We start from the raw sequence: 112,277 nt of genomic DNA, 5'->3' as shown, positions 1-112,277 counted from the left end.
CGGAAGGCCGGCCGGCCGGTGGAGAAGCACGAGTGGCTGATGACCCCGCAGACCGTCAACGCCTACTACCACCCGCTGCGCAACGAGATCGTCTTCCCGGCCGCGATCCTCCAGCCCCCGTTCTTCGACGAGAACGCCGACGACGCCGTGAACTACGGCGCGATCGGCTCCGTGATCGGCCACGAGATCGGCCACGGCTTCGACGACAAGGGCTCCACCTGCGACGGCGACGGCCGGCTGCGCAACTGGTGGACCGATGCCGACCGGCAGGCGTTCGAGGAGCGCACCGCGGAGCTGGTGCGCCAGTACGACCGGCTGGTCCCGGAGCAGCTGCAGGACGAGGGCACGAGCGTCAACGGGGAGCTGACCCTGGGCGAGAACATCGGGGACCTGGGCGGGCTGACGATCGCGCACAAGGCCTGGCGGATGTCCCGGGCGGAGCACAGCGCCTTCGGGGCCGGCGAGCTGATCGACGGCTACACCCCCGAGCAGCGGCTGTTCCTGTCCTGGGCCTACGTGTGGCAGCAGAAGTCCCGCGACGAGGCGCTGCGCCACCGCATCGCGACCGACCCGCACTCCCCCAACGAGTTCCGGGCCAACCAGACGGTGCGCAACGTGCCCGCCTTCTACGAGGCCTTCGGCGTCGAGGAGTCGGACGGGCTGTGGCTGCCGGAGGCCGAGCGCGTCAGCATCTGGTGAGCCGGGCCCGGCTCAGCCGCCTCCGCCGGAGCTGATCAGGAACGCCACCGCGATCAGCCACAGGACGAGGAACAGGCCGAACACGGCGAGCAGGACCGTTCCGATCCAGCCGAGCACGCGCCCGGGCGTGGCCGGGGTGCCGAGCTTCTCGGCCTCGTTGGCCTGCCAGATCGCGAAGGGACCCAGCAGCGGGAGGACCACCACGCTGAGGATGCCCAGGATCAGGGCGGTGTCTGCGTGGCTGCGGCCCGCGGCGAAGCGCTCCCACGACGGGGGCGGACCCCACGGGGGCGGCGGGCCGTAGCCGCCGGCGGGCGCGGACCCGCCGGGCACCGGCGCGCTGCCGGGCCCGTCCGGACGGTGCGCATCGCGGGGGGCGTCCGGCCCTCCGGGGCCGGTTGCGTCGCCGGGGCGGTCCGGGTGCGGCGGGGAGTCGGAGCGGTCGTCGTCCACGGGATCCTCCAGAGGTCGTCGGTGCGGTCGGGTCGTCGGTGCGGCCGGTCAGGGAAGGGCGTAGTGGCCGGTGATGTGCACCACGGTGGCGTAGCCGGCCACGGCCAGCACGGCCGAGAGCGGCACGAGCACGAGGACCGTGGTGTCCACCCGGCGCAGGGCTGCCGGGCTGGCGGGGAACCGGGCGTGCACCAGCGGCACCAGCGTCCCGAGCAGCAGCAGGGCCAGCGGGACGAAGTAGCGCCCCTGCACCCCGTTGACGATCCCGGACTCCACCGGGGCGAAGCTGAGGTAGAGGGTGCCGAAGATCGCCGCGACGTTGAGCAGCAGCACCCCCGCGAACCACGCCGCGACCCGGCGCGACGCCACCCCGCGCGGGCCGTGGAAGAACGCGGCGCCCACGGCGACGAGCCAGCACACCGCGCCGACGAAGGGACCGTCGACGGTGCCCCCGGGCCCGTAGCCCATCTGGCCGGCGAAGCCGGCCGCGTAGTCCCAGTCCGCGGTCAGGATCGTCCGCGCGGCGATCCCCAGCACGGCCACCGGCTCGCTCAGCACGAAGGCCAGCTGGTCGCCGGGCCGCACCGTGTGCCGCTCCGCGGGGCCGCGCAGCGCCCCCATCGCCTCGGTGGTCCCGGCGGCCAGCGACATCCATCCCGCGAAGCCCAGCAGCGTCAGCAGCAGGCATCCGGTGAGCACCAGGGAGGCCGTCACCGGCCGCCCGTCCCGGCGCAGGGGCAGCGGGTACTTCCGCAGCGGGACGGCCAGCAGCAGCAGGGACAGGATGACGTAGGTGGGCTTCATCAGCGGCAGGGCGATCGCGCCGGCGAGCACGATCCCCAGCTCCGTGCGGGTGAGGGGCGCCCCGGAGCGGTCCAGCACGGTCGCGCGCAGCACGAGCGCGGTGAAGGCCAGCACCACGGCGTTGGTCACCGAGTCCGCGGAGATCACCGCCGACTGGTAGAGGGCGGTGGGCAGCAGCGCCACGCAGAAGCCGACCCACAGGAAGCGGGTGCCGCGCAGGGCCCAGAGTCCCACGGCGGCCACGGCCGTGTAGGCGAGCACCTGCAGCATCCGCATCAGGGTCCAGGCCGTGCCGACGTCGAGCTCCGCCGCGGTGGCGATCCGCGCCCCCAGGGCCGCGGGCAGGTAGGGCAGCGGCGAGTACGCCGCGGTGTTGGAGAAGGACGTCATCACGTGCTCGCCCGCCAGGGGCGCCGCGAGCGCCCGCGCGCGCTCCTCGGTCGCGAGGTACAGCGGGTCGGAGTTGCGCTCCTTGGACCGCGGCGCCCCGGCGTGCTCGGCCATGAAGTCCTGGGCGGTGGCGGGCACGGCGCCGCCGTAGACGGGATAGGGGCCGTCGTCGGGAAGCCGCTGGGGGGCGAACCCGCCCTGGGAGACCTGGTAGGCGCGCTTGAAGTGGGTGTGCTCGTCCGGACCCCAGGCCGAGGGCACCATCAGGGCGAAGACCGTCCCGAAAAGCAGGGACAGCCCCGCGAACAGCGCCACCACGGTGCGGGGCCGCAGCGGGGGGCGGACGGTGGCCTCGGGGGCCCGTACGGAGGCCGGGGCGGCGGTGGCCACCGCCTCAGTCATCGTCGGCGGGCAGCAGCTGGGCCGGGCCGAACCGTCGGTTGGCGAGCACGGGCACGGTCTCGCGCACCTCGTCGATGCGCTCCGCGGTGACGTCGGCGAAGAGCACCGTCTCTTCCTCCCCGGCCTCGGCCACGACCACACCGAGCGGGTCCAGGACCGCGGAGCGGCCGACCGTGTGCTCGGCGCAGGTGTCCGCGGCCGCCACCCAGACGGTGTTCTCGATCGCGCGGGCCTTGAGCAGCGCCTGCCAGTGGTCCACCTTGTGCTCCCCGGCGAACCAGGCGGCGGGCACGGTCAGCAGCTGCGCCCCGGCGTCGACCACGGCGCGGCAGATCTCGGGGAAGCGCAGGTCGTAGCAGGTGATCATGCCGACCGAGAGCTCACCGATCCGCACCACCGTCACGCCCTTGTCCCCCGGCCGGATCCGGTCGGACTCCCGGTGGCTGAAGGCGTCGTAGAGGTGGAGCTTGCGGTACGTCCCGAGGATCGCGCCCTGCCCGTCCACGGCCACGAGCGTGTTGTAGGGGCGGCCGTCGGCGGAGGCCTCGTAGCCGCCGGCGATCACGGCCACGCCCGTCTGCGCGGCCAGGAAGGACAGCTGCTGGACGAAGCCGGACCACCCGCGCAGCACCAGCTCCTCGAACCGCTCCCCGATGAGCCGCTCGGAAAACATGGCCTCCTCGGGGAACACGACGAGCTCCGCGCCGGCGGCGGCGGCCTCACCGGCCATCCGGCGCATGGTCTGCAGGTTCTCGGCCGTGTCCGCGGTGGGCGCGAACTGTCCGACGGCGATCTTCACGGGTTCTCCTCGGTGCGGCGGCGGGTCCGGGGCGCCCCGGCGCGGTGCGCCGGCGGCGCCGCTGCGCCCACTGTATCCGCCGCCGCGGGCGGGCGGGACCGCCCGGTCCCGCCCGCGCATCGGCCCGTGGAGGGCCCGGCGCGGACCGTCCGACGCCGGGCGGTCCGCGCCGCAGGGGTCACTCCGTGCGGGTGGTCTGCTCCGGCAGCGTCTCCCAGAAGCTGGTGTCGGCGCTCGCGATCGACCCGTCCCCGATCGCCCGGGCCGTCTCCGTCAGGGTCAGCACCGTCTGGCGGATCAGGTAGCCGCTGCTGCGGCCGCCGAGGATGTAGTCCTCGCGGTAGTGGTCGGACATGCCGCGCATCTCGAACAGCAGCGTGGCCACCCCGTACTCCACCGCGATCCCGTTGCGGCTGATGGTCTCGGCCGTCCCGCCGACGTACTTGCCGAGCCGGCCCCAGCCGGTGGGCTCGATCGCGGAGTGCACCACGGCGCCGAGCTGCTGCGAGCGCCGGACGAGCTCGGGGTCGGCGTTCGGCGTCGTCGGGTACAGGATCGAACCGGAGACGAGCTCCCCGTCCACCTCGGACTGTGTGCCCTGGTGGTGCAGGTCGATCATGTAGTCGATGTCGTAGGCGCCCAGCACGTTCTGGTGCAGCGCCTGCGTCTCGGGCTGCGTGCGGGCGACGTGGTCGCGGTTGAGGTCGATCCCGTTGGCGTTGTACCGGGTGAGGTTGCGGTCCTTGGCCAGGTAGTCGTCGAGGGAGAAGTCGACGTCGCCCATCGCGCCGTCCGGGTTGAGCATGGGCACCACGAGGATGTTCACGTTCTCGAGCAGGTCGGCGGACTTGCCGGTGCCCAGGGCCTTGATGAAGCTGAGCGCCCCTTCGGTGGTGAGCTGCTCGTTGCCGTGCTGCTGGGTCAGGTACAGGATCGTGGGGTTCTGGGGGTCGGAGACGTACTCGGCGAGGTAGAGGTCCCGGCCCTTGACGGACTGGCCGATCACCTTCAGCTCGAGCGCGTCCTGGCGCGCGTCCTGGTCCTGCAGCTCCGCGGCCATCTCCTCGTAGGTGCTGAGGTGGGCGGTCGTGTACTGGCCGTTGCCGGGGTTCGGGCCCTCGCCCACGGCGGTGGCGGGCGCGGCCACGGCCCCGCCGGCGGCGAGCAGGGCCGCCAGGGCCAGGGCGGAGGTCAGGCGGGCGGTGCGGGCGTGTTCCATGGGGGGGCTCCTCAGGGGGGTTGGAGGGAATCCCAGGGTATGGGGCGGGCGTGATCCGGACAACAGTCCCGTCCCCTCCGCCGCCCCGGGCACCGGCGGCTCCCCGTGACAGGATGGGCCGTGGAACGACCGGGCGAGCGGAGGGCGGACGATGGGCGAGCAGCCGGGACGGCGCCGGCTGACCGAGCGGGTGCTCGGCGGCGGGGAGGACCCCGACCCCCGCTTCACCCTGGCCAACGAGCGCACGTTCCTCGCCTGGATCCGGACCGCGCTCGCGTTCCTGGCCGGCGGGATCGCGATCGAGGCGTTCACCGCGGACGTGTTCGACGAGGGCATCCGCACGTTCCTCGCGGTCGTCCTGCTGGTGCTGAGCATGCTGGTCAGCGCGGGCGCCACGTTCCGCTGGATCGGGGTCGAGCGGAGCATGCGGCGCCAGGCCCCGCTGCCCCTGCCTCTGATCGCGCCGGTGCTCGCGGTGGGCGGGGCGATCGCGGCGGGAGTGCTCGTCGTCGTCGTCCTGCAGGGCTGAGATGCCGCGCCCGCGGAGCCGCGGGCCCGCCCCGCCGCCGGAGCGCCCGCACGCGGACGAGGGCCTGCAGCCGGAGCGGACCACGATGGCGTGGGGGCGGACCCTGCTGTCCTTCGTGGTGGTCTCGGCGGTCTTCCTGCGCTGGCTGCCCCAGCACGGGCCGTTCGTGCTGGTGCTCTTCGGGCTGGCGGTGCTCACGGCCGGGTCGATCTACCTGACCCAGCGGCCGCGGTACGCACGCAGCGCCCGGGGGATCGTCCGGGAGGAGTCGGCCCCGGAGACCGGGGCGGTGCTGGCCACCGCGCTCGCCGTGCTGGTGCTCGGCGCGCTCGGCGTCTGGGTGGTGCTCGTCCTCGTCTGACCCCTCGCTCCCGCACGCGAGGTGGCACGTGTGGGCGACCGCGGCGCGCTCGGCCGCCGACACGTGCCACCTCGGCGCAAGGGGGGTCAGTCGATGAGGTCGCGGACCACGATGGTGTCGTCACGGTCCGGGCCCACGCCGATCGCGGACATCCGGGTGCCGCTCATCGACTCGAGCGCCTCCACGTAGGCGCGGGCGTTGGCCGGCAGGTCCTCCAGGGAGCGGCAGCCGGTGATGTTCTCCGTCCAGCCGTCGAAGTGCTCGAAGATCGGCTTGGCGTGGTGGAACTCCGTCTGGGTCATCGGCATCTCGTCGTGGCGCACGCCGTCGACGTCGTAGGCCACGCACACGGGGATCTGCTCGATGCCGGTGAGGACGTCGAGCTTGGTGAGGAAGTAGTCGGTGAAGCCGTTGATCCGCGAGGCGTGGCGGGCCATCACGGCGTCGTACCAGCCGGTGCGGCGCGGGCGGCCGGTGTTCACGCCGAACTCGCCGCCGGTGGTGCGCAGCCGCTCGCCCATCTCGTCGAACAGCTCCGTGGGGAACGGGCCGGCGCCCACCCGGGTGGTGTAGGCCTTGATGATCCCGATCGCCCGGGTGATGCGGGTGGGGCCGATGCCCGACCCCACGGACGCGCCGCCGGCCGTGGGGTTGGAGGAGGTCACGAACGGGTAGGTGCCGTGGTCCACGTCGAGGAAGGTGGCCTGGCCGCCCTCCATGAGCACCACCTTGCCCTCGTCGAGGGCCTGGTTGAGCAGGAAGGTGGAGTCCACGATCATCGGGGCGAGCCGCTCGGCGTAGCCCAGGAAGTACTGCACGACCTCCTCGACGTCGATGTCCCGGCGGTTGTAGAGCTTCACCAGTAGCTCGTTCTTCTGCCGCAGCGCGCCCTCGATCTTCTGCCGCAGGATCGACTCGTCCAGGACGTCCTGCACGCGGATGCCCAGCCGGCCGACCTTGTCCATGTAGGCCGGGCCGATGCCGCGGCCGGTGGTGCCGATCGCCCGCTTGCCGAGGAAGCGCTCGGTGACCTGGTCCATGGTCTGGTGGTAGGGGGCCACGAGGTGGGCGTTCGCGGAGAGCCGCAGCCGCGAGGTGTCCGCCCCGCGCGCCTCCAGGCCGTCGATCTCCTCGAAGAGGGCCTGGGGATTGACCACGACGCCGTTGCCGATCACGGGGACGGCGTTGGGGCTCAGGATCCCCGCCGGCAGGAGCTTCAGCTCGAACTTGTCCCCGCCCACCACCACGGTGTGCCCGGCGTTGTTGCCGCCGTTGGGCTTGACCACGTAGTCGACGCGGCCGCCGAGCAGGTCGGTGGCCTTGCCCTTGCCCTCGTCGCCCCACTGGGCGCCGACGATCACGATTGCTGGCATTGACGGACTCTCCTGCCTGGATGACGCGGGAGGTCTCCCGCGGGGCCCGGCGGAGGCTCGCCCCGGCCGGGCACGACAACGCCCCTGTGTCGACCCGGTCCTGTCCGCACGCTCGAGGCGGCGCCGCGCCGGCAGGATGGAGGCCCAGGGGCTCGTACCGTGCAAGTCTAGCGGTCCGTGACCGGGCGCACGCATCCGGGCCCGCCGCCCGGGAGCGCCGCGGTCGGATACCCTGGATGCCCATGAGTTCCCCTTCCTCCTGGACCCGGGCCGAGTCCGGCCCGCCGCGCCCGGCCGCACCGTCCGGGACCGCACCGGGCACCCACCTCAAGGCGCGCCACCTGGTGATGATGGCCCTGGGCAGCGCCATCGGCACCGGCCTGTTCATCGGCACCGGCGCCGCGATCCGCACGGCGGGGCCGGCGGTGCTGCTGTCCTTCCTGGTGGCCTGCGTGCTGCTCGTGCTGGTGATGCGGGCGCTGGGCGAGATGGCCGCCGCGGACCCGTCCCCGGGCGCGTTCTCCACCTACGCCGAGAAGGCCATGGGCCGCACCGTGGGCCGGACCCTGGGCTGGCTGTGGTGGGCGCAGATCGTGGTGGTGGTCGCGGCGGAGGCCACGGCCGCGGCCCAGCTGCTGACGGAGCTGTGGCCGGTGACCGAGCAGTGGGTGCTCGCGCTGCTGTTCATGGTGGTGTTCACCGCGGTCAACCTGGTGAAGGTCCGCACCCTCGGGGAGACCGAGTTCTGGTTCGCCCTGATGAAGGTGCTCGCCGTTCTGGCGTTCCTGGGGGTCGGCCTGGCCGTGCTGCTGGGCCTGACCGACGTGCCCTCCCCCGGGCTCGGCAACCTCACCGCGCACGGCGGCTTCCTGCCCAACGGGCTCACCGGGGTCGCCGCCGCGCTGCTCGTGGTGATCTTCGCGTTCGGCGGCACGGAGCTGGTGACCATCGCGGCCGCGGAGACCGAGGACCCGCAGCACAACGTGGCGCGCGCCGTGCGCACCATCCTGGTCCGCATCCTCGTCTTCTACGTGGGCGCGGTGACCGTGATGGTGCTCGTGCTGCCGTGGAACGACGAGCAGCTCTCCGTGAGCCCCTTCGTGGCCGTGCTGGAGACCGCCGGGGTGCCGGGTGCCGACGTGGTGATGGCCGTGATCATCATCCTGGCGCTGCTCTCGGCGCTCAACGCCAACATCTACGGCTCGTCCCGGATGCTGTACTCGCTGGCCCGCCGCGGCTCCGCCCCGCGGGCCTTCGCCGACGTCTCCGCCCGCGGGGTGCCCCGGACCGCGGTGCTCGTCTCCGTGGCCTTCGGCTTCGGGGCCGTGGTGCTGAACTACCTGTGGCCCGAGACCGTGCTGCTGTGGATGCTCAACACGGTCGGCGCCACCTGCCTCGTGGTCTGGGGGCTCGCCCTGGTCTCCCAGATCGTGCTGCGCCGCCGCGCCGACCGGGACGGGACCGAGCTGCCGCTGCGGATGTGGGCGTTCCCGTGGCTGTCCTGGCTGGCGCTGGCGATCCTCGCCGGCATCCTGCTGCTCGGCCTGCTTGACGACGCCGTGCGCGCTCAGCTGCTGCTCACCGCCGGTCTGGTGCTGCTCATCGCGCTGGCCTCGAGGCTGCTCGGCCGCCGGGCCGAGCACGCCCGCCCGGACTGACCCGGCGGACCGCCGGCCCCGGCGGAGCCGGCGGCGGCGCCACAGGACGTGCCCCCCGGACACGCCACGGGCAGGGCCGGACGCGGCACCGGAGGCACTGTCACAGGCGGTGTCACAGGCGGTGTCAGAGGCGGTGCTCGGGCGGGATCAGCGGCCGCTCGGCGCGGGCCCGCAGCTCCTGGACCGCCCACGAGTTGCCGTCGGGATCGCTGAAGCCGAAGACCGTGCCGCCGTCCCGCTCGTCGAGCACCGTGATCCCGCTGACCTCCACGCCCCGGGACAGCAGCTCCTCCCGGGCCGCCCGGGCGTCCGCGACCACCAGCTGGAGCCCGCGCAGGGAGCCGGGGGCCATCTCCCGGTGGGCGGGGAGGTTGCCCACCACGATCGAGCAGCCGGACCCGGGCGGGGTCAGCTGGGCGATGTCCATCTGCTCGGTGGTGGTGTGGTGGTCGAGGCGGAAGCCGACCTGGTCCCGGTAGAACTCCACGGCCCGGTCGACGTCGCGCACCGGCACCAGCACCACCTCGAGGGTCCAGTCCACGCTCAGCCTCCCTGTCCGCCGAGCAGCCCGGCCAGCAGCTCCTCGAGCCGCTCGTAGCCCTCGGCCATGCCCTTCTCCATGCCGGAGCCGACCATCCCGTCGCGGGCCTCCTGCGAGGCGTGGACGGTGTGCCCGCGCAGCCGGCACCGGCCCTCGCCGAGGTCCTCGAAGCGCAGGTACTCGAGGTCGACCGCGTCGGGCCAGCCCTCGTACTCGAAGGTCTGGACGACCAGCTCGTTCTCGCGCACGGTGTGGAAGACGCCGCGGAAGGCGTACTCCTCGGCGCTGTCCTCGCCGCGCTGGACGAAGCGGTAGGCGCCGCCGGCGCGGAACTCGAAGCCGTCGATCCGGGTCCGCAGCCCGCGCGGGCCGATCCACTGCCGGAACAGCTCGGGGTCGGCGTGGGCGCGGTAGACCTCCGCCACGGGGAAGTCGAAGTCCCGCTCGAAGTCGATGTACGGCACGTCGTCGGGGACGGTCAGGTGCAGGGCGTGTCCCATGGTGAAGTCCTCCCGGTGTGCGCCGCGGGGCGCGGCGCGGGTGTCGAGCACGGCGTCGAGGCGGCGGAACTGCTCCTCCCGGACCAGCCGGTACCGGTCGATCCAGGCGGTGAGCGCCTCCAGCCGTGCGGGGTCCAGGTGGACGGGCCGCCGCTGGGCGTCACGGGTGCGCGTGACGAGCTGCGCCTGCTCGAGGACCTGGATGTGCTTCGAGACCGCCTGCTTGGAGATCGCGAAGGGTTCCGCCAGTTCGGTGACCGTGGCCGGGCCCCGGCTGAGCCGGGCGACGATCCGCCGCCGGACCGGGTCGGCGAGGGCCAGGAAGGCCCGGTCGAGCAGGTCGTCGTCGTCGGGGTCCACGGTGTCTGTCAACGTATTCCTTGATCAACCTGTTGGTTGTTCAAGGCTACGCCCGGCGAGCCGGGGCGGCCACCTCCGAGACCCGATCGTGACGCTCGTCCGTGCCCGGCTCCGGGGCCGCCGGCTCGCGCCGCTCCGCGGCGGCGGAGGCGTCCGGGGCCGGGCGGGCCCGCACGGCGGCGGCCAGGCACGCGGCGGTCACGACGGCGAGCGCGGCGGGCACCCCGCGGTTGACGAAGAACGCGTGGATCTGGGAGTGGTTGCTGAGCACGGTGTACCAGAGGGGCACCGCGGCCGCGGGCAGGGCCAGGACCAGCGCGGCCGCCCAGCGGGACGGCCCGGCGCGCCGGTGGGCCAGGACCAGGCCCGCCGCCGCCGCCAGCAGGCAGCCGGCCAGCACGAGCTCCGCGGTGGGCACCCTGGTCCACCAGTAGTCGATGTTGGCGTGCACCCCCGCCCCGAAGGACTCCGCGACCCCCGCGTGGTCTCCTCCGGTCCGGTTCCCCACGTTGCGGCGGACCACCTCCACGGTGGCCGGGATGCCCAGGAAGGCGCCGGCGATCACCCACCGGGCCACCCAGGTGACGGCGAAGGCCGCCGGCCAGACGGCGCCGGCCAGGAGCACCGCCACGAACGTGGCCCTCAGCTCGCGGCGGTGGAACCACGTCACCGCCCCCACGGCGAAGGCGGACATCGCCCACGGCACGGCGGGAGTGGTCAGGAGGTCCACGAAGCAGAAGAGCGCGGCGCCCAGGGCGGCGCCCGCGCAGCCCAGCCGGGCCGAGCGGGCGGCCCCGAGCGTGGCGAGGAGCACGGACAGGAAGATGAAGGCGATGGAGATCGACTGGCTGAAGGAGGTCGAGGGGGTGGACAGCAGGTTCGTCCCCGCGACGTAGGGCAGCACGAGGGCGAGCCCCACCGCGGTGGAGGTCCGGGCGCGCAGCGCGAGGAACGCCCCGGCCAGGGCGAGCACCATGAGGGTGCCCGAGACGATCCGCAGCCCCTCCAGCCCCGCCACGGCCAGCACCGGGCGGGTGAGCACCGTGTAGCCGGCCCAGTACTTGAAGTAGTTGTTGTCCTCCAGCACGGCCCCCTCGGCGATGGCCCGGAGCTGCTCCGGTCCGCCGCCGCAGGTGGCGAGCCGGGGCATCCGGACGGCCCGGCTGAACGCCGACTCCTCCGGGGACGCGCCCAGGCCCGTGCCCGCGACCACGCACTCGGTGAAGGTGTCCGCCGGGGTGCCCATCCGGTCGATCGTGCCGTGCGGGCCGTAGGTGCCGTCCTCGACCGCGGCGAGGAGGTGCTCGACGATGGGCCGGTCCGGCACGGCCTGGCCCACCACCAGCAGCCCGAACAGGGCGAACTGCAGGACCACCAGCATGCCCAGGCCCTGGAGCCAGGGGCGCAGCGGGGCCAGGCGGCCGCCGGTGCCGGCCGCGGTCACCGGGCCCACCGGCGCTCCTGCGCGGCGGGCGGAACGGGACGGTCCGCCCCGGCCCCGCCGCTCCACGGCGGGGCCGGCTGGCGCAGGTAGAACAGCCGGGAGGTCTCCCGACGGATCCTCGCCTGCCCGTGCAGCAGGACCCCCATCAGCAGGAACACCCCGGCCAGGACCACGAGGGAGGCGGCCAGGAACGCCGTCGGGAAGCGGGGCACGAGCCCGGTGCCCGCGAACTCCACCACCACGGGCAGGCCCAGGACCAGACCGAGCAGGAACAGCGCGCACGAGACGGCGCCGGTGACCAGGAAGGGCCGTTCCTGGAAGAGCAGCTGGGCGAAGATGCCCAGGATCCGGAAGCCGTCGTGGTAGGTCCGCAGCTTGCTCTCGCTGCCCTCGGCCCGGTCGCGGAAGCCCACCTCCACCTCGGTCTGCGGCACCCGGGCGTTGACCGCGTGGACGGTCAGCTCGGTCTCGATCTCGAACTCGCGGGACAGCGCCGGGAAGGACTTCACGAAGCGCCGCGAGAAGACCCGGTACCCGCTGAGCATGTCGGTGACCTGGCGGCGGAAGGCGAAGGTGACGAGGGTGTTGAAGAACCGGTTGCCGGACTCGTGGCCGGCCCGGTAGGCGGTGCCGCTGACCTGGCGGCGCACCCCCAGCACCTGGTCGTAGGGACCCGCCAGCAGGGTCTCGATCATCCGCGGCGCGTCGGCCACGTCGTAGGTGTCGTCGCCGTCGATGAGCAGGTAGACGTCGGCGTCGAGATCCGCGAACGCCCGCCGCACCACGTTGCCCTTGCCCTTCTCCTCCTCGTGCCGCACGTGCGCGCCGGCCCGCCGGGCGGCCTCGGCGGTGCCGTCGGTCGAGCAGTTGTCGTAGACGTGGACCTCGATGCCGGGGACCGTGGCGTGCAGGTCGGTGACGACCTTCGCGATCGCGGCCTCCTCGTTGTGGCACGGCACGACCGCCACGATGCGGGGCGAACTGGGCATGACGTCTCGTTCCTGGGGTCCGGGCGGCGGGGGCACACTCATTATGGCCGTGGGCGGGCGCCGCGCGAACCGGTGCGCGGCGCTGACGCCGCGTGGGTCGCGCGACGCCCGGTGTCGATGTTGCGCCGCGTGACGCGCCCGCCGTCACAGTCGGCGCACCGGCGTCTTCTGCGCCGCCGGGCTTGGCACCCGCCCGGGGCACCCGCTGGAATGGGTCCTGCATCTATCCAGAGCGGCCGAGAGACCTGGCTCGTCGACGCCGCAGCAACCATCCGCAGCCCCACCGGGCCGCGGAACGGTGCTCCCGCCAGGACCGATGGAGCTGTCGCAGCCTCCCGGGTCCACCCCGGGACGGCCGGCGCCCTCCCTCGGGGTGACCCCAGGAGGTTCTGTGAGACGACCACCCGACCGGACGGCGCCACCGCCGTCGCTGTCCTACGAGCTCTATCCACCGCGCTGCGCGGCGAGCGCCGAGACGCTGCTGCGGACCATCGAGGAGCTCGAGCCCACCCGCCCCGACCACGTCGCTGTCACGTACAGCGGGGACGCCCCGCGGCGGGCCGGATCGCTGGCGCTGCTGGACCACCTCCTGGCCCGCACCGGCCTGCGGCCCCTGGCGCACCTCACGTGCGTGGGCAGCACGCGGGCCGAGCTGGAGGAGACCGTCACGTCCCTGCTCCACCGCGGCGTCCGGGGCGTCCTGGCCCTGCGCGGGGACCTGGAGCCGGACGCGGAGCCCGGCGAGCTGGCCCACGCCGGGGACCTGGTGGAGCTCGTGCGCGAGGTCGAGCAGCGCCACACCGCGTCCCTCGCCGGCGGCCGGCTCGCCGTGGGCGTGGCCGCCTACCCGACCCGGCACCCCGAGTCCCCGTCCTTCCGGCACGACATCGAGGTGCTGCTGGCCAAGCAGCGTGCCGGGGCGGACTTCGCGATCACGCAGGTCTACTTCCGCCCGCAGCGCTACGAGCGCCTCGTTGCCTCCGCCCGGGCCGCCGGGGTGACGATCCCGATCGTGCCGGGGATCATGCCCGTCACGGAGCCGCGGCGGCTGGCCACGCTGTGCCGGCTCGCCGGGCTCCGGCCCCACCCGGGCCTGGCCGCGGCCCTGGAGGAGGCCGCCGGCCCCGCCGAGCGGCACCGGGCGGGCGTGGCCTTCGCGACCCGCCTGGCCCGCGCGGCCCTCGACGCCGGGGCGCCCGGGCTGCACCTCTACACCTTCAACGAGCACCGGGCCGCCCTGGACCTGCTGGAGCGTGTGGACCTGCCGCGCGTGCCCCACCAGCCGGCGGCCCTGCCGGACCTGCTGCCCGCCTGAGCAGCGAGGGAGGCCGGCCCCGTCCGCGCCTCGTGGCCCGGGCCTCTTCCCGGGCCCTTCCCCTGACCTTCGCCCGTACCTTTTCCCAGATCTGCCGAGGAGCACACCCATGAGCACGACCACCCCTGCCGTCCCCTTCCCCGCCGCCACCATCACCGGGTACCCCCGGATCGGCCGGCGCCGCGAGCTGAAGCAGGCCCTCGAGGCCTACTGGGCCGGGCGCTCGACCCGCGAGGAGCTCGAGGCGGCCGCCGGCGAGCTGCAGCTGGCCACCTACCGCCGGCTGGTGGAGCTGGGCCTGGGCGCGCAGGACGCGTCCCTGCCCGCGGCCTTCCCCCTCTACGACCAGGTCCTCGACACCACCGTGGCCCTCGGGGCGGTCCCGTCCCGCTTCGCGGACCTGGCCGGGGCGGACGGGCGCCTGGACCTGGACGGCAGCTTCGTGCTGGCCCGCGGCGACGCCGGGCGGGCACCGCTGGAGCTGACCAAGTGGTTCGACACCAACTACCACTACCTGGTCCCCGAGATCGGCCCCGGGACCCCTTTCACCGCCTCCGCCGGCCGGCTCGTGGCCGACGTCCGCCGCGCCGCCGAGAACGGCTTCACCGTCCGTCCCGTCCTCGTGGGCCCCGTCTCCTTCCTCCTGCTGGCCAAGGCCGACGACGACGCCCCCGCCGGCTTCGACCCCCTGCAGCGGCTCGCCGACCTGCTCCCGGTGTACGCCCAGCTGCTCGGCGAGCTCGCCGCGGCCGGGGCGCCGTGGGTCCAGCTGGAGGAGCCGGCGCTCGTGGCCGACCAGGACGTGCCCGCCGCGCGGCTCGCCGCGGCCGTGCAGGAGGCCTATCCGGCGCTCACGGCCGTTCCCGGGCGGCCGCGGCTGCTCGTCACCACCTCCTACGGCTCCCCGGGCGCCCTGCTGCGCCCGCTGGCCCGCAGCGGGGTCGAGGCCGTGCACCTGGACCTGGTCAAGGGCGCGGCCCCCGCCCCCGCGGAGCTGGCGCTGTTCGCCGGCGAGGGCGCCCCCGTGCTCGTGGCCGGGGCGGTCGACGGGCGCAACGTGTGGCGGGCCGACCTGGCCGGCCGGCTCGGTGAGCTGGAGGACCTGGCCCGCGCCGGCGCCCGGGTCGCCGTGGCCAGCTCCACCTCCCTGTTCCACGTCCCGCACGACGTGGCCGAGGAGACCAGGCTGCACCCGCTGCTGCGCAGCTGGCTCGCCTTCGCCGACCAGAAGGTCGGCGAGATCGTCACCCTGGCCCGCGGTCTCGCCGCGGGGCGGGGGGCGGTCGCGGACCGGCTGGCGGAGGCCGCCGCGGCCCGCCGCTCCCGCGAGGACGCCCCGGGGGTCCGGGACGCGGCGGTGCGCGAGCGGGCCGCGTCCCTGACCTCGGCGGAGATCGGCCGCGCCCCCGCCGCGGTGCGCCGCGCCGCCCAGGAGGGCCGGTCCTTCACGGCCTCCGGTCCCCTGCCCCCGCTGCCCACCACCACCATCGGCTCCTTCCCGCAGACCGCCGAGGTCCGCGCCGCCCGCGCCCGGCACCGCGCCGGGGCGCTTCCGGACGCCGAGTACGAGGGGTTCCTGCGCGAGGAGATCGAGCGGGTGGTGCGCCTGCAGGAGGAGCTCGGGCTCGACGTGCTCGTGCACGGCGAGCCGGAGCGCAACGACATGGTCCAGTACTTCGCCGAGCACCTGGACGGCTTCGCGACCACCGTGCACGGCTGGGTGCAGTCCTACGGCTCCCGCTGCACCCGCCCGTCGATCCTGTGGGGTGACGTCAGCCGGGAGGGCCCGGGGCTGCGCGGCGAGGCGTTCACCGTTCCGTGGATCGGCCACGCCCAGTCCCTCACCGACCGTCCCGTCAAGGGCATGCTGACCGGCCCGGTCACGATCCTCGCGTGGTCCTTCGTGCGCGACGACCAGCCGCTGGAGCAGACGGCACGGCAGGTGGCGCTGGCGCTGCGCGACGAGGTCGCGGACCTGGAGGCCGCCGGGATCGGGATCATCCAGGTCGACGAGCCGGCCCTGCGGGAGCTGCTGCCGCTGCGCCGTGCCGACCAGCAGGCCTACCTCGGCTGGTCGGTGGACGCGTTCCGCCTGGCCACCTCGGGCGTGCGGGACGAGACCCAGATCCACACCCACCTGTGCTACTCCGAGTTCGGCGAGGTCGTCGGGGCGATCGACGGCCTGGACGCCGACGTCACCAGCATCGAGGCGGCCCGCTCCCGGATGGAGGTGCTCACGGACCTGGAGGCCGCCGGCTTCTCCCGCGGCATCGGCCCCGGCGTGTGGGACATCCACTCCCCGCGGGTGCCCGGACAGGAGGAGATCGAGCAGCTGCTCGAGCGGGCACTGGAGCACGTGCCGGCGCGGACCCTGTGGGTCAACCCGGACTGCGGGCTGAAGACCCGCGGCTACGAGGAGACGAAGGCCTCCCTGGAGCACCTCGTGGCGGCGGCCCGGACCGCCCGGGAGCGGGTGGCGCAGCCGGCGGGGCCGGCGCTGATCGTCCAGCACGGCTCGCGCCCCTGACCACGGCGGAACCGGGCGCCCGGCGCGGGCGACCACGGAGATCCCGTGGTCGCCCGCGCCGGGCGCGGTCGGCGGGCGCGGCCGCGGCCGCGGGAACGCTGCGGCGGGCGCTTCACGGAGGAGGACGCGCGCCGCTGCCGGCGCGGCCCGGCGAGCGCCGGCGGCGCTCCGGGGCGGCGCCGGGCACGGTCCTCCGCCGCCGCTGCCGGCTCAGTCCGCCCGGGCCCCCGGTGCGGGACGGCCGGGCCGGCGCGGGAGCGAGAGCTCCCCGGTGTCCACGACCTCGGTGGCGATGTCCGCCATCTTCCGGTTGCTGTCCTGGCTGGCCAGGCGCAGCAGCTCGTGCGCCTGCTGGCGGGTGAGCCTGTGCTGGGCCATCAGCACCCCGATGGCGGTGCCGATCTCCCGGTTGGACTGCAGCGCCAGCTCCAGGTTCTCGGCCCGCTCCTGGGTGAGCGCCGTCGAGACCGCCCACGCGGCGTGGGTGGCCAGCATCGTGCCGGCCCACTCGGTCTGCGCGTCGAAGGCGTCGGGGACGTCGGAGTACAGGTTCAGCGCGGCGACCAGGTCCGGGTCCGCGACCAGGGTCAGCCGGTAGGCCAGCGCGCTGCGCATTCCGAGCTCCCGGGCGACCTGCGCCCCGTACTCCGGCCAGCGGGCGTCGTGGGCCAGGTCCCCGGAGCGGTGCACGCTGTCCTCGAGCGCCGCGTCCACGCACGGGCCCGAGCCCACCCGGCACTGCAGGGCGTCGGCCTCCAGGGCCCGCTCGCCGGTGGCGGCCAGGGTCCGGAACGTGCCGTGGCGCAGGGTGGTGATGCTGGCCCACCGCGCCCCCGGCAGCGTCTGCACCGCCTGCCGGATCACCGCCTCGACCAGGGCGTCCGCGGTCACGGTCCGCAGCTGCTCGCCCAGCCCCACGACGGCGTCGGCGATCTCGGCCAACCCGGACGGGTCGGCCGGTGTGGCCGGGAGCGGCGTGCTCACGCGCACCTCCGGTCGGTCGTGGTGACGGTTCCGCGCCACGGGACGTCGGGGCCTGGCACAGGAAAAGCCTGACAGCACTCCGCCCTCGCCACAAGCCGTTCCCCACCACCCCGGCCGCCGGGACGCCGAGGACCCCGTCCAGGCGCAGACCGGATCCACCGGTCGGCCACCTCGGCCCCCGCGGGCCGGCCGCTCCCTCGCCGCGGCCCCGGCCCGCCTCTCAGGAGGACCGGACGCAGCCGGCCGCCTTGTCCACCGCGTGCCGCAGCGGCTCCCCGGCCGCCCACCGCCGGAGGCTGTCCCCGAACTGGGCCGCGAGCTCGTCCCGCCACCCCTCGACGTCACCGCACAGGTGCGCGGACGCGTGCACGTCGTCCATCGCCCAGAATCGGCCGGCTCGGCCGCGGGGACGACCGTGCCGACGTCGGGGGCCTCGGAACGGGCCGTGCACCCGGCGCCGCACCCCGCCAGGCCCTCGCGGGTCACCACCGTGACGTCGGCGAGGCGGCGCAGGGCGGCCTCGTTGGCCGGCAGAGGCGTGCCGTCCGCGGTCAGCACGACCACGCGCGGCGGAACGGGAGCGGCGCTCGTGCGGCCACCCTCCGGCCCGCGCCGCCCCGGGTACGCTTTGCAGATGACGTCCCCTCGCGCCACGGGTCCCCGCATGCTCCGCTCCCTCGCCGTCCGCTCGGCCGTGGGCATGGTCGCCGTCCAGGCAGCGGTGGTGGCCACCCTGGTGGCCACGGACGCGATCAAGCGCCGGAAGCGGGCCAAGCGTTCCGGCTTCCCGCGGCCCGGCACCTTCGAGCACACGGTCGCGGACACCGGGACCACGGTGTACACCTACGGTGAGGACCTGTACCGGGACATGCTCGCCGCGATCCGGGGCGCGCAGCGCCAGGTCCTCCTGGAGACCTTCATCTGGAAGGACGACGAGGTCGGCCGGGCCTTCCTGGAGGCCGTCAACGACGCCGCCGCCCGCGGGGTGCAGGTGCACGTGATGTACGACGGCTTCGGCAACCTGGTGGTCCCGCACTCCTTCTACCGCTTCCACCCCGACGTGCACGTCTACCGGTTCCCCGTGCTGCGCCCGCGCCTGCTGCTCAGCCCGCTGCAGGCCACCGGACTGACGCACCGGAAGCTGCTGGTCGTCGACCAGGAGGTCGGCTTCGTGGGCGGGTACAACATCGGGTCGCTCTACGCCACCCAGTGGCGGGACACCCACGTGCGGCTCACCGGGCCCGCCGCCTTCGAGCTCGGCCACTCCTTCGCCTCGGTGTGGAACCACCCCTCCGCGCGGCGGCCCAAGCTGCCGCACGTGAACCCGGGCTCCTGGGACTCCCGGGTGCGGGCGATCAACAACATCCCGGCCAGCCTGGTGTACCCGATCCGCGGCGTCTACCTCGACGCGATCCACCGGGCCACGGACCACATCTACCTGACCACCGCCTACTTCATCCCCGACCAGCAGATCCTCTCCGCCCTGATCGAGGCCTCCCGGCGCGGGGTGGACGTGCGCGTGATCCTGCCCGAGAACTCCAACCACGTCCTCGCCGACTGGCTCTCCCGGGGCTTCTACTCCACGCTGCTGGCCGAGGACATCACCGTGCTGCTCTACCGCCACGCCATGATCCACGCCAAGACCGCCACCATCGACGGGCAGTGGTCGATCGTGGGCACCGCCAACATCGACCGGCTGAGCCTGGGCTTCAACTACGAGACCAACCTGGAGATCCACGACCGCGACTTCGCCGCGGATATGGAGGCGGTCTTCGCCGCGGACAGCGAGAACTGCCGGGAGCTCACCGCCGGGCAGTGGGACGAACGGTCCCCCGCGGCGTGGTTCGCCGAGACCGTCCTGGTGCCGCTGCGACCCTTCCTCTGAGCGCTCCCTCCGGGCGGGAGCGGCCCGGGTGCTACCCTCGGGCGTCGGTGTGCCGTGGATGAGGTGGTCGTGGGAAATACGGATCCGAGCGTGGTGTTCGACGCCGTGGACCTGCTGGGCGTGCTCACCAACGGCGTGCTGGGCGGGGCGGTCGCGCGCCAGCTGCGGATGGACCCGGTCGGTTTCGTGTTCCTCGCCGTCGTCTCCGCGCTCGGCGGCGGCCTGCTGCGGGACACGCTGCTGCAGGTGGGCTTTCCCGTGGCGCTGACCAATCCCGCCTACCTCGGCACGGCGATCGCCGGGGCCGCCGTCGCGTTCTTCCTGCAGCTGCGCGGCAGGTGGACCCACCGCGTGCTGATCGTGGCCGACGCCCTGGCCGTGGGCTGCTGGGCGGCCACGGGCACCGCCAAGGCCCTCGACGTCGGACTGGGCTGGCTGCCGGCCGTGATGATCGGGGTGATCACCGCCGTGGGCGGCGGGATGATCCGCGACATCGCCGTGGGGCGGGTGCCGATGATCTTCGGCGGCAACACCCTCTACGCCACCGGGGCGGTGATCGCCGGCGCCGAGATGGCGGTCCTGCACGGCCTGGGCCGGCCCAACTGGGGCATGGCCGCGGCGATCCTCACCGCCGCGACGGTCACCGTCCTCGCCCGGCGCCGGGGGTGGCGCCTGCCCGGGGCCGGTGAGTGGAACGTGCGCCTGCCGAGGCGGGACTGGCCCCGCCCGTCCTGGCGTCCGCGCCGGCCCCGCCGCGGCAGGGGCGACGGCCCCGGCGACAGCCGCGGCCGCGGGCCGGGATCCGGCACGCCCTGACCGGCGCGGGTCCGGGCACGTCCCCGGGCCCGGGCCGCCGGGTCAGCGCTGCAGCTGCTCCGCGGCGGTGGGGTCGGAGTCGTTGAGAAACTTCTGGATGCGCTCGGCCTCGTCGAACTCGCCGATCGCGGCCGCGGCCCGGCCGAGGGCGGACAGCGCGCGGAGGAAGCCGCGGTTGGGCTCGTGGGAGAACGGGATGGGCCCGTGGCCCTTCCAGCCGTGGCCGCGCAGGGCGTCCAGGCCGCGGTGGTAGCCCACGCGGGCGAACGCGTAGCCCTCCAGCGTCCGGCCCTCGGCGAGGGCGTCCTCGGCGCACATCGCCCACGCGAGGGAGGCCTTCGGGAAGCGTGCGGCGAGGTCCTCCGCCTCGTCGCCCGCCTCGATGCGCTCGGCCAGTCCCGGGTCCGCCGAGAGGTAGGTGGGGTCGGGGCCGTCGAGCAGGTTCTTGCCGGTGAGGCTCATGGGGGAAGGGGTCCTTTCGGTGCGCGGAGCTGCGGGATGCGTACGGGGGCGGCACGGGACGGACGACGGCGGCGCCCCGCTCGGGCAGGGCGCCGCCGCCGGTCCCCCGCGGCCGCGGAGGGTGGTGCCGCTACTTGACGGAGGTCCCGGCGGAGCCGAGGTTCTGGCAGGCCTCGACCACGCGGGCGGCCATGTTCTCCTCGGCCAGGGCGCCCCACACGCGCGGGTCGTACTTCTTCTTGTTGCCGACCTCGCCGTCGACCTTCAGCACGCCGTCGTAGTTGGTGAACATGTGCCCCGCGACCGGGCGCGTGAAGGCGTACTGGGTGTCGGTGTCCACGTTCATCTTGACCACCCCGTACTCCACGGAGTTCGCGATCTCCTGGGCGGTGGAGCCGGAGCCGCCGTGGAAGACCAGGTCGAAGGGCCGGTCCTTGCCGAGCTTCTTGCCGACCTCCTGCTGGATCTGCTGCAGCAGCTCCGGGCGCAGCTTGACCCCGCCGGGCTTGTACACCCCGTGCACGTTGCCGAAGGTCAGGGCGGTGAGGTAGCGGCCGTTCTCCCCGGCGCCGAGGGCCTCCACGGTGGCCAGGCCGTCCTCGACGGTGGAGTAGAGCTTCTCGTTGATCGCGTTCTCCACGCCGTCCTCCTCGCCGCCGACCGCGCCGATCTCGACCTCGAGGATGATCTTGGCCCGATGCGTGCGGGCCAGCAGCTCCTGGGCGATCTTCAGGTTCTCGTCGAGCTCGATCGCCGAGCCGTCCCACATGTGGGACTGGAAGATCGGGTCCTCGCCGCGGGCCACGGCCTTCTCCGACTCCTCCAGCAGCGGCAGCACGAAGCCCTCGAGCTTGTCCTGCGGGCAGTGGTCGGTGTGCAGGGCGATGTTGACGTCGTAGTTCTTCGCGACCTCGCGGGCGAACGCCGCCATCGCGAGCGAACCGGTGACCATGTCCTTGACGGAGGCCCCGGACCAGTAGGCGGCCCCGCCGGTGGAGGCCTGGATGATGCCGTCCGAGCCCGCCTCGGCGAAGCCGCGGATGGCCGCGTTGAGGGTCTGGGAGGAGGTGACGTTGATCGCCGGGTAGGCGAAGCCCTTCTCCTTGGCGCGGTCGATCATCTCGGCGTAGACGTCAGGGGTTGCGATGGGCATGCTGGCTCCTTCGGGTCGGGTGTGGCCTGCCTCCCACTCTAGCCAAACCGTCGCCGGGGGACGACGGAGGGCCGTCACGGGTCGTGCGCTTCAGCCCGGCGGCTGGCCGAACACGTGGCGGCGGACCCACGCGTGCATGGCCACGGCGGCCGCGGCGGAGGCGTTGATCGAGCGGGTGGAGCCGAACTGGGCGATCGACAGGGTCGCCCCCGCCGCGGCGTGCATCTCGGGGCTGAGCCCCGGCCCCTCCTGCCCGAACACCAGCACGCAGCGCTCCGGCAGGTCGTAGGTCTCCAGCGGCCGGGAGTCCGGGAAGTTGTCGATCCCGATGACGGGCAGCCCCTCGGCGGCCGCCCAGGCCGTGAACTCCTCGACGCTCGCGTGGTGGCGCACGTGCTGGTAGCGGTCGGTGACCATGGCGCCGCGCCGGTTCCAGCGCCGCCGCCCCACGATGTGCACCTCCCGGGCGAGGAAGGCGTTGGCGGTGCGCACCACGGAGCCGATGTTGAGGTCGTGCTGCCAGTTCTCCACGGCCACGTGGAAGCCGTGCCGGCGGGTGTCGAGGTCGGCGACGATCGCCTCCATGGTCCAGTACCGGTAGCCGTCCACGACGTTGCGCCGGTCTCCGTGCGCCAGCAGCTCCGGGTCCCACTGCGCGCCCTCGGGCCAGGGGCCCTCCCACGGGCCGACGCCCACCGCGGGCCCGGCCGCGGCGGCCTCGACGGCGGGAGCCTCGACGGCGGGGTCAGTCAAGTCCGAGCTCGTCCTTCGTGAAGGCGTAGAGGCACGGCACGCCCGCGGTCTCCTGGATGCGCTCCTTCGCGCCGGTGCGCCGGTCCACGATGATGGCCACGGCCACCACGTTGGCGCCGGCCCGCTGCAGGGCCTCCACCGCGGTGAGCGCCGAGCCCCCGGTCGTGGAGGTGTCCTCGACGACGACGACGTCGCGCCCGGCCACCGGGGGGCCCTCGACCTGACGGCCCATCCCGTAGCTCTTCTGGGCCTTGCGGACCACGAACGCGTCCACGGCCCGCCCCCGGTCCCCGGCGGCGTACATGATCGCGTGCCCCACCGGGTCGGCGCCCATGGTCAGCCCGCCCACGGCGTCGAAGGGAATCCCGGCCTCGTCGAACATGGCGAGCATCACCTGGCCCACGTAGCGGGAGGCCTCGTGGTGCAGGGTCACGCGCCGCAGGTCCACGTAGTAGTCGGCCTCGATGCCGCTGGCCAGGGTGACCCTGCCGCGCACCACGGCGAGGTCGATGATCAGCCGGCGGAGGCGCTCACGGGCGGTCGCGAGGTCCACGGGAGAGAAGTCGGTGGTCATGCGCCCCAGTCTATGGGTCCGCGGATCCGCCCGACCGCCCGACGGGGAGCGGCCCGCACGCTGGCACCCGGCATCGGGGCACGGACGCGCCGGGCCTCCCGGCGGTCCCGGTCCTGCGGGGAACGGCGACGGCCCGGGGCGGCGGACTGCTCGGTCCCGGCGCGGACCCGGGACCGTGGACCTCGTTTGACGATCCGCCGGGAAGGGTATGAGCTGTGCCGTGACGAGTGCGAACGCTCGAGACGGAAGGAGTGCCGTGCCGGAATGGCTCCTGGCCGGTGGTGCCGGTCTGCTGGCGGGTGGTGCCCTGTTGGCGGGCAGCGCGATTGCGTGGTTCGTGCAGGTGCCGGCCCGGGTGGTCGCGGTCGTCATGGCCTTCGGAGCCGGTGTGCTGATCTCGGCGCTGGCCTTCGAGCTCGTCCAGGAGGCCGCGGACGAGGGCGGGCTGGCGCCCACCGCCTCGGGCTTCCTAGCGGGCTCGGTGGTCTACGTGGCCCTCAACGTCCTGCTGGCCCGTCACGGCGCCCGGCACCGCAAACGCTCCGGGACGCAGCAGCCCTCGCAGGCCGAGCACAGCAGCAGCGGCGGGGCGATCGCCATCGGGGCGCTGCTGGACGGGGTGCCGGAGTCCATGGTGCTGGGCTTGAGCTTCCTCACCGGGGGCGGGCTGAGCCTGCCGATGTTCGCCGCGGTGTTCATCTCCAACGTTCCCGAGGGCCTCTCCAGCACGGCGGGGTGGAAGCGGGCCGGGCGCGGCCCCGGCTACGTGTTCGGCATCTGGGGGGCGATCGCGGCGGCCTCGGGACTGGCGGCCCTGGCCGGCTACCTGCTGCTGGACGGGGCTCCGCCGACCACGCTGGCCTTCGTCAACGCCGTGGCGGCCGGGGCCATCCTGGCGATGATCACCGACACGATGATCCCGGAGGCCTTCGAGAAGGCCGCCCTGTACTCGGGGCTGATCGCCACGCTGGGCTTCCTGGCCGCCTTCAGCCTGCACTCCCTGGGCTGACCGGCGCCGGCCCCCTGGAGGGGATGGCGGCGTCGCTGCGGTGGGCGCGTCCGTGGTGGAGCTGCAGGGCACTGTTGACGAGGCTGAAGTGGCTGAAGGCCTGCGGTGTGTTGCCCAGGTGCCGGCGGGTGCGGGGGTCCCACTGCTCGCTCAGCAGCCCGACGTCGTTGCGCAGCCGGAGGAGCCGTTCGAACAGGGCCACGGCCCGGTCGCGGCGCCCGGTGCCGTGGAGGGCGTCGACCAGCCAGAAGGAGCACGCCAGGAACACCCCCTCGCCCCCGGGCAGTCCGTCGTCGGTGCGCCCGGTGTGGTAGCGCAGCACGAACCCGTCCTCGGTCAGTTCCCGCTCGATCGCCTCCACGGTGCCGACGACCCGGGGATCGTCCGGGGGGAGGAAGCCCGTGCGGGGGATCAGCAACAGGGCTGCGTCCAGGGCGGCGCTGCCGTAGGCCTGCACGAAGGTGTTGCGCTCGGCGTCGAAGGCGTGCCGCAGCACGTCGGCGTGGATGGTGTCCCGCAGCGCCTCCCACCGCTCGACGGGCCCGGGCAGCCCGGACCGGCGCACCCCCGCGGCCATCCGGTCGGCGGCGACCCAGGCCATGACCTTGGAGTGGGTGAAGTGCTGCCGGGGCCCGCGCACCTCCCACAGTCCGTTGTCCGGGGTCCGCCAGGCGCCCTCGAGGTGGTCCATCAGCGCGGTCTGGATGTCCCAGGCCTCCTCCTTCGGGCCCAGCGCGGTGGTGCGGGTCAGCGCGAGCCCGTCGAGGACCTCTCCCCACACGTCGAGCTGCAGCTGGCCGGCGGCGGCGTTGCCGATCCGCACCGGCGACGACCTCTCGTAGCCGCCCAGCCACGGCAGCGTCGTCTCGGGCAGCCGGCGGCGGCCGTCGATGCCGTACATGATCTGCAGCTCGGCCGGGTCGCCCGCCACCGCCCGCAGCAACCACTCACGCCACGCGGCGGCCTCCTCGGTGTAGCCGGCCGCGAGCATGGCCTGGAGGGTCAGGGTGGCGTCGCGCAGCCAGCAGTAGCGGTAGTCCCAGTTCCGGGGCCCGCCGAGCTGCTCGGGCAGCGAGGTGGTCGCCGCCGCCACGATCCCGCCCGTCGGGGCGTAGGTGAGGGCCTTGAGCGTGATCAGGGAGCGCTGGACCGCCTCCCGGTGGGGGCCGGTGGCCAGGCTCCGCGCAGACCACCGGTCCCAGAACTCCTGCGTGGCCTGGCACGCGGCGGCCGCCTCGACGCCGTCCGGGCGCGGCCGATGGCTGGGGGCGCGGGTCAGGACGAAGGGCACCGTCTCCCCGGCCGTCACGGTGAACTCCCCCAGGGTGCGGAAGTGCTCCCCGCGCAGGGGCACCGGGGTGGCCAGGTACACCGCGTCCGGGCCCGCGATCGCCCGGATGCCCCCGGGCGCGCGGCGGACCCAGGGCACGACATGCCCGTAGTCGAAGCGCAGCACCAGCTCCGTGCGCATGGCCACGGAGCCGCTCAGGCCCTCGACGATGCGCACCACGGTGGAGTGCTCCTCCCGCGGCGGCATGAGGTCGACCACCCGCGCCCGTCCGGTGGGGGTGTCCCACTCGGTGTCCAGGACCAGCGTCCCGGGCCGGTACCGGCGCCGGGTGCACCGCTGGGCACCGGCCGGGGCCAGCAGCCACCGTCCCGCCTCGGAGGTGTCGAGCAGCGCGGCGAAGCACGCCGGGGAGTCGAAGTCGGGCAGGCACAACCAGTCGATGGACCCGTCGCGGCCGACCAGGGCCGCGGTGTGCAGGTCACCGATCAGGGCGTAGTCCTCGATCCTGACGCCCACCGGGGTCACCGTCCTCCGTTCCGGGGCCCGGCCCGCTCGTGCGGGCGGTGGGCACACCGTAGACCCCCATCCCGCCGATGGCTACACCGGCGGCCCTCGTCCTCTTCGCAACACGAGGGTCTTTCACCCGCGGAGCGGCGTACCATGAGCCGCGTCGGCGCCTCTCGGCCGTAGGAAGTGGTCCTTGTGCGCACCTTTCCGCTCCTCCCTCACCGGCGCCTGCGGCCGGATCGTCGGGAGATCCTTCCCTCCCCCACCGCCGTGACGCCGCCCGGCGGAGCGTCGCCGGGCGGCGCACCGTCCGGCGTCCCGGCGGGTGCCGTGCCGCCGGCCGCGCAGCCGGCGGTCTCGCCGTGGGCCGACGGCCTGGGCCGGGCCGGTTCGCGGGCGATCCAGCTGCTGGCCGTGACCGCGGTCGTCACGCTCGTGCTCTACGGGCTGCTGGCGATCAAGGTGATCGTGCTGGCCGCGCTGATCGCGCTCATCCTGGCCTCGGCCGCCTTTCCCCTGGTGCGCCGGCTGACCGGGCACGGCTGGAGCAGCACCGGCGCCGCCTCGACCGTCTTCCTGGGCCTGCTCGTCGTGCTGGGCGGGGCCGTCACAGGGGTGGTGCTCGGGATTCGAGGGGGCCTCGACGAGCTGGTCGTCGCCGCCGCCTCCGGCTGGCGGCACGTCCAGGAGCTCCTCGCCGCCGGCCCGCTGCCCGTGCCGGTGGATGCGGCCACCGTCAACGCGGCCCTGGCCGAGGTCGGGAACTACCTCACCAGCGCCGACGCCCGGGAGAGCGCCCTGACCGGGTTGACGGTCGCCTCGGAGGTCCTGACGGGCTCCGTGCTGATGGCCATCATCCTGTTCTTCTTCCTCAAGGACGGGCCCCGGATGTGGAGCTTCGTGCTGCGCTGGTTCGCCGGGGACACCCGGGCCAAGCTGTCCGAGTCGGGGGACCGGGCCGTGAGCATCCTGGGCTCCTACGTGCGCGGGATCTGCCTCATCGCCACCGTCGACGCCGCCTTCATCGGCGCCGGCCTGTGGGTCGTGGGGGTGCCCCTGGTCGTGCCGCTGACGGCGCTGGTCTTCCTCACCGCCTTCGTGCCCGTCGTGGGGGCCCTGGTCGCCGGAACCGTGGCGGCCCTGGTGGCGCTGGTCGCCAACGGCCCGGTCCCGGCACTGGTCGTGGTCATCATCGTGGTGGTCGTCAACCACCTCGAGGGCTACTTCCTGCAGCCGGTGGTCATGGGGCACACCCTGAGCCTGCACGGGCTGGTCGTGCTCCTGGCCCTGGCCGCCGGCAGCGTGCTCGGCGGGGTCGCCGGCGCTGTGCTGGCCGTGCCGCTGACCGCCGTGGCCTGGGCGGTGCTGCAGGTCTGGACCAGCCGGTACCAGTCCGGGGACGACCCGCTCCTGGGCCCGGATCCCGTGTCCTCCGCGGAAGGGGTCGCCGACCGGGTCAGCAGGATCCAGCGCCGGAAGTACCAGGGGATGCGCCACCAGCCGCGCCCCGCGCCGTGGGCCGCGGCTCCGGCCCGCCCGGCCCCGCGCGCCGGGAGCACTCCATGACCGTGCGCCCCTCCCACCCGTCCGACCGGCGGCCGCAGCGGGGACACCGGGTCACGGCGTACTCCCCCGTCGCCCGCGCCATGCCCGCCCGCGTCGTCCGCGCCGCTCCCGCGGCACCCCGGAGCCGGCTGTCCCGGTGGCTGGCCGCCCACCAGGTACACCCGGTGGGACCGGCCGTCGCCGCGGCCGACGAGCGGGTCCAGCCCTGGTGGAAGGTGATGTGCCTGACCGGGGTGGACTACTTCTCCACCCTGTCCTACCTCCCGGCCATCGCCGCCCTGGCCGCCGGGGTGTTCTCCCCGCTGGCCACCCTGCTCATCGTCGTGCTGACCCTCGCCGGGATGCTGCCGATGTACCGGCGGGTCGCCCAGGAGAGCCCGTACGGTCAGGGCTCGGTGGCGATGCTCGAGCGTCTGCTGCCGTTCTGGCGCGGGAAGGTCTTCGTGCTGGTCCTGCTGGGGTTCGTGGCGACCTCGTGGATCATCACCATCACCCTCTCCGCGGCCGATGCGACCGTGCACGTGCTGGAGAACCCCTACGCCCCGGCGTTCCTGCACGGGCACCAGGTGGCCGTCACCGTGCTGCTGCTGGTGGTGCTCGGCGGGGTGTTCCTGCTGGGCTTCACGGAGGCGGTGGCCGTGGCCGTGCCGCTGGTGGCCGTGTTCCTGGGACTGAACGCGGTGGTCATCGGGGAGGGGATCCTCGAGATCGCCGCCGCACCGGAACTCCTGACCGGGTGGACCCAGGAACTGACCCGCTCCGGGGGCCCGGCTCAGGTCGTGGCTCTGTCGGTGCTGGCCTTCCCCCTGCTGGTGCTGGGCCTGTCCGGGTTCGAGACGGGGGTGTCGATGATGCCCCTGGTCGCCGCCGAGGGCGCCACCCCGGCCCAGCGGCTCGCCCGCAGGATCCACAACACCCGCCGGCTGCTGACCGCCGCCGCCGTGATCATGAGCGGCTACCTCATCGGGTCGTCCTTCGTGACCACGGTGCTGATCCCGGCCGAGGAGTTCGAGGCGGGCGGTGCGGCCAACGGCCGTGCCCTGGCCTACCTGGCCCACGAGCACCTCGGGGAGACCTTCGGCACCGCCTACGACCTGTCCAGCATCCTGATCCTCTGGTTCGCCGGCGCCTCGGCGATGGCCGGGCTGATCAACATCGTCCCCCGCTATCTGCCCGGCTACGGCATGGCCCCGGAGTGGGGGCGGCTGGTGCGCCCGGTGGTGCTCGTCTACACGACGATCAGCATCGGCATCACGCTGGTCTTCCGCGCCGACGTCGACGCCCAGGCCGGCGCCTACGCCACCGGGGTGCTGGTGATGATGCTCTCCGGGGCGGTGGCCGTGACCGTCTCCGCGCTGCGGCGCCACCGGCGCGGGCCCGCGGCCGGCTTCGCCGCACTGGTGCTCGTCCTGGGCTACGCCCTGGTCGACACCATCGTCCTGCAGCCCGACGGCCTGGTCATCTCGGCGTTCTTCATCACCGGGATCATCACCATCTCGCTGATCTCCCGGATCTACCGCACCACCGAGCTGCGCGTCGAGCGCATCACCTTCGACCCCGCGGCCCGCCGGTTCATCGAGGACTCCCTGGTCTACGACGGTCGCCTGGACATCGTCGCCCACAAACCGGCCGGGACCACCGGGACCCGCTACGCCGCGAAGGAGGCCGTCCAGCGACGGGTCAACCCCGTCCCCGGTACCGCGGACGTCGTCTTCCTCGAGATCGAGATCAGCGACCCCTCCGACTTCAGCACACAGCTGGAGGTGCACGGCGTGGAGGTCGACGGCCACCGCATCCTCCGCGCCGCCAGCCCCGCCGCCCCCAACGCCATCGCCGCGATCCTGCTGGCCCTGCGCGACGCCACCGGCGTGGTCCCGGAGGCCTACTTCGACTGGTCCGAGGGCAACCCCGTCGCCCACCTGGTGCGCTATCTGCTCCTGGGCCAGGGCGACACCGCTCCGGTGGTCCGCGAGATCCTCCGCGAGCACGAGCCCGACCCCGGCCGGCGCCCCGGCGTCCACGTCGGGTAGCCCGGGCGGCCCCGCCCCGGCCGCCGGGCTCAGCGCGGGGTCATCCGCAGGGCGCCGTCCACCCGGACGGTGGTGCGCAGCACGGTCTTCGCGAGACCGAGGTCGACGTCGAGGTGGTCATGCGCTCCGGTCCATGGATGAGCCGGGACCGCACCGGAGCCTGGCCGGCCGCGCCGGGCCGGCTCCGGTTGAAGGTTCGATGAAGATCCACCACCCAGCACCCTGCACCCCGGATGCAGCACCACCCGCGGGGCTACCGTGGATGCACGACTTCGGCTCACCTCGGGGTCGACCGGACCGAACAGCATCACCCACAACCCCGCTACGGGCTCCTGTCCAGGAGGGGTTTCTCATGACTTCCACGTTCACGCGCCTGGCCGCCGGGACCGCGCTGGCGCTGTCCCTGACCGGTGCCGGGGCGACGGCGGCAGTCGCATCCCCGGCGCACGCCCCCGCCTCCACGCAGATCAGCACCGAACAGCACACGAAGCACGACCACCACTTCGCCGTCATGATGATTCCGCACCACCAGGGGGCGATCGACATGGCCGAGCTGGCCGTGGAGAAGTCCGACCGCCCCGAGATCCGGGAGCTCGCGGAGACCATCGTCCAGGCCCAGTCGGCGGAGATCGAGCAGCTGCAGGCCGCCGCCGACCGGCTGGCGGCCGAGAACGATGCCGAGCACCACGGCCACCACCACGGCCACCACCACCACGGCCACCACGGCGGTCACGGGCACGGCGGCGAGATGGACGGCGACATGATGGGCGAGATGGACGGCATGAGCCCCGACGAGCTCGCGGAGCTGTCCGGGGACGAGTTCGACAGGGCGTTCCTCGAGGAGATGATCACCCATCACCGGATGGCCGTCGAGATGGCCGAGATGGAGCTGCAGATGGGCACCGACCCGGAGCTCCGGGCCATGGCGGAGACAATGATCGAGGACCAGCAGGCGGAGATCACGCTCATGCGGGGCTGGCTGGCCGAGTGGTTCGCGGCCTGACCACGGAACAGGGCTCGGACCCTCGCTGAGGGCAACGGGCCGAGACCGAGGCTTCGCAACCCGTCGGCCCGTTCCGGTCGCCGGCCGTTCCGTCAGGGCGTCCGCGCTGTGGCACCGCTCCCGGACCGACCGCACCGGCGCCCGGTTGCCCGGGAGCGCGGCCACCACTGGGCATCCGCCGGCGGTGATCCGCCGCGGGGGCTCAGCGCGGGGCCATCCGCAGGGCGCCGTCCATCCGGACGGTGGTGCCGTTGAGGTAGTCGTTGTCCAGGAAGGACGCGACGAGCTGGGCGAACTCCTGCGGCCGGCCGAGCCGGCGCGGGAACGGCACGCCCGCGGCGAGCCCCTGCCGGAACTCCTCGCTCACCGCCGCGAGCATGGGCGTCTCGATCACGCCGGGGGCGATGGTGTTCACGCGGATGCCGGAGCTCGCGAGGTCCCGGGCCGCGGTGATGCCCAGGCTGTGCACCCCGCCCTTCGACGCCGCGTAGGCGGCCTGCCCAACCTGGCCCTCGAACGCCGCGACGGAGGCGGTGTTGACGATCAGCCCGCGCTGCCCGTCGTCGTCCACGGGGTCGGTAGCGGCGATCCGCTCCGCGGCGAGCGCGAGGACCGTGAAGGTGCCGAGGAGGTTCACCCGCAGCACGGTCTCGAACAGGTCGAGGTCGTGCACCCCCCGCTTGCCCAGCACCCGGGCGGAGGGCCCGATCCCGGCGCAGTTGACCACGGTGCGCAGGGGCCCGGTTCCGTCCGCGGCGGCCACGGCCTCGCGCACGGCGTCGGGGTCCGTGACGTCGGCGGCCACGTAGCGCACGCCGGGGACGTCGGGGGCGGTGTCGACGGCGGCGGGCAGGTCCACGGCCACGACCCGCACGCCGCGCCCGGCGAGCATCGCGGCGGTGGCGGCGCCGAGCCCGGAGGCGGCGCCGGTGACGAGGGCGGAGGTGTCGGTGACGTCCATGGGGTCCTTTCGGGGGCGGGGTGGCCCGGGTGGGGTGGCTCAGACGAAGGCGGAGACGCCGGTCACGGCGCGGCCGACGATCAGGGCGTTGATCTCGTAGGTGCCCTCGTAGGTGTAGAGGATCTCGACGTCGTTGAACAGCTTGGCCATCTCGTGGTCGGTGACCACGCCGTTGCCGCCGAGGAGGTTCCGCCCCAGGGCGGCCGACTCCCGGGCCAGGGACGTGGTGGTGGCCTTGGCCAGGGCGGCGTGCGGCATGTCGAAGGTGCCGTCCTCCTGCAGCCGGGCGATCTGGGCCATCAGCCCGAGGGAGGCGGTGGCGTTGCCGAGGATCCGGGCCAGCGGCTCCTGCACGAGCTGGAACCTGGCGAGCGGCCGGCCGAACTGGGTCCGGGCCAGGGCGTAGGCGCGGGCCACGTCGAAGATCGCCAGCTGCACCCCGGCGCCCTGCCAGCCGACCCAGGCCCGGGAGTTGCGCAGCATCTCGTTGGCGGCGGCGAAGCTGCCGGCCCCGGGCAGGGCGTTGGCGGCGGGGACGCGGACCTCGTCCAGGACGACGTCGGCGTTCTGCATGATCCGCAGCCCGATCTTGTGCTCGATCTTCGAGGCCGACCAGCCGGGCCGGTCGGTCTCCACGAGGAAGCCCTTGACCTGCCCGTCGGCGGTGTCCCGGGCCCAGACGATGGCGACGTCGGCGATCGTGCCGGCCCCGATCCAGCGCTTGGTCCCGGTGAGCACCCACTCGTCCCCGTCGCGGACGGCCGTGGTGGCCAGGCCCCCGGCGATGTCGGAGCCGTGCTCGGGCTCGGTCAAGGCGAAGGCGCCGAGGGCGCGGAAGCAGCGCAGCTCCGGCAGCCAGCGCGCCTTCTGCTCGGGCGAGCCCAGCGCGTCGATCAGCCCCAGGATGAGCTCGTTGTGGATGCCGACCAGGGCGGACAGGGACACGTCCGCCCGGGCGACCTCGGCGTAGGCCAGCCCCCGGAACAGCCGGCTCGCCCCGGAGAGCTCCAGCTCCCCCAGTCCGTGCCCGGCCAGGGCCGGGAGCAGGTGGGCCGGGAACTCCTCGCGGTTCCAGTACGGCGTGACCGCGGGGCGGACCTGGTCCTGGAGGAAGGCGTGCAGGTCGGCCAGCCGGGCGCGCTCGGCGGGCGGGAGGAGGGCGGCGAAGGAGAAGAGGTCGGCGTCCGGGAAGGGGATGCCGGCGACGTGCTCCACGGACGGGGATTCCCCGCGCAGGACCGGAGTCATGGGATGTCCTCTCGTCGGCCCGGGCGGAGTGGTGGCCCGCCGGGACCGGGTCGAACAGTACGGTTGTGAGTAATATCGTACTGTGACTTACCTCACCCCACTAGTTGCGGCGCGCGGGGCCGCGGCCCGCACGCCGCGCCAGCAGCAGCTCTTCGACGAGCTGCTCGGGATCTTCCTGCGCGAGGGCTTCCGCGGGTTCACCATGGACGGCGCCGCGGCGCGGCTGCACTGCTCCAAGGCCACGATCTACGCCCTGGCCGGCAACCGGGAGGATCTGGTGCGGGCGGTGCTCGTGGCGTTCTTCAAACAGGTCAGCCGGGGCACCGAGGAGGCCCTGCGCGGTCCGGGCGGGGCGGGCCGGCGGCTGCGCGCCTATCTCGAGGCGATGGCCGAGCAGCTGCGGCCGGCTTCGGCCCGGTTCCTGCAGGACGTGGCCGGCTCCCCCGTAGCCTCGGAGGTCTACGAGCGCAACACGCGGATCGCCTCGGCCAAGCTCGCCGAGCTCGTGGCCGAGGGCGTGGCCGGCGGCGAGTTCCGCCCCGTGCCCACCGGGTTCATCGCGGAGGTGATCTCCTCGGCCATGGACCGGATCCAGCAGCGCACCGGCCTGGGCGGGGTCGAGGGCCCCGGCGCCTACCGGGAGCTGGGCCTGCTGATCGTGGGCGGCATCCGGGCGGACCGGCCCGAGGAGGACCGCACCGAGGAGGACCGCACCGAGGAGATCCACACTGAGACGGACCGAGCCGGGGAGAGCGGAGCCGAAGGGCGCGGAGCGGGAGGGCGCTGAGCCGGAGGGCGCGGAGCGGGCGGGCGGAGGCCGCCTCAGGACGCGGCGGCGACCCGCCCGTGCTCGAGGCGGACCTCGGCGTCGGCGAGGGCCTCGACGTCGGCGGGGTCGTGCGTGACGACCACGGCCATGCGCCCGGCGAGCACCCGCCGCAGGAGCTCGCGCAGGGCCGGGGCGGCGGTGCTGTCGAGGGAGGCGAAGGGCTCGTCGAGCAGCAGCAGCTGCGGGTCGGCGGCGAGCGCGCGGGCCACGGCCACGCGCTGGGCCTGTCCTCCGGACAGCGCCGCGGGGCGGCGGTGCGCCAGCGGGGCGGCGCCCACGGCCTCGAGCCACTGCCCGGCGACAGCCCGGGCCCGCCGCCGGCCCGCCCCTCGGGAGCGGGGCCCGAAGGCGACGTTCTCGAGCACGCTCAGGTGCGGGAACAGCAGCGGGTCCTGGGCGAGCAGGACCACCCCGCGGTCGTGCGCCGGGACCCACGGGCCGCGCCCGGCGGCGTCGAGGTCGAACAGGACCCGCCCGTCCAGGGCGGCCCGGCCGGTGTCCGGCACGAGCAGCCCGGCGACGACCGCCAGCAGCGAGGACTTGCCCGCCCCGTTGGGCCCGGTGACCGCCAGGGTCTGCCCGTCGGCCACCGACACGGCCAGGTCCAGGTCCCGGGCGCGCAGCCGGACGGTGGCCTGCAGGCTCATGCCCCCGCCCTTGGGCCGGTCCCTGCGCCGGCCCCTGCGCCGGGCCCGGTGGTTGCCCGCGGCCCGGAGCTCCGGAGCCGGCCGGGTGCGGAGATCCCCACGACGAGCACCGCGACCAGCACGAGCACGAGCGAGAGCGCGATCGCGGCGTCGGGGTCCGTCTCGCGCTGCAGGTAGATCTCGAGCGGCAGCGTGCGGGTGACGCCCTCGAGGCTGCCCGCGAAGGTCAGGGTGGCCCCGAACTCCCCCAGGCTGCGGGCGAAGGCGAGCACGGCCCCCGAGGCCAGTCCCGGCATGGCCAGCGGCAGGCTCACCCGGCGCAGCACGGTGCCGGGGCCCGCCCCGAGGGTCGCGGCGACCCGCTCGTAGCGCTCCCCCGCGGTGCGCAGCGCACCCTCCAGGCTGACGACCAGGAACGGCAGGGACACGAAGGTCTGGGCGAGCACCACGGCAGCGGTCGAGAAGGCGATGCTGATCCCGGCGAGCTCGAGGTGGCGGCCGATCAGGCCGTGGCGCCCGAACGTGTACAGCAGGGCCAGACCGCCGACGACGGGCGGCAGGACCAGCGGGAGCAGCACCAGGCCGCGCAGCGCGCGCCGGCCCGGGAACTCGGTGCGGGCCAGCAGCAGCGCCAGGGGCACGCCCAGGAGCACGCACAGCGCCGTGCTCGCCGCGGCCGTGCGCAGACTCAGTCCGAGGGCGCGCAGCGCCGAGGGCGAGCCGATCAGGCCGAGGAACCCGGCCCAGTCCACCCGGGCGAGCATGCCGAGCACCGGCAGGACCACCACCAGGGCGCCCAGGGCCGCCGGGACCCACACCCAGCCGGGCACGGTGCTGAAGCCGCGGGGACGGCGCCGGATCACGGCGCCGCGGACCCGGCCGGCCCCTGCCGGCCGGCCGGTGAGGACGGGGGGCCCGGTCTGCACCACGACCTCAGGTCCCGGGAGTCTCGACGACCACGTCGGTCGACTTGACGACGGCCGTGGCCACGCGGCCGGGCTCCAGGCCCAGGTCCCGGACGGCCTCGGTGCTCATCAGCGAGACCACGCGGTGCGGGCCGCACTGCAGCTCGACCTGGGACATCACGGTGTCCGAGACGACCTCGGTGACCAGGCCCACGAACCGGTTGCGCGCCGAGCTGGCGACCCGGGCGGGGTCCTCGGGCCGGACGGAGCGCTCCTTGAGCAGCCGGGCCAGCTCCAGTCCGTCCACCACACTCTGGCCGGTGGCGCTCCGGGTGCTGCCCAGCGTGCCCTGCTCGATCCAGCGCCGGACGGTGTCGTCGCTGACGCCGAGGAAACGGGCCGCGTCGGCGATCCTGATCTCGGTCATGGCGCCATGCTATCCGCATCTGCGGCCGACCGCACGAGATGCCAGGCGCAGATGCGGGTCCGGGCGGGCGGCGGAGCTCAGTCGCCGGCGACGACCTGCTGGACGGCCTGGCCGTAGCGCTCGAGCTTGGCGTCGCCGACGCCGGAGATGCCGCGCAGCTCGCCCAGCGTGCTCGGCCGGGCCTGGGCGATCGCGGCGAGGGTCGCGTCGTTGAACACGACGTACGCCGGCACGCCCTGCTCCTTCGCCACGCCGGCGCGCCAGGCCCGCAGCTGCTGGAAGAGCTCCTGCTGGGGCTCGTCGAGGACCGGACGTGCGGCGCCCGTCCGCGGCGTGCGGACGGTCCTGCCCCGCTCGGGTTCGCGGCGCAGCCGGACCTCCCGCTGCCCGCGCAGCACCTCCCCCGCCGCGGGGGTGAGCGCCAGGACGCCGTACTCGCCCTGCACCTGGAGCAGGCCCTGGGCCAGCAGCTGGCGCACCACCCCGCGCCACTCCTGCTCGCCCAGCTCGGTGCCGATGCCGAAGGTGGTGAGCTCGGTGTGGCGCATCCGCACCACCCGCTCGGTCTCCCGGCCGAGCAGGATGTCCACCAGGTGCCCGGCGCCGAACTGCTGGCCCCGCTCCCGGTCCAGCCGCACGATCGTGGACAGGAGCTTCTGCGCCGGCACCGTGCCGTCGAAGGCCTCGGGCGGGCTGAGGCAGGTGTCGCAGTTGCCGCACGGTCCGCTGGTCTCGCCGAAGTAGCGCAGCAGCTGCTGCCGGCGGCACTGCACGGTCTCGCACAGCGCGAGCATCGCGTCCAGGTGGAGGGTCTGGGCGCGCTTGCGCTGCCGGTCCCCCTCGCCGTCCTCGATCATCCGCCGCTGCTGGACGACGTCCTGCAGCCCGTAGGCCAGCCACGCCGTCGACGGCAGCCCGTCGCGCCCGGCGCGGCCGGTCTCCTGGTAGTAGCCCTCCACGCTCTTGGGCAGGTCGAGGTGGGCGACGAAGCGCACGTCGGGCTTGTCGATGCCCATGCCGAAGGCGATGGTCGCGACCATGACGATCCCGTCCTCGCGCAGGAAGCGGGTCTGGTGCTGTGCGCGCAGCTCGGCGGGCAGGCCGGCGTGGTACGGCAGCGCGGGCACGCCCTGGGCGGCCAGCCACTCGGCCGTGCGCTCCACCGAGGCGCGGGACAGGCAGTAGACGATGCCGGCCTCGCCGCTGTGCTCGGTCCGGATGAGCTGCAGCAGCTGCCGGCGGGCGTCCTTCTTGGGTCCCACGCGGTACTGGATGTTGGGCCGGTCGAAGCTGGAGACGAAGACGCGGGCGCCGTCCAGGCGGAGGTTGCGGACGATCTCCTCGCGCGTCTCCGCGGTGGCGGTCGCGGTGAGGGCGATGCGCGGGACCCGCGGCCACCGGTCGTGCAGGAGGGTCAGCCCGAGGTAGTCGGGGCGGAAGTCGTGGCCCCACTGGGCCACGCAGTGCGCCTCGTCGACGGCGAAGAGCGCGATCCGGGCGCGGTCGAGCAGGTCGGCGGCCACGGGCAGGCGCTCGGGGGCGAGGTAGAGCAGGTCGAGCTCGCCGGCCAGGAGGCGGCCCTCGACGGCGCGGCGCTCCTCGACCGTCTGGGTGGAGTTCAGGTACGCGGCGCGCACCCCGAGCTGCTCGAGGGCGTCGACCTGGTCGTGCATGAGCGCGATGAGCGGGCTGATGACCACCCCGGTGCCCTCCCGGACGAGCGCGGGGATCTGGTAGCACAGGCTCTTGCCGCCGCCGGTGGGCATGAGCACCAGCGCGTCGTCGCCGCGGACGACCGTCTCGATGACCTCGGCCTGCTGCCCGCGGAAGGCGTCGTAGCCCCAGACGCGGGTGAGCACCTCGAGAGCCGCGGACGGCGCCGCACTCGTCCCACCGGCCGCCCCGGGGTCGTGCGGGTCCCACCCGCCCGGGACGTCCGGCGGGGGCTCCGTCCCGCCGGGCTCCGGCCCGCTCCACATCTCACCCACCCGGCCAGGGTAGCCGGTGCGGGCGCGGGAGCGTCACGGCCTGTGGGGGGCGCGCGGGGCGCGGCCCGGGGGCTGGCGCGGGGTGGAAGTGGACGGGCGGGGGGTGCGCAGCGGGGCGCTCGCGGGGCGGTCGGCCGTGACGGTCAGGGGCGCACCGTCGATCCGCAGCGCCACCTCGCCGGCGGCGCCGTCCAGCAGCCGCACGGTCGTGCCGGAGCGGGTGACCTCCACGCCGAGCCGGTGGCCGCGCCACCGGAGGCGGAAGGCGATCCGGTGCAGGTCTTCCGGCAGGCGGGGGGCCAGGCGCAGCTCGCCGCCGGCCGGGTCCAGGCCCCCGAACCCGCAGACCACGGCGAGCCACGACCCGGCGGCGGAGGCCAGGTGCAGCCCCTGCTCGGCGTCCTGCTGGATGTCGCGCAGGTCCACGAGGGCGGACTCGCGCAGGTACTGGTACGCGAGGTCCAGGTGGCCCACGCGGGCGCAGACCACCGCCTGGACGCAGGCGGAGAGGGACGAGTCGCGGACGGTGCGCTGCTCGTAGTAGTCCAGGTCCCGGGCGGCCTGCTCGGGGGTGAACTCCTCGGCGCACCACCACAGGGCCAGGACCAGGTCCGCCTGTTTGACGACCTGGCGGCGGTAGATCTTCGCGTAGTGGAAGTGCTCCTCCACGGGGTACCCGTCCCGCTTGGCCTCGAAGTCCCACTCGCGGTAGGTCGTGAACCCCTCGTTGGAGGGGTGGACCCCGCACGCCGCGTCGTAGGGCAGGTGGATCGCCTCCGCCACGGCCCGCCAGCGCTCGAGCTCCTCCGCGGTCACGGAGAGCCGCCCCACGTGCTCGGGGTGCGCCTCGCACGCGTCGGCGGCCGCCCGGAGGTTGCGCCGGGCCATGAGGTTGGTGAACACGTTGTCGTCGACCACCCCGGTGTACTCGTCCGGGCCGGTCATCCCGCGGTAGTGGACGGCGCCCTCGTGGTCCTCGTGCGCCATGGCCGCCCAGGCGCGCGCCGTCTCCACGAGGACGTCGACGCCGCCGACGGTGGTGAGGTCCTCGCCGGTGACGTCGGCGTACCAGCCGAACGCCCGGGCGATGCCGGCGTTGACGTGCATGGCGGCGGTGCTGGCCGGCCAGTACGCCGAGGTCTCGTGCCCGTCGATGGTGCGCCAGGGGAAGGAGGCGCCGGCCAGGTCCAGGACCTGCGCCCGCTCCCGCGCCCGGTCCAGGGTGGAGGAGCGCCAGCGCAGCAGCCGGGCGGCGTCGAGCGGGCGCAGCAGGGCCAGCGCCGGCAGCACGAAGCCCTCGATGTCCCAGAAGGTGTGCCCGCTGTAGCCGCCGCCGGTGAGGCCCTTCGCGCCGACGGGGGCGCCGTTGACGCAGGCGGAGGACTGCAGGAGCTGGAACAGGTCGAAGCGGACCGCCAGCTGCACCTCCGGGTCGCTGTCCACCTCCACGTCGGCGCCGTCCCAGAACTCGTCCAGCTCGGCACGCTGGGCGGTGAGCAGGCCGTCCCAGCCCCGGTGCCGGGCACCGTCCAGCGCGGCGAGCGCCCGCTCCTGCAGGTCCACGGAGGGGTCGTCCGTGGACATGACGTGGCAGAGGTACTTGACGAACCCGACGCGCTCGCCGGGCCGGAGGTCCGCCACGAGCGTGGTGACGACCTGGTCGTCGTCGCCCTGGGTGCTGACGGCGCCGCCGTCCGGCAGCTCCACGGCGTGGTCCACGGCGGCGGCCACGCCGATCCCGCTGCCGTGGGTGCGGTGCACCAGGACCCCGCCCGTGTCGTGACGGCGGTTGAGCCGGGCGCGGAAGGGCCGCTCCAGGACCTCGGCCACCCGCGGGTCGGCGTTCTCCACCTTGGGCGGGGTGCCGTTGACCACCAGGTCCGAGCGCACCACGACCTGGACCGCGCGGTCCACGGCCTCGACCTCGTAGCGGACGGCCGAGACCGAGCGCTGGGCCAGCGAGACCAGGCGCGTGGAGGTCAGGCGCATCCGGGCGCCGCGGGGGGTGCGCCACTCGGTCTCCCGGCGCAGCGTGCCCTCGCGCAGGTCCAGCACCCGGTCGTGCTCCTCCGGCGGGGTCTCCCGGACGTCGAGGGGCACGCCGTCGACCTGCAGGCGCACGGTGCTGCCGTCGGCCACGCCGATGACGGCCTGCCCGTGCTTGGGGTGCCCGTAGCCGCCCTCGGGGTAGGACAGGGGGTGGTACTCGTAGACCCCCGACATGAAGGTGCCCCGGGAGGCGCTGGGCTGGGCCTCGTCCAGGGTGCCCCGCACCCCGACGTACCCGTTGGCCAGGGCGAAGACGGACTCCAGGGCGCCGCGGGCGTCGGGGTCGAGGGCGGACTCGCGGACCTGCCAGGCGGACGCGTCGATCGGCGGTGTGGACATGGGACCACGGTAGCGCCCCCGGCGGGCAGCGCCCCGGGCGCGGGGCCGGGCTCAGCGGTGGGTGAACCGCGGCTCGCGCTTCTCGGCGAACGCGGCCATGCCCTCCTTCTGGTCCTCCGTGGCGAACAGCGCGTGGAAGAGCCGGCGCTCGAACTGCACGCCCTGCGCCAGCGTCGTCTCGAACGCGGCGTTGACGGCCTCCTTCGCGGCCAGCACCGAGGGCAGGGACTTCGCGGCGACGGTCTCCGCGACGCCCAGCGCCTCCTCGAGCAGGTCCGCCGCGGGCACCACCCGGGAGACGAGCCCGATCCGCTCGGCCTCCTCGGCGTCGATCATCCGGCCGGTGAGGACCATGTCCATGGCCTTGGCCTTGCCCACCGCGCGGGCCAGCCGCTGGGAGCCGCCCATCCCGGGGATCACCCCGAGGTTGATCTCGGGCTGGCCGAAGCGGGCGGTGTCCGCGGCGAGGAGGATGTCGCACATCATCGCGAGCTCGCACCCGCCGCCCAGGGCGTAGCCCGCCACGGCGCCGATCACGGGGGTGCGCACCCGGGTGAAGGCCTCCCAGCCCGCGAACCAGTCCGCGAGGTACATCTCCGGGGCGCCGCGCCCGGCCATCTCCTTGATGTCGGCGCCCGCGGCGAAGGCCTTCTCCGAACCGGTCAGCACGATCGCCCCGATCCCGGGGTCGGCGTCCAGCGCGGCGGACGCGGACACGACCTCGCGCAGGGTCGCCTCGTCGAGGGCGTTGAGGGCCTTCGGCCGGTTGAGCGTGATGATCCCGACGCGGCCGCGGGTCTCGACCAGGATGTTCCGGTGGGTCTCGCGGGGGTCGGTGCCGTGCTGCTCGCTCATGCTGGTCTCCTGGTTCGCTGTGCTCGTGGTCGGGGTCAGTGGTGGTCGGGCTCGAAGGGATCGGGGCTCGGGAGGAATCGGGGCCGGGTGCCGGCGGGTCCCTGAGGCGGCGGTCCGGGCGCACTCGGGTCCCGCCGCCGGGGCCGGTCAGCCCGGCACGTCGAAGCCGTCCTGCCGCAGCTGCTCCCGGCCGGCGGGGCCGGTCACGAAGGCGGTGAACTCCGCGGCCCGGTCCTGCGCCGCCCCGTCCAGGCCCACCACCGAGTAGGTGTTCGCGGAGGCGGCGGCGCCCGGGAGCGGGACGCCGTCCAGCTCGCCCTCGTGGGCGGCCACGTCGGTGACGTAGACCAGTCCCGCGTCGGCCTGGCCGGAGCGGACCTTGCCCAGGACGTCGGTCACGGAGTTCTCCTCGCTCACCGGCCGCAGGGCGACCCCGGCGCGCTCCTCGAGCGCGCGGGCGGCCCGGCCGCAGGGGACCTGCTCGGCGCAGACCACGGTGGCCAGGTCCGTCCGCCGGAGGTCGGCCGGCGAGCGCACCCCGTGCGGGTTGCCCTCGGCCACGGCGATCGTCAGGCGGTTGCTCGCCAGCTCCACCGGCTCGCCCACCGCCCGCCCCGAGGCCAGGACACGCTGCATGGTGGGCTCGTCCGCGGCGACGAACACGTCGGCGGGGGCGCCCTCGGCGATCTGGACGGCGAGGTCGGCGGAGCCGGCGAAGTTCAGGGCCACGTCCACGCCCGGGTGCTGCTCCTCGAACGCCGCGGCCAGATCGGTGAACGCCCCGGTGAGCGAGGAGGCCGCATAGACGTCGACGCGCTCCCCCGCGCTCGAGGTCCCGCACCCGGCCAGCACCACCGCGGCCAGCAGGGCGCCCGCGGCGGCGGCCCGGCGGGCGCGCCCGCGGGCCCGGGCCGGGGTCCTGGAGCGGTGCAGGGGCATGGCCCGCATCCTACGCGGCCCCTCCCCCGGTGTCCTTGCCGCGCCGTCGGCGCCCGGCACTAGCATGGGTGCATGCGGAAACTCCAGGCAGCAATCATCGACGAGATGGGCGTGAAGCCCGAGATCGACCCCCAGCAGGAGATCGAGGCGCGCGTCCAGTTCCTCTGCGACTACCTCCGGGCCAGCCGCACCAAGGGCTTCGTGCTCGGGATCAGCGGCGGCCTCGACTCCACGCTGGCGGGCCGGCTGGCCCAGCTGGCCGCCGAGAGGCTGCGGGCCGAGGGCGACGAGGCGCAGTTCGTGGGCGTGCGCCTGCCCCACCGGGTCCAGCACGACGAGGAGGACGCCCAGGCGGCCCTGCGCTTCGTCGCCGCCGACCGCACCGTCACCTACGACATCGCCCCGGCGGTGGACGGCTTCGAGCACGGCTTCGAGGGCGCCACGGACCGGGAGATCTCCGACTTCAACAAGGGCAACATCAAGGCCCGCATGCGGATGATCGCCCAGTACGCGATCGCCGGGGAGCACAACCTCCTGGTGATCGGCACCGACCACGGCGCCGAGTCCGTGACCGGGTTCTTCACCAAGTACGGGGACGGCGGCGCGGACCTGCTGCCCCTGTTCGGGCTGAACAAGCGGCAGAACCGGCTCCTCGCCAAGACCCTCGGCGCCGAGGAGCGGCTGTGGGCGAAGGCGCCCACCGCCGATCTGCTCGACGACGCCCCCGGCCAGACCGACGAGGCCGAGCTGGGGCTGTCCTACGACGACATCGACGACTACCTGGAGGGCCGGGAGGTGGACGACGCCGTGGCCGAGAAGATCGAGCACCGCTGGCGCACGACCCGGCACAAGCGCACCACGCCGGCCACGATCCTCGACGACTGGTGGCGCGACTGACGGCGGGAGCACCCGCAGCGCCACGGAGCCGCGCACCCCGATCGGGGTGCGCGGCTCCGTCGTCGTCGGGTCCGCTCAGCGGGTGACCCAGGTCCGTCCCGCCGCGTAGTGCACGGTGTGGCCCTTCGAGAAGCGCTGGCGCACCTCGGCGCCGTAGCGGTACTCGTCGGTGACGGGGAACCCGTAGCCGCGCTCGGAGCCGGCGGCCTTCCAGGCCCGGCCGATCGCCCCGTAGAGCTTGACCGCGCGGGAGCCCGTGCCGGCGCTCCACAGCACCTGGGTGGAGCGCCCGTCGCGGCGGAAGACCTGGTGGGCGCCCCCGCTGACGGGGCGTTCGTCCGTGGTCGGCAGGCCGTAGTTGTGCTCCCGGCCGGCGCCGATCCACTTCTGCCCGATCGAGCTGTAGTTCTTCACCGCCATCGCCCCGTAGCCGGGGGCCCAGTAGATGGTGGTGGTGCGGCCGCTCCTGCGGAACTGCTGGTAGACGCCGCCGTCCACCAGGCCGCCGCGCTCGTTCGTCGTGGGCTCCCCCAGCACGGCGGACCCGCCCAGGCGCTGGTACTTGGTGGCGATCGCGCCGCGGACGGCGTAGGCCGGGGCGGTCACCGGGGGCACGAACCCCTGGGCCGGGGTCGCGAAGGTCCCGGGCACGGCCTGCCCGGCCGGATAGGCGTAGTAGTAGACGGTCAGGTAGGTCTCCCACCCGGGGCCGTCCGAGCCCGACGTCGCCACGTGGCTGACGCCGATGCCGAGGTGGGTCAGGTCCCGGGCGAACTGGTCGGTCCCGTTGCGGGGGAAGAAGTCCAGCAGGTAGTGGGTGAGCGCCTCGACCGCGTCGGTGCCCGCGAAGGCGCCGGTGAAGACGCCCTTCCCGTAGTACTGGTCCATCCGGACGCCGCCGGCCGGGGCGCCGGCCCAGGGATCCGGGTTGCGCGACTCCTTGCGGGCGCCGGCCATGGTCTCCGCCCACTGCTGGGCGTTGCGGGACAGGGCCGTGTTGTAGACCAGCGGGGCGCGGTTCGCCTGGCGCCGGTGCTCGTTGACGATCTCGAAGGCCTCGGTCACGTGCGCCACCGTGGTGGGGTGCGCGCCCGCGGAGGCCGCTCCGGCCAGGCCACCGGCGGAGGGCTCCTCCGGCGGGACGGCCGGGGCCGCCTCGGCGGCCGAGCCGCCCTCCAGCTGCACGGCGGGCGCGCCGGTGGCATGGGCGAGCTCCGGCGGGGCGGCGGGAGGCTGCGGCGCGGCGAGCGCGGCCGGCATCCCGCCGAGGAGCAGCGCGGCGGCAGTGGTCACGGTGAGCACGGTCCGTGCGAGGTTCATGGGGGTCTCTCCCTGCTGGGGGCGGCTCCGCCGGGGGCACGGGCCAGCAGGAAATTAGCATCTGCAACCACCCGGGGTCGAGACCCCGGGGACGCCCCACGTCACCCGGCGCGGCGGCACGGCGCCCCAGCGCGCCGGGGACGACCGCCGCGCGCACGTCCCGGGCCGGAGCGACGCCGGGAGGCGGTGCCGTGCCCGGGGGCGCGGGCGTCGCCGTCCGGGCCACCCGGTAACGTGGGGACCATGAAGATCGCCACCTGGAACGTGAACTCCGTCCGCGCCCGCGCCGACCGCGTGGAGGCCTGGCTGCAGCGCTCCGACGTGGACGTCCTGGCCATCCAGGAGACGAAGGCCAAGGACGAGAACTTCCCGTGGGAGCTCTTCGAGTTCATGGGCTACGACGTCGCCCACTTCGGCCTGAGCCAGTGGAACGGCGTGGCGATCGCCTCGCGGGTGGGCCTCGACGACGTCGAGCGCACCTTCCCGGACCAGCCGGCCTTCGGCAAGCCCGGCGAGGACCCGGTGCGGGAGGCGCGCGCGATCGGCGCCACGTGCAACGGGGTCCGCGTCTGGTCCCTCTACGTCCCCAACGGCCGCGGCCTGGACGACCCCCACATGCCGTACAAGCTGGAGTGGCTGCGCGTGCTCAAGGACCACGCCCGGCAGTGGGTCGAGGACGATCCGCGGGCCCAGGTCGCCCTCGTGGGCGACTGGAACGTCGCCCCGCAGGACGAGGACGTGTGGGACATGCAGTTCTTCCTGGACAACGGCCTGACCCACGTCAGCGAGCCCGAGCGCGCCGCCTTCCGCGCCTTCCTCGAGGAGGCCGGCTACCAGGACGTGGTCCGCCCCCGGCTGCCCGGCCCCGGCGTCTACACCTACTGGGACTACAAGGGCCTGCGCTTCCCGAAGAGGGAGGGCATGCGCATCGACTTCCAGCTCTACTCCCCGGCCCTGGCCGCGCGGGTCACCGACGCGGTGATCGACCGCGAGGAGCGCAAGGGCAAGGGCGCCTCGGACCACGCCCCCGTCGTCGTCGAGATCGCCTGAGCCGCCGTGGCCCAGCTGCTGCAGGTCGGCCGGACGTTCCGCTCGGCCACGGGGATCCCCCACCAGTTCGCCCTCCGCGTCTACGTGCCCGCGGAGGAGCTCGACGCCGTGTACGCGCCGCTGCTGCCCCGGGCGCTGCCGCCCGAGGAGGCCGGGGTGAACGAGCTCACCGAGCAGCTCGCCCGCCTGGCCGAGCCGGGCGAGGAGCCGCTGCCGCCGGCGGTGGAGCCCCTGTGGACCCTGCCGTTCTCGGCGGCGCCCCGGGGCCGGGACATGCTTGCCGCCGGCGTCGGGGACTTCCCCGTGTACCACCCACCGCAGCGGCTGCGGCGCTCCCTGCGCCTCGTGGCGCTCGCCGAGGAGGAGGGCGGCCAGCCGCTGCCCAACCTGCTCATTCCCGAGGACGTGGTCCGGGCCGCCGGGGAACAGGTCACCCGGGAGCACTTCGTGCCCGTCCACGCCCGCCAGTCGGCGTTCACGGTGCCCATGGCGTGGTTCGCGCTGTTCGCGCCGGAGGACCACACCGAGAGCTTCCACCACGGCAACCGCGTCCACCGGTGCGCCGTGCCGGTCGACACCGCGACCCTGCGGGTGGCGCACGCGGCGCAGGTGGTCGAGGACGCCGGGGGCGAGGACCTCGAGGAGCTCGCCGACGACCTCACGCACCTCGGCCGGTGGCTCGGCGCGTTCTCCGCCAACTCGCTGGTGGTCCTGCACTACGGGGCGATCGCGGACTCCTTCCAGCCGGACGAGAGCCCGCAGGACTTCCAGGACGCCGTGGAGCTGCTGGCGTCCCGGGACGCCAACGGCGCCGCTGTGGCCTTCCGCCGGCTCATGCACCGCTGGCTGCCCCTGGCCCACCTGGAGAGCGCCAGCTGAGCCCCGCGGCGGGAACCGCCGGTCCGGGGCCCGCCGGATCCCGTGGTAGAACTGCCCGGTGAACCAGCCCACCCCGCCCCCGGACCGTTTCCCCGCCGCTGCCCGCGTCCCGCGCTGGCTGGTGGTGGTCGCGGTCGTGCTGGTCGCGGTCAATCTCCGTCCCGGTGCCACGTCCGTGGGACCGGTCCTGGCCGAGATCCAGCAGGGCCTCGGCCTGAGCCCCACGATGGCCGGGGTGCTCACCGCCCTGCCCGGTCTCACCTTCGCGGTGGCCGGGGCGGGGGCGGCCGCGCTGTCCCGCCGGACGGGGATCAGCGGCGCCGTCACCGTCGGCCTCGCCCTGGTCGCCGCCGGGCTGCTGGGCCGGGCGGTCACCGGCTCGGTGCCGGTGTTCCTGGCCCTGACGGTCCTGGGCTTCGCCGGCATGGCCGTGGGCAACATCCTGGTGCCGGCCTTCATCAAGCGCCACGGCGGGCAGCGCACCGCCGCGCTGAACTCCGTCTACACCACCGGCCTGGCCGTGGGCGCCACCCTGCCCCTGCTGGCGGCCGGGCCGCTGACCGCCCGGGGCCCCGAGGGCTGGCGGGCCGCCCTCGGCCTGTGGGGCCTGATGGCGGTGGTGGCGCTGCTCCCCTGGCTGCTGGTGACCGTCCGGGACCGGCGGGAGGCGGCCACGGCCCCGTCCCGGGCGCTGCCCGGGGGGCCGGGGGCCGCGATCGTCCGGTCCCGCACCGCCGTGGCCCTGTGCGTGTACTTCGGGATCCAGTCGATGCACGCCTACGTCCAGTTCGGCTGGGTGGCGCAGATCTACCGTGACGGCGGGCTGGACCAGGCGCGCGCCGGGCTGCTGATGGCCCTGCTCGCCGCGATGGGGATCCCGGGCGGGCTGCTCATGCCCCTGCTCGTGGCCGGCTCCCCGCACCTGCGGCGCTGGATCGCGGGACTGGGGTCCTGCATGGTCACCGGCTACCTCGGGCTGCTGCTCGCGCCCACCACGGTGCCCTGGGTCTGGGCGCTGCTGCTGGGGGTCGGGGGGTTCGCCTTCCCCACCGCCCTGGCCCTGCTCACCGCCCGCACACGGGACCCCCGGATCACCGCACGGCTCTCCGGGTTCATCCAGCCGGTGGGCTACCTGCTGGCCGCGGTCGGCCCCTTCGCCGTGGGCGCCCTGCACGAGGCCACCGGCAGCTGGACGGTCCCCCTGATCCTGCTGATGGGCACCGGCCTGGTGCTCGTCGCGGCCGGCTGGATCGCCGCCGCACCGCGCTGGGTCGACGACGAGCTGGCCGGTCCGCGGGAGACCTAGCGGCCGCTGGGCCGTCCTGCGCGACCCGGGTCAGGAGGACCGGCGGGACGGGGCCGCCGCCGCGGCCGGGCCGGTCGGCCGGTCGGCACCGTGGCCGCGGAGCACGATCGGCAGCGCCGCGGCGGCCAGGAGCGCGAGCAGGGCCGGCGGGAGCCACGGCGTGCCGGGCCACCACTGGTGACGGGTGGTGAGTTCGAGCAGGGCCCCGAGCCCGGCATTGCCCACGAGCACGGTGACGCCGCCGCACGTGGCGGCCAGCCCGTAGTAGGCGCCCCGGCCGGCGACGGCCCCCGGAGACGGGAGGAAGCCGGGGATCAGGGACAGGATCGTGGGGGTGAGGAGCATGTGCCCCAGGATCAGGACCGCGACGGTGGCCATGACGGGCAGCACGGAGCTCCCGGGAGTTCCCGCGGGCACCGAGGTGACGGCGGCGATGCCGAACGCGGCGGCCACCAGGAGGAATCCGGTCGACAGCGCACGCCCGGGCCCCAGCCGCCGGCCCAGCCCGGAGACCGGCAGCTGCAGGAGCAGGGTGAGCACCGAGGCGAGCAGGAACAGCGCGCCGAGCCAGGCCGCGTCCAGGCCGCGCCGGTCCAGGTCGACGGGAACGGTGAAGTAGAGCTGGTGGTAGGCGAGCATGTTCGTGCCCGCGAGCACGCAGAACACGACGAAGCCCCGGTTGCGCAGGCACTCCAGGGCGGGTCCGGGTGCGCCCGTGCCCGCCCCGTCCCGGCCCCGCGGCGGCCGACCGCGGGGAAGGCGGAACCACAGCAGGACGGTCACCACGGTGAACACCGCGATCCCGGCCGCCAGGGCGGCGTCGAAGCCCCAGCCCAGCAGGGCGGTGCCCAGCACGGGGCCCAGGACCGCGCCCAGCTCGCCGGTGATCGCCAGCCACACGAACACCGACCGCCGGCCCCCGGCCCCGGGTCCTCCGGCCGGCGGCCGGTCGGCGTGGGAGAGCTGGGACTCCAGCGCGGGCGAGAACAGGGCGCCCCCGGCGCCGGTGAGCACCGCGCCGAGCAGGAAGAGGGGGAAGTCCGCGGCCGCCGCCAGCGTGGCGTAGCCCAGGATGCGCACCAGGCAGCCGGTGAGGATGGCGCGGCGGGCGCCCCAGCGGTCGGCCAGCAGACCGCCGAACAGGAACATGCCCTGCTGGCTGAAGGTGCGGGCCCCGAGCACCAGCCCGATCGCGGCGGCGTCCAGGCCGTACTCGGTGCCCATGGCCCCGGCGAGGAAGGGGATGACCGCGTAGAAGCCGATGTTGAACACCAGCTGGGCCCCGAGCAGGGTGTGCGTCTCGGTCCGGGGGTCAGGCAGGGACATCGCGGTGCTCCGGCGGCAGGGTGTGGCGGTCCAGGATCGCGCACTCCCGGGGCAGGGCCGCCGCCACCAGCTTCCGGCTGTGCTCGTGGCGGGGCGCGGCGAAGAACTCGCGGGTCGGTGCGAGCTCCACGAGGGCTCCGCGATGGAGCACCGCGACCCGGTGGCTCATGTAGCGGATGACGCCCAGGTCGTGGGAGATCATGATCAGCGACAGCGGTCGGTCGCGGTGCAGCCGCAGCAGCAGGTCCAGGACGGTGCGCTGGGTCGCCGCGTCCAGGGCCGAGGTGGCCTCGTCGCAGATGAGCACCGACGGCTCCAGCAGCAGGGCGCGGGCGATGGTGAGCCGTTGCAGCTGTCCGCCCGAGCACTGGCCGGGGTACCGCTCCAGCAGCTCGGGGTCGAGCTCCACCTCCCGCACCACGTCCAGCAGACGGGCCTCCCGCTCGTCGGCCGAGAGGTCCCGGTGCTGCCGCAGGGGGGCCTCCAGGCTGGTGCGCAGCCGCATGCGGGGGTCGAAGGAGTCGTGCGGCTCCTGGAAGACCAGCTGCACGGCCGTGCTCGCCGGGCCGGCGCCCGGGGCCGCTCCCGGCGCCCGGGTGACGCGTCCGGCGTCGGGGGTCTCCAGTCCGACGACCAGACGGGCCAGGGTGCTCTTCCCGGAGCCGGACTGGCCCAGGACCCCGAGGATCTCCCGGTCCCGCAGCTCGAGCGTGATCTCCTCCAGGGCGGGGCGTCCGCGGCGCCTGCCCGTGCCGAAGGTCTTGGTGACGCGCTCCAGCGCCAGCGCGGCGCCCGTTCCCGCGGCGGGGGGCGGGGTGTCGGCGGGGGTGAGGGCCGCGGCCTCCAGCAGGGCCCGGGTGCACGCGCTGCGGGGGCGGTTGAGCACGGCGCCGGCCGGGCCCGCCTCGACGACGCGCCCGGCGTCCAGCACCACCACCCGGTCCGCGTAGGCGGAGACGGTCGCCAGGTTGTGGCTGATGTAGAGCACCCCCAGCCCGCGGTCGCGCCGCTCGCGGTCGAGCAGCTCCAGGATCTGCCGCTCGAGCACCGTGTCCAGGGCGGAGGTCGGCTCGTCCGCGAGCAGCAGCTCCGGCCGGCCGGCGAGGGCGAGGGCGACCATGGCCCGCTGGGCCATGCCTCCGGAGAGCTGGTGGGGGTGTGCGCGGGCGCAGGACTCCGGGTCCCGGAACCCCACCTCGGACAGCAGCTCGAGCGCCCGCTGCCGGGCCGCCCCGCCCCGGAGCCCGCCGTGCAGCCGCAGCGGCTCCCGCAGGTGATCGAGGACGGTCCGGCGGGGGTTGAACATCCGCTTGGGCTGCTGGTACAGCATGCCGATCCGCCCGCCGCGCACCCCGTTCAGCTCGGCCTCCCCCGCCCGGGAGAGGTCGGTCCCGCCCAGCCGGACCGACCCGGAGTCGTGGTGCATCTGCGGGGGCAGCAGCCCCAGGACGGACATGGCCGTCATGGTCTTGCCGCTGCCGGAGGCGCCGACCAGCGCCACGAACTCCCCCGGCGCCACGGCCACGTCGATCCCGGACAGCACCGGCCGGGGCGCTCCGGCGGGCCTCCGGTGGCTGACGTGCAGCTGCTCGACGGTCAGGCCCTCAGGCATCCGGCACCGTCCGGGACGGGGCCGCGGCGAGCACCATGCGGGTGCTCGTCGCCCGGGCCAGGCGCTGGCCGACGAGGGTGACGCACAGCGCGACGACGAAGACCACCAGCCCGGGGGCGAGGATCGTCAGCGGTGACCGGGCCGCGTACGGCTGGGCGGCGACCAGCATCGCCCCCCAGTCCGACTGCGGCGGCTGCACCCCCAGACCCAGGTAGGAGAGGGCTCCCACGGTGATCAGGAACTGCCCGAAGCGCAGCGTGGCCTGGCCGAGCAGGGGCCCGGCCAGGTGCGGCAGGACGTGGCGCAGGACGACGAAGGACGGCGAGCACCCGAGCACCCGGGCGGCCTCGACGAAGCCGCGCGCCGAGACGTCGTAGGTCAGGGCCCGGGCCAGCCGGGCGAACGGCGTCCACCCGGTCACGGTGAGGGCCAGCAGCAGGGACAGGTGGCCGGGGCCGAGCACGGCCACCAGGAACAGGGCCAGGACCATCTCCGGCAGGGCCAGCAGGACGTCGCTGGTCCGGGTGAACAGCTCGTCCAGCCAGCCCCGGCGGCGGGCGCTGAGCACCCCGACGGCGGTGCCCGTCACCGCGGTGAGCACCGTGGCCAGCGCGGCGACGGTCAGGGAGAACCGCCCGCCGTCGAGCAGCCGGCTCAGCGTGTCCCGGCCCAGGTGGTCGGTGCCCAGCCAGTGGGCGGGGCTGGGCGGGGCGAGCCGGGCCGTGAGGTCCTGCGCGGCCGGCGGGTGGGGCGCGATCCAGGGCGCGAGGGCCACGGCGAGCACGACGAGGGCCAGGACCGCCGCCGCGGCCCACACGAGGGCGCGGCGCTCACGCACGGCGCCCCCTGAGCCGGGGGTTGAGCAGGCCGTGGACCAGGTCGGCGGCGGTGGTCAGCACGACGGCCAGGCCCACGACGACGACCACGCCGCCCTGCGCCAGGGGGATGTCGCTGTTGCGCACGGCGTCGTAGAGCAGCCGCCCCATGCCGGGAACGGCGAAGACGACCTCCACGATGACGGAGCCGCCCAGCAGCCCGGCGAACCAGACGGCCACCAGGGTGGTCAGGGGCAGCAGGCCGTTGGGGAGCACGTGCCGCCGGAGCGTCCGGAACCGTCCGAGGCCGCGGGCCCGGGCGGCGACGACGTGCTCGGCGCCCAGCGCGTCGAGGACTCCTTCGCGCACGGCGGACGTGAAGTAGCTCGTCGGCCGCAGCGCGAGGACGGCCACCGGCAGGACCGCGGAGGACGGCCCCGACCACCCGGCGGAGGGCAGCAGCGACAGGTTGAGGGCGAACACCAGCACGAGCACCGGGGCGAGCCAGTACTCCGGCACGGCGATGAACGCCTGGGTGATCGTGGTGATGATCCTGTCGGCCGCCCGCCCCTCCTGCAGGGCGGCGACCACCCCCAGGACCACGGAGACCACCGCGGCCGTGCCGAGGGTCATCACCACCAGGCTCAGCGTGATCCCCAGGGCGGGCAGCACCTGCTCGACCACCGGGGTGCGGCTGGCGTAGGACAGGCCCATGTCGCCCCCGAGCAGCCGGCCCAGCCACCGCAGGTACTGCACGGCCAGGGGGTCCTGGAGTCCCAGGTCGGCCGCGAGCGCCTGGGCGACGGAGTCGTCGATCACCTCCCCGGCCACCCGGGACCGGATGATCTTGCGCACCGGGTCCCCCGGGGTCACGTAGGGGATGAGGAAGACCACGAAGGACGCCAGCAGGACGGTGACGCCCAGGGTCGCCGTCCTGCGGGCGAGGAATGCCGTCATGGGCGGTCCTGTCCTTCCCGTCGTGCCGGGGCCGTGGTGGTGCCGGCGACGCTCATGCGGCGGGCTTGGTCGTCTCCGCGCGCAGCACGTACCGGGACAGCGGGTCCTGCTGGTAGTTCTGCAGATCGGCACGCACCGCGTCGGTGGCCTGCTCGTTGACCAGCCACACGTTCACGGCCTGCTCCTCGAGGATCTCGCCGGCCCGGGCGTACAGCTCGTAGCGCTGCTCGGTGTCGGCGGTGCCGGCGGCTTCCGCCACGATCCGGTCGTACTCCTCGTCGCAGAAGTGGCTGAGGTTGTACGTGCCCTCGCAGGTGTAGTCGGCGGTGAGGAAGCCGATGGGGTCGGCGATGTCGATCAGGCGGTTGCGCTGGCTCAGCACCATGTCGTAGTCCCCGGCCAGCAGGTCCGGCTCCACGGCGGCGTACTCCTTGGTCGTGATGGTCACGGGGACCCCGGCGCTCTTGAGGTTCTCCTGGATGACGGTGGCCACGTCGGCGAACTCGGCCCGCTCCACGATGGCGATGACCTCCAGCGGCCGCTCCGCGGTGTAGCCGGCGGCGGCCAGCAGCTCCTTCGCGGCGTCGACGTCCTGCTGCGGGGCCTCGGCACCCTCGGTCGCCCAGGGCTCGGAGGGCGCGAAGGGCCCGGTCGCCGGGAGGGCGGCCCCCTCGTAGACGCTGGCCGCCAGGGCGTCCAGATCCAGGGCCGAGCGGACGGCCTTGCGGAAGTCGACGTCGTCGAACGGCGCCCGGCCGTTGTTCATGTACAGGGTCGCGGTGCGCGGGGACTCGGCCTTGAGGACCTCGACGGCGGAGTCGGCCTCCAGGGCGGCGACGTTGGCCGCCGGGACGGAGAGGGAGACGTCGGCCTCCCCGGTCTGGACCTGCGTGGCGCGGGTCGCCCCGTCCGTGATGAACCGGACCTCGGCCCCGGCGAGCTGCACCTGCCCGCCCCAGTAGTCCTCGTTGCGGTCCAGGGTCAGCGACTGCTTCGGCTGCTCGGAGACCGGGACGAACGGTCCCGTGCAGTGCCCGAACGGGTCCACCGAGTCGCCCTCGAAGGCCGCCGGGGCCAGCACCCCGGTGTTGACGCTCGCCAGGCGGTAGGGCACCAGCGGGCTCTCGGCCGGGGTGGTGATCCGCACGGTGCGCTCGTCGACGGCCTCCACCCCGCTGACCACGGCGGGGCTGAAGGCGCGGGCCGGGACCTCCGCGTCCAGGACGTTGCGCAGCGAGGTCACGACCGTGTCGGCGGTCAGCGCGGTGCCGTCCTGGAACGTCACCCCTTCCCGCAGGGTGAACTCCCACTCCAGGGGCGAGACCTGCTCCCACTCCGTGGCCAGGGCGGGCACGATCTCGCCCGCCGCCTCGTCGTAGCGGGTCAGGGTCTCGAGGCACCCGGACAGGGACAGGATGTAGGCGGCGTCGCTCTCCAGCGCCCAGTCGGCGACCGGGGCGCGGAAGTTGTCCACCACGATCCGCTGCTCGCGGTCGGCGGCCTGGACGGTACCTCCTTCCTCGCCGCTGAAGCCACAGCCCGACAGGGCGAGAAGAGCCACGAGCCCGACGGGCGTCGCGGACCGGAGCGGAGAGCGCACGGGACCACCTCAGGTCGCCGCCCGAGGACGGCAGGGAATAAGGACACGGAAGAGTTCGGTAAAACCCCCGGGGAGAGGTTAGGGGAACCTAACCCTCGGGTCCACTCGGGCGCCGGGCCCCGTCATGGAGCGGCGCGGGCTTTGCCGCCCGTCACGGATGTGCTATGCCCCCGGGCGCGTCCGGGCTGACACCGGACCGGCGGCCTGGCAAGGTGGGGGGCGGAGATCCCCCGACCGGACCACCCCGAGGAGCCCCATGACGCAGCAGGCCGAGACGCCCAGCACGACCGCCGCCGGAGAGTGGTGGCGCTCCGCGGTGATCTACCAGATCTACCCGCGCTCCTTCAACGACGGCAACGGTGACGGCATGGGCGACATCCCCGGCATCATCGACCGGCTGGACTACCTGGCGGACCTGGGCGTGGACGCCCTGTGGCTGTCCCCGTTCTACGTCTCCCCCCAGCACGACGCCGGCTACGACGTCTCCGACTACCGGGACATCGACCCCCGCTTCGGCACGCTCGAGGACTTCGACCGGATGCGCGCCCGCATGGCCGAGCTGGGCATGCGGCTGATCGTGGACCTCGTGCCGAACCACACCTCCAGCGAGCACGAGTGGTTCCGGGCGGCCGTGGCGGCCGGGCCCGGCAGTCCCGAGCGGGAGCGCTACATGTTCCGGGAGGGCCGCGGCGAGCACGGCGAGCTGCCCCCGAACAACTGGCGCTCCGTGTTCGGCGGCGAGGCGTGGACCCGGCTGCCGGACGGGCAGTGGTACCTGCACCTGTTCGACAGCACCCAGCCGGACCTCAACTGGGAGAACCCGGAGGTGTGGGAGGAGTTCCGCTCCGTCCTGCGCTTCTGGCTGGACCGCGGCGCGGACGGCTTCCGCGTGGACGTGGCCCACGGCCTGGTCAAGGCCGAGGGCCTGCCGGACTGGGACCACCAGGTGCACATGGTCGAGGGCGAGCACGACGCCCGGGAGCACGACGAGCCGGACACCCCCATGAGCACCGGCAGCCCCTACTTCGACCAGGACGGCGTGCACGAGGTCTACCGCGACTGGCACCGGGTGCTCGCGGAGTACGACGGCGACCGGATGATGGTGGCCGAGGCGTGGGTCGAGCCGGCCCACCGGCTGGCCATGTACGTGCGCTCCGACGAGATGCACCAGGCCTTCAACTTCGACTTCCTGGTCGCCGGGTGGGACTGGGCACGGCTGTCCCGGGCGATCGGCGACTCGCTGGCCGAGTCCGCGAAGGTCGGGGCGCCCACCACCTGGGTGCTCTCCAACCACGACACGGTCCGGCACGTCTCCCGCTTCGGACTCGCGGACCCGATCGCCTATCCCAAGGGGATCGACGCGCAGAGCGAGCAGCCGGACCACGACCAGGGCCTGGCCCGGGGCCGTGCCGCCGCCCTGGTGGAGCTGGCGCTGCCGGGCTCCGCCTACCTGTACCAGGGGGACGAGCTGGGCCTGCCCGACCACACGGAGCTGCCCGCGGAGCTGCGGCAGGACCCGGCGTTCACCCGCACCGGGGGCGAGGAGATCGGCCGCGACGGCTGCCGCGTACCGCTGCCCTGGGCCGCCGGGGAGCCCGGCCACGGCTTCGGTCCCGCACCGTGGCTGCCGCAGCCCGAGGCCTTCGGGGAGCTGGCGGCGGACCAGCAGGTGGGTGTTCCGGGGTCCACGCACACGCTCTACCGCACCGCCATCGCCCTGCGCCGGGAGCTCGGCCTGGGCCGGGGCGCGTTCGCCTGGCACGAGGCGCACGGCGCCGCGACGGGCCTGCTCGCCTTCGTGCGCACCACCGAGGCCGGGCAGCGGGTGCTGGTGGCGGCGAACCTGGGCGGGGCCCCGGTGCCGCTGCCCGCCGGGGAGGTGCTCGTGGCCAGCCGGGAGGACGCCGTGGCCGACGGCGCGCTGCGGCCCGAGCGGGCCGTGTGGGTGCGCCTGGCGGACTGACCCGCGGCGGGTCAGTGGCTGGTGCGGCCCCGGCCGGAGGTCAGCACGGGGGCGAGCAGCCGGTCGGCCAGCGCCCCGGTGAGCACCGAGTAGACCGCCTTGTGCAGGACGTCGACGGTCAGCTCCTGGGCCGGCCAGGACGCCGGCGGGGCGCCCGCACCGGTGGCGTTCTCCACCGTCTGGTCGAACGCGAGCCGGACCACGGTGTGCCACGCGTTCGCGGACCCGCCGCGGATGCCCGTGACCGCCCACACGCCGCGCAGGGCGCCCAGGGCTGCCCCGGTGCCGTAGTGCATCACGGAGTTCCAGCCCCGGGGCCGCTCGTCGTCGCCCGGGTGCCGCCCCAGCAGGGTCAGCAGGGCGCGGCCGGGGACGTAGGAGTTCGGGCGCCGGGTGAGGGCCTGCTCGGCCTTCTCCCCCACCACCATCCCGGCGGCGCCGAGCACGCCCGCCGCGGCGCCGATCCCGGCCGCGCGCAGCAGCACGTCCGGGCGGGAGGCCGCGGTCATGCCCGGTCCCCCTCGTCCTCGAGGCCCTGCCGCGCCAGGTCGCGGTCCAGTTCGGCGCCCGGCTCGATGACCACGCCGTCCTCGCGCTGGTCCGCGACCGGGCCGTGCTCCGGTTCCTGCTCCCGCTGCTGCTCGCTCATGGCCGCTCCTTCCGTCCGGCCCCCCGGCCCGGGCGGCTCGCGGCCAGTATAGACAGGAAGCTGATCAGTCGGGTCGGTCAGTGGGCGGGTGCGGGCCCGCCGCAGCGCCGCTGCAGCCAGTCGTCGACCGGGGCGAGCGTGCGCTGCAGACCGGCGAGCTCGACCGGCTGCAGCGAGTCCCCCGCGGCGCGCAGGTCGGCCGCGGCGGCGTCGAAGGCCGGCCGGAGGTCCGCGGGCATGCCGGGGGCGAGCTCCTGCACGGAGTCGGCCGCCCGGCCGGGGCGGAAGCCGGGGTCCGGCCCGTCGGTGGACAGCGGCACGAGCATCAGGGCGGTGTAGGCGCCGGCGACGTCGAAGCAGACCTCCGGGCCCGGGGAGTCCGCCGAGGGGGCCGGGGCGGGAGTGGTCGCGCCCGGGACCGGCTCCAGGACGAGCCCCGGCTGCTGCTGGCCGGTGCCGCAGCCGGTCAGGACGAGCAGGCACAGCACCGCGGGAGCGAGGGCTGCGCCGGGTGCGCTCGGGCGGCGGGACGAGCGGGTCACGGCTCCAGGATACGGAGCGAACCTCCGTGCGGGCTGGCAGCCGGCGAGGCGTCCGGGCATGCGAAGAACCGCCGGCCCCCGTGGGGGACCGGCGGTTCTTCCGCGGTGGCTCCGACCGGCGTCGATCCGGTGACCTTACGATTTTCAGTCGTACGCTCTACCAACTGAGCTACAGAGCCCCGGCACATCCGAGGCGGATATGCCGCGACGACGTCGCACCGCGGAAAGACCTCTTCCGCTGTGAACGCCGCCTGAGCGACCCTGACGGGACTTGAACCCGCGACCTCCGCCGTGACAGGGCGGCACGCTAACCAACTGCGCTACAGGGCCTTGCTGTTTCCAACGAGGATTGATCTTACCAGCATTCCTCGCCGGTTGTGCAAATCGGTGGAAGGCCCACCTTCTTCGCGTACCCCCAACGGGATTCGAACCCGTGCCGCCGCCGTGAAAGGGCGGTGTCCTAGGCCGCTAGACGATGGGGGCCAGAACGCCCGCGCCGGGAGCCACGGACTGGAGGACCGAGGACCCTGACACGGGAGAAACCGAGTACAGCTTAGGGCTTCGCCCGGAATTCGCACAATTGCGGTGCGGACCGGCCCCGGCGCCCTCGTGCACCCGGGCCGCGCGTGGGGTAGGAAGGGGAGCGTGATCGAGATGACCCGCCAGGAGTTCGACGGCGCCGTCGACGACGCCATCGACCTCATCCCGGACGAGCTCTTCCGGGCCATGGACAACGTGGTGATCCTCGTGGAGGAGGAACCGCCCGAGCACGCGCCGGAGCTGCTCGGGCTCTACGAGGGCGTGCCCCTCACCGCCCGGGACGGCGGCTGGGGGGCCGGGTCGCTCCCGGACCGGATCTTCGTCTACCGCGGCCCCCTGCAGCGCCTGTGCACCGAGCGGGAGGAGCTCGTCGAGGAGATCACGGTGACCGTCATCCACGAGGTCGCCCACCACTTCGGCATCGACGACGAGCGGCTGCACGAGCTGGGCTGGGGCTGAGCCGGCCAGCTCAGGCGTCCCAGGGGCGGACGTCGTCGAAGTCGAAGTCCTTGCGGGTCTCGATCCGCTGGTCGTAGCGGTCCGGGACGATCAGCACCGGACCGGCCGCGTTGTGCAGCACCCCCTGGGAGGTGGAGCCCAGCAGCATGCCCGCGAAGCCGCCCCGGCCCCGGGTGCCGAGCACCACGAGGGAGTTCTTCCGGGTCTGCTCCACCAGGACCTGCACCGGCGGGCCGTCGGCCAGCTCGGAGCCGATCTCGAGGTCCGGGAACCAGCTCCGGAGCCAGGCCACCCCGCCGCCGAGGGCCCGGGCGACGTCGTCGTACATCACCTCGAAGTCCACGGCCGTGGGCATCCAGGCCAGCGCCCCGCTCACGGGCGGGAGCGCGCACACCACGGTCAGGGGGACCCCGAGCAGGCGCGCCTCCTCCGCGGCGTAGAGCATGGCCGCCCGGGCCTGCGTGGAGCCGTCCGAGCCGACGACCACGCGGTCCACGAGGGCCCGGTCGGTGGTGAGCTCCTCCGCGCCCAGGTGCTCCTGGGACCAGGGCAGGGGCACCACCCCGGTGGGGCACTTCGCGTGCGCCGGCACCGCCGTGGAGACGGTGCCCAGCAGCCGGCCCAGCAGCCCGCCCCGCCCGCGGGAGCCGAGGACCATCAGCTCGGCCGTGCGGCTGAGCTCGAGCAGGGCGCCGGAGGGGTCGCCCGTCTCCACCGTGGCGCGCAGCTCCACCCCCACGGGGCGGACCTGGTCCGCGGCGTGGTTCAGCAGCTCCTCGACGCCCTGGGTCAGCGCGGCCTCGTCCACGGTGGCGTAGCCGGTGTCGAACCCGGAGCCCGAGAACACGGGCAGGCTGTAGGCGGTGACCAGCCGCACGGGCAGGCCGCGGCGGCGGGCCTCCCGGGCCGCCCAGCGCAGGGCGCCGAGGCTCTGCTCGGAGCCGTCGACGCCCACGACGACCTCGCCGGTGGCGTCCAGGGCGCGGCGCTGCCCGCCGCCGGCCGGGGAGCGCCGGCGCACGGCCTCCTCCCCCAGGCTGGTGTCGCGGCGCTCCTCGCGCTCCGGGGACGGGTGGTCGGTCATGGTGCTGCCTCCTGTGCGCGGCCTCCGCCCGGGCGGCTCCGTCGCGGCCCGGGGCTTCGCCTCCGATGGTACGCGCGGACGGGCCGCGGCCGATGCCCTCGCCGGCGGACGATCGGCGCCCGGGGTGAGAAGATGAGGGCGCACTGTGCACCCGCCTGCGAGGAAGGACGGTCCCGCCGATGAGCGAGGTCTCGTTGCCCGACGCCCTGCCCGGGGAGACCGGGACGGCCGCCGAGTGGGCCACGTGGGGCAGGACGCACGCCGTCACCCCCCGGCACGTGCTGCGCCCGTCCTCGGTGGCGGAGCTCGCCGAGGGCGTGGCGGCCGCCGCGCGGCGGGGCCTGGGCGTGCGCGCCGTGGGCTCCGGCTGCAGCTTCTCGGCGCTGCCCCTGGCGCCCGAGGTGATGGTCGAGCTCACCGGGCTGACCGGGCTCACCGCGGTGGACGTGGACGAGCACCGGGCCACGGTCCTGGCGGGCACCACGATCCGGGCCCTCAACAAGGGGCTGGACGCCCACGGGCTGGCGGTGACCAACCTGCCGGACAGCGACTGGCAGACGATCGCCGGCGCGGTCTCGACCGGCACCCACGGCACCGGCCTGGCCTTCGGCTCCCTCTCGGCCCAGGTGGTGTCCCTGACCCTGGTCACCGCCCGGGGCGAGCTCGTGGAGTGCTCCGCCGAGCAGCGCCCCGAGCTGTTCCAGGCGGCGCGGGCCGGACTGGGCGCCCTGGGGATCCTCGCGAGCGTGACCCTGGCCTGCGAACCGGCCTTCCGGCTGCACGCCGCCGAGATCCGCGAGCCGCTCGGCCAGCTCGTGGACACCGTGGGGTCCCGGATGGCCGGGTCGGACCACTTCGAGTTCTACTGGATGCCGGGGACCGCCACCGCCCAGACCCGCATCCTCACCCGGCTGCACAAGCTCCCGGACTCCTACACCCGGCCCGGCTCCCCCGTGGCGCGCACCGTGCGCCGGATCGACGACGTTCTGCTGCGCAACACCCTCACGGCCGGGCTGAACCAGCTGGCCACCGCGCTGCCGCGCTCCACGCCCGGGCTCAACCGGGTCGACGCCCTCACGAACAGCCCGCGGCAGTACAGCGACCTCTCCTTCCGGGTGTTCACCGTCCCGCGCCGGGTCCGCTTCGTCTCCACCGAGTACGCGCTGCCCGTGGAGGAGCTGGGGGTCGCCTTCCGGGAGCTGCAGACGCTCGTCGAGCGCCGCGGCTACGCCTTCTCGCTGCCCGTGGACGTGCGCTGCTCCGCCGCCGAGGACGCCTGGCTCGCGCCCGCCCACGGCCGGGACACCGCCTGGATCGCGCTGCGGCAGTACTGGCGGCGCTACGACCCGAAGGTCTTCGCCGCTGCGGAGGAGATCTTCGTGGACCACGGCGGCCGCCCGCACTGGGGCACCGTGCACACCCGGGACGCCGCGTACCTGCACGCGGTCTACCCGCGGTTCCAGGACTTCCTCGACGCCCGTGCCGCGGTCGATCCCGACGGGGTCTTCCTCAACGACCACGTGCGGGAGCTGCTGGGCCTCTGACCCGGCGGGGCGCCGCCCTGCCGGCGCTGCGGCCCGGAGCGACTCCTCCCGTCCGGGGAGCGCGAGGGGCCGCGTCCTGCCGGGCAGGACGCGGCCCCTCGGGCTTGCCGGGCGCCGGCTCAGGCGGGCGAGGACACCGGCTCGGGCACGCCCTCCCGGGAGACGCTGACCATCTCCTCGCGCTCGACCACCTTGACCCGCTCGCGCGGGTTGCCCTCGGCGTCGTGCGAGGACTGGCCCAGGCCCTGCTCGTACTCGTCCAGGGCCAGCCAGCCCTCCCACGTGGTGTACTCGACGCCGCGGGCCTCGAGCACCTCGTTCACGGACTCGGGGTCGGGGCGGGTGGCGCCGGGCAGCACGGGGCGGTCCTCCAGCAGGTGGGTGACCGTCTCGAGGGCGTCGGACTTGGTCGCGCCGATCAGCCCGACCGGGCCGCGCTTGATCCACCCGGTGGCGTAGAGGCCGTGCAGCACCGCGCCGTTCTCGGCCAGGACGCGGCCCTCCGCGTTGGGGATCACGCCGCGGCCGTCGTCGAAGGGCAGCTCCGGCAGCCGGGAGCCCAGGTAGCCGACGGCGTGGTAGACGGCCTGCACGGGGTAGTCGACGTACTCGCCGGTCCCGGACACGGAGCCGTCCCCGTTGAGCCGGGTCCGCTCCATGCGCAGGCCGGTGACCCGGCCGTCCTCGCCGAGGACCTCGCGGGGGCTCTGCAGGAAGTGCAGGTGCAGGCGCCGGGAGGCGGTCTTCGGGGAGTCGTCGGCCCGCCACTTCTCGAGGGTCTTGACCATCACCTTGACCTGGTTGTTCTCGGCGATGGCCTGCTCGGAGCCCTCGTCGTAGGCGAAGTCCTCGTCGTAGACGACGATGTCGACGTCGCGCGACTTGGCGAGCTCGCGCAGCTCCAGCGGGGTGAACTTCACCTGGGCGGGGCCGCGGCGGCCGAAGATGTGCACGTCCGTGACCGGGGAGGCCTTCAGGCCCTGGTAGACGTTGCCGGGGATCTCGGTGACGAGCATGTCGTCGGCGTGCTTGGAGAGCACCCGGGCGACGTCGAGGGCCACGTTGCCGTTGCCGATGACCGCGACCTCCTTGGCCTCGAGGGGCCAGGTGCGCGGGAAGTCCGGGTGCCCGTCGTACCAGGCGACGAACTCGGCGGCGCCGTGGACGCCCTCGAGGTCGTTGCCGGGGATGTTCAGCGGGGCGTCGTAGACGGCGCCGGTCGCGAAGATCACCGCGTCGTAGTGGGCGCCGAAGTCGGCGAGGGTCAGGTCCCGGCCGAACTCCACGTTGCCGAAGAAGCGGATGTCGCCGCGGCCCAGGATGGCGCGCAGCGCGGTGATGATGCCCTTGATGCGGGGGTGGTCGGGGGCCACGCCGTAGCGGATCAGCCCGAACGGGGTCGGGTAGCGGTCGAACAGGTCGATGCTGACCTCGAGCTCCCCGCTCTTCACGGGCTCGGACTTGGTGAGCATGTCCGCGGCGTAGATGCCGGCCGGGCCGGCGCCGATCACGGCGACGCGCAGGGGACGGGTGGTGGTGTCAGCCACAGGGTTCCTTTCGATTGCGCGCACGGCGTGCACCGCGCGCGTCGTAGACCGGGTCCAAGTTTAGTGAAGTCGTCCCAGGATCTCCTGGGTGAGGATGCTCACGACCGGTGGCCGAGCAGCCCTCGCCCGCGCAGCAGCCGGCGTTCCACGGGGTTGAAGAACAGCAGTTCCACGAGGATGCCGACGGCGAGGATCGACAGGACCGCGACCATCACCACCGCCATGTTGGAGACCGTGCGGCCCTGCTCCAGCAGGGAGCCCAGGCCGAAGCCGATCGAGCCGCCGATCGCGATGAGCTCGGCGCCCATGAGCGAGCGCCAGGAGAAGGCCCAGCCCTGCTTGAGCCCGGCGACGTAGCCGGGCAGGGCCGCGGGGAGCACCACCTTGCTGGCCATGGTCCAGCCGCGGGCCCCGAGCACGTGGCCGGCCCGGCGCAGCTGGGGCGGGATCTGGTCCACCCCCGCGAGCATGCCGTTGACGATCGACGGGATGGCCCCCATGAGCACCACGAAGTACACGGTGGCGTCGGAGAGGCCGAACCAGATGATCGCGGCCGGCACCCAGGCGATGGAGGGCAGCACCTGCAGGCCGGAGATGATGGGGCCCACGGCGTCGCGCAGGGCGCGCCGCTGCGCGATCAGCAGCCCCAGCGGCGTGGCCACCGCCGCCGCCACCAGGAAGCCGCTGATCCCCCGCCACAGGCTCGTGCCGAGGGCGCCCAGGACGGTGCCGTCGGTGAGGAGCGCGATGAACTGCCGCCCGACGTCCAGCGGCCCCGGCATGACGTCCGGCCGGGGGCCGAGGAGGGCGACGAGCAGCTGCCACAGCAGCAGACCGGCCACCAGGGCGACCAGCGGCGGGGCCACCTTGGTGCGGAACACCTCCCCGGCCGAGGTCCTGCGCGTGCGCTCGGTCTGCAGGGCGTCCAGTCCGGCGAGCTCCTCGCCGGTGCCGTCCTGCTCGGCGGGCGGCACCGGGAGCGGCCCGGGGGCCGTGCGCTCCTCCGCCCGGGATGCGGCCGGCGGCGCGGCGGGCGGCGCGGCCGGGACGTGGGGCAGGGCGGTGTCATTTCGCATGGCGGCTGATCTCCTCACGCAGACGCGCGGTGATGGTGCGGGTCAGCTCGGCGAGGGTGTCGTCGAGCGACTGGGCGCTGCCCTCGAAGCCGTAGGACTCGGGGTCCTTCCACGGCCGGGTGTCCCACTCCTGGACCACCTGTCCGGGGCGGGAGGACATGAGCAGCACCCGCTGGCCCAGCCGCACGGCCTCGCCGACGTTGTGGGTGATGAACACGATCGTCCGCCCGGTGGCCCGCCAGACGCGCAGCAGCTCCTCGTGCAGCAGGTCCCGGGTGATGGCGTCCAGCGCGGAGAACGGCTCGTCCATGAGCAGGACCTCCCGCTCCTGGGCCAGGGCCCGGGCCAGGGCCACGCGCTGGCGCATCCCGCCCGAGAGCTCGTGCGGGCGCTTGTCCGCCGCGTGCGGCAGCCGGACCAGCTCGAGCAGCTCCTCGGCCCGCTCCCGCCGATGCGCGGCGGGGACACCGCGCAGCTCCAGGGCGAGCTCCACGTTGCGCCGCGCGGTGAGCCAGGGGAACAGCGCGGCGTCCTGGAACATCAGGGCCGCTCCTTCCGCGGGGACGGTCACCGAGCCGGCGGTCGGCTCCTCGAGCCCGGCCACGATGTTCAGCAGCGTCGACTTGCCGCAGCCCGAGGCCCCGAGCAGCGCGACGAACTGCCCGCGCTCCACGTCGAGGTCCACGTCCTGCAGGACCGGCCCGTCCTCGGCGGAGAAGGTCTTGCCGAGGCCCTGCAGCCGGATCGCGGTGGTGGTCGTGGTGCTCATGCGCCCTCCTCCGAGCCGTCGCGGACGCGGTCCAGGACCGTGGTGTCCACGAGGCCGTCCAGCGAGGCCTCGTCCGTGGTCCCCGCCGCCACGCCGTCGGCCAGCAGCTGGGGGTAGGTGTCCGCGAGGGGGTCCGTGGTCCACTCGATCGCCTCGAGGGCGCCCGCGACGGTCTCCTCGGGCAGGGTCTCGGTCTGGGCGCGCTCCAGGCCCCGGTTCAGGGTCGAGGCCAGCAGCGCGGGGTCGTCCTCGTGCTCGTCCAGCCAGTCCACGGACCGCTGCAGGCCCCGCACGAGCTCCTCGACCGTCTCCGGGTGGCGCTCGAGGTAGTCCTTGCGCACCACCAGGACGGTCGTGGGGTAGCGCCCGTCCGCCCAGAGGTCGCGCTCGTCCACGAGGACCCGGGCGCCGTCCTGCACCGCGCGGGTGGCCCACGGCTGGGGCAGCCAGGCCCCGTCCACGCGTCCCTGCCGCAGCATGGAGATGGTCTGGCCGTTGGCCATGGGCGTGATGGCCACCGCGCGCTCGCCGTCGCCGTCCGCCTCGTAGCCCTGCTCGGTGAGCCAGGTCCGCAGGGCCACGTCCTGGGTCCCCCCGAACTCGGGGCTCGCGACGGTGCGCCCGGCCAGGTCCTCGGCGCTCGTGACGCCGGGGCCCACCACGAACTGCGCCCCGCCGGACGCCGCGCCCGCGACCACGGCGAGCGAGCGGCCCTGGGAGCGGACGAAGGAGTTGATCGCCGGGTTGGGGCCCACGAAGGCGGCGTCGATCGACCCGGCGTTCATGGCCTCCACCGCGGTGGGACCGCTGTTGAAGACCTGGGTGGACAGCGTCGTGTCCCCCAGCTCCTCCGCGAAGTCGCCGTTCTCGAGCCCGACGAGGGCCGGCCCGTGCGTGAGGTTGCCGAAGTAGCCCAGCCGCAGCTCGGCCGCGTCGGAGGTCTCCACCGCGGTCCGCTCCCAGGCCGCCAGAGTCCCGTTGGCGCGCAGCACGGTGGCGGCGACCGTCAGGGCGGCCAGGAGCGCGAGCGCGGTCAGCACCAGCGGCCAGCCCGGGCGGCGGCGGCCCGCGGCGGGGCGCCCGCCGTCGCCGGCCGTCACCGTGGTGAGGGCCGGCGGCTGCTGCCGGTCCACCTCAGGCGTCCCGGACGAGCCCGGCGGCGAGCGTGTTGCCGGTGGCGGGGTCGACGAGCAGGAAGGCGCCGGTGCGCCGCAGCCGGTCGTACGGGTCGACGGGCAGCGGGGAGGCCAGCCGCAGCCGGACCCGCCCGATGTCGTTGAGCTCCAGGGTCGCCGCGTCCCGCAGCACCAGCTCCTCGAGGTCCAGGCGCCCCTCGAGGTCCTGCACCATGGCCTGGACCGTGGCGGCGCCGTGCTTGACGAGCACGCGGGCGCGCGGCTGCAGGGGCCGCTCGCCGAGCCAGGCCACCGAGGCGACCAGGTCCCGGGTGGGCTCCGGCAGCTCGTCGTCGGCGCTCGCGAGGAGGTCGCCGCGGGCGATGTCGATGTCGTCGGCCAGCCGCAGGGTCACGGACAGCGGGGCGGCGGCCTCCGGGAGCTGTTCGCCGGGCAGCGGCGCGCCCGGGGCCGGGGCGGTGCCGGCCACGTCGATGCCGGTGACCGTGGTGCGCCGCCCGGCGGGCAGGACCACGACCTCGTCGCCGACCGCGATCGTGCCGGAGGCGATCTGCCCGGCGTAGCCGCGGTAGTCGCGCAGGGCCTCGGCGTCCGCGCCGGGCGCCGTGCCGCCCTGCGGGCGGATGACGTACTGGACGGGCAGGCGGAAGGGGCGGGCGGTGCCGCGCCCGGACTCGTCCACCGTGGGCAGCTCCTCGAGCACCCGCAGCAGCGGGCGCCCGGTGTACCAGGGGGTGCGCTCGGAGGGCTCCACCACGTTGTCGCCCTCGAGGGCGGAGACGGGCACCACGTGCACGTCCTCGATCCCCAGCCGGGCGGCGATGCCGGTGGCGTCGGCGGCGACCCGGTCGAAGACCTCCCGGTCGTAGTCGACGAGGTCGATCTTGTTCACCGCGACCACCACGTGCGGGACGCGCAGCAGCGAGACCACGGCCAGGTGCCGGCGGGTCTGCTCGACCACCCCGTGCCGGGCGTCCACGAGCAGCACGACGGCGTCGGCCGTCGAGGCGCCCGTGACCGTGTTCTTCGTGTACTGCACGTGGCCGGGGCAGTCGGCGAGGATGAAGGAGCGGCGGTCGGTGGCGAAGTAGCGGTAGGCCACGTCGATCGTGATGCCCTGCTCCCGCTCGGCGCGCAGGCCGTCGGTCAGCAGGGCGAGGTCGAGCCGGCCCGTGCCGCCGCCGAAGCCGCGCTCGGCCGAGGTGCGGCCCACGGCCTCGAGCTGGTCGGCGAGGATCGCCTTCGCGTCGTGCAGCAGCCGGCCCACCAGGGTGGACTTGCCGTCGTCGACGGACCCGGCGGTCGCGAAGCGGAACAGCGAGCCGGGGTCGATGGTCGGGACCTGCTCGGCGGCGGAGGCCTGCGGGGTCACGGTGCTGGGGGAAGTCATGTCTAGAAGTACCCGTCCTTCTTGCGGTCCTCCATGGCGGCCTCGGAGATCCTGTCGTCGGCGCGGGTGGCCCCGCGCTCGGTCAGCGTGGACACGGCGACCTCGGCCACCACGTCGGCCACGGTGCCCGCGTCGGAGAGCACCGCCCCGGTGCAGGACATGTCGCCCACGGTGCGGTAGCGCACGCTGCGCCGCTCGACCGGCTCGGCGGCGGAGGGGGCGGAGAACTCGCCCACGGCCATCCACATCCCGTCGCGGCGGAACACCTCGCGCTCGTGGGCGTAGTAGATCGGCGGCAGCTCGATGTTCTCCCGCTCGATGTAGCGCCAGATGTCCAGCTCGGTCCAGTTGCTGATGGGGAACGCCCGCACGTGCTGGCCCGCGGTGTGCCGGCCGTTGTAGAGGTTCCACAGCTCGGGCCGCTGGTTGCGCGGGTCCCACTGGCCGAACTCGTCGCGCAGGGACAGGATCCGCTCCTTGGCCCGGGCCTTGTCCTCGTCGCGGCGGCCGCCGCCGAACACGGCGTCGAACCGGTTCTCGGCGATGGCGTCCAGCAGCGGAACGGTCTGCAGCGGGTTGCGGGTGCCGTCGGCGCGCTCGAGCAGCCGGCCGTCGTCGATGTAGTCCTGCACGGACGCCACGACCAGGCGGATGCCCAGCCGCTCCACGGTGCGGTCCCGGAAGTCGAGGACCTCGGGGAAGTTGTGCCCGGTGTCCACGTGCAGCACGGGGAAGGGGATCCGGCCCGGCCAGAAGGCCTTGGCGGCCAGGTGCAGCATGACCACCGAGTCCTTCCCGCCGGAGAAGAGCATGGCGGGGCGGTCGAACTCGGCCACGACCTCGCGCAGGATGTGGATGGACTCGGCCTCGAGCGCGTCGAGGCTGCTGTGCACGCCGGCCTCCGCGGGGGCCGGGGCGGTGCTGGGGGTGGTCACGTTCGCCTCCGTCGTCGTGGGTGCGCTCACAGGTGGATCCCGCACTCGATCTTGTCCCGGCCGGACCAGCGGCCCGCGCGCGGGTCCTCGCCCGGGGCGGTGGGCCGGGTGCAGGGGGCGCAGCCGATGGAGAGGTAGCCCTCCCCCATCAGCGGGTTGGTCGGGATCCCGTGGTCCTGGGACCACTGGACCAGCTCGTCGAGGGTCCAGCGGACCATCGGGTTGACCTTCACGAGCTTGTGCGTCTCGTCGAAGGTCACCATCGGCGCGTTGGTGCGGGTCCAGGACTCGTCGCGGCGCACGCCGGTGAACCAGACCTCGTAGCCCTCGAGGGACTTCTTGAGCGGCGCCACCTTGCGGATCGCGCAGCACAGGCCGGGGTCGCGGGCGTACAGGTCCTTGCCGTGCTTCTCGTCCTGCTCGGCCACGGTGAGCTCCGGCAGGGCGTCGACCACGTTGATGTCGAGCATGTGCGCCACGGCGTCGCGGGTGCCGATGGTCTCCGGGAAGTGGTAGCCGGTCTCCAGGAAGAGCACGTCCACGCCGGGCAGCTGCTCGGCGACGAGGGCCGGCAGCACGGCGTCGGCCATCGAGCAGGCCACGGTGACGTTGCGCAGGTCGAAGTTCTCCGCGACCCAGCGGATCGCCTCCTCCGTGGACGCCTCGCCGGCGGCGGGCACCCGGCCCTCGGCGTCCAGCTCGGCGTGCAGCGCGGCGGCGCCGGCCGCCGCGAGCTCGCGCAGCTGCTGCTCGTCGCGCAGCGCGGGGCGGGTCCCCGTGTCGATGCTGGTCATGCGAGTTCACTCTCCTCGACCCTGTGGGTCCACTCGGCGAAGGTCTCGTTCTCGGTGCGCTGGGCCAGGAAGCGCCGGACCAGCTTCTCCACGTAGTCGGCCAGGTCGTCCTGGAACACCTTCAGGCCGCGCACGGTCCGCCCCAGCCCGGCCTCGGCCCGGTCGTCGGCGGCGAGCCCGCCGCCCAGGTGCACCTGGTAGCCGGGCTTCTGCCCGCCGTCCTCGGTGGGCAGCAGCTGGCCCTTGAGCCCGATGTCCGCGGTCTGGATCCGGGCGCACGAGTTGGGGCAGCCGTTGACGTGCATCGAGATCGGGTGGGGCAGCTCCACGCCGTCGAGCCGCCGCTCGAGCTCGTCGATGGTGTCCGAGGCCGTCCGCTTGGTCTCGACGATCGCCAGCTTGCAGTACTCGATGCCGGTGCACGCCACCGTGGAGCGGCGGAACGCGGAGGGCCGCGCCTGCAGGTCCAGGGCGTCGAGGTCGGCGACGGCGCTCTCGACGTCGGCCTCCTCGATGTCGAGGACCACGAGCTTCTGGTGCGGGGTGGTGCGCAGCCGGTCGGAGCCGTACTTGGCCATCACGTCGGCCAGGGCCAGCAGCTTCGCCCCGGAGACGCGGCCCACGCGCGGGGCCACGCCGATGTAGAACCGGCCGTCCTTCTGCCGGTGCACGCCGATGTGGTCGCCCGGCGTGGCCGCCTTCTGCGGCGCGGGGCCGTCCGCGAGCTCGTAGCCGAGGTACTCGTCCTGGAGCACCTGCCGGAACTTCTCGGGCCCCCAGTCCTGGACCAGGAACTTCAGCCGGGCGCGGTTGCGCAGCCGCCGGTAGCCGTAGTCGCGGAAGATGCTCGTGACGCCCTTCCAGACCTCCGGGGCCTGCTCCTCGGTCACGAAGGCGCCCAGGCGCTTGCCGAGGAACGGCACCACGGACAGCGCGCCGCCGACCCACAGGTCGTAGCCGGGACCGAGCTCGGGGTGGACCACGCCCACGAGGGCGCAGTCGTTGATCTCGTGCACCACGTCCAGGGACGGGTGGCCGGTGATCGCGGTCTTGTACTTGCGCGGCAGGTTGGAGAACTCCGGGGAGCCGATCCAGGTGGACTTGATCCGCTCGATCACCGGGGTGGGGTCGATGATCTCGTCCGCGGCGATCCCGGCCAGCGGGGAGCCCAGGATCACGCGCGGGACGTCACCGCAGGCCTCGACCGTGTCCAGGCCGGCGTCCTCGAGCCGCCGCCAGATCTCCGGGACGTCCTCCACGCGGATCCAGTGGTACTGGATGTTCTGCCGGTCCGTGATGTCGGCCGAGTCCCGGGCGAAGTCCGCCGAGATCTGTCCGAGCACGCGCAGCTGCTCGCGGGTCAGCGCCCCGCCGTCGAGCCGGACGCGCATCATGAAGTACTTGTCCTCGATCTCGGCGTCGGACAGGGACCCCGTCCGGCCGCCGTCGATCCCCGGCCGGCGCTGGGTGTAGAGCCCCCACCAGCGGAACCGCCCGTGCAGGTCCTGGGGGTCGATCGAGTCGAAGCCCTCCCGGGAGTAGACCTCCTCGATCCGGGTGCGCACGTTGAGCCCGTCGTCGGCCTGCTTGAAGACCTCGTTCGGGTTCAGGGGGTCCCGGCCGTCGACCTTCCACTGCCCCTCGGGCTTCGGCTTCCGGGCAGCACGGGGCGCGCGCGTCGTCTGTGTCATGGCGTCGATTGTTCGCGGCTCCCCCCGGACAGTCACGCCGGCCGTCACAAACCGCCATGAACCGACCTGACGTGACACAGAGCTGGACACCGGAGCCGGAATGTGCAACGCGGCGCGGGCGCTCTCAAGCGGTGGGCCGGTCCCCGGTCAGCCGCGCCGCGGCCTCGTCGATGTGCTCGGCGTCCACCAGGATGTCGTAGGCGTCCGCCTCGAGACCCTGGACGCTGCGGAAGTCGCGGCGTCCGCCGGTCGCCGCATGGCCCACGAGACCGAAGACCAGGCCCCAGACGGCGCCCAGCGCCACGCCCCACAGCACCACGGACAGCCAGCCGCCCACGGTGAACAGGCCGAGGAGCAGCCCCACGAACAGGCCGAGCCACGCGCCGGAGGCCATGCCGTAGAGCGCGGCCTTCCCGTTGGTCATCCGGCCCGTGACCTGCTCGACCGAGCGCAGCCCGGTGCCGACCACGCGCACGTGCTCGACGGGGAACCCCGCGTCGGAGAGCGAGTCGACGATCTGCTGGGCCTCGGCGTAGGTGGGCACGGTGCGCAGCACCCGGTAGTTGCCGGAGGAGGTGGGAGGAATCCGTGAGGGCTGGGTCATGGCTGCTGCGCTCCTGTTCCGACGTGTGTTCCGACGTGTGTTCCGCCGTGCTGGGCGGGGTCCGGTGCGGCGCTCGCGGTGCGACCGCCGTCCGGTGCAACGGGATCCGCCGGGCGCCTGTTCCGCCCGGCGCCGGACGGCCTCGTTCATGTCCGGGAGCTCACCGCGACACCGCCGGGCGGGACCGGTAATGTTCCCCCGGTGGCACGCGGTCCGGGCGCCGCTCCGGGGCCGCCGCCGTCGAGCCCGCCCTGTCCCGTCGAGTGCCCTTAGGACCGCCATGGCATCCTCCGCCTCCGTTCCCACGGAGACCCCTTCCCGTCCGCCGCGCAACGGCCTGGACCGCTTCTTCAGGATCAGCGAGCGCGGTTCCTCCGTGACCGGCGAGGTCCGCGGCGGCGTGGCCACGTTCATCGCGATGAGCTACATCGTGGTCCTCAACCCGCTGATCCTCGGCTACGGCCCGGACGGGGCGGGGAACACCCTCGGCGCCGAGCGGGTCGCGGCCGTCACGGCGCTCGTCGCCGGCGTCATGACCATCCTGATGGGCCTCGTGGCCCGCTCGCCGTTCGCGATCGCCACCGGCCTGGGGGTGAACGCGTTCCTGGCGGTGACGATCGTGACCACCCCCGAGCTCACCTGGCCGCAGGTGATGGGCCTGGTCGTGTGGGCGGGCGTGATCATGTTCGTCCTGGTGCTCACCGGCTTCCGCACCGCGGTGTTCAACGCCGTGCCGCCGTCGCTGAAGACCGCGATCGTCGTGGGCATCGGGCTGTTCATCGCCCTGATCGGCTTCGTGAACGCCGGCTTCGTGCGCCGCATCCCGGACGCCGCCGGCACCACCGTGCCCGTGCAGCTCGGCGACGGCGGGACGCTGCTGGGCTGGCCCATGCTCACCTTCGTCGTCGGCCTGCTGCTGACCGTGGCCCTCATGGTGCGCAACGTCCGCGGCGCGATCCTGATCGCCGTGGTCCTCACCACGGTCCTCGCCCACGTGCTGGAGGCGGTCTTCCCGTCCGGCTCCTCGGTGGAGAGCCCCACCGGGTGGTCGCTCGTGGTGCCCTCGGCCCCGACCTCCTTCGTCGCCCTCCCGGACCTCTCCCTCGTGGGCGCGGTCGCCCCGCTGGAGGCGTTCCGGAGCCTGGGCGCCCTCGCGGCGCTGCTGCTGGTCTTCACGATCCTGCTCTCGATCTTCTTCGACGCGATGGGCACCATGGTCGGGCTCTCCCAGCAGGCCGGACTGGTGGGCCGCAACGGGCAGATCGAGAACGTGGACCGGGTCCTGCTCGTGGACGCCGCGGGCGCGATCGCGGGCGGCGCGGGCTCCGTGTCCTCCAACCAGATCTTCGTGGAGTCCTCCACCGGCATCGCCGACGGCGCCCGCACCGGCCTGGCCAACGTGGTCACCGGCGCGCTGTTCCTGCTCGCGATGTTCGTCACGCCCCTGGTCAACGTGGTGCCGTTCGAGGCCGTCGCCCCGGCCATGGTCGTGGTCGGCTTCCTCATGGCCAAGCAGGTGGTGCGCATCGAGTGGGAGGACTGGGGCCTGGCCGTGCCGTCCTTCCTGACCTTCGCCGTGATGCCCTTCACGTACTCGATCGCCGACGGCATCGGGGCCGGCTTCGTCTCCTACGTCTTCATCCGCCTGGTGCAGGGCCGCGGCAGGGAGGTCCACGCGCTGATGTACGTGGTGGCCGCGGCCTTCGTGGTGTTCTTCGGCAAGGGCGTGGTGGAGGGCTGGCTCGCCTGACCGCCTCCTCCGGCCCCCGCGAGGTCGCAGCCCACGGCCACCGGGCCGCTCTCGCCGGCCGTGGGCTGCGACCTCACGGGGGTGGGGGGAGGATGGGGGCATGATCGACGACGACGCCCGCTGCCCCTGCGGCACCGGGGAGAGCTACGGCGCGTGCTGCGGGCGCTTCCACCGCGGCCGCACCGCGCCCACCGCCGAGCTGCTGATGCGCTCCCGGTTCAGCGCCTTCGCCGCCGGGGACGAGGCCTATCTGCTGGCCACCTGGCACCCCGGCACGCGTCCCGCCTCCGTGGCGCTGGACCCGGACGTGCGCTGGTACCGGCTCGACGTGCACGCCGCCGACGGCGGAGGGCCCTTTGACAGCGAGGGCCGGGTGGAGTTCAGCGCCCACTGGCGCGACGGCTCCGGGGCGCGCGGCCGGCAGCGGGAGCGCTCCCGGTTCGTGCGCGAGGACGGCCGGTGGCTCTACGTGGACGGCAGCCCCGCCTGAGCCGGTCGGCTCAGGCGTCCTCGAGGTCGGCCAGCACGCAGAACTCGTTGCCCTCCGGGTCGGCCAGCACCACCCACGTCACCTCGGGCCCCTGCCCCACGTCCACCCGGCGCGCGCCGAGGGACTCCAGGCGCGCCACCTCCCTGTCCTGGTCGGTGTCCGCCGCGCGGAGGTCGAGGTGCAGCCGGTTCTTGGCGGTCCTCGGCTCCGGGACGAGCAGGAAGTCCAGGTGCGGGCCCGGGCCCCCGGCGGGGGCGATCCCCACGTAGCCCTCGGCCTCGCCGTGGACCACGTAGTCCAGGGCTGCGCACCAGAAGCGGGCCAGGGCCGCGGGGTCGCGGCAGTCGACGACGACGGAGGACAGGGTGCTGGTCATGGGGCCAGCCTAGGCCCGGCGCCGCCGCCGGGAAAGGCGCTGCAGGAGCGGACGGGCGCGCTGGAGCACCGGCCAGTACGTGCCCGGGAACAGCCGGGCCACCAGGTCCGGCAGCACCGCGCTGGGGGCCACCAGCAGCCGGCCCCGGCGCCGCTCCACCGCCTCCAGGATGTCCGCGGCCGCCCGCTCGGCCGGATAGCTCAGCAGCGCGGCGAAGCTCTCGCGGCCGGCCGAGGCCTGCGCGGCCGGCACGCCGGCCGGGGTGCGGGCGGACTCGGCGATCCGGGTCCGCACCCCGCCGGGGTGGACCACGGTCACGCCCACCCGCCCGGCCAGCTCGTGGCGCAGGCCCTCCGTGAACCCGCGCACGGCGTACTTGCTGGCGGAGTAGGCCACCTGCCCGGGCGGGGCGATGAGCCCGAACAGGCTCGAGAGGTTGACCAGGTGGCTGCCGGGGGTGGCGAGCAGGGCGGGCAGCAGCCGGCGGGTGAGGATCACCGGGGCCCGGAAGTTGATGTCCATCAGCCAGTCGAACTCCTCGGCGGAGACCTGATCGAAGGTGCCGCCGAGGGCCACGCCGGCGTTGTTCACCAGCAGGTCGATGCTCGGGTGCTCGGCGAGGATCCGCTCGGCGACGCCGGGCAGCGCGGAGAGCTCGGCCAGGTCCGCCACCACGGTGCGCACCCGCAGCTCCGGGTGCCGTCGGCGGATCGTTCCGGCGACGCCCTCGAGCCCGGCCTCGTCCCGGTCGAGGAGCACCAGATGGGTGCCGCGGGCGGCGAGGCCGTGGGCCAGCTGCTCGCCGATGCCGCCGGCGGCGCCGGTGAGCACCGCGGTGGCGTCGGGAAAACGGAAGGGTGCGGAGGGGGACACGGGCTGCTCCTGGGGCGAGGGACGGGACCGGGGGACGGGCTCGGGGTCCAGTGTGGGGCGCTCGCTCCCGGCCGGGCTTGACCGGCGGCGACAGGAAGTTGACGCGGCGCGACACGCTCAGCCGGTGCGGGCCGCCCCGCGGCGCACGTCCCGCGGCGGGGCGCCCCACCAGCGGCGGGCGCACCGGGTCAGCGCCGAGGACTCGGACAGGCCCACCAGTCCGGCGATCTGGCTCAGCGGGACCTCGGTGGTGGTGAGCCAGCGCAGGGCCGCGCTGCGCCGGGCCTCGTCCAGGACCGCGCCGAAGGTGGTGCCCTCCTCGGCCAGCCGGCGCTGGAGGGTGCGGGGGTGCAGGTCCAGGACGCGGGCCACCGCCTCCAGCTCCGGGGCCGCGGTGCCCAGCAGCTGCACCAGCACCCCGCGGACCCGCGGCGCCCACGCGGAGCCCGCCCCCGGGATCTGGGCGTCGAGGAAGGCCAGCGCCACCTGCCGCACACCGGCGTCCCCGTGCAGCGGCTGGGCGAGCGTGCTCGTGGGGATCCGCAGCAGGACCTCGGGCCGGCCCGGGCGCACCGGCACGCCGAAGAACTCCTCGTAGACCCGCAGCGGCGCGGCGGGGCGGTGGTCCAGGTCGACCGTGCGCAGCCCGTAGCGGCCGCCGACCAGCGAGGTGAGGGCCCGGTGCAGCAGTCCGAGCCCGAGGTCGGTGCCCTGCGGGCTGCCGCGCCCGGCCCGGGAGGCTGAGCCGTGCCCGCCGTAGCGCACGGCCGTCACCCCGCGGGCGCCGTAGGGGTCCTCGACCAGCGCGAGCTCGAGCGAGGGTGCGTGCACGAAGAGGTAGCGGGACACGCACTCCAGGGCGTCGCGCACCGTCTCGGAGTGGCGGGCGGCGAGCGCCAGCGGGCCGAGCACGCCCGGGTCCTGGCGGGCGGCGACCCGCAGCCCCAGGTCGGGGCACGCCAGCTCCCGGGCGGCGGTCTCCAGCACCCGCCCGACGGCCCGCTCCGGGACCAGGAGGTCGTCGGTGTCCAGGGCGGCCCGGGGCAGGCCGGCGGCGTCGGCGAGCGCCTCGGCGTCGCCCCCGAGCTCGGCCACCGCGGCGCGGAAGCCGCGCAGCCCCGCGGAACGGATGACGGACATGTCGCCCAGAGTCAAGCAATCGTCGTGCAGCGTCAAGTGCTGCCGGGCGCCGCGGGGGATCCTGGACCCATGTCAGCCACTTTCCCCACCCCCGAGGGCCCCGCCGGGGCGGAGCACCGCGACGTCGTGGTCGTCGGCGCGGGCCTGTCCGGCATCGGCGCCGCCTACCGCCTGCAGACCGAGTGCCCCGGCCTCTCCTACGCGGTCCTGGAGGCGCGCGACGGGATGGGCGGGACCTGGGACCTGTTCCGCTACCCCGGCGTCCGCTCCGACTCCGACATGTTCACCCTGGGCTACTCCTTCAAGCCCTGGCGGGACCCGCAGTCCATCGCCGACGGCCCGTCGATCCTCGCCTACATCCGCGAGACGGCGGAGCAGTTCGGCATCGACCGGCACATCCGCTACCGCACCAAGGTGGTCTCGGCCGACTGGTCCTCCGCGGACGCCCGGTGGACGCTGGGCCTCGAGGAGCGCGACGACGAGGGCGGGCTGCGGCGGCGCACGATGACGTGCTCCTTCCTGTACTCCTGCGCCGGGTACTACGACTACGAGCGGGGGCACGACCCCGTGCTGCCGGGGATCGAGGAGTTCGGGGGCCGGGTGGTGCACCCGCAGTTCTGGCCCGAGGAGCTGGACTGGAGCGGGCAGCGGGTGGTGGTGATCGGCAGCGGCGCCACGGCGGTGACCCTCGTGCCGGCGATGGCCGCGGACGCGGCGAGCGTGACGATGCTGCAGCGCTCCCCCACCTGGATCAGCGCCGTGCCCGGCCGGGACCGGCGCGCCGACGCCCTGCGCCGGGCCCTGCCCCCGGGGCCGGCCCACCGGCTGATCCGGACGAAGAACATCCTGTTCAGCACGGCCGTCTACCAGTTCTGCCGGCGCCGCCCGGCCGCGGCGCGGGAGTACTTCACGTCCCGGGCCGCGCGCATCCTCGGCTCGGAGGAGCTCGTGGCCGAGCACTTCACCCCGTCCTACGACCCCTGGGACCAGCGGCTGTGCGCCGTGCCGAACGCGGACCTGTTCAAGGCCCTGCGGCGGGGCCGGGCCGGCGTGGTCACCGACACGATCGACACGTTCGTGCCCGAGGGGATCCGGCTGAGCAGCGGCCGGGTCCTGGAGGCCGACGTGGTGGTCACCGCCACGGGGCTGAAGCTGCTGCCCTTCGGCGGGATCGCCCCGACCGTGGACGGCGCCCCGGTGGAGCTGTCGGAGCAGTTCGTCTGGAACGGCGCCATGCTCACGGGCGTGCCCAACTTCGCGCTGTGCATCGGCTACACCAACGCCTCGTGGACGCTGCGGGCGGACCTGACGCACCGCCTGGTCTGCAAGGTGCTCCAGCACCTGCAGCGCCACGACGCCGCCGCCGTGGTGCCCAAGGCCGCCCCGGGCATGACCGAGCACCCGCTGCTGGACCTCAGCTCCGGCTACGTCCGGCGCTCGATCGACGCGTTCCCCCGCCAGGGCGACCGCCACCCGTGGCGGGTGCGGCAGAACTACCTGCTGGACTCGGCGACCACCCTGCGCACGCCGCTGTCCCGGACCCTCGAGCTGATCCCCCGTCCCGCCGCCCGCCCCGCGGCCGCACCCCAGGAGACCCACGCATGACCGAGCAGCACACCTCCCAGTCCGCCGCCGGCGCACCGGGGGCCACGACGACGGTGCAGGTCGCCGGCCGGCCCGTGCGCATCCGCCTGTCCGGGCCGGAGCAGGCCCCGCCCGTGGTGCTGCTGCACGGGATCGGGCGCAGCCTCGAGGACTGGTCGGCCGCCCACGAGCTGCTCGCCCGGGACCACCGGGTGCTGAGCACCGATCTGCCCGGCTTCGGGCTGAGCCCCGCGGGCCCGGAGAAGCCGGGGCTCGGGGCGTTCGCCCGGGCCGTGGTCGGGGTGCTGGACGCGGTGGGCGAGGAGCGCCCGGTGCACCTGATGGGCAACTCGCTGGGCGGGGCCGTGGCCATGACCGTGGCCGCGGAGCACCCGGAGCGGGTGGCGAGCCTGCTGCTGGCCAACAGCGCCGGGTTCGGCCGGGAGGCCAACGTCTCCCCGCTGCCGATGGTCTGGGCCGCGCTGTCCCGCCTGCCCGTGGTCGGCCACCGGTTCCGTCCGCTGGCCAAGGCCGCCGCGGTGCGCTCGAACCAGAACTGCTTCTTCGACCCGGCCCTGGCCACGCCCGAGCTCCTCCGGCACGCGGCGCAGGTGGGCTCCCAGCCGGACTTCCGGGCCACCTTCCTGGGCACCTACCGCAGCATCGGGCTGCCGGTGGTGGGTGTGCTGCCCGGCTGGCGCCGGGCCCTGCTGGAGAAGATCCGCGCCTCCGGGCTGCCCGTGCTCGTGCTGTGGGGCGACGCCGACGCCGTGCTGCCCGCCCACCACGCCCAGGCCGCGGCCGCCGCCCTGCCCGGGGCCCGTCTGCACGTGTTCCCGGACACCGGGCACATGCCGCAGATCGAGCGGACCGCGGAGCTGGTGGAGCTGGCCCGGGAGTTCGTGGCCTCGGCCGAGGAGCGCCGCGCGGCCTCCTGACCGTCCACGGCGACCACGGGACGGCCGCCAGAGCCGTGGCACCGTGCGCCTCGCGCCCCCGCACCCGCCAGGGGCTGCTGGTACAGTTCAGCCGCCGGCACGCGCACGCGCCGGCCTCGACTGCGGCGAGGGGGTCCGCACACAGGACGGAACGGGCGGGCCTGACCCATGGTGGATTCGACGTCGGCAGGCGCACGCTCGGTGCAGCTGGAGGACCTGCTGCTGGCCTCCGAGGACCTGACGGACTTCCTCCAGCAGTTCGTGCGCAGCACCGCGCGGCACCTCGCGGGAGACGCCGACGACCTGTGGTGCTCGATCACCCTGCTGCGCGGTGCCGCCGCGGCCACGGTGGTGGCCAGCCACCGGCGGGCCGCCGCCCTGGACGAGGTCCAGTACGCCTTCGAGGGCGGTCCGTGCCTGAGCGCGGCGGACCGGCACCGGGTGGTGCTGCTGGCCGACACCCGCACCGACCGGCAGTGGCCGGCCTACAGCCGGGCGGCCGCGGAGCACGGGGTCCGCTCCGTCCTGGCGGTGCCCTTCGAGCTGGAGGACCGGGCCCGGGCGGCGCTGAACGTCTACTCGGGGGCGCTGCGCCAGTTCGACGCCCGGACCACCGCGGCGGTCGAGCGGGAGGTCGAGCTGGCCTCCCGGGCCCTGCGCCTGGCCCTGCGCCTGGCCCGGCACCGGGAGACGCAGACCGACCTGGCCGCGGCGATGGCCTCGCGCACCACGATCGACATGGCCATCGGGCTGGTGATGGCCCGCCAGGGCTGCACCCAGGACGACGCCGTGGCCCTGCTGACCGCGGCCTCGAACCACCGCAACGTCAAGCTGCGCGACGTCGCCGCCGAGCTGGTGGCGGCGGCCAACGACGGGCCGACGAGCACGCACTTCAACCCGTCCGTGCCGCCGGCGCCCCGGCCCCGGCCCGCGCCGTCCCCGGCGGGCGGGAGCGTGGTCTGAGCCCGGACGGCGCGGCGGGTCCCGCCCGGCGCCGGCGGTGGCGCCCCGGGGGCGGCGCGACTACGATCGGGGAAGTGCGTCGAGTAGTCGGCCGCGACCTTGTCGTAGCCAGCGAAAGAAGCTTCTGTGCACTCTCTTCCCGACACCCCCGTCTCCCCGACCGTGGCCGTCCTGGACGGTGACGCCGAGCCGGCGCACTGCCGGGCCGGGCTCGCCGCCGCGGACGCCCCGCCCGCCGACGGGACCGCGCTCGCTCCTGCCGAGGAGTTCCCGGAGACCCTGGAGGGCCTTCCCCTGGTGGAGCTGCAGGTGCTCCACAGCCGCGTCACCCGCCAGGTCGAGCGCGAGTACCTGTCCCCCGAGGGACCGCACCCGCTCACCCGGGACCGGCACTGCGACGTGGCGGCCGAGCTCGCGGCCCGGGGTCTGCCCCGCGTCGGGTGAGCCCGGCACCGGCAGCGCCGGCCGCGGCTCGTCAGGTCCGGGGCGGGGTGCGGCCGGCGTCGTCGTGGAAGACCTCCTCGACCGCCCGGCCGAAGAACCGCGCCAGGGCGAGGGCCACGGACAGGGACGGCTCGGACCGGCCGTTCTCCACCGCGTAGATCGTCTGCCGGGAGACGCCCACGGCGATGGCCAACTGCCCCTGCGACAGCGTCCGGGCGGCCCGCAGGGCCTTGAGCTCGTTGCGCACCTGACACCACCTCCTCGGGCACCCTCGTCGGTTACCAAGCAACCTTAGCGGCTTCGGCGGCGCGCTGCTGAGCACCACCCGGCAGCCGCCTGCACGTCCCCCGGAGCCCGCGGCGGGGCACGTCACGGAGCGCGCGGCGCCGGGGGCGGGGCGGCGTCGCGGCGCGGGGGCGTCCCGGCGACGAACGAGCGGGCCCAGGCCCCGTCCTTGTACTGGGCGGGCACCGCCCCGCCGAGCAGCTCCCGGCCGAGCGCGGCCGCCTCCGGCGAGCCCGCCCCGGGCAGCGGCACGGCGGAGGCGGCCAGCACGATGTTGCCGTAGCGGCGGCCCTTGAGCATCGCCGGGTCGGCCACGGCGCCCACGTGCTCGAACACCTCCGACAGCGCGGCCAGCTCGGCCCGCGCCCCGGCGAGGTCCCGGGTGTCCCCGCAGTTGAGCACGTACAGCCCGCCCGGGGCCAGCACGCGCGCCACGTGCCGGGCGAACTCCACGGTGGTCAGCGGTTCCGGGGTCGTGGACCCGGCGAACACGTCCCGGACCACCACGTCCCGGGTGGCCGGGGTCAGCGACTCCGTGACGGCCCGGGCCTCCCCCACCCGGATCCGCAGCCGCGGAGCGCGCGGGAGGTCGAACCACTGCCGGACCAGCTCGGCGAGCCGCCCGTCGAGCTCCACGACGACCTGCCGCGCCGCCGGATAGGCGTGGGCGAGGTACCGGGCCATCGAGCAGGCGCCCCCGCCCAGGTGCAGGACCCGCAGCGCGGAGGGGTCCAGGTGCGCGCCGACGTGGGCGTGGACGAGCGCGGCGATCCAGCGCATGTACTCGAAGTCCAGCCGTTCGGGGTGCTGCGGGTCCACGTGGGAGGAGGGCACCCCGTTGACGTGCAGCACCCAGGAGCCGGGGGCGTACTCGTCGGGCACCAGCTCGGCGGTGCCGGTGGAGATCTCGTAGCTGCCGGCCGCGGGGCCGCCCGGGGCCGCGGGCTCCGGCGCCCGGCGCCCGCGGCGGGCCGCACGGCTCACGCCGGGCCCGTCCGCACCATCCGGTGCATGCGCTGCCCGGTCCACGGCCCGCCGGCGGGGAAGGACTCGTCCAGGGCACGGAAGCCGTGCTTGGCGTAGAAGTGCTCGGCGCGGTCGTTGCCGTCCATGATCCACAGGTAGGCGTCCGCGGGGCCGACGGCGGCCTCCAGCAGCGCGGCGCCCAGGCCGGTGCCGTGCGTCGCGGCGAGGGTGTAGAGCTGGAACAGCTGCCGGGGAACCACCGGGGCGGGCACCCCGGCGCGGGTCTCCCACGCGGCGGGGGCCGGTCCGGCGGAGACCAGCCCGAGGGCGGTCCCGTCGTCGTCGAGCGCCCAGAGGGTGCGCACGCGCGGGTCGGCGAGGAGGTCGCGGTCGTAGCCGGCCGTGCGGTCGGCCGCGTCGCGCTGGCGGTCGGCGAAGGCGTCGCCGAAGAGCGGGCGGTAGGTCTCGTCGAGGCAGCGCAGGTGCAGGGCGGACCACGCGGGGGCGTCGGCGACGCCCGCGGGGCGCACCCGCGCGGCCGTGGTGGCGCGGGTCAGGACTCGATCGCCTGCCGCCGGATCGCGGCCTCGAGCCGCTCCACCTTGCCGGTCAGCTCACCGGTGTGACCGGGGCGGATGTCGGCCTTGAGCACGAGGGACACGCGGGGCCCGTAGGCGCCGACGGCCTCGGTGGCGCGCTTGACGACGTCCATGACCTCGTCCCACTCGCCCTCGATCGTGGTGAACATGGCGTCGGTCTCGTGCGGCAGTCCGGAGTCGCGGACCACCCGGACGGCGGCGGCGACGGCGTCGTGCACGGAGCCGGTGGCGTCGGAGCCACCGGACGGGGAGACGGAGAAGGCAACCAGCATGCCCCCAGTCTCCCATCCGGGACGCCCGGGGAGAACCCCGCGCCACGACGACGACGGCCGCGCCGCCCCGGGGCCGGCCAGGACGCGAGCCCGGCGGGAGCGGCTGCCGGGCTCGTGCGGCGGGTCCTTCCGTGGTGGGCGGGACTCCCGGCCCGGTCCATACCCCCGGGCGTATGCAGGATCCCCCGGGGGGTATAGACTGGGCGGGACCCTCCCTCGTCTGCCAGGAGCGCCCCGTGCAACTCGACCCCCAGGACCTCACCCCGACCATCAACCGCCTCAAGCGGGCCCAGGGCCAGCTCACGGCCGTCATCCGCATGCTCGAGGAGAGCCGCGAGTGCAAGGACGTGGTCACCCAGCTCTCTGCGGTCTCCCGCGCCCTGGACAAGGCCGGCTTCAGCATCATCGCGACCGGCCTGGAGCAGTGCCTGCGCCAGGAGGACCCGAGCCTGGACAAGGCCGAGCTGGAGAAGATGTTCCTCTCCCTGGCCTGAGCCGTCCCGGCGCCCTGGCCCGAGCCTTTCCGGTTGCCTGGCTGAGCCGTCCCGGCCGCGGGCCGGGCGTCGGGCGCCGCGGCCCGGTCCCCGGAACGGGCGGACCCTAGACTGGGGCGAGCACGTCGGTCCCGAGCCCGCCCACCGGAGGACGCCCAGACATGACCCAAGGCATCTACGTCAGTGCCATGACGCCGCAGTCCGGCAAGTCGCTCGTGGCCCTCGGGCTGGCCGACTCGCTGTTCCGCAGGACCGACCGCCTGGGCTACTTCCGCCCCGTCCACCTGGGGCGGAGCCCGGCGGAGGACCCCATGGTCCAGCTCATGAAGCGCAACTTCGACCTCCCCGACGAACGGTGCCGCGGCGGGCTCTCGCTGGCCCGCACCCGGGAGCTGCTCGCGGCCGGGGACCACGACGAGCTCGACTCGATGGCCGTGAGCGTCTACGGCGAGATGGCCCGGCACTGCGACGTGATCGTGGTGGACGGCACCGACCTGCTGGCGCACAACGCGGCCACCGCCGAGTTCGACATGAACGCCCGGATGGCCAACAACCTGGGCGCCTCGGTGCTGGCCGTGATCGGCGCGGACGAGTCCGAGTCCCCCGAGGACGTCCTCAACGCGATCGAGGTCACCCGCGCGGAGCTCCACCAGGCCCGGTGCGACATCTTCGCCGTCATCGTCAACCGGGCCCGGCCCGAGTGGGTCGACCGGCTCAGCGCCAACGCCTCGCGGGGCGTGCGCGGGCTGCCCGTCTACGTGATCGCCGAGAACGCCGCGGTGGCCGCGCCCACCGTGGCCGAGCTGCGGGACCGGCACGGCTTCGGGGACGGGCCCTCCACCGTCTCCCTGGACCGCGACGTCAAGGGCGTGAAGATCGCCGCGATGACGGTGGCCCACTACCTCGAGCAGCTCGCCGACGGCGACTTCGTCATCACGCCGGGGGACCGCTCCGACATCGTCGTCGCGTCCCTGGCCTCCGCCCTGTCCCCGGCCCTGCCGGTGCCCTCGGGGATGCTGCTGACCGGCGGCTTCGGCACCGAGGGGCGGATCCAGGAGCTCACCGCCGCGGCGCCGTTCCCCGTGCTCACCACGGGGCTGGACACCTACAGCGCCGCCCGCGCGGTCTCCCGTTCCCGCGGCACCCTCTCGGGGGCGCATCCGCGCAAGGTCGCGGCCGCGCTGGGCGAGTGGGCCCGGCGCGTGGACGACGAGGAGCTGGTCAGCCGCCTCGACCTGCCGCGCCCGCTGCGGCGCACCCCGCTGCGCTTCCTGCACGAACTCGTCGAGGCGGCGCGCACGCAGCGGAAGAACATCGTGCTGCCCGAGGGCGAGGACCCCCGCATCCTGCGCGCCGCCGAGATGATCCACCGCCGCAACTTCTGCGACCTCACGATCCTCGGCGACCCCGCGAAGATCGCCGGGCTGTGCCAGACGGAGGGCATCAACCTCGACTTCGACGACGAGGGGCTCACGCTCATCGACTTCGAGCACGACGAGGCGCTGCGCGAGAAGTACGCCGGCGAGTACGTGCGGCTGCGCGCCCACAAGGGCGTGCAGCCGGAGGCGGCCCTGGAGCGGATGCTCGACGGCTCCTACTTCGGCACCATGATGGTGCAGATGGGGGACGTGGACGGCATGGTCTCCGGCGCCGCGCACACCACGGCCAACACGATCCGCCCGGCCCTGGAGTTCGTGAAGACCTCCGAGGGCGTGCGGATCGTCTCCTCCGTGTTCTTCATGCTCCTCGAGGACCGTGTGCTGGTCTACGGCGACTGCGCGGTCAACCCGAACCCGGACGCCCAGCAGCTCGCGGACATCGCGCTCGCCTCCGCCCGCACCGCCCGCCAGTTCGGTGTGGAGCCCAGGGTGGCGATGCTGTCCTACTCCACCGGCGGCTCCGGCTCCGGCCAGGACGTGGACAAGGTCCGCGCGGCCACCGAGATCGTGCGCGCGGCGGACCCCGAGCTCGAGGTGGAGGGCCCCATCCAGTACGACGCCGCGGTGGACGCCTCGATCGCGGCCTCCAAGCTGCCCGGCTCGACCGTGGCGGGACGGGCGACGGTGTTCGTCTTCCCGGACCTCAACACCGGCAACAACACCTACAAGGCCGTCCAGCAGTCCGCCGGCGCCGTGGCCGTGGGCCCGGTGCTGCAGGGGCTGCGCAAGCCCGTCAACGACCTCTCGCGGGGGTGCACCGTGGACGACATCGTCAACACGGTGGCGATCACCGCGATCCAGGCCCAGCACCTGTGAGCCGGCTCCCGGCCGCCCCGTCCCGACCGCCCGTCCCGTTCCCGACCGCCCAGGGAGTCCCACCATGCTCGTGCTCGTCGTCAACTGCGGCTCGTCCTCGCTGAAGTACCAGGTCCGGGAGCTGGAGCCGGGCGCCGACGGCGGCACCGTGCTCACGTCCGGGCTGATCGAGAACATCGGCAGCTCCCGGATCCAGGACCACACGCAGGCCCTCGAGCTGCTCGCCGGGCGCCTCGAGACCGAGCTGGACGGGCGGAGCGTCGACGCCGCCGGCCACAGGGTGGTGCACGGCGGCGAGCGGTTCTCCGCCCCGGTGCTGGCGACCCCGGAGATCATCCGCGACATCGAGCGGCTCGTCCCGCTGGCGCCGCTGCACAACCCCGCCGCGGTCCTGGGCCTGCGCGCCGTCCAGAAGACCTGGCCGCACCTGCCGCAGGTCTGCGTGTTCGACACCGCCTTCCACCGCACCATGCCCGAGCACGTGTGGCGCTACGCGGTCCCGGAGCGGTTCTACGAGCACTGGGGGATCCGCCGCTACGGCTTCCACGGCACCTCCCACGACTGGGTGACCGGGCAGGCCGCCGCGTTCCTGGGGATCCCGCGCGAGCAGTTCCGCGCCGTCGTCGCCCATCTGGGCAACGGCGCCTCCGTCACGGCGATCCGGGACGGCCGGTCCTACGACACCTCGATGGGCTACACGCCCCTGGCCGGACTGGTGATGGGCACCCGCACAGGCGACCTGGACCCGTCCGTGGTCACCGCCGTGCTGCGCCGGGACCCGGAGATGACCCCCGAGCGGCTCGACGCCGTGCTCAACAAGGAATCCGGGCTGCGGGCCGTGGCCGGGGACCACGACATGCGCGCGGTCCAGGAGGCCGCCGAACGCGGCGACGAGCGCGCCGAGCTGGCCCTGGAGATGGCGGCCTACCGCCTGGCGAAGTACGTGGGCGGCTACCACGTGGCCGTGGAGGGGGCGCAGGCGCTGGTCTTCACCGCCGGGATCGGGGAGAACGCCGCACCGTTCCGGAAGCGGGTCTGCGACCGGCTCGGGGCCCTGGGGGTCCGGCTCGACGACGACGCCAACGCCGCCCGCGCGCGCGGGACCCGGCGGATCTCGGCCCCCGGCTCGGCGCTCGAGGTGCTGGTGGTGCCCACCGACGAGGAGCAGGCGATCGCCGCGGCCACCGCGGCGCTGGTCGCCGGCTGAGCGGACCGGGACATCGCACCGGGACACCGGAGCGCGGTGCCGAGGGACGGTGCCGCCGCCCTTGACGGGGCGGCGGCGGAGGTGTCTGCTGAGGACAGGGCTCCGCTGACCGACGCACCGGGCCGTACCGACGGCGAGGAGGATCCATGACCGCCCGTGACCGCTTCTTCCTCGACAAGTCCGACCCCGAGTCCTGGCGCGCCCTCAACGGGCTGGCCGGCACGGTCGCCGACGCCGCCGAGGAGGCGGGGATCTCCCGGGCGGTGCTCGAACTGGTCAACGTGCGGATCTCCCAGCTCAACGGGTGCGCCTACTGCCTGGACCTGCACGTCCGCTACGCCGTGAAGGCCGGGGTGAGCTCCCAGCAGCTCGCCGTGCTGACCGCCTGGCGGGAGGCCGAGGCCCTGTACTCGGACCTCGAGCGCGCGGCGCTGGCCGTCGGGGAGGCGGCCACGGTCCTGCCCGAGGAGTCGGAGCGCACCGCGGAGCTCGCCGCGGCCCGGGAGGCGCTCACCGACGAGCAGTTCTCGGCGCTGCAGTGGGCGGCGGTGACGATGAACGCGTTCAACCGGATCTCGATCCTCTCCCGCCACCCTGTCCGGTCGAGGGGCGCCGCCAAGGCGGCCGCGGGAACGGCCCCGGCACCGGCCACCCCTGCCCCGGCGCGCGTGCCCGGGGGCGGGGCATGACCAACCTGGACGCGCACCCCGAGGAGGTCGTCTGCGCCGAGGGCGGGGGCGGCCCGCAGCTGCTCCCGCCGCGCGACGTGCCACTGGGCGGGCCCCGGGCGATGACCGTGCGCCGGACCCTGCCCCAGCGCCGGCGCAGCCTGATCGGCTCCTGGTGCTTCCTGGACCACTACGGCCCGGACCCGGTCTCCGCGTCCGGGGGGATGCGGGTGGCCCGGCACCCGCACACCGGCCTGGCCACGGTGAGCCTGCTGTTCACCGGGGCGATCGCCCACCAGGACTCCGCCGGGTACCGCGCGATCGTGCGCCCCGGCGAGGTCAACCTCATGGTCGCCGGGCGCGGGATCTCCCACCAGGAGTTCTCGACCCCGGACACCGGCCTCCTGCACGGGGTGCAGCTGTGGTACGCGCTGCCGGACCGGACCCGGCACACGGCCCCGACCTTCGAGCACTACGCACCGGAGCCCGTGCCGGGGCCGGGCAGCCTGCTGCGGGTGTACCTGGGCTCCCTGGCCGGGTCCGTCTCCCCGGTGCGCACCCACACCCCGCCCCTGCTGGCCGCCGAGCTCGCCCTGGACGCCGGCGCCCGGCTGGAGCTGGAGGTGGACCCGGGCTTCGAGCACGGGGTGCTGCTCGACGCCGGGGACCTCGCCGTCGGCGGAGACCCGGTGCCGGCGGACCACCTGGCCTATCTGCCCCCGGGCCGGGCGCGCCTGGTCCTGGAGGCGGGGCCGCGCCCGGTGCGGGCGCTGCTGATCGGCGGGGAGCCCCTGGGCGAGCAGATCGTGATGTGGTGGAACTTCGTGGGCCGCAGCCACGAGGAGGTCGCCGCCCACCGGGCGGCCTGGCAGGCCGAGATCGGGGCCGAACCGCCCCCGGGCGGGAAGGTCGACCCGCGCTTCGGCCCCTATCCGGAGGGACAGCCCGCTCCGCTGCCGGCCCCCGCCCTGCCCACCGTCCCGCTCCGCCCGCGCGGCTGAGCCCCGGACCGGGGCGCCGGAGGCCGCCGCGCGGCGACTCGCCGGGTGCTGTGCAGCCGCGAACGATCCGGCGGGCGGGATCAGCGGATAGGTTCGGGGTGAGCCCCGACGGGGCCCCGTCCCGCCGTGAGGAGCCGACCGCCATGACCCACTACCCGTACGGCCCGCCCAGCGGTCCCGGTGGCCCGTGGGCGGCCCGGCCCGTCCCGCCGAGGACCCCGGACCTCCGGCTGCTGCTGCAGCTCACGGTCGCGTCCTTCGCGATCGGCCTGCTGGGCAGCGTCATCGGCTACCTGACGTCCTCGGAGCAGGTGGCGGCCGCCTCGGGGGGCATGTTCCTGGGCACGGGCTTCGTGCTCGCGAGCGCCGTGGTGGGCGTCGCCGTCAACGCGGGCCTGTACGCCCTGGTCTACTTCCCGCTGCGCGAGCAGCGGCAGTGGGGGTGGATCCTCGGCATCGTCTTCGCGTCCATGGCCGTGCTCGGCACCGTGACCAGCGTCGTGCTGTCCTTCGCCGTGCCCGGCGTGCCGTCCGGGGCGCAGCCGCTGCAGCTGCTGCCCGCCGCCCTCAAGCTCGCGGTGGACGTGGCCTGGCTCGTCGTGGCCGTGCGTCCCGGGGTGCGTGCCGCCCTGCGCTAGCCCCCGCCGGATCCGGGGGCCCTACGCTGGGGGAATGCCCCTCCCCCGCTTCCGTCCCACCGGCCACGGCTCCCCGGAGCCCGCCGCCGTCGTCGCCGGCGCGCAGTACCGCATCACCGTGCTGACCGACGGGCTGCTCCGCCTGGAGTACAGCCCCGGAGGCCGGTTCGAGGACCGGCCCTCGGCCTTCGCGGTGCACCGCCGGTTCCCGGTGCCCCCGTTCCGCGTCCGGCGCTCGGAGGCCGGCCTCGAGCTGTTCACCGACCGGATCCACCTGAGCTACGACGAGCGGGAGTTCAGCCCCTCCGGCCTGTCCGTGCAGGTGCGCGGCGGGGTGACCAACTACCACAGCGTGTGGCGCTACGGCACGCCGGTGCCCACGCTCGGCGGGACCGCCCGCACCCTCGACGAGGCCGACGGCCCCATCCCGCTCGAGCCGGGCATCAACTCGCGGGAGGGCTTCGGGGTGGTCGACGACTCGGCCTCGGTGCTGCTCACGGAGGACGGCTGGTACGCCCCGCGCCCCCGCGAGGAGGGCGCGGTGGACCTCTACTTCTTCGGCTACGGCCACGACCACCAGGAGGCCCTGCGCGCCTTCTACGCCCTGTCGGGGCCGCAGCCGGTGCTGCCCCGCTACGCCCTGGGCAACTGGTGGAGCCGCTACCACGCCTACGACGAGACCGAGTACCGGCAGCTGGTCCAGGACTTCGCGGACCGCCGCCTGCCCTTCTCCGTGCTCGTGGTGGACATGGACTGGCACCTCACCGACGAGCACGTGGAACGCCACCACGGCTCCGGCTGGACCGGCTACACCTGGAACCGGGAGCTCTTCCCGGACCCGCGGCGCTTCCTGGGCTGGGCGCACGAGCACGGATACCGGGTCACCCTGAACCTGCACCCGGCCGACGGCGTGCGCTCCTTCGAGGAGCCGTATCCCGCGATGCTGGAGGCCCTGGGCCGGGACCCGGGGACGGAGGAGCCGGTGGCCTTCGACGTCACCGACCGGGAGTTCGTCTCCGCCTACTTCGAGGTCCTGCACCGGGGCCTGGAGGCGGACGGCGTGGACTTCTGGTGGATCGACTGGCAGTCCGGGGAGCACTCCCGCCTGCCGGGGGTCGACCCGCTGTGGGTGCTCAACCACTACCACTTCCTGGACTCCGCCTCGGCCGGCGGGCGGCCGCTGATCCTCTCCCGGTACGCGGGCCCCGGCAGCCACCGCTACCCCGTGGGGTTCTCCGGCGACACCGTCATCTCCTGGGCCTCGCTGGCCTTCCAGCCGCGGTTCACCGCGACGGCGGCGAACATCGGCTTCGGCTGGTGGAGCCACGACATCGGCGGGCACGTCTTCGGCTCCCGCGACGACGAGCTGGCCACGCGCTGGCTGCAGTTCGGGGTGTTCTCCCCGGTGCTGCGCCTGCACTCGGGCAACAACGACTTCATCGCCAAGGAGCCGTGGCGCTACCGCTCCCCCTACGCCGAGATCATGGAGCGCGGCCTGCGCCTGCGGCACCGCCTGATCCCGTACCTGCACACCGCCAACCGCGCCGCGGCCGTCGAGGGCGTGCCGCTGGTGCGGCCCCTGTACTTCGAGCACCCGGAGGCGGAGCAGGCCTACCGCTACGACCACCAGTACCTGTTCGGCCCCGAGCTGGTGGTCGCCCCCGTGACGGCCCCCGTGGACCCCGTGCTCACCCGCGCCGCGGTGCCCGTGTGGCTGCCGGAGGGGTCCTGGACGGACCTGTTCACCGGCACCGTCTACGACGGCGGGCGCGAGCTCGTGCTGCACCGCGGCCTCGGCGAGCTGCCCGTCCTGGCGCGCGCCGGGGCCATCGTCCCGCTCGCCGGCGCGGACCGCGACGCCGCGCCGGGCCCGGGGAACCCCGCCGAGCTCGAGGTGCTGGTGGTGGCCGGCGCCTCCCACGGCGCCGTCCTGGACGAGGACGACGACGCCGGCGACGGCCGGGACCCGGCCCGCTGGGCCCGCACCGAGCTGGCCCTGGACGTCACGGCCGGGGAGTTCGTGCTCGGTCCCGCGCGGGGCCACCTCGGCTGCCTGCCACCGATCCGGACCTGGACCCTCACCGTCCTCGGTGCCGCGGAGCTGACCGGCCTCGCCGTCACCGTGGACGGGGAGGACGTCCCCGTGTCCGTCGCCCGGCGGGACCGGCGCACCTCCGTCACCGTCCCGGACGTCCCGGCCGGGGCGCGGGTCGTGCTCCGCTCCCCGGGCCTGCGCGGGGTGGCGGTCCCGGATCCGGTGCCCGGGGTCTTCCACCTGCTCAACGACGCCCAGATCGGCTACGACGTCAAGCAGCGCCTCTACACGGCCGTCCGGCAGGACCCCGTGGCGGCGCTCGGCCAGGCCCCGGCCCTGGGCGCCGAGGGGCCGCTGGTCAGCGCGCTCGCCGAGCTGGTCCTGGCCGTCCGGCACGGCGCCTGACCCCGGTGCCCGGCGGCCGCCCGGGAGCACCGGTCCGGAGGCACGTCCGCACAGCGCAACCGAGGTGCGCTCGTCCGTTGCGGGGGCCTACTCTGCACGGGACGGCGCGGGCGGACGGCACGCAGCAGCTCGTCCGGGGCCGTGGTGCCGGTCCCCGAGGTGTCCGACCGCGGGGAGCACGAGCAGGATCGAGGACGGTGGGGCCCATGGACGACGACGAGGGGATCGGCCACGAGCAGGCCCGCCGGCTGCGGGCCACGATGGTGGCCGCGGGGATCGACCGCGGGCGGCTGTGGCTGTCCTACTTCAGCATCGGCGGGGAGGCCAGTGAGCTGGAGGTCGACGCCTATCTGCACCACTCCCTGAGCCTGACCCCGCTGCAGCGGGACCTGCTCGCCCAGGCCGCCAACGAGCTCGTGGCCGCCCAGGCCCCGCCGCCGGCCCCCTACGTCGACGACCTGCTGGGCGAGCGGCGTGCGCCCCGCGGGGACTCCACCCGGACGGACCGCCAGGTCCCGGTGCAGGACGGCGACGTGCTGGACCGCGACGACCCCACGGACCCCGAGGACCGGTAGCCGCCGGCGAGGGAGCGCGGCCGGACCCGGCGTGACCCGGTCAGCCCTCCGCGCGGCGCCGTCTCGGGGCGAAGGTCGCCGGCTTGTCGGTGGCGTGGAAGTCGGTGACCAACCGCGCGCACAGCCCCGGCTTCTCCACCAGCACCCCGTGGGAGGCGTGCGGGACCACGGCCAGCTCGGCCTGCGGCAGGGCGCGGTACATGGCCACGGCGTGCTCGAGCCGGACCTCGTCGTCGTCGCCGAGGAGCACCAGCACGGGAACGTCGAGACCCGCCAGGTCCGCGTCCGTGAAGGCCGGTTCCGCCGCGTGCATCCTCCGCAGCTTCTCCACCACCTGCCCGTAGTGCGCGCGCCCGTCGGGCGAGACCTCGGCGTAGGCGTCCACCATGAACTCCGGCACCTGCGCCTGGTCCTCGAGGACTCCCGGCGCCCACCCGCTGTGGTGGTGGACCCCGGCGGCGACGACCAGGTCGCGGACCAGGTCGGGACGCCGCAGCGCCACGGCCAGGGCCACGACGGCCCCGTCGCTGTAGCCCAGCAGGTGCGCCGGAGCCGCCACCTCCCGCTCCAGGAAGGCGATCGTGTCCCCGGCCATCGTGGCGTAGGACAGCGGACCGCCCGGGTCAGGGGTGTGGCCGTGGGCGCGCTGCTCCGGGGTGAGCACCCGGTAGCTGCCGGCCAGCTCCGCGGCCAGCGGCTCCAGGGCGCGGGAGTCCGTGCCGCCGGGATGCAGCAGGACGAACGGCGGCCCGTCCCCACGGGCGCCGAACCACAGCTGCACGGGCCGGTCGGTCTCCTCCGCGTCCATGGGCCCCAGTATCGCCGTCCCCGGGGGCCCCGCACCAGCACCGCGGGGCGACGGACCGGGCCGCCGCTCCCGGGCCCCAGCAGATCCCCACCGGGTGCGGTTACACTTTGGTCCTTCCGTGCAGGGCAGCCCTGCACAGCAACGCCTTTCCCAGGAGGACGCACCACATCATGGCCACCGACTACGACGCTCCGCGCACTCGCCCCGAGGACGAGCCGGCCAACGAGTCCCTGGAAGCGATCCAGGTCCAGCGCAGCGCCGCCACCCAGACCGCGGTCATCGACGCCGAGGACTTCGACACCGCCGAGGGCATCGACCTGCCCGGGGCGGACCTCTCGCACGAAGAACTCACCGTGGCCGTCATCCCCGAGCAGAGCGACGAGTTCACCTGCGGGGCCTGCTTCCTGGTCCGCCACCGCTCCCAGCTCGCCCGCACGAGCGCAGGCACCAGCTACTGCAGCGACTGCGAGGGCTGACCTCCGCACCCGCCGCCGGACGATGGCCCGGGCCGCGGCGCACCACGCGCCGGGACCCGGGCCGTCGGTCGTCCGTCCCGTGGACCGGGCACCGGCGGCCTGGTGCCCTCCCCGCGCGGGACTCCTCGACGGCGGCTACAGCGCCGGGTCGATCATGGTGATGCCGGCGGGCGCCGCCCGGTCGAACACGGGCAGCAGCGCCGCGGCGGCGTCGAGCCCGATGGTGCGCTCGATGAGCCTCTGGGGCTGCAGGGCGCCCTGCTCGATCAGCGACATCATGGCCGGGTAGTCGGCCGCCGCCATCCCGTGGCTGCCGAGCAGGTCGAGCTCCCAGCCGATGACCCGCGCCATCGGGACCCGCGGGTGGCCCTCGACCGGCGGCAGCAGGCCGATCTGGACGTGCCGTCCCCGCCGGCGCAGGCTCAGGACGGCGTCGGCGCAGGTCTGCTCGCTGCCCACGGCGTCGACCGCCACGTGGCTGCCGCCGCCCGTGAGGTCGGCGACGGCCTCCGGGACGTCCGTCCCGTCCGCGCGCAGCACGTGCTCCGCACCGAGCTCGCGGGCACGGGCGAGCGCCTTGGGGTTGCGGTCGACCGCGATCACCCGGCCGCCCAGCGCGCGGGCGATCATCACCGCGCTGAGCCCCACGCCGCCGGCGCCGAGCACGGTCACCCACTCCCCCTCGGCCACGCGCGCCCGCGCGGCCAGGGCCCGGTACGCCGTGGCGAACCGGCACCCCAGCCCGGCCGCGGTGGCGAAGTCGACGTGCTCGGGAACGGCCACGAGATTCGTGTCGGCGGCGTGCAGGGCGACGTACTCGGCGAAGGACCCCCAGTGGGTGAACCCCGGCTGCTCCTGCGCGGGGCAGACCTGCGCGTCACCGGCCCGGCACCAGTCGCAGCGACCGCAGCCGCAGACGAACGGGACGGTCACCCGGTCCCCGGTCCTCCACCGGCGCACGCCCTCACCCACCGCGGCGACCACCCCGGCCAGCTCGTGCCCGGGCACGTGGGGCCACGCGATCTCGTCGTGCCCGGCCCACGCGTGCCAGTCGCTGCGGCACAGGCCCGTGGCCCGCACCCGGACGACCACCCCCTGCGGCGGGGCCGAGGGCTCGGCGACGTCACGGACCTCGGGCCGGGCCCGGACGGCATCGATCACCACTGCGCGCATGCCCCCCACTCTCCCACGGTCGTCCGGCTCCCCGTGCGGGGCGGCACCCCTCCGCGCCACGGGGCTGCGGGACCCGTGGCCTACGAGGCCAGTCGGTCGCGGGCGCCGGGGCCCGACCCCACGGGGCCGGCCCCGGCGCGGGGCCTGTTGATCTCGGCCCACACCTGGTCGAGGGACAGGCCGAGCACGTCGGCGATCGCCGCGATGGTCGGAAAGGCGGGAGTGGCGACGCGACCGGACTCGATCTTGCGCAGGGTCTCCGGTGAGACCCCTGCGTCGAGCGCGGTCTCGAGCATGGAGCGCTCTCCTCTGCCCCGGCGCAGCAGGGCACCGAGTCGCTGCCCGCGTTCGACCTCGGCGGGAGTGAGCGGCAGTCTGACCATGCCGCCGATCCTAGTACCGGGACAACAAGACCGGGATACCATGACCGGGATAGTTATTGGACCACGGAGGAGGACGCCCATGATCGAGATCCTGCAGCCCGCCGAGGTGGCCCGGGCGAAGGACACCGGCGCCCTGGTCGCCGGCATCCTGCAGACCCTCAGGAGCCGCATCACGGTCGGGACGAACCTCCTCGACATCGACCGGTGGGCGCGGACCATGATCCTGGAGGCCGGAGCGCTGTCCTGCTACGTCGACTACGCGCCGTCCTTCGGACGCGGACCGTTCGGCCACTACATCTGCACGGCCGTCAACGACGCCGTGCTCCACGGGCGTCCCCACGACCACGAGCTGGCCGACGGGGACCTGCTGACGCTGGACCTCGCCGTCTCCCGGGGCGGGGTCGCCGCGGACTCGGCCATCAGCTTCCTCGTGGGCGGCGCCCGGCCTCCGGAGAGCGTCGCGCTGATCGACGCGACCGAGCGCGCCCTGTCCGCGGGCATCGCCGCCGCCGTCCCCGGAGCCCGCGTCGGCGACGTCTCCCACGCCATCGGTTCCGTCCTCGGTGCGGCGGGATATCCGGTCAACACCCAGTTCGGGGGCCACGGCATCGGGTCGACGATGCACCAGGACCCGCACGTCCCGAACACCGGACGGCCCGGCCGCGGCTACCGGCTGCGCCCCGGCCTGCTGCTGGCGCTGGAGCCCTGGGCCATGGAGGACACCGCCGAGCTGGTCACGGACGCCGACGGGTGGACCCTGCGCAGCGCGACAGGCTGCCGGGCGGCGCACAGCGAGCACACGATCGCCATCACCGAGGACGGACCCGAGATCCTCACGCCCGCGCCGCACTGAGCCGGAGCCGCGCGGGCCCCTGCACCGGCCCGGGCCGGCGCAGGGGCCCTGAGCGCGACGCCGTCAGCGGGCCACCGCGGCCACGAAGCCCCGGGACCTCTCGCGCAGGCCGGCGATGCGGTCGGCGACGTACGCGTCCATGTCGAAGCCCTTGTACGGGGAGGGCGGGCGCTTGCGGACGTTGGCCGAGCACTGGAAGCCCTCGCAGACCAGGGTGCCCACGGTCGAGCCCTCCCGTCCGGCGGCTCCGGCGCGGCGGGCCACGTACATCACCACGGGGTGGGGCAGGCGCACGTCCTGGCACCAGGCGCACATCGCCTGCCTCCCCGACCCCGCGGTCCCGGACGTCTGCACGACGATGCCCTTCGGGCCCTCCTCGGTGGGGACGACGGCGAATCCCCGGCGCGGGGACTGCGGGTCGCGCCAGCCCAGGTAGTCCAGCCGGTCCCAGTCCAGGGCCCCGAGCTCCGGGGGCACGGGCAGGCGGGCGGCGTCCTTGCGGGAACAGTTGATGAGGCTGGAGCGGATCTCTGCTTCGGTCAGCGGGTGCATGCGGAAGCTCCTTCGGGTGGGGTGGGGTCTCCTGCGCGCCCACGCCAGGGCACCGGCCGGAGCCGGGCACGCCACGAGGGGCACCGGTCCCGGCCGGTCCGTGGGGGCGGCGAGGAAGAGGGTCAGGTGGTCGTCGGCCGCCGGACGCCCGGTGGCCGGCACACGCCGGGGACCGGGCCCGAGCGCGGAGGGGCCGCCCCGGTCACCGCACCGAGCGGTGGAGGCGGCGCCGGCCCGGGGTCCGACGGGGCGGCACTATCTCTGACCGGCGGAGCAGCCGCCGGAACCTCCTGGGAGCGTCGCAGGGCCGGCCGAGGAGGGACGGGCAGGGGGCACCAGCAGATCTGCCGTGCCGCTCCGATCGCCCATGCCCTCACTCTAGGCCGACCGGCCCGCCGCTGCCACGCCGCCGACACGATGCCGGCGCCCCGGGGTCCTCCCCGCGCCGAAGCGCCGGCCCGCACGGTGACCGGGGGCGGCCACCGTGCGGGCGCACCGGCTCAGCCGGTGTTGCGCAGTCCGGCGGCCACTCCGTTGATGGTGATGAGCAGGGCCCGCTGCAGGCCCTCGTCGACCTCCTGGCCCGCGGCGGCCTGCTCCCGGATCCGGCCCAGCAGCTCCACCTGCAGGTAGGAGATGGGGTCGAGGTACTGGTCCCGGACCTGCAGCGTCTGCTTCAGGGTGGGGTTGCCGTCCAGCAGCTCCTCCTGCCCGGTGAGCCGGGAGAGCTCGTCGAGGGTGAGCTCGTACTCACGGCGGATCACCTCGAACAGGTGCTGGAGCCGTGCGGGCACCAGCGCCCGGACGTAGTGGGCCGCGATCTCCAGGTCGGTCTTCGCCACGGTCATCTCCACGTTGGAGACCACGGAGCGGAAGAAGTGCCAGCGCTCGAGCATGGCGCGCAGGTCGGTCTCCATCCCCGCCTCGCGGGCAGCGCGCAGGCCCGAGCCCACGCCGAACCAGCCGGGGACGATCTGGCGGGACTGCGTCCAGCCGAACACCCAGGGGATGGCCCGCAGCCCGGACAGGCCCGTGTCCGACGACGGGCGCTTGGCCGGGCGGGAGCCGATGTTCAGGGCGCCGAGCTGCTCCACCGGGGTGGCGGTCAGGAAGTACTCCGGCAGGTCGGGGTCCTCGACCAGGCCCTGGTACGCGGCGAAGGCGGCGTCGCTGACGACGTCCATGACCTCGCCCCAGCGCTCCAGCTCCTCCTCCGTGGAGCGCGGGTCCTGGTGCAGGGCGGTGGCGCGCAGCACGGCGGCCAGGGACAGCTCCAGGTTCTCCCGGGCGAGGGTGGGCAGGGAGAACTTGTCGCTGATCACCTCGCCCTGCTCGGTGAACTTGATCTCCCCGGCCAGGACGCCGCTGGGCTGGGCCAGGATGGCGTCGTGGGTGGGGCCGCCGCCGCGGCCCACGGAGCCGCCGCGGCCGTGGAAGAGCCGCAGCCGGACCCCGTGCCGGGCGGCGACGTCGCGCAGCCGGCGCTCGGTCCGGTGGATCTCCCAGCGGCTGGTCATCACCCCGGACTCCTTGTTGGAGTCGGAGTAGCCGAGCATGACCTCCTGGACGTTCCCGCGCGCCGCGACCACGCGCCGGTAGGCGGGGTCGGAGAGCAGCTCGTCGATGACCTCCGCCGAGCGGCGCAGCTCCTGGACGGTCTCCAGCAGGGGCGCGAAGCCGATGCCGGCGCGGTCCTGCTCGCCCGTGAGGTCCACCAGCCCGGCCTCGCGGGCCAGGATGACGGGGGCCAGGATGTCGTCGGCCGCGCGGGTCATGGACACGATGTAGGTCTCGACGACCTCCTCGCCGTAGGTCTCCTGCGCCCGGACGATCTCCCGGAACACCGCGAAGGTGCGGTCCGCGTCCCCGTCCAGGTGCACGGCCCCGGTGGACAGCCCCGGAGGGGCGAGGGGGCGGCGGCCGGCGAGCTCGCCGGCCAGCACCTGCGCGCGCTCGGCCCGGGACATCTCCGCGTACGGCCGGTCGAGCTCCCCGAGCCTGTCGAGCAGCTGCCCCACGGCCTCGTGGTGGGCGTCGGCGTGCTCGCGCACGTCGAGGGTGGCCAGGCCCAGCCCGAACCCGGCGATCGTGCGGGTGGCGGCCGCGAGGGTGCCGTCGGCGGCGAGCGCCCCCGCGTGGTGGCGCAGGGACCGGGCCACCACGTCGAGGTCGGCCACCAGCTCGGCGGTGGTCCGGTAGTCCCGGCCCGGCTCGTGGGCGCTCTCCTCGGCGAAGCGGCGGCGGGTGTTGATCAGCTTGGCCTTGATGCAGGTGAGCTTGAGCCGGTAGGGCTCCTGCGCGTTGAGCTCCAGCACCCGCGGGTCCAGCCCGGGCAGGTGCGCCACGTCCCGCTGCACGGACGCCAGCAGCTCGGGGTCGACCTCGACGATGGCGGTCGAGGAGGAGATCCGGGAGATCAGGACGTCCAGGAAGCTCAGGGCGATGTCGACGGCGGCCTGTCCCTGCAGCTGCAGGACCTTCCGGGTCATCTCGGGGGTGACGTTGGGGTTGCCGTCCCGGTCCCCGCCGATCCAGGAGCCGAAGCGCAGCGGCGGGGCGCCCGCCGGGAGGTGCACGCCGTGCTCCGCGAGCTGCTCCTCGAGGTCCGCGAGCAGCACGGGCATGGTCTCGGTGAGGACCTCGCGCAGGTAGTAGAGGGCGTTGCGGGCCTCGTCCAGCGGGGTGGGCCGGTTCTGGCGCAGCTCGTCGGTCTGCCAGAGCAGCTCGATCAGCTCCGCGAGCCGCCGGTCCTGGCTCCGGCGGGCGGCGGAGCCCTCCGGGGTCTCGTGGGCCAGGATGTCGGAGAGGTGCCGGATCTTCGTCAGCACGGAGCGGCGGGAGGCCTCGGTGGGGTGGGCCGTGAACACCGGGCGGACGTCGAGGGAGTCGACCGCCCGGCGCAGGGCCTCCGGGCCGGCCTCCGCGGCGACGTCGCCGACGGCCGCGGCGAGCCACCCCTCCTCCTCGGGCCGTCCGCCGAGCACGCGCACCCGGTGCACCTGCTCGGCCGCGTTGGCCAGGTGGAAGTACTGGGCGAAGGCCCGCACCAGGTCGGTCGCCCGGTCCAGGGGCAGGGAGCCGAGGAGCTCGCGGACCTGGGCCGCGGCGCCGTCGTCCCCGGAGGCCTTGGCGTCCTTGGTGAGCCGGCGGACCTGCTCGACGAGGTCCAGCAGCTCCTCGCCGCGCTGGCGGGTCAGGGTCTCTCCCAGCAGGGTGGTGATGCGCCGGACGTCGGCCCGCAGCGGCGCGTCGATCACCCCGGCGGGGCTGGGGGCGGTGTGCGGGGGCCGGTCGTGCTGCGTCGTCATGTCTCGGCTGCTCCTGGCTCGTCGGTCGGGGCGGAATCGCGCACGACCGACGACCGGTCGCGCCGTCGGTGCCTACGCGTCCACCCTACCCCGGGGGCCCCGGCGGGTGTATCCGGCGTCACGGCCCGGCCGCTCCCGTGCCGGCCCGGCCCGGGGGCGGTAGGTTCGGCGGTGAGCACCTCGCGCGCCAGGAGGCACCGCCATGACCCGAGACCCGTACGGCTCCCCCGGCCCCGTGCCGGGGTCGGCCCGGCCGCCCCGGACGGCCGAGCTGCACCTGCTGCTGCGGCTCACCCTGCTCTCGTTCGCGGTCAACGTGGCGGACTCCGCCGTCCAGGCGATGGTGGGGCTCAGCACCCTGCTGCCGGGCCTGGAGGACGCCATCAGCGTCCCCGGGCTGCCCGGGGGCGGGCCGGCGGCCGCGCTGGCGCTCTTCGGCGTGGTGCTGACGACGGTGCTCTACGCGCTGGTCTGGTTCCCGCTGCGGGAGCAGCAGCAGTGGGGGTGGGTCCTCGGCCTGGTCTTCTGCTCCCTGGCCGTGCTCGGCGACGTCTTCGACCTGGCGGTGTTCCTGCTGGGCGGTCACGTGCTGCCGGCGCTGAGCACCGTGGCCCTCGTGGCCGTCAACGTGCTCTGGCTGGTCGTGGCCGGCCGGCCCGGGGTGCGGGCGGCGCTGCGCTGAGCGGCGCGGGCCCCGCGTGCCGCCGGGACGAGCCGACGGGACGCGCCGCCGGAGCCGGCCGGCGGGCACGTCACCCGTGCGCGTGCGTGCGCCGGTACTGCGCGGCGAGGCGGACCGGGGCGTTGGGCGCCCCGAACCCGGCGTAGCCGCCGCGGCGCTCGACGACCTCGAAGAACACCGTGCCCAGGGTGCCCGTGTAGAAGTGCAGGAACTCGCCGTCGGCGTCCCGGTCGTAGAGCAGGTCCAGCTCCTGCAGGGACGCCACGAACGCCTCGTCCAGGTCGAACCGGGCGATGAGGTCCTCGTAGTAGTTCTGCGGGACCGGCAGCAGCTCCAGTCCCCGCCGGCGGGCCCGGCGGGCGGCCGCGACCACGTCCGTGCAGGCCAGCGCCACGTGCTCGGGATAGGCCGCGCCCACGAAGGAGCCCTGCTCGGCGGCGGCCGGGGCCACGTTCAGGGGCAGCCGCACCGCGGCGTCGGAGGAGCGCATCACCTGGCTGCGCACCAGCCCCGACGGGCCCGGGACGTCCTGGGCGGGCTGGGCGGCGAGGGCGAGCACCGAGGTGTAGAAGAGCACGGCCTCGTCGTAGTGCTGCCACGGCTGGGCCATGTTGATGTGGTCCACGCCGGTGACGAGGGAGGCGGGGTCGAGCTCCTCGTCCGCGCCGAACTCGCCGAGCCACGCCGGGACGCCGTGGCCGGGACGCCGGCAGAAGAAGATCTCCGTGCCGTCCGGGGCGAAGACCCCGCGCAGCACCTGCTCGCCCGGCTCCTGGGTGCGGGGCACCGGCCGGGCCGCGAGCCGGGTGGCGCGCTCGAGCGCGGTGTCGGGGTCGGCGACCTCGAACCCGAGGGCGGCGACCTCGGTGGGGGCGTCGTGGGCGACGTCGTTGTTCACGACGATCCGCACGGGTCCCTGGACCCACACCTGCACGTGCTCCTTGGACTGGTGGTGCCCGCCGAGGGCGAAGCCCAGCTGGTGCAGCAGCCGGGTGGTCTCCCCGAGGCGGCCGGTGCGGATCTCCACGAAGTCGTAGCCCCCCGGCTCGTCCACCGGCGGCAGCGCCTGCAGCTGCAGCCGGTCCCGCGCCGGCTCGCCGGCCAGGGCCCGCCGGGTCCGGTCCTCGAGCCAGCGCAGGGAGCGCAGCCCGTCCACGGCCGTGCGGTGCACGTCGGCCTGGCGGAAGGCGTCGTTGAAGATCTCCAGGGAGACCGGCCCGTCGTAGCCGGCGCGGACCAGGTGGGACAGGAACCCGACCATGTCGAAGTCCCCCTCGCCGGGGAACACCCGGTGGTGGCGGGACCAGGAGAGGACGTCCATGTGCAGCAGCGGGGCGTCGGCCAGCTGCACGAAGAAGATTTTCTCGGCCGCGACGGCCTCGATGGGCGCCGGGTCCCAGCCGCGGGAGAGGATGTGGAAGCTGTCCAGGCACGTGCCCACGTGCTGGTGGTCGGCGAGGTCCACGATCCGCTGGGCGTGCTCGAAGTCGTCGACGAACGTCCCCCACGCCAGGGCCTCGTAGGCGAGCCGGACCCCGTGGTCCGCGGCGAGGTCCCCGAGCCGGTGCAGCTGCTCGGCCATGACCTCGTCGTCGTCGATCTCGGCGGTCGCGACGTTGGAGCACACGAGCATGGTCGTGGTGCCCAGCCGGTTCATCAGCCGGAACTTCGCCTCGGCGCGCTTCAGGTTGGCGGCGAAGCGCTCGGGGCGCACGGCCTCGGCGTCGCGGAAGGGCTGGTAGAGGTCCAGGCCCAGGCCCAGGTCCGCGGCGAGGTCCCGGATCTGCTCGGGCGCCGACGGCGAGACCACGAGGTCCTGCTCGAAGACCTCGATCCCGTCGAAGCCGGCGGCCGCGGCGGCGTGCATCTTCTCCTCGAGCGTGCCCGAGAGGCAGACCGTGGCGATGGAGGTTCTCATGGTCGAGGTCCCTTGGGGTCGGTGGGCGGATGCTGGACGGATCGGGGTCGGTTCAGCGGCCCAGCGGGGCCGGCGTCGGGGTCGCCTGCCGGGCCGCGAGCAGCTGCAGGAAGTGCTCGCGCATCCGGGCGCGGTCGGGCGCCACGCCGGTGATCAGCCGGAAGGCGTCCACGGCCTGCCCCACGGCCATGTGCCCGCCGTCGAGCACCCGGCAGCCCTTGGCCCGGGCCGCGACGACGAGCTCGGTGTCCACCGGGAGGTAGACCACGTCCGCCACCCACTGGTGCCCGTCCAGCAGCGCGGGATCGACGGGGGTGCCGGGGTGGTGGTGCATGCCCACCGGGGTGGCGTTGACGACCCCGTCGGCGGCCGGGACCAGCTCGGGCAGGGCCCCGGCCAGGGCGGCCACCACCTCGCTGCCGGGGAAGAGCGCCCCGAGCGCCGCGGCGCGTTCGGCGGCCCGGGCCCCGTCCACGTCGAACAGGTGCAGCGTCCGCACCCCCGCGGACAGCAGCGCTGCGGCCACCGCCGAGCCGGCCCCGCCGGTGCCGATCTGCACCACCGTGTCCCGCGCCGCGCCGGGCAGCTCGGTGGCCAGCCCGGCGGCGAAGCCGGACTGGTCGGTGTTGTGGCCGATGAACCGCCCGTCCCGCACGAGCACGGTGTTGACCGCCTGCAGCGCGGCCGCCGCGGGGGTCACCTCGTCCAGGTGGGAGAGCACCAGCTGCTTGCAGGGGTGGGTGATGTTGAAGGCGTTGAAGCCGAGGTCCCGCCCGGCCCGCAGCAGCTCGCCGACGTCGGTGCCCGGACGGCCGATGACCTCCAGGTCCACCGGCCGGTAGAGGTAGCGCAGGCCGTGGTGGGCGGCCTCGGCCTCGTGCATCGGCGGGGTGAGGCTGGCGGTGATGCCCGCCCCGATCAGGCCGACCAGGTAGGACTCGGAGACGGTGCTCATGGGGCTCCTTGGGTTGGTGGACAGGACGTGGCCCGCGGGAGGCGGACGGGGACGGAGAGGCCGTGGCGGGCTCACGCCCGCAGCGGCAGCTCCAGCGCGAGGGTGGCGGCGGCCCGGCGCAGGTCGGGCAGGTGGGCCTGCAGGGCCTCCTGGTCCGCCCGGAAGACCGGGGCGGCCAGGGCCACGGCGGCGACCAGCCGGTCCGTGGCCGAGAGGACCGGGACGGCGACGGCCGCCATGCCGATGTCGTTCTCCTCCTGCTGCCCGGCCCAGCCCTGGCGGCGGACCTGCTCGATCTGCCGGCGCAGTGCCGCGCGGTCGGTGATCGAGTGCTCGGTGCGCGGGGTCAGCTCGATGGTCTCGAGCAGGCGCTCGCGCGTGGCCGGGTCGGTGCAGGCGAGCAGGACCTTGCCCAGTGCGGAGGTGTGCAGGGGCCCGCGGTCGCCGGGGTCGGTGGTGGTGCGGAACTGGGGTCCGTCCACCTTGTGCACCGTCAGGAACCGGTCGTCGTCGAGCACGGCCAGGATCGAGCTCTCGCCGGTGAGGTCGGTCAGGTGCTGGAGCACCGGCACCGCCGCCCCCTCGAAGCCGCGGTGGTGGGCGACCTTCTGGCCCAGCTGGTAGATCCGCAGGCCGAGCCGGTACCGCTTCTCCCGCCGGTCGTAGCTGGCGAACCCCGTCTCGACCAGAGTGTTGAGCAGGCGGTAGGCCGTGCTGAACGGGTACCCCACGGCGTCGGCGATCTCACCGGCGGTCGCACCCTCGGGGTAGTCCCCGAGCAGCGTGAGCAGCCCCAGTGCTTTGCCGACCGTGCCGGACTTCTCGGTTGCCATAGCCACCTCCCTTGACGCCCAGTGTGATCTGGAACATGCTGTAAGTCCAGCATACAGAAACTATTGCCGATATGTGGCAATTGACGAGATGTCGACCCGGCGGTCTCCTGCGGGGGACCCCGGGGGCCGGCACCCCGGTCCGGCGGCCGGTCGCCGACGGACCACCGACCGCACCCGGCCCCTCCCGTCCGTCCCTCGAGCGAAAGATCCTGACCATGACCCACGCCTCGCCCCCGGCCGCCCACGTCAAGACGCCGAAGAAGGCAGCGCTTGCCAGCTGGATCGGCTCGGCCCTGGAGTACTACGACTTCGCCGTCTACGGCACGGCCGCCGCCCTGGTGCTCAACCACCTGTTCTTCCCCCAGGACGCCTCCCCCGGGGTGGCGATCCTGCTCTCCATGGGCACCGTGGGCGTGGCCTACGTCGTGCGCCCGCTGGGGGCCCTGGTCATGGGTCCGCTCGGGGACCGCCTGGGCCGGAAGTTCGTCCTCATGCTGACGCTGTTCATGATGGGCGGGGCGACCTTCGCCGTCGGGTGCCTGCCCACCTACGACCAGGCGGGGCTGCTCGCCCCGGCGCTGCTCGTGCTGTGCCGGGTGATCCAGGGCCTGTCGGCCTCCGGCGAGCAGGCCAGCGCGATCTCGGTCTCCCTGGAGCACTCCGAGGAGCACCGCCGGGCCTTCACCACGTCGTGGACCCTGCAGGGCACCCAGTTCGGCACCCTGCTGGCCACCGCGGTGTTCATCCCCTTCACCCTGCTCCTCACGGAGGAGCAGCTGTTCAGCTGGGGCTGGCGCGTGCCCTTCTGGCTCTCCGCCGTGGTGGTGGTCGTCGCCTGGGTGATCCGCCGCCGGCTGGAGGAGCCTCCGGCGTTCGAGCAGGCCAAGGCCGCGCTGCCCGGGGAGAAGCCCGCCACCCCGCTGTCCCTGATGCTCAGGTACCACAAGGCCGCGGTCCTGCGGATCGCCGCCGCGGCGATGATCAACACCGTCAACGTCGTGTTCCTGGTCTGGTCCCTGTCCTTCGCCACCTCGGTGGTGGGCCTGGAGCGCTCGACCATGCTGTGGGTGTCCGTCGCCGCCAACGCCCTGGCCCTGCTGATGATCCCCGTGGCCGCGACGGTGGCCGACCGGGTGGGGCGCAAGCCGGTCTTCCTCGCCGGCGTAATCGGCCCGGCCGTGATGATGTACCCCTACCTGGCCGCGGTCTCGGCCGGCAACTGGGTGCTGATCTTCGCCCTCGGCGCGATCCTGTCCGGGTTCTTCTACTCGATGGCCAACGGCATCTGGCCGTCCTTCTACGCCGAGATGTTCCCCACCCGGGTACGCGTCACCGGCCTGGCCATGGGCACCCAGATCGGCTTCGCCGTCTCCGGCGGCCTCACCCCGGTCATCGCCAGCTCCCTGGCCGGGGCCGAGGGCACCAACTGGCTGGGCGTGGCCCTGTTCGTCAGCCTCGCCTGCGCGGTCTCCGCCGCGGCCGCACTGACGGCCACGGAGACCAAGGACCGCACGCTGGCGCAGATCGACAACCTGCACACCTCCCGGACCGAGGCCCTCGAGCTGGTCGAGATCGACCGGGCCGGCAGGAGCCCTCGCGTTCCCCGCTGAGCCGGCCGGGCCGGACCCCGCCCGGTGCCAGCCGGCGGGCTCCGGCCCCGCCCGGTGTCAGCCGGCGGCCGTGACCGGCGGCGTGGCCGACCAGGGGAAGACGATCCACTCGTCGGTGGCCCGCCACACGAAGTCCGGCTCGACGACCGAGCGGGGCTTCGCGTAGATGACGGCCGAGCGCGCCTCCGCGCCGAAGCCGCGCAGCAGCTCGAGCACCAGGGCGAGAGTGCGCCCGGAGTCGGCCACGTCGTCGACCACGAGCAGCTTGCGCCCCGCGATGGACTCGGTGTCCAGCATGGGGGCGAGCAGGACCGGGTCCGGCAGCGTCTGGTGCACGTCGGTGTAGAACTCCACGTTGATCGCGTCGGAGAGCTTCACCCCCATCGCGTAGGACAGGGCGCCCGCCGGGAGGAGGCCGCCACGGGCCACCGCGATGATGATGTCCGGGAGGAAGCCGCTGTCCACGACGCTCCGGGCGAGTTCCTGGGTCGCCTCGCCGAAGCGCTCCCAGGTCAGGATCTCCTTGCCCTCGAGCTCCAGGGCGTCCGCGTGATAAGCCATGGGCTTCAGGCTACCCGAGCGGGACGGCGGCTGGAGCGTGCGCGGCATTGGTAGTAAGTTCGCTGATCAGATCGTCGCGTGTCGCCGCTCCCCGGCGACGCCCCCACCGGAGAGGACGCCATGACCCCGCAGCGCACGGAGGGCCGCACGGCCCTGCTCGTCATCGACATGCAGAACTCCTACTTCGACTTCCCCGAGCTCGAGGAGCAGCGGGAGTCCGTGACGGCGAAGGTCAACGAGCTGATCGCGGCGGCCCGCGAGGGCGGGTGCCCGATCCTCCTGATCCGCACCCAGCACGAACGGGACCGCTCCACCTGGACCGTCAACATGCACGACGACGGGCAGGGCTTCGCCTACCCCGGCACGGAGCAGTCCCAGTACGTGGCCGGCCTCGACACCGAGGGCGGGGTGGGACTGGTCAAGACCCGGGACAGCGCGTTCTTCGACACGGACCTCGCGGCCCGGCTGCGCAACCTGGACGCGAACCGCCTGGTGCTGTGCGGGATCTCCACGCACAGCTGCGTGGCGCAGACCGCGATCGACGCGTTCGCGCACAACTTCCGGGTCGCCGTGGCCCGGGACGCGGTCGCCTCCGAGAACGCGGACCTGTCCCAGGCGCTCCTGGCCTTCCTGGAGGACGAGATGCGCCAGGACATCCTGCACCAGTCCGACTCGGTGGCCCGGCTGCGCGGCTGAACGTCCGCAGCGCTGCGCGCCGCGCCCCCCGGCGGACTCAGGAGCAGCAGGAGCAGCAGGAGCAGCCGGGGCCGCACTCCTCGGCGCAGTCGTCGGCGTCCGCGCCGACGAGGACGGCCACGGGCGTGCAGCAGGCGTCCCCGCGCCAGGCCTCCAGGCCCTCCCGCACCGCCACGGCCGCGATCACCAGTGCGGCCGCGGGATCGGCCCAGGTCCAGCCCAGGGTGCTGTTGAGGAGCAGGCCCACCAGCAGCACGGCCGAGAGATAGGTGCAGAGCAGGGTCTGCTTGGAGTCGGCCACCGCCGAGGCAGAGCCCAGTTCCCGGCCGGTGCGGCGCTCGAACCAGGACAGTACCGGCATGACCACCAGGCTCACCGCGGCCAGCCCGATCCCGACCGCCGAGTGCTCCGGCTCGGCGGCCCCGAGCAGGGCCCGCAGGGCGTCGACCGTGACGAACGAGGCGAGGCCGAAGAAGGAGAGGGCGATCACCCGCATCGCCGCCCGCTCCCGGCGGTGCGGGTCGGGCGCGGCGAACTGCCAGGCCACGGCGGCCGCGGAGAGGACCTCGACGACGGAGTCCAGACCGAAGCCGATCAGCGCCGAGGAGGAGGCGAGCGCCCCGGCGGTGAGGGCGACGACCGCCTCGACGACGTTGTAGGTGATGGTGCCGGCCACGATCCAGCGCACCCGCCGGTGCAGGACCGACCGGCGGTCGGTGGTCAGAGGTGTGGGCCCCGGGGCACGGGAGCTCATGCGCAGGTGCAGCCTTCCGGGGAGCAGCAGTCGGGGTCCACGGCGACCACGAGGCCCAACAGGTCCCCGAGGGCGCCGCCCAGACGGGGGTCGGCCAGCCGGTACCAGGTGCTGCGTCCCTCACGGGCGGAGGCCACGAGCCCGCAGCCGCGCAGGCAGGCGAGCTGGTTGGAGACGACCTGCTTGGACACGCCCAGGGCGTCGGCGAGGTCGGAGGGACGCGCCGGGGCTTCCCGCAGGCTCAGCAGGATCCGGGTGCGGACGCCCTCCGAGAGGGCGTGGCCGAGCCGGGTCAGGGCGGAGACGTGGGTGCTGGTCACTGTGGTCACCCCCGTACAGTACACGCTTCCATGTACTGTACGGGGGTGACGCCCTCGGGGACCGGCCTGCGACGGGGACCAGCAGGACGGTGCTGATGCCGGCCCGATCGGCCTCCCGCGAGGGTCCCGCGGCGTCCGCGTGTGTCGCATTGCGTCGGGCACCTCGGTGCTGCTGCCCGGGACGCCCCGGGCGTCCGCCTCCCGCTGCTCCCCGGCAGGCTCGGTGTTGCAGCGGCGCGGCGTACCGGGTGAGGACGGCCCTGGCCGAGGGCTCCGCGCCGTCCACCGGGTTGCACCGTCCTCCGCCGACCCCGCACGGGCCGGGCCCGATGCGGATGCCGGTCGCATCTGCAACAGGGTTTTTCCAAGAGCCCGTCCACATATTTGCGATGTCATCACCACCGCTCTGTGAGGAGACATCATGAGCACGTCAACCAGCCCCCAGGAGCTGCTGCGGGACCCGCCGCCAGGACTTCGCTTCCGTCGGGGCCTCGCAGCGTCCCTCGCCCTGGCCCTGGGCGCCACGGGCGTCAGCACCGCCGTCGCCGTCACCAAGGTCACCGAGACGAACAAGCAGCAGCTGACGGCGGTCGGCCCGGTGAGCAGCAAGTACGGGTTCCCGGCCTGGTACGAGGACCGGACCGGAACCCGGCTGGAACTGTGCGACGACGGCACGAACCCGCTGTGCGGCCTGGCCCCGGAGGAAGGCTTCGATCCGGAGCAGCCTCTCGCGCTGCCCGGCAACTTCCCCCATGAGATCTTCTACATGCTGGCCGGGTCCGAGCTGGACCTCCCCGGCGGCGGGAGCGCCGTGCTCACGCTCGGTCTGGAGGCCGCCTTCGCCAACGAGGTGGCGCCCGGGGAGCAGATGGTGTTCGCCCGGCAGCGTCTCGTGGTCAAGGACGGCCCGGCCAACAGCACGCTCTCCTTTCCCCACCCGTACGGGACCATCGAGGTCGACACCGACGCCGAGGGCAACGCCAAGCTCGTGGAGGACATCTCTCCCGCGGTCGGCAACTTCGAGACACCACTGGGGAGCAACCTCGGACCCTTCCTGAAGTGGGACACCGGGGCCCCTGCGGGCTACCTGGGCAACCCGGACGTCCCGCACCGGATCGTGGGCGGGCTCCGGACCACCTTCTCGGTGTCCGGCACGAACACGGCGACGGGCGAGGCCGTCGCCGCGAGCACCGACCAGTTCACCGTCCAGGGCAAGATGGCCACCAACACGGGGGTGAAGGCCGAACAGGCCGTGGCCAACTCGGACGCCACCGGCACGTACCTGGACGTCTTCGCCACCAGCCGCGGCGACACGCTCGAGGTGTCGGGGCAGGGCATCGCCACCACTCCCCTGGAGAAGGCGCCGGGGAGCTCCGAACTCGCCTACGCCCGGGTGAAGGTCGACGGGGCGCTGCCGAGCGAGGTGACCGTCACGAACCTCGCCGACGACCCGCAGAGCACCAGCACGGTGGGCGTGAGCGACGTCTCCGTGCCCACCTCGGCCACCTACGACGGCACGAAGCTGACCGTCGTGGCGAGGACGACCTCCGGGTCCGCCCCGAAGGTCGACGGGTTCGGGGACACGGCGCCCGGAGCCGACGGCACCTACCAGGGCTCGTTCGACACCGTCGCTCCCCCGGTGAACGTGACCGTCTCCACCGGCACGAGCAAGGCCACCGTCCCGGTCGTCGTCACCGACGGCCCGGTGTCCCCCGTCGGGGTTCCCGCACCCCCCGAAGGTGAGGACCCCGGTCCCGTGACGGAGACCGACGGCGGCACCCCCGGCACCGGCACACCGGGCACCGGCACACCGCCCGCCGACGCCGAGGATCCGACCGCCGCCATCGCCCCGCTGACGGCCTCGGTGCCCCGCGGCATCGCCACCGAACTGGACGGCAGCGGCTCGACGGACAACGCCGGCGCCGTCACCTACGAGTGGTCCCAGGTGAGCGGTCCCGAGGTGGCCTTCGACCGGAAGGACGTGGCCAAGCCCAAGGTCACGGTTCCCTTCTTCACCACGACCAGTGCCGCGGCACCCGTGGCGCCGGACGCGAACCCGGTGCTGCAGCTGGTGGTCACGGACCCCGCCGGCAACAAGAGCGCTCCTGCGACGGTCACGCTGAACAGCGACGACGAGATCACCATCGCCCCGGGTGCGAGGTTCCGGGCCGGCAAGGAGTTCCGGCTCGGGGGCACGGCCGTCGTCCAGGGTGCTCCCACGCTGCTCCAGCCGCCCACGTCGGTCAACGTCTACGACATGGCCGCGGACGGGACGTCCAAGCGCAAGCTCGGCACGGCGCAGGTGGACACCCTGGGCAACTGGGAGCTGAGGCTGCGGCCGGCGCCCAACGGCACGGTCGCCAACGTGCTCGTGCAGTCGACCCGCGGCGGCGAAGCGAGGGGGGCGGTCGCGGCGGGATGACGCTGACCAGGTAGGCCGCTCCCCCGGACGGGCCCGTGCTTCGAGAGCTCTCGGAGCACGGGCCCGTCCCGTGCCCGGACGTGCCGCGCCGGCCGGCCCGCACGCACGGACCCGCCCCGCCCGGACGGGCAGGGCGGGTCGTGGTCCGCCGATCCTGGCGTCCGCCGCGGCCGGCGGGCTCACCCCGCCGGTGCGGGCTCCTCCTCGTCGCTGTCCTCCCCGTGGGACGCCTCGGTCTCCTCGGCCCCGGGATCGTCCTCGGCGCCCTCGTCCTCGTTGCCCGCCGACATGTTCTCGAGGGCTCCGGCCATCTCAAGGAAGTCGCCGCTCTGGAAGGGCGTCCGCTCGGGCGCCCAGCCGTTCGGGGCGTTGAGGAACGACGTGCGATCCAGGGAGAGGATGCCCAGGATCACCTCCGCGACGATCCTCCCGCCCACCGGGCCGAGCGTCCGCCCGCCGAGGAGCTCCGCCTCCTTGAGCACGTAGAACCACAGCGGCGCCCGGCCGTTCCAGCGGGGGTCCGTGAGTCCGAGCCTGTCGTTGGGGATGGGGGCCACGCCCATGGCCCTGGCGACGTCCTGGCCGGCCGGCAGACCGAGCCGCTTGCCCCGCAACAGGTTGCGGTGGGCCAGCGAGAGGATGGCGCCGTCGACGTGCTGCACCACGGTGGGCGGGAGCTCGTCGAGCGGGAGCGCCAGCTTGGTGTCGATCAGCCGGGTCATGTTGCGGTCGTCCGGCACGCTCATCCCGGGGACGTCGAAGAAGTAGTTCCAGTCGGCCCGCGCGATGGTCGGCAGCGGGCGGGACCCGCGAAGGTCGTGCGACGGGTTCCCGAAGAAGGGGATGGTGACCGCGTCGTGCATCTCGTACTCGGCGCGGATCATGCTGTGCCCGAACCGGTATGCGGCCACCGAGTACTCGATGGGCATCATGGGCCGCGTGAGGTTGCCGGGCTTGTAGAACTTGCAGTCCACCCCGGTCGGCCCGCCCCGGCGGGGCCTGAGCATGCTGCCGACCAGGGTCTTGCCCGCGATGCGGGGGAGGAAGTCGTGCACGATCAGCCATTGGAAGTGCCAGCGGACCAGCCGCTGCGCCTCGTCGAACGTCCTGCCCTCGTCGACGAGCTTGTTGTGCAGCTGCAGGAAGGTGAGGTGGAACTGGGCGACGATGAGGTTCTCGTCGTTGCGGTGGTCCCCGATGACCGCCATGCCGTCGGGGTTGCGGGGCAGATCCGGGAAGCCGTCGTGGTTCCGACCGATGCGCAGGCGCCGCGGATCCGCCGGTTCGTAGAGCTGCGGGTCGGCGGCCGGCCCCCGCCCGTAGACGGACCCCAGCTCGAAGAACGGGGTGTCGAAGTTGGTGAGGCCCTTGGGGTCCACCTCCTGCAACGGCATGGGCGTTCGGTCGAGCGTCATGTCGTGGTCGATGAACTGCCCCAGATATGCGTAGCCGGCCGGGATGTCCGGGTTGTCGAACCCGTCGTTGCTCAGCGAGACGTCGGCCAGTGGTGGGGTGCGGTCGACCATCTGCTGCGCGAGGTCGGCGAGGAGCTCGTCGCTCGGGGCGAAGGCGGGAAGTTTCTTGAACATGACACCGAAGCGTCCTTCCTTGGCCCGTCCCGCGGTGATCGCGATGTCGGAGCCGCGCGGTGCCCCCACGCCGTGGCCGGACCGTGCCGCGCTCAGGATCGGAGCGGCGGCGGGCCCCGCCGCGGGCGCCGCGGGCGCCGGCTTCCTGGGTGCGGCGTGCGCCGGCACGGCGGCCGGCAGCGTGGCCAGGCCGGCCATCACCCCGCCGAGAACGCCTCGGCGGGAGATGCCCCCGGACGCCGTTGCCTCCTCCGGCATGCGGGTCTTCTTCGCGGCTCTCATCGGATGGTCCTCTCCCCCGGCGGTGCATGTGCGAACAGAAAACGACGCAGGTCTTGGAAATACCTTGCGGAGCTCCTGTTCATGACAGGGGGGAGCGGGCCCGGGGCGAGGGGAGTGGTTCGTCCCGGGCCCGCCGGTCGGTGTCCCGCGGGCGGTGGCGCTACGTCCAGGGCAGCAGGACCGTGGCCTCCAGGTCCTCGGCGCGAACACTGCCGAAGTGCCGGGAATCGACCGACACGCCCCGGTTGTCGCCCATGACGAAGACGTGGCCGTCGGGCACGGTGACCGGCCCGAAATAGGTGCCGTCGATCCGGCTGCGGTCCACGAACGGCTCGTCGACCGCCCTGCCGTCGACGACGAGGACGGAGTCCTCGATCGCCACGGTCTGGCCACCGGTGGCCACCACCCGCTTGACGGTCGTGCTGCCGTCGTCGGGATGGGGGAACACGACCGTGGCGCCCGCGGACACCCCTGCGGGACCGGGGTCCCGTTTCAGGAGCAGCGCAACGCTCCCCTCCCCCAGGGTGGGCTCCATGCTGTCCGAGGCGACGACCACCGGCGCCACCAGCCAGATCCGGGCGGCCAGGACCAGGGCCAGAGCGAGCAGAACCGCCCGGAACGTCCACCGCCCGGAGCGCCGGCGCCGGTCCGCGACCTCCTGGACCGCGGGCGGGACCGTGTTCAACGCTGCCATGTCGGCTCCTCTTCTCGTCCCGGAACGGCGGATCCGCCGTTCCCGCTCGCCTGCGGCGTCGACATCACGTCACCTGCTGGGACGCTGCGGCTTGGGCTGCGTCCGGCCCGACGTCTGCGTCGGGGTGGGCGTGGGTGTCGGCGTGGGCGTGGGTGCCGGTGCAGACGTCGCACTGGGTGTGGCCGATGGTGTCGGCGCCGGATCGGGCATGGTGGCGGTCGTCCCCGAGGGCACCGCCGGGGCCGCCGTCATCGGGTCGTTGGGGTCCGGATCCCCGGGATCCCCCACTTGGAACTGCACCATCATGTCGTGGTCCTCGTGCACCAGGTTGTGGCAGTGCACCATGTAGCGGCCCTGGTGGGGCCCGAACTTCACGAGAAGCCGGACCGTCTCGTTCTCCCCCACGTAGACCGTGTCCTTCGGCCCCTTCTCGTAGGCGAACGGAGCCCTGCCGTTGCGGCTCAGCACCTTGAAGTCCACCAGGTGGATGTGCATGGGATGGAACCATCCGCCCGAGCCGTTCTCGAACTCCCAGATCTCCGTGGCGCCCAGTGGCACCTCCGCGGCGACCTTGCGGTAGTTGCTGGCGATCACGTCCGCCCAGGTGACCCCGTCGATCGTCCACGTGCCGTTCTCGCGCTTGACCCGGAAGCGACGGGTCCTCGTCGCCTGGCTCTCCTGCAGGTTCATCACCTCGCTGCCGACGAGCGTCGTGGGGATCCTGTTCCAGCTCGGGTCCGCGGTGTCCACGGGGTCATCCACCACGTCGAAGGCCATGATCTTGTTCGTGAAGTCGTAGTCCACGTTGTTGTCGTTGGACAGGTTCTGCAGCTCGATGCGCTGTCCCGTCCGGTACTTGCTGAAGTCCACCAGGAACTCGTAGCGTTCGGCACCGGCGTGCCGGTACTCCCGGACGGACTGGGCCGCGGGCATCAGGCCACCGTCCGTGGCGACCATGATCAGCGGGTCGCCCGTGCTGAGCCTGGGCCGGAGAGATCGGGAGATGCAGCAGTTGAGGAGACGGAACCGGTAGACCCGCTTCTGCACCCTCATGACGGGCCAGGGCCTCCCGTTGACGAGGATGACGTCCCCCCACAGCCCCGACTGGCTGTTGTCGTCGTAGCCCAGGGCCCCGTTGGCCGCGAACATCGCGTCGGAGACCGTCAGTGCGACGTCGTACTTCCCGCGCGGCAGGAGCCGCTCGGAGTTGGCGTCGTGCATGTGGTACTGCCCCGCCAGACCCGAATAGGCGTTGAGCGCGGTGTGATGGACCCCGTGGTCGTGGTACCACAGGGTCCTCGCGCCCTGGAAGTTCGGGTACTTGTACGTCTTCTGGAATCCCGGCCGGGTGATGTCGCTGGCGTAGCCGTCGTACTGGGGCA

Annotated in this window: 105 protein-coding genes, 3 tRNA genes, 1 pseudogene and 1 riboswitch (2 of these 110 cut by a window edge); of the genes and pseudogenes, 40 read left to right on the top strand and 69 right to left on the bottom strand. The window is 74.3% G+C overall.

Annotated features, from left to right (window positions below; translation table 11 throughout):
- Positions 1–699, top strand: the 3' portion of a protein-coding gene (locus tag GMA12_RS09260) for a M13 family metallopeptidase (RefSeq protein ID WP_156269208.1). The gene continues 1,284 nt to the left of window position 1, outside the view; only the last 699 of its 1,983 coding nucleotides appear in the window; its start codon lies off the left edge, out of view; it ends in the stop codon at positions 697–699.
- A 12-nt stretch (positions 700–711) separates the two neighbouring features.
- Here GMA12_RS09260 and GMA12_RS09255 read toward each other — a convergent pair whose 3' ends face one another.
- The 4 genes from GMA12_RS09255 to GMA12_RS09240 form a co-directional block, all read right to left on the bottom strand.
- Complete coding sequence (locus GMA12_RS09255; protein ID WP_156269207.1) at positions 712–1,152, bottom strand: DUF4190 domain-containing protein; 441 nt, start codon at positions 1,150–1,152, stop codon at positions 712–714.
- A gap of 48 nt (positions 1,153–1,200) precedes the next feature.
- A complete protein-coding gene (locus GMA12_RS09250; protein ID WP_162459677.1) occupies positions 1,201–2,736 on the bottom strand; it encodes a DUF2142 domain-containing protein in 1,536 nt (511 codons plus the stop codon).
- A 4-nt stretch (positions 2,737–2,740) separates the two neighbouring features.
- Positions 2,741–3,547, bottom strand: coding sequence for a carbon-nitrogen hydrolase family protein (locus tag GMA12_RS09245; protein WP_162459676.1), 807 nt, complete (start codon positions 3,545–3,547; stop codon positions 2,741–2,743).
- Positions 3,548–3,725: 178 nt separating this feature from the next.
- A complete protein-coding gene (locus tag GMA12_RS09240) occupies positions 3,726–4,766 on the bottom strand; it encodes a M14 family zinc carboxypeptidase (RefSeq protein ID WP_156269205.1) in 1,041 nt (346 codons plus the stop codon).
- 151 nt (positions 4,767–4,917) lie between these two features.
- Between GMA12_RS09240 and GMA12_RS09235 the strand changes: the two genes are divergently transcribed.
- Positions 4,918–5,295, top strand: a complete 378-nt coding sequence (locus tag GMA12_RS09235; RefSeq protein ID WP_156269204.1) for a YidH family protein — start codon at positions 4,918–4,920, stop codon at positions 5,293–5,295.
- A gap of 1 nt (position 5,296) precedes the next feature.
- On the top strand, positions 5,297–5,656 hold the full coding sequence (locus GMA12_RS09230; RefSeq protein ID WP_156269203.1) for a DUF202 domain-containing protein: 360 nt from the start codon (positions 5,297–5,299) through the stop codon (positions 5,654–5,656).
- Between the two features lie 86 nt (positions 5,657–5,742).
- Here GMA12_RS09230 and GMA12_RS09225 read toward each other — a convergent pair whose 3' ends face one another.
- Complete coding sequence (locus GMA12_RS09225; RefSeq protein ID WP_156269202.1) at positions 5,743–7,029, bottom strand: adenylosuccinate synthase; 1,287 nt, start codon at positions 7,027–7,029, stop codon at positions 5,743–5,745.
- A 236-nt stretch (positions 7,030–7,265) separates the two neighbouring features.
- Here GMA12_RS09225 and GMA12_RS09220 point away from each other — a divergent pair, with 236 nt between their 5' ends.
- Entirely contained in the window at positions 7,266–8,687 is a 1,422-nt protein-coding gene (locus GMA12_RS09220; protein ID WP_156269201.1) for an amino acid permease, read from the top strand.
- 124 nt (positions 8,688–8,811) lie between these two features.
- Here GMA12_RS09220 and GMA12_RS09215 read toward each other — a convergent pair whose 3' ends face one another.
- The 5 genes and pseudogenes from GMA12_RS09215 to GMA12_RS09195 all read right to left on the bottom strand — a co-directional run bounded on the left by GMA12_RS09215 (position 8,812) and on the right by GMA12_RS09195 (position 12,521).
- Positions 8,812–9,228, bottom strand: a complete 417-nt coding sequence (locus tag GMA12_RS09215; protein ID WP_162459675.1) for a VOC family protein — start codon at positions 9,226–9,228, stop codon at positions 8,812–8,814.
- Between the two features lie 2 nt (positions 9,229–9,230).
- On the bottom strand, positions 9,231–9,728 hold the full coding sequence (locus GMA12_RS09210; RefSeq protein WP_156269262.1) for an SRPBCC family protein: 498 nt from the start codon (positions 9,726–9,728) through the stop codon (positions 9,231–9,233).
- Between the two features lie 6 nt (positions 9,729–9,734).
- Positions 9,735–10,088, bottom strand: a pseudogene (locus tag GMA12_RS09205) (ArsR/SmtB family transcription factor); the annotation flags it as partial.
- Between the two features lie 46 nt (positions 10,089–10,134).
- A complete protein-coding gene (locus tag GMA12_RS09200; protein ID WP_156269200.1) occupies positions 10,135–11,541 on the bottom strand; it encodes a hypothetical protein in 1,407 nt (468 codons plus the stop codon).
- Positions 11,529–12,521, bottom strand: coding sequence for a glycosyltransferase family 2 protein (locus GMA12_RS09195; RefSeq protein ID WP_156269199.1), 993 nt, complete (start codon positions 12,519–12,521; stop codon positions 11,529–11,531). Before GMA12_RS09195 ends, GMA12_RS09200 begins: the two co-directional genes overlap by 13 nt.
- Positions 12,522–12,741: 220 nt before the next feature.
- Positions 12,742–12,844: riboswitch (SAM riboswitch) on the top strand.
- A gap of 68 nt (positions 12,845–12,912) precedes the next feature.
- On the opposite strand from GMA12_RS09195, the gene GMA12_RS09190 reads away from it, so the two are divergent.
- Positions 12,913–13,836, top strand: a complete 924-nt coding sequence (locus GMA12_RS09190) for a methylenetetrahydrofolate reductase (protein ID WP_370830956.1) — start codon at positions 12,913–12,915, stop codon at positions 13,834–13,836.
- Between the two features lie 109 nt (positions 13,837–13,945).
- Positions 13,946–16,363 (top strand): 5-methyltetrahydropteroyltriglutamate--homocysteine S-methyltransferase, encoded by a 2,418-nt coding sequence (metE, locus tag GMA12_RS09185; protein WP_156269197.1) that lies wholly within the window; start codon positions 13,946–13,948, stop codon positions 16,361–16,363.
- Between the two features lie 210 nt (positions 16,364–16,573).
- On the opposite strand, the gene GMA12_RS09180 is transcribed toward metE, so the two are convergent.
- Positions 16,574–17,347 (bottom strand): ANTAR domain-containing protein, encoded by a 774-nt coding sequence (locus GMA12_RS09180; RefSeq protein WP_370830954.1) that lies wholly within the window; start codon positions 17,345–17,347, stop codon positions 16,574–16,576.
- A 220-nt stretch (positions 17,348–17,567) separates the two neighbouring features.
- Positions 17,568–17,726 (bottom strand): hypothetical protein, encoded by a 159-nt coding sequence (locus GMA12_RS09175; RefSeq protein WP_206064667.1) that lies wholly within the window; start codon positions 17,724–17,726, stop codon positions 17,568–17,570.
- 255 nt (positions 17,727–17,981) lie between these two features.
- Between GMA12_RS09175 and GMA12_RS09170 the strand changes: the two genes are divergently transcribed.
- Together GMA12_RS09170 and GMA12_RS09165 are read left to right on the top strand one after the other, a co-directional pair.
- Positions 17,982–19,232 carry a phospholipase D-like domain-containing protein gene (locus tag GMA12_RS09170; RefSeq protein ID WP_240898725.1) on the top strand — a complete coding sequence of 417 codons (1,251 nt, stop codon included), beginning with the start codon at positions 17,982–17,984 and terminating at the stop codon, positions 19,230–19,232.
- Between the two features lie 69 nt (positions 19,233–19,301).
- Entirely contained in the window at positions 19,302–20,048 is a 747-nt protein-coding gene (locus tag GMA12_RS09165) for a trimeric intracellular cation channel family protein (protein WP_162459674.1), read from the top strand.
- Between the two features lie 42 nt (positions 20,049–20,090).
- Here the strand turns inward: GMA12_RS09165 and GMA12_RS09160 are convergent, their stop codons facing one another.
- The 4 genes from GMA12_RS09160 to pyrE form a co-directional block, all read right to left on the bottom strand.
- Positions 20,091–20,510 carry a DUF3151 domain-containing protein gene (locus GMA12_RS09160; protein ID WP_156269196.1) on the bottom strand — a complete coding sequence of 140 codons (420 nt, stop codon included), beginning with the start codon at positions 20,508–20,510 and terminating at the stop codon, positions 20,091–20,093.
- A 130-nt stretch (positions 20,511–20,640) separates the two neighbouring features.
- Positions 20,641–21,663, bottom strand: a complete 1,023-nt coding sequence (gene fbaA, locus GMA12_RS09155; protein ID WP_156269195.1) for a class II fructose-bisphosphate aldolase — start codon at positions 21,661–21,663, stop codon at positions 20,641–20,643.
- 90 nt (positions 21,664–21,753) lie between these two features.
- Entirely contained in the window at positions 21,754–22,416 is a 663-nt protein-coding gene (locus tag GMA12_RS09150; protein WP_156269194.1) for a TrmH family RNA methyltransferase, read from the bottom strand.
- Entirely contained in the window at positions 22,409–22,990 is a 582-nt protein-coding gene (gene pyrE, locus GMA12_RS09145; RefSeq protein ID WP_156269193.1) for an orotate phosphoribosyltransferase, read from the bottom strand. The genes GMA12_RS09150 and pyrE overlap by 8 nt, the downstream gene beginning before the upstream one ends.
- Before the next feature lie 256 nt (positions 22,991–23,246).
- Between pyrE and GMA12_RS09140 the strand changes: the two genes are divergently transcribed.
- Positions 23,247–23,999 carry a ZIP family metal transporter gene (locus GMA12_RS09140; RefSeq protein ID WP_162459673.1) on the top strand — a complete coding sequence of 251 codons (753 nt, stop codon included), beginning with the start codon at positions 23,247–23,249 and terminating at the stop codon, positions 23,997–23,999.
- Here GMA12_RS09140 and GMA12_RS09135 read toward each other — a convergent pair.
- Complete coding sequence (locus GMA12_RS09135) at positions 23,977–25,806, bottom strand: glycoside hydrolase family 15 protein (protein WP_370830951.1); 1,830 nt, start codon at positions 25,804–25,806, stop codon at positions 23,977–23,979. The genes GMA12_RS09140 and GMA12_RS09135 overlap by 23 nt on opposite strands.
- Before the next feature lie 321 nt (positions 25,807–26,127).
- Here GMA12_RS09135 and GMA12_RS09130 point away from each other — a divergent pair, with 321 nt between their 5' ends.
- The 3 genes from GMA12_RS09130 (at position 26,128) to GMA12_RS09120 (ending at position 30,396) form a co-directional block, all read left to right on the top strand.
- Positions 26,128–27,363: an AI-2E family transporter gene (locus tag GMA12_RS09130; RefSeq protein WP_162459672.1), complete on the top strand. Its 1,236-nt coding sequence runs from the start codon at positions 26,128–26,130 to the stop codon at positions 27,361–27,363.
- Between the two features lie 80 nt (positions 27,364–27,443).
- On the top strand, positions 27,444–29,393 hold the full coding sequence (locus tag GMA12_RS09125; RefSeq protein ID WP_156269257.1) for an APC family permease: 1,950 nt from the start codon (positions 27,444–27,446) through the stop codon (positions 29,391–29,393).
- A gap of 352 nt (positions 29,394–29,745) precedes the next feature.
- A complete protein-coding gene (locus tag GMA12_RS09120; RefSeq protein WP_162459671.1) occupies positions 29,746–30,396 on the top strand; it encodes a DUF305 domain-containing protein in 651 nt (216 codons plus the stop codon).
- A gap of 202 nt (positions 30,397–30,598) precedes the next feature.
- Here GMA12_RS09120 and GMA12_RS09115 read toward each other — a convergent pair whose 3' ends face one another.
- Together GMA12_RS09115 and GMA12_RS09110 are read right to left on the bottom strand one after the other, a co-directional pair.
- Positions 30,599–31,357, bottom strand: a complete 759-nt coding sequence (locus GMA12_RS09115) for an SDR family NAD(P)-dependent oxidoreductase (RefSeq protein ID WP_156269190.1) — start codon at positions 31,355–31,357, stop codon at positions 30,599–30,601.
- A 39-nt stretch (positions 31,358–31,396) separates the two neighbouring features.
- Entirely contained in the window at positions 31,397–32,605 is a 1,209-nt protein-coding gene (locus GMA12_RS09110; RefSeq protein ID WP_156269189.1) for an acyl-CoA dehydrogenase family protein, read from the bottom strand.
- Between the two features lie 82 nt (positions 32,606–32,687).
- Here GMA12_RS09110 and GMA12_RS09105 point away from each other — a divergent pair, with 82 nt between their 5' ends.
- The gene (locus GMA12_RS09105; protein WP_206064666.1) at positions 32,688–33,392 is read left to right on the top strand and encodes a TetR/AcrR family transcriptional regulator; all 705 of its coding nucleotides are present in this window, start codon (positions 32,688–32,690) and stop codon (positions 33,390–33,392) included.
- Between the two features lie 35 nt (positions 33,393–33,427).
- Here the strand turns inward: GMA12_RS09105 and GMA12_RS09100 are convergent, their stop codons facing one another.
- The 7 genes from GMA12_RS09100 to modA form a co-directional block, all read right to left on the bottom strand.
- Positions 33,428–34,081 (bottom strand): ATP-binding cassette domain-containing protein, encoded by a 654-nt coding sequence (locus GMA12_RS09100; protein WP_156269188.1) that lies wholly within the window; start codon positions 34,079–34,081, stop codon positions 33,428–33,430.
- Positions 34,078–34,944 carry an ABC transporter permease gene (locus GMA12_RS09095; protein ID WP_162459686.1) on the bottom strand — a complete coding sequence of 289 codons (867 nt, stop codon included), beginning with the start codon at positions 34,942–34,944 and terminating at the stop codon, positions 34,078–34,080. The genes GMA12_RS09100 and GMA12_RS09095 overlap by 4 nt, the downstream gene beginning before the upstream one ends.
- Positions 34,945–35,014: 70 nt before the next feature.
- A complete protein-coding gene (locus GMA12_RS09090; RefSeq protein WP_156269187.1) occupies positions 35,015–35,413 on the bottom strand; it encodes a TOBE domain-containing protein in 399 nt (132 codons plus the stop codon).
- A gap of 77 nt (positions 35,414–35,490) precedes the next feature.
- A complete protein-coding gene (gene recQ, locus GMA12_RS09085; protein ID WP_156269254.1) occupies positions 35,491–37,392 on the bottom strand; it encodes a DNA helicase RecQ in 1,902 nt (633 codons plus the stop codon).
- 42 nt (positions 37,393–37,434) lie between these two features.
- Positions 37,435–39,789 carry a glycoside hydrolase family 65 protein gene (locus GMA12_RS09080; protein ID WP_156269186.1) on the bottom strand — a complete coding sequence of 785 codons (2,355 nt, stop codon included), beginning with the start codon at positions 39,787–39,789 and terminating at the stop codon, positions 37,435–37,437.
- Positions 39,790–39,840: 51 nt separating this feature from the next.
- On the bottom strand, positions 39,841–40,644 hold the full coding sequence (locus GMA12_RS09075) for an enoyl-CoA hydratase (protein WP_156269185.1): 804 nt from the start codon (positions 40,642–40,644) through the stop codon (positions 39,841–39,843).
- Positions 40,645–40,791: 147 nt separating this feature from the next.
- Positions 40,792–41,583 carry a molybdate ABC transporter substrate-binding protein gene (modA, locus tag GMA12_RS09070; RefSeq protein WP_156269184.1) on the bottom strand — a complete coding sequence of 264 codons (792 nt, stop codon included), beginning with the start codon at positions 41,581–41,583 and terminating at the stop codon, positions 40,792–40,794.
- A 72-nt stretch (positions 41,584–41,655) separates the two neighbouring features.
- Here modA and nadE point away from each other — a divergent pair, with 72 nt between their 5' ends.
- Positions 41,656–42,480, top strand: a complete 825-nt coding sequence (gene nadE / locus GMA12_RS09065; protein WP_156269183.1) for an NAD(+) synthase — start codon at positions 41,656–41,658, stop codon at positions 42,478–42,480.
- A gap of 75 nt (positions 42,481–42,555) precedes the next feature.
- Here nadE and GMA12_RS09060 read toward each other — a convergent pair whose 3' ends face one another.
- On the bottom strand, positions 42,556–43,800 hold the full coding sequence (locus GMA12_RS09060; RefSeq protein ID WP_156269182.1) for a CAP domain-containing protein: 1,245 nt from the start codon (positions 43,798–43,800) through the stop codon (positions 42,556–42,558).
- A 243-nt stretch (positions 43,801–44,043) separates the two neighbouring features.
- On the opposite strand from GMA12_RS09060, the gene GMA12_RS09055 reads away from it, so the two are divergent.
- The 3 genes from GMA12_RS09055 to GMA12_RS09045 are packed head-to-tail and all read left to right on the top strand — an operon-like array spanning position 44,044 to position 47,035.
- On the top strand, positions 44,044–44,850 hold the full coding sequence (locus GMA12_RS09055) for an exodeoxyribonuclease III (RefSeq protein WP_156269181.1): 807 nt from the start codon (positions 44,044–44,046) through the stop codon (positions 44,848–44,850).
- Positions 44,851–44,856: 6 nt separating this feature from the next.
- On the top strand, positions 44,857–45,729 hold the full coding sequence (locus GMA12_RS09050; RefSeq protein ID WP_370830942.1) for a DUF8083 family protein: 873 nt from the start codon (positions 44,857–44,859) through the stop codon (positions 45,727–45,729).
- Positions 45,730–45,787: 58 nt separating this feature from the next.
- A complete protein-coding gene (locus GMA12_RS09045; RefSeq protein WP_162459670.1) occupies positions 45,788–47,035 on the top strand; it encodes an MFS transporter in 1,248 nt (415 codons plus the stop codon).
- A 30-nt stretch (positions 47,036–47,065) separates the two neighbouring features.
- Here the strand turns inward: GMA12_RS09045 and GMA12_RS09040 are convergent, their stop codons facing one another.
- The 5 genes from GMA12_RS09040 to GMA12_RS09020 are packed head-to-tail and all read right to left on the bottom strand — an operon-like array spanning position 47,066 to position 53,345.
- Positions 47,066–48,361 (bottom strand): MFS transporter, encoded by a 1,296-nt coding sequence (locus tag GMA12_RS09040; RefSeq protein ID WP_156269180.1) that lies wholly within the window; start codon positions 48,359–48,361, stop codon positions 47,066–47,068.
- Positions 48,348–49,973, bottom strand: a complete 1,626-nt coding sequence (locus GMA12_RS09035; protein ID WP_156269179.1) for an ATP-binding cassette domain-containing protein — start codon at positions 49,971–49,973, stop codon at positions 48,348–48,350. Before GMA12_RS09035 ends, GMA12_RS09040 begins: the two co-directional genes overlap by 14 nt.
- Complete coding sequence (locus GMA12_RS09030; RefSeq protein WP_162459669.1) at positions 49,966–50,811, bottom strand: ABC transporter permease; 846 nt, start codon at positions 50,809–50,811, stop codon at positions 49,966–49,968. Before GMA12_RS09030 ends, GMA12_RS09035 begins: the two co-directional genes overlap by 8 nt.
- Positions 50,804–51,745, bottom strand: coding sequence for an ABC transporter permease (locus GMA12_RS09025; protein WP_156269178.1), 942 nt, complete (start codon positions 51,743–51,745; stop codon positions 50,804–50,806). The genes GMA12_RS09030 and GMA12_RS09025 overlap by 8 nt, the downstream gene beginning before the upstream one ends.
- 52 nt (positions 51,746–51,797) lie before the next feature.
- A complete protein-coding gene (locus tag GMA12_RS09020) occupies positions 51,798–53,345 on the bottom strand; it encodes an ABC transporter substrate-binding protein (protein WP_162459668.1) in 1,548 nt (515 codons plus the stop codon).
- 256 nt (positions 53,346–53,601) lie between these two features.
- Here GMA12_RS09020 and GMA12_RS09015 point away from each other — a divergent pair, with 256 nt between their 5' ends.
- Complete coding sequence (locus tag GMA12_RS09015; protein WP_156269177.1) at positions 53,602–55,308, top strand: glycoside hydrolase family 13 protein; 1,707 nt, start codon at positions 53,602–53,604, stop codon at positions 55,306–55,308.
- Between the two features lie 11 nt (positions 55,309–55,319).
- Here GMA12_RS09015 and GMA12_RS09010 read toward each other — a convergent pair whose 3' ends face one another.
- The 6 genes from GMA12_RS09010 to GMA12_RS08985 form a co-directional block, all read right to left on the bottom strand.
- A complete protein-coding gene (locus GMA12_RS09010) occupies positions 55,320–55,817 on the bottom strand; it encodes a hypothetical protein (protein WP_156269176.1) in 498 nt (165 codons plus the stop codon).
- Positions 55,814–55,957 carry a hypothetical protein gene (locus GMA12_RS09005; RefSeq protein ID WP_156269175.1) on the bottom strand — a complete coding sequence of 48 codons (144 nt, stop codon included), beginning with the start codon at positions 55,955–55,957 and terminating at the stop codon, positions 55,814–55,816. The genes GMA12_RS09010 and GMA12_RS09005 overlap by 4 nt, the downstream gene beginning before the upstream one ends.
- 77 nt (positions 55,958–56,034) lie before the next feature.
- Complete coding sequence (locus GMA12_RS09000; protein ID WP_156269174.1) at positions 56,035–56,499, bottom strand: hypothetical protein; 465 nt, start codon at positions 56,497–56,499, stop codon at positions 56,035–56,037.
- A 106-nt stretch (positions 56,500–56,605) separates the two neighbouring features.
- A tRNA-Phe gene (locus tag GMA12_RS08995) sits at positions 56,606–56,678 on the bottom strand.
- A 77-nt stretch (positions 56,679–56,755) separates the two neighbouring features.
- A tRNA-Asp gene (locus GMA12_RS08990) sits at positions 56,756–56,829 on the bottom strand.
- 80 nt (positions 56,830–56,909) lie between these two features.
- Positions 56,910–56,982, bottom strand: a tRNA-Glu gene (locus GMA12_RS08985).
- Positions 56,983–57,144: 162 nt separating this feature from the next.
- Here GMA12_RS08985 and GMA12_RS08980 point away from each other — a divergent pair.
- A complete protein-coding gene (locus GMA12_RS08980) occupies positions 57,145–57,498 on the top strand; it encodes a metallopeptidase family protein (RefSeq protein WP_162459667.1) in 354 nt (117 codons plus the stop codon).
- Between the two features lie 10 nt (positions 57,499–57,508).
- On the opposite strand, the gene GMA12_RS08975 is transcribed toward GMA12_RS08980, so the two are convergent.
- The gene (locus GMA12_RS08975) at positions 57,509–58,582 is read right to left on the bottom strand and encodes a universal stress protein (protein WP_156269173.1); all 1,074 of its coding nucleotides are present in this window, start codon (positions 58,580–58,582) and stop codon (positions 57,509–57,511) included.
- Between the two features lie 179 nt (positions 58,583–58,761).
- Between GMA12_RS08975 and GMA12_RS08970 the strand changes: the two genes are divergently transcribed.
- Positions 58,762–60,126, top strand: coding sequence for a D-arabinono-1,4-lactone oxidase (locus tag GMA12_RS08970; RefSeq protein ID WP_156269172.1), 1,365 nt, complete (start codon positions 58,762–58,764; stop codon positions 60,124–60,126).
- Positions 60,127–60,245: 119 nt separating this feature from the next.
- On the opposite strand, the gene GMA12_RS08965 is transcribed toward GMA12_RS08970, so the two are convergent.
- From GMA12_RS08965 to GMA12_RS08925, 9 genes are all read right to left on the bottom strand, one after another.
- Positions 60,246–61,673: an FAD-dependent oxidoreductase gene (locus GMA12_RS08965; RefSeq protein ID WP_162459666.1), complete on the bottom strand. Its 1,428-nt coding sequence runs from the start codon at positions 61,671–61,673 to the stop codon at positions 60,246–60,248.
- Between the two features lie 98 nt (positions 61,674–61,771).
- A complete protein-coding gene (locus GMA12_RS08960) occupies positions 61,772–62,749 on the bottom strand; it encodes an ABC transporter permease (protein WP_206064665.1) in 978 nt (325 codons plus the stop codon).
- Positions 62,739–63,518 (bottom strand): ABC transporter ATP-binding protein, encoded by a 780-nt coding sequence (locus GMA12_RS08955; protein WP_156269171.1) that lies wholly within the window; start codon positions 63,516–63,518, stop codon positions 62,739–62,741. The genes GMA12_RS08960 and GMA12_RS08955 overlap by 11 nt, the downstream gene beginning before the upstream one ends.
- A complete protein-coding gene (locus GMA12_RS08950) occupies positions 63,515–64,651 on the bottom strand; it encodes an ABC transporter substrate-binding protein (protein WP_162459665.1) in 1,137 nt (378 codons plus the stop codon). The genes GMA12_RS08955 and GMA12_RS08950 overlap by 4 nt, the downstream gene beginning before the upstream one ends.
- Position 64,652: 1 nt before the next feature.
- On the bottom strand, positions 64,653–66,044 hold the full coding sequence (locus tag GMA12_RS08945) for a sulfate adenylyltransferase subunit 1 (RefSeq protein ID WP_240898723.1): 1,392 nt from the start codon (positions 66,042–66,044) through the stop codon (positions 64,653–64,655).
- A gap of 2 nt (positions 66,045–66,046) precedes the next feature.
- Entirely contained in the window at positions 66,047–66,979 is a 933-nt protein-coding gene (gene cysD / locus GMA12_RS08940) for a sulfate adenylyltransferase subunit CysD (protein ID WP_162459664.1), read from the bottom strand.
- Between the two features lie 26 nt (positions 66,980–67,005).
- Positions 67,006–67,773 carry a phosphoadenylyl-sulfate reductase gene (locus tag GMA12_RS08935; RefSeq protein WP_156269170.1) on the bottom strand — a complete coding sequence of 256 codons (768 nt, stop codon included), beginning with the start codon at positions 67,771–67,773 and terminating at the stop codon, positions 67,006–67,008.
- The gene (locus GMA12_RS08930) at positions 67,770–69,464 is read right to left on the bottom strand and encodes a nitrite/sulfite reductase (protein ID WP_170301039.1); all 1,695 of its coding nucleotides are present in this window, start codon (positions 69,462–69,464) and stop codon (positions 67,770–67,772) included. The genes GMA12_RS08935 and GMA12_RS08930 overlap by 4 nt, the downstream gene beginning before the upstream one ends.
- A gap of 124 nt (positions 69,465–69,588) precedes the next feature.
- Positions 69,589–70,068, bottom strand: coding sequence for a YflT domain-containing protein (locus tag GMA12_RS08925; RefSeq protein WP_156269169.1), 480 nt, complete (start codon positions 70,066–70,068; stop codon positions 69,589–69,591).
- Positions 70,069–70,348: 280 nt separating this feature from the next.
- On the opposite strand from GMA12_RS08925, the gene GMA12_RS08920 reads away from it, so the two are divergent.
- Both GMA12_RS08920 and GMA12_RS08915 read left to right on the top strand, forming a co-directional pair.
- Entirely contained in the window at positions 70,349–71,818 is a 1,470-nt protein-coding gene (locus tag GMA12_RS08920; RefSeq protein ID WP_156269168.1) for an NCS2 family permease, read from the top strand.
- Between the two features lie 100 nt (positions 71,819–71,918).
- On the top strand, positions 71,919–72,308 hold the full coding sequence (locus GMA12_RS08915) for a YchJ family protein (RefSeq protein ID WP_156269167.1): 390 nt from the start codon (positions 71,919–71,921) through the stop codon (positions 72,306–72,308).
- A gap of 10 nt (positions 72,309–72,318) precedes the next feature.
- On the opposite strand, the gene GMA12_RS08910 is transcribed toward GMA12_RS08915, so the two are convergent.
- The 3 genes from GMA12_RS08910 to GMA12_RS08900 all read right to left on the bottom strand — a co-directional run bounded on the left by GMA12_RS08910 (position 72,319) and on the right by GMA12_RS08900 (position 74,697).
- On the bottom strand, positions 72,319–72,684 hold the full coding sequence (locus GMA12_RS08910) for a VOC family protein (protein ID WP_156269166.1): 366 nt from the start codon (positions 72,682–72,684) through the stop codon (positions 72,319–72,321).
- Positions 72,685–72,693: 9 nt separating this feature from the next.
- The gene (locus GMA12_RS08905) at positions 72,694–73,557 is read right to left on the bottom strand and encodes an SDR family NAD(P)-dependent oxidoreductase (protein ID WP_162459663.1); all 864 of its coding nucleotides are present in this window, start codon (positions 73,555–73,557) and stop codon (positions 72,694–72,696) included.
- Positions 73,558–73,674: 117 nt separating this feature from the next.
- Positions 73,675–74,697: an AraC family transcriptional regulator gene (locus GMA12_RS08900; protein ID WP_156269164.1), complete on the bottom strand. Its 1,023-nt coding sequence runs from the start codon at positions 74,695–74,697 to the stop codon at positions 73,675–73,677.
- Positions 74,698–74,766: 69 nt separating this feature from the next.
- On the opposite strand from GMA12_RS08900, the gene GMA12_RS08895 reads away from it, so the two are divergent.
- From GMA12_RS08895 to GMA12_RS08880, 4 genes are all read left to right on the top strand, one after another.
- A complete protein-coding gene (locus GMA12_RS08895; protein WP_156269163.1) occupies positions 74,767–76,302 on the top strand; it encodes a flavin-containing monooxygenase in 1,536 nt (511 codons plus the stop codon).
- A complete protein-coding gene (locus tag GMA12_RS08890; protein WP_156269162.1) occupies positions 76,299–77,219 on the top strand; it encodes an alpha/beta fold hydrolase in 921 nt (306 codons plus the stop codon). The genes GMA12_RS08895 and GMA12_RS08890 overlap by 4 nt, the downstream gene beginning before the upstream one ends.
- Before the next feature lie 201 nt (positions 77,220–77,420).
- A complete protein-coding gene (locus GMA12_RS08885; protein ID WP_370830919.1) occupies positions 77,421–78,182 on the top strand; it encodes an ANTAR domain-containing protein in 762 nt (253 codons plus the stop codon).
- Between the two features lie 126 nt (positions 78,183–78,308).
- A complete protein-coding gene (locus tag GMA12_RS08880) occupies positions 78,309–78,626 on the top strand; it encodes a hypothetical protein (protein ID WP_156269160.1) in 318 nt (105 codons plus the stop codon).
- Positions 78,627–78,657: 31 nt separating this feature from the next.
- Here the strand turns inward: GMA12_RS08880 and GMA12_RS18270 are convergent, their stop codons facing one another.
- From GMA12_RS18270 to GMA12_RS08860, 4 genes are all read right to left on the bottom strand, one after another.
- Complete coding sequence (locus tag GMA12_RS18270; protein ID WP_162459662.1) at positions 78,658–78,873, bottom strand: helix-turn-helix transcriptional regulator; 216 nt, start codon at positions 78,871–78,873, stop codon at positions 78,658–78,660.
- A 122-nt stretch (positions 78,874–78,995) separates the two neighbouring features.
- Complete coding sequence (locus tag GMA12_RS08870; RefSeq protein WP_162459661.1) at positions 78,996–79,895, bottom strand: spermidine synthase; 900 nt, start codon at positions 79,893–79,895, stop codon at positions 78,996–78,998.
- Entirely contained in the window at positions 79,892–80,407 is a 516-nt protein-coding gene (locus GMA12_RS08865; RefSeq protein WP_162459660.1) for a GNAT family N-acetyltransferase, read from the bottom strand. The genes GMA12_RS08870 and GMA12_RS08865 overlap by 4 nt, the downstream gene beginning before the upstream one ends.
- 23 nt (positions 80,408–80,430) lie before the next feature.
- The gene (locus GMA12_RS08860; RefSeq protein WP_156269158.1) at positions 80,431–80,748 is read right to left on the bottom strand and encodes a thiamine-binding protein; all 318 of its coding nucleotides are present in this window, start codon (positions 80,746–80,748) and stop codon (positions 80,431–80,433) included.
- 236 nt (positions 80,749–80,984) lie between these two features.
- On the opposite strand from GMA12_RS08860, the gene GMA12_RS08855 reads away from it, so the two are divergent.
- The 8 genes from GMA12_RS08855 to GMA12_RS08820 all read left to right on the top strand — a co-directional run bounded on the left by GMA12_RS08855 (position 80,985) and on the right by GMA12_RS08820 (position 90,026).
- Positions 80,985–81,242, top strand: coding sequence for a metal-sensitive transcriptional regulator (locus GMA12_RS08855; protein ID WP_162459659.1), 258 nt, complete (start codon positions 80,985–80,987; stop codon positions 81,240–81,242).
- Positions 81,243–81,403: 161 nt separating this feature from the next.
- Positions 81,404–83,497: a phosphate acetyltransferase gene (gene pta / locus GMA12_RS08850; RefSeq protein ID WP_156269157.1), complete on the top strand. Its 2,094-nt coding sequence runs from the start codon at positions 81,404–81,406 to the stop codon at positions 83,495–83,497.
- A 64-nt stretch (positions 83,498–83,561) separates the two neighbouring features.
- On the top strand, positions 83,562–84,704 hold the full coding sequence (locus tag GMA12_RS08845; protein WP_156269156.1) for an acetate/propionate family kinase: 1,143 nt from the start codon (positions 83,562–83,564) through the stop codon (positions 84,702–84,704).
- A 146-nt stretch (positions 84,705–84,850) separates the two neighbouring features.
- Complete coding sequence (locus GMA12_RS08840) at positions 84,851–85,393, top strand: carboxymuconolactone decarboxylase family protein (RefSeq protein ID WP_156269155.1); 543 nt, start codon at positions 84,851–84,853, stop codon at positions 85,391–85,393.
- Complete coding sequence (locus GMA12_RS08835; RefSeq protein ID WP_156269154.1) at positions 85,390–86,373, top strand: pirin family protein; 984 nt, start codon at positions 85,390–85,392, stop codon at positions 86,371–86,373. Before GMA12_RS08840 ends, GMA12_RS08835 begins: the two co-directional genes overlap by 4 nt.
- Before the next feature lie 143 nt (positions 86,374–86,516).
- Positions 86,517–87,011, top strand: a complete 495-nt coding sequence (locus tag GMA12_RS08830; protein ID WP_156269153.1) for a hypothetical protein — start codon at positions 86,517–86,519, stop codon at positions 87,009–87,011.
- Between the two features lie 34 nt (positions 87,012–87,045).
- Positions 87,046–89,451, top strand: a complete 2,406-nt coding sequence (locus GMA12_RS08825; RefSeq protein WP_156269152.1) for a glycoside hydrolase family 31 protein — start codon at positions 87,046–87,048, stop codon at positions 89,449–89,451.
- 206 nt (positions 89,452–89,657) lie between these two features.
- On the top strand, positions 89,658–90,026 hold the full coding sequence (locus GMA12_RS08820; RefSeq protein WP_156269151.1) for a hypothetical protein: 369 nt from the start codon (positions 89,658–89,660) through the stop codon (positions 90,024–90,026).
- Between the two features lie 40 nt (positions 90,027–90,066).
- Here GMA12_RS08820 and GMA12_RS08815 read toward each other — a convergent pair whose 3' ends face one another.
- Positions 90,067–90,834: an alpha/beta fold hydrolase gene (locus tag GMA12_RS08815; RefSeq protein WP_156269150.1), complete on the bottom strand. Its 768-nt coding sequence runs from the start codon at positions 90,832–90,834 to the stop codon at positions 90,067–90,069.
- 170 nt (positions 90,835–91,004) lie between these two features.
- Here GMA12_RS08815 and GMA12_RS08810 point away from each other — a divergent pair, with 170 nt between their 5' ends.
- Entirely contained in the window at positions 91,005–91,310 is a 306-nt protein-coding gene (locus GMA12_RS08810; protein WP_062735429.1) for a DUF4193 domain-containing protein, read from the top strand.
- Positions 91,311–91,445: 135 nt separating this feature from the next.
- On the opposite strand, the gene GMA12_RS08805 is transcribed toward GMA12_RS08810, so the two are convergent.
- Together GMA12_RS08805 and GMA12_RS08800 are read right to left on the bottom strand one after the other, a co-directional pair.
- Entirely contained in the window at positions 91,446–92,483 is a 1,038-nt protein-coding gene (locus GMA12_RS08805; protein ID WP_156269149.1) for a zinc-dependent alcohol dehydrogenase family protein, read from the bottom strand.
- Between the two features lie 80 nt (positions 92,484–92,563).
- A complete protein-coding gene (locus GMA12_RS08800; RefSeq protein ID WP_156269148.1) occupies positions 92,564–92,866 on the bottom strand; it encodes a helix-turn-helix domain-containing protein in 303 nt (100 codons plus the stop codon).
- Positions 92,867–92,945: 79 nt separating this feature from the next.
- Between GMA12_RS08800 and map the strand changes: the two genes are divergently transcribed.
- Positions 92,946–93,719, top strand: a complete 774-nt coding sequence (map, locus tag GMA12_RS08795; RefSeq protein WP_156269147.1) for a type I methionyl aminopeptidase — start codon at positions 92,946–92,948, stop codon at positions 93,717–93,719.
- A gap of 63 nt (positions 93,720–93,782) precedes the next feature.
- On the opposite strand, the gene GMA12_RS08790 is transcribed toward map, so the two are convergent.
- Both GMA12_RS08790 and ppc read right to left on the bottom strand, forming a co-directional pair.
- Entirely contained in the window at positions 93,783–94,271 is a 489-nt protein-coding gene (locus GMA12_RS08790) for an FBP domain-containing protein (protein ID WP_156269146.1), read from the bottom strand.
- Positions 94,272–94,771: 500 nt separating this feature from the next.
- Positions 94,772–97,579 carry a phosphoenolpyruvate carboxylase gene (gene ppc / locus GMA12_RS08785; RefSeq protein WP_156269145.1) on the bottom strand — a complete coding sequence of 936 codons (2,808 nt, stop codon included), beginning with the start codon at positions 97,577–97,579 and terminating at the stop codon, positions 94,772–94,774.
- A 202-nt stretch (positions 97,580–97,781) separates the two neighbouring features.
- On the opposite strand from ppc, the gene GMA12_RS08780 reads away from it, so the two are divergent.
- A complete protein-coding gene (locus tag GMA12_RS08780; protein ID WP_156269144.1) occupies positions 97,782–98,261 on the top strand; it encodes a hypothetical protein in 480 nt (159 codons plus the stop codon).
- Between the two features lie 70 nt (positions 98,262–98,331).
- Here the strand turns inward: GMA12_RS08780 and GMA12_RS08775 are convergent, their stop codons facing one another.
- The 3 genes from GMA12_RS08775 to GMA12_RS08765 form a co-directional block, all read right to left on the bottom strand.
- Positions 98,332–100,179, bottom strand: coding sequence for a bifunctional sugar phosphate isomerase/epimerase/4-hydroxyphenylpyruvate dioxygenase family protein (locus GMA12_RS08775; RefSeq protein ID WP_156269143.1), 1,848 nt, complete (start codon positions 100,177–100,179; stop codon positions 98,332–98,334).
- Between the two features lie 52 nt (positions 100,180–100,231).
- The gene (locus GMA12_RS08770; protein WP_156269142.1) at positions 100,232–101,134 is read right to left on the bottom strand and encodes a shikimate dehydrogenase; all 903 of its coding nucleotides are present in this window, start codon (positions 101,132–101,134) and stop codon (positions 100,232–100,234) included.
- A 71-nt stretch (positions 101,135–101,205) separates the two neighbouring features.
- Positions 101,206–101,967, bottom strand: a complete 762-nt coding sequence (locus GMA12_RS08765) for an IclR family transcriptional regulator (RefSeq protein WP_156269141.1) — start codon at positions 101,965–101,967, stop codon at positions 101,206–101,208.
- Between the two features lie 215 nt (positions 101,968–102,182).
- Between GMA12_RS08765 and GMA12_RS08760 the strand changes: the two genes are divergently transcribed.
- A complete protein-coding gene (locus tag GMA12_RS08760; protein ID WP_156269140.1) occupies positions 102,183–103,577 on the top strand; it encodes an MFS transporter in 1,395 nt (464 codons plus the stop codon).
- 57 nt (positions 103,578–103,634) lie between these two features.
- Here the strand turns inward: GMA12_RS08760 and GMA12_RS08755 are convergent, their stop codons facing one another.
- Positions 103,635–104,138, bottom strand: coding sequence for a phosphoribosyltransferase (locus GMA12_RS08755; RefSeq protein WP_047802878.1), 504 nt, complete (start codon positions 104,136–104,138; stop codon positions 103,635–103,637).
- 120 nt (positions 104,139–104,258) lie between these two features.
- Between GMA12_RS08755 and GMA12_RS08750 the strand changes: the two genes are divergently transcribed.
- Complete coding sequence (locus GMA12_RS08750) at positions 104,259–104,834, top strand: cysteine hydrolase family protein (RefSeq protein ID WP_156269139.1); 576 nt, start codon at positions 104,259–104,261, stop codon at positions 104,832–104,834.
- A 37-nt stretch (positions 104,835–104,871) separates the two neighbouring features.
- Here GMA12_RS08750 and GMA12_RS08745 read toward each other — a convergent pair whose 3' ends face one another.
- A complete protein-coding gene (locus GMA12_RS08745) occupies positions 104,872–105,588 on the bottom strand; it encodes a cation efflux transmembrane domain-containing protein (RefSeq protein ID WP_156269138.1) in 717 nt (238 codons plus the stop codon).
- Positions 105,585–105,917, bottom strand: coding sequence for an ArsR/SmtB family transcription factor (locus GMA12_RS18890; RefSeq protein WP_162459658.1), 333 nt, complete (start codon positions 105,915–105,917; stop codon positions 105,585–105,587). The genes GMA12_RS08745 and GMA12_RS18890 overlap by 4 nt, the downstream gene beginning before the upstream one ends.
- Before the next feature lie 412 nt (positions 105,918–106,329).
- On the opposite strand from GMA12_RS18890, the gene GMA12_RS08735 reads away from it, so the two are divergent.
- On the top strand, positions 106,330–108,330 hold the full coding sequence (locus tag GMA12_RS08735) for a hypothetical protein (RefSeq protein WP_156269136.1): 2,001 nt from the start codon (positions 106,330–106,332) through the stop codon (positions 108,328–108,330).
- Between the two features lie 179 nt (positions 108,331–108,509).
- Here GMA12_RS08735 and GMA12_RS08730 read toward each other — a convergent pair whose 3' ends face one another.
- The 3 genes from GMA12_RS08730 to GMA12_RS08720 form a co-directional block, all read right to left on the bottom strand.
- On the bottom strand, positions 108,510–110,201 hold the full coding sequence (locus GMA12_RS08730) for a peroxidase family protein (protein WP_156269135.1): 1,692 nt from the start codon (positions 110,199–110,201) through the stop codon (positions 108,510–108,512).
- A 160-nt stretch (positions 110,202–110,361) separates the two neighbouring features.
- Positions 110,362–110,895 carry a signal peptidase I gene (lepB, locus tag GMA12_RS08725; RefSeq protein ID WP_156269134.1) on the bottom strand — a complete coding sequence of 178 codons (534 nt, stop codon included), beginning with the start codon at positions 110,893–110,895 and terminating at the stop codon, positions 110,362–110,364.
- 69 nt (positions 110,896–110,964) lie between these two features.
- Positions 110,965–112,277 carry the 3' portion of a multicopper oxidase family protein gene (locus GMA12_RS08720; RefSeq protein WP_156269133.1) on the bottom strand. Its footprint extends 436 nt past the window's final position, so 1,313 of the gene's 1,749 nt are visible here — the last part of the coding sequence; the start codon falls outside the window, past its right edge — the gene reads right to left on this strand; the stop codon is at positions 110,965–110,967.

Origin of the sequence: Kocuria sediminis, from assembly GCF_009735315.1 — a bacterium.
Taxonomy (GTDB): domain Bacteria; phylum Actinomycetota; class Actinomycetes; order Actinomycetales; family Micrococcaceae; genus Kocuria; species Kocuria turfanensis.
Note: the sequence above shows the minus strand (reverse complement) of the source record. Positions and strands in the feature narration are given on the sequence as shown.

Bases quoted from the DNA above. Each gene is read 5' to 3' on its own strand.
- GMA12_RS09240 (WP_156269205.1), bottom strand. From the start codon at position 4,766: ATGGAACACGCCCGCACCGCCCGCCTGACCTCCGCCCTGGCCCTGGCG.
- GMA12_RS09235 (WP_156269204.1), top strand. From the start codon at position 4,918: ATGGGCGAGCAGCCGGGACGGCGCCGGCTGACCGAGCGGGTGCTCGGC.
- GMA12_RS09230 (WP_156269203.1), top strand. From the start codon at position 5,297: ATGCCGCGCCCGCGGAGCCGCGGGCCCGCCCCGCCGCCGGAGCGCCCG.
- GMA12_RS09225 (WP_156269202.1), bottom strand. From the start codon at position 7,029: ATGCCAGCAATCGTGATCGTCGGCGCCCAGTGGGGCGACGAGGGCAAG.
- GMA12_RS09220 (WP_156269201.1), top strand. From the start codon at position 7,266: ATGCCCATGAGTTCCCCTTCCTCCTGGACCCGGGCCGAGTCCGGCCCG.
- GMA12_RS09210 (WP_156269262.1), bottom strand. From the start codon at position 9,728: ATGGGACACGCCCTGCACCTGACCGTCCCCGACGACGTGCCGTACATC.
- GMA12_RS09195 (WP_156269199.1), bottom strand. From the start codon at position 12,521: ATGCCCAGTTCGCCCCGCATCGTGGCGGTCGTGCCGTGCCACAACGAG.
- metE (WP_156269197.1), top strand. From the start codon at position 13,946: ATGAGCACGACCACCCCTGCCGTCCCCTTCCCCGCCGCCACCATCACC.
- GMA12_RS09175 (WP_206064667.1), bottom strand. From the start codon at position 17,726: ATGGACGACGTGCACGCGTCCGCGCACCTGTGCGGTGACGTCGAGGGG.
- GMA12_RS09170 (WP_240898725.1), top strand. From the start codon at position 17,982: ATGACGTCCCCTCGCGCCACGGGTCCCCGCATGCTCCGCTCCCTCGCC.
- GMA12_RS09160 (WP_156269196.1), bottom strand. From the start codon at position 20,510: ATGAGCCTCACCGGCAAGAACCTGCTCGACGGCCCCGACCCCACCTAC.
- fbaA (WP_156269195.1), bottom strand. From the start codon at position 21,663: ATGCCCATCGCAACCCCTGACGTCTACGCCGAGATGATCGACCGCGCC.
- pyrE (WP_156269193.1), bottom strand. From the start codon at position 22,990: ATGACCACCGACTTCTCTCCCGTGGACCTCGCGACCGCCCGTGAGCGC.
- GMA12_RS09125 (WP_156269257.1), top strand. From the start codon at position 27,444: ATGCCCGCCCGCGTCGTCCGCGCCGCTCCCGCGGCACCCCGGAGCCGG.
- GMA12_RS09120 (WP_162459671.1), top strand. From the start codon at position 29,746: ATGACTTCCACGTTCACGCGCCTGGCCGCCGGGACCGCGCTGGCGCTG.
- GMA12_RS09115 (WP_156269190.1), bottom strand. From the start codon at position 31,357: ATGGACGTCACCGACACCTCCGCCCTCGTCACCGGCGCCGCCTCCGGG.
- GMA12_RS09110 (WP_156269189.1), bottom strand. From the start codon at position 32,605: ATGACTCCGGTCCTGCGCGGGGAATCCCCGTCCGTGGAGCACGTCGCC.
- GMA12_RS09100 (WP_156269188.1), bottom strand. From the start codon at position 34,081: ATGAGCCTGCAGGCCACCGTCCGGCTGCGCGCCCGGGACCTGGACCTG.
- GMA12_RS09090 (WP_156269187.1), bottom strand. From the start codon at position 35,413: ATGACCGAGATCAGGATCGCCGACGCGGCCCGTTTCCTCGGCGTCAGC.
- recQ (WP_156269254.1), bottom strand. From the start codon at position 37,392: ATGTGGAGCGGGCCGGAGCCCGGCGGGACGGAGCCCCCGCCGGACGTC.
- GMA12_RS09080 (WP_156269186.1), bottom strand. From the start codon at position 39,789: ATGTCCACACCGCCGATCGACGCGTCCGCCTGGCAGGTCCGCGAGTCC.
- GMA12_RS09075 (WP_156269185.1), bottom strand. From the start codon at position 40,644: ATGAGCGAGCAGCACGGCACCGACCCCCGCGAGACCCACCGGAACATC.
- modA (WP_156269184.1), bottom strand. From the start codon at position 41,583: ATGCCCCTGCACCGCTCCAGGACCCCGGCCCGGGCCCGCGGGCGCGCC.
- nadE (WP_156269183.1), top strand. From the start codon at position 41,656: ATGCGGAAACTCCAGGCAGCAATCATCGACGAGATGGGCGTGAAGCCC.
- GMA12_RS09060 (WP_156269182.1), bottom strand. From the start codon at position 43,800: ATGAACCTCGCACGGACCGTGCTCACCGTGACCACTGCCGCCGCGCTG.
- GMA12_RS09055 (WP_156269181.1), top strand. From the start codon at position 44,044: ATGAAGATCGCCACCTGGAACGTGAACTCCGTCCGCGCCCGCGCCGAC.
- GMA12_RS09040 (WP_156269180.1), bottom strand. From the start codon at position 48,361: ATGTCCCTGCCTGACCCCCGGACCGAGACGCACACCCTGCTCGGGGCC.
- GMA12_RS09035 (WP_156269179.1), bottom strand. From the start codon at position 49,973: ATGCCTGAGGGCCTGACCGTCGAGCAGCTGCACGTCAGCCACCGGAGG.
- GMA12_RS09025 (WP_156269178.1), bottom strand. From the start codon at position 51,745: ATGACGGCATTCCTCGCCCGCAGGACGGCGACCCTGGGCGTCACCGTC.
- GMA12_RS09015 (WP_156269177.1), top strand. From the start codon at position 53,602: ATGACGCAGCAGGCCGAGACGCCCAGCACGACCGCCGCCGGAGAGTGG.
- GMA12_RS09010 (WP_156269176.1), bottom strand. From the start codon at position 55,817: ATGACCGCGGCCTCCCGCCCGGACGTGCTGCTGCGCGCGGCCGGGATC.
- GMA12_RS09005 (WP_156269175.1), bottom strand. From the start codon at position 55,957: ATGAGCGAGCAGCAGCGGGAGCAGGAACCGGAGCACGGCCCGGTCGCG.
- GMA12_RS08975 (WP_156269173.1), bottom strand. From the start codon at position 58,582: ATGACCGACCACCCGTCCCCGGAGCGCGAGGAGCGCCGCGACACCAGC.
- GMA12_RS08970 (WP_156269172.1), top strand. From the start codon at position 58,762: ATGAGCGAGGTCTCGTTGCCCGACGCCCTGCCCGGGGAGACCGGGACG.
- GMA12_RS08960 (WP_206064665.1), bottom strand. From the start codon at position 62,749: ATGCGAAATGACACCGCCCTGCCCCACGTCCCGGCCGCGCCGCCCGCC.
- GMA12_RS08955 (WP_156269171.1), bottom strand. From the start codon at position 63,518: ATGAGCACCACGACCACCACCGCGATCCGGCTGCAGGGCCTCGGCAAG.
- GMA12_RS08945 (WP_240898723.1), bottom strand. From the start codon at position 66,044: ATGACTTCCCCCAGCACCGTGACCCCGCAGGCCTCCGCCGCCGAGCAG.
- GMA12_RS08935 (WP_156269170.1), bottom strand. From the start codon at position 67,773: ATGACCAGCATCGACACGGGGACCCGCCCCGCGCTGCGCGACGAGCAG.
- GMA12_RS08930 (WP_170301039.1), bottom strand. From the start codon at position 69,464: ATGACACAGACGACGCGCGCGCCCCGTGCTGCCCGGAAGCCGAAGCCC.
- GMA12_RS08925 (WP_156269169.1), bottom strand. From the start codon at position 70,068: ATGACCCAGCCCTCACGGATTCCTCCCACCTCCTCCGGCAACTACCGG.
- GMA12_RS08920 (WP_156269168.1), top strand. From the start codon at position 70,349: ATGGCATCCTCCGCCTCCGTTCCCACGGAGACCCCTTCCCGTCCGCCG.
- GMA12_RS08915 (WP_156269167.1), top strand. From the start codon at position 71,919: ATGATCGACGACGACGCCCGCTGCCCCTGCGGCACCGGGGAGAGCTAC.
- GMA12_RS08910 (WP_156269166.1), bottom strand. From the start codon at position 72,684: ATGACCAGCACCCTGTCCTCCGTCGTCGTCGACTGCCGCGACCCCGCG.
- GMA12_RS08900 (WP_156269164.1), bottom strand. From the start codon at position 74,697: ATGTCCGTCATCCGTTCCGCGGGGCTGCGCGGCTTCCGCGCCGCGGTG.
- GMA12_RS08895 (WP_156269163.1), top strand. From the start codon at position 74,767: ATGTCAGCCACTTTCCCCACCCCCGAGGGCCCCGCCGGGGCGGAGCAC.
- GMA12_RS08890 (WP_156269162.1), top strand. From the start codon at position 76,299: ATGACCGAGCAGCACACCTCCCAGTCCGCCGCCGGCGCACCGGGGGCC.
- GMA12_RS08860 (WP_156269158.1), bottom strand. From the start codon at position 80,748: ATGCTGGTTGCCTTCTCCGTCTCCCCGTCCGGTGGCTCCGACGCCACC.
- pta (WP_156269157.1), top strand. From the start codon at position 81,404: ATGACCCAAGGCATCTACGTCAGTGCCATGACGCCGCAGTCCGGCAAG.
- GMA12_RS08845 (WP_156269156.1), top strand. From the start codon at position 83,562: ATGCTCGTGCTCGTCGTCAACTGCGGCTCGTCCTCGCTGAAGTACCAG.
- GMA12_RS08840 (WP_156269155.1), top strand. From the start codon at position 84,851: ATGACCGCCCGTGACCGCTTCTTCCTCGACAAGTCCGACCCCGAGTCC.
- GMA12_RS08835 (WP_156269154.1), top strand. From the start codon at position 85,390: ATGACCAACCTGGACGCGCACCCCGAGGAGGTCGTCTGCGCCGAGGGC.
- GMA12_RS08830 (WP_156269153.1), top strand. From the start codon at position 86,517: ATGACCCACTACCCGTACGGCCCGCCCAGCGGTCCCGGTGGCCCGTGG.
- GMA12_RS08825 (WP_156269152.1), top strand. From the start codon at position 87,046: ATGCCCCTCCCCCGCTTCCGTCCCACCGGCCACGGCTCCCCGGAGCCC.
- GMA12_RS08820 (WP_156269151.1), top strand. From the start codon at position 89,658: ATGGACGACGACGAGGGGATCGGCCACGAGCAGGCCCGCCGGCTGCGG.
- GMA12_RS08815 (WP_156269150.1), bottom strand. From the start codon at position 90,834: ATGGACGCGGAGGAGACCGACCGGCCCGTGCAGCTGTGGTTCGGCGCC.
- GMA12_RS08810 (WP_062735429.1), top strand. From the start codon at position 91,005: ATGGCCACCGACTACGACGCTCCGCGCACTCGCCCCGAGGACGAGCCG.
- GMA12_RS08805 (WP_156269149.1), bottom strand. From the start codon at position 92,483: ATGCGCGCAGTGGTGATCGATGCCGTCCGGGCCCGGCCCGAGGTCCGT.
- GMA12_RS08800 (WP_156269148.1), bottom strand. From the start codon at position 92,866: ATGGTCAGACTGCCGCTCACTCCCGCCGAGGTCGAACGCGGGCAGCGA.
- map (WP_156269147.1), top strand. From the start codon at position 92,946: ATGATCGAGATCCTGCAGCCCGCCGAGGTGGCCCGGGCGAAGGACACC.
- GMA12_RS08790 (WP_156269146.1), bottom strand. From the start codon at position 94,271: ATGCACCCGCTGACCGAAGCAGAGATCCGCTCCAGCCTCATCAACTGT.
- ppc (WP_156269145.1), bottom strand. From the start codon at position 97,579: ATGACGACGCAGCACGACCGGCCCCCGCACACCGCCCCCAGCCCCGCC.
- GMA12_RS08780 (WP_156269144.1), top strand. From the start codon at position 97,782: ATGACCCGAGACCCGTACGGCTCCCCCGGCCCCGTGCCGGGGTCGGCC.
- GMA12_RS08775 (WP_156269143.1), bottom strand. From the start codon at position 100,179: ATGAGAACCTCCATCGCCACGGTCTGCCTCTCGGGCACGCTCGAGGAG.
- GMA12_RS08770 (WP_156269142.1), bottom strand. From the start codon at position 101,134: ATGAGCACCGTCTCCGAGTCCTACCTGGTCGGCCTGATCGGGGCGGGC.
- GMA12_RS08765 (WP_156269141.1), bottom strand. From the start codon at position 101,967: ATGGCAACCGAGAAGTCCGGCACGGTCGGCAAAGCACTGGGGCTGCTC.
- GMA12_RS08760 (WP_156269140.1), top strand. From the start codon at position 102,183: ATGACCCACGCCTCGCCCCCGGCCGCCCACGTCAAGACGCCGAAGAAG.
- GMA12_RS08755 (WP_047802878.1), bottom strand. From the start codon at position 104,138: ATGGCTTATCACGCGGACGCCCTGGAGCTCGAGGGCAAGGAGATCCTG.
- GMA12_RS08750 (WP_156269139.1), top strand. From the start codon at position 104,259: ATGACCCCGCAGCGCACGGAGGGCCGCACGGCCCTGCTCGTCATCGAC.
- GMA12_RS08745 (WP_156269138.1), bottom strand. From the start codon at position 105,588: ATGAGCTCCCGTGCCCCGGGGCCCACACCTCTGACCACCGACCGCCGG.
- GMA12_RS08735 (WP_156269136.1), top strand. From the start codon at position 106,330: ATGAGCACGTCAACCAGCCCCCAGGAGCTGCTGCGGGACCCGCCGCCA.
- GMA12_RS08730 (WP_156269135.1), bottom strand. From the start codon at position 110,201: ATGAGAGCCGCGAAGAAGACCCGCATGCCGGAGGAGGCAACGGCGTCC.
- lepB (WP_156269134.1), bottom strand. From the start codon at position 110,895: ATGGCAGCGTTGAACACGGTCCCGCCCGCGGTCCAGGAGGTCGCGGAC.